This is a genomic window from Yersinia sp. 1652 StPb PI, from assembly GCF_041538345.1.
Classification (GTDB): Bacteria; Pseudomonadota; Gammaproteobacteria; order Enterobacterales; family Enterobacteriaceae; genus Yersinia; species Yersinia enterocolitica_E.
In genome coordinates this window covers 746662-862004 of sequence record NZ_JAULSM010000001.1, presented here as the reverse complement: position 1 = coordinate 862004, position 115343 = coordinate 746662, and the positions used below count along the sequence as shown (strand labels likewise).

The following is a 115343-nucleotide window of genomic DNA, read 5'->3' as shown; positions in this document are numbered from 1 at the left end:
TCGCGAAGTTGAGTTTCGGCAAGCTGGCATTACCTTTCCAATCCAACGCCCGCCCATCGGGGAAGAAATTAAACCAGCCACGATAAGGTGAGTCCTGATGATGACAAGCCCCATTATCCCCTTGCTGGTGCCTATCAAACCAATGATGGGAATCACCGGTATGATTAAACACCCCATCAAGTACCAATTTTATGCCGGCCTCACGGGTAGCCATACGTAATTGCAGAAAAGCCGCCTCACCGCCCAGATAGGGATCTATCTGATAATAATCTTGCGTATCATATTTATGTACGCTGGGTGCGGTAAAAATTGGATTTAGATACAACGCAGTAACGCCAAGTTGTTGTAAATAAGGGATTTTTTGACTGATACCCGCCAGGTCACCGCCATAGAATGTTGAAGCGGCATTAGTGTCATCCAATGGTTGTTGCCATGCACGACGAGCCACCGAATGACCCGCAGCGTGATGATAATAGATCGCATTTTGCACGCCGTGCTCACCCTGACTACTGGCAAACCGATCGGGGAATATCTGATAAAAGACTTGGTCGGCCACCCAGTCAGGGCCACTGTCGGGCATATCAATGGCAAACTGAGCCAGTTGCGCCGGAGGAACCCGCGAGAATCCCAGCGGGCCGAACCATTGTTGGTCGTCATCCCATAACAGTTTAAAACAGTAGCGCCGTGTAGGTTGTCCTTCATGTAAAGGCAGCGTCGCGCGATAACACCAAAAGCCATCACGCTGTTGGCCTTTCATCGTCAGTAGCCATTCTTCATTATCCGGTTCGCAGCGTAAGAAAACCTGTGCTGGTAATGTGTCGCCATGCAACCATTCACCATGCAACCATAAAGTAATCTGTAATGCGTCGCCTCGCTGACGAACAAAAGGCGGGACCGGAAGATGCCAACCACTAAGCATAGAATTCTCCTGCGTTAACCAAAACCATTCCTGTTAAGGCTATCTGGTGCAGACATTAACGCCGCGACACATTCACCTGAGATAGGCGATTTATCTGAATATACAGCTCGCCGATATAAATAATGTCATGTAGTGGCTGCTTCCCCCTCATCTGTCACTATAAATATCAGGGATGAGATTGGGGGAGGAGAAGTATGGGGGTAAATAGCAGAATGCCCCAGATTGTATAGAGCAAAAAAAGCCGAGAAATCTCCCGGCTTGATAGTAGGTATTGACTCAGTATTACTCAGTTTCTTTGGCAAGCTCTCGCTGTTTCTTTTGATGGCGCACTTTCAAGTAATACCCCACCAACAACAATGCAATCCACACTAACCCTACATACAGTGAAATGCGGGTTGTCGGGAACCAGCCAATCAGAGCGATGATAAACACCAGGAAAATGATTGCCAGCACCGAAGTAAAGGTACCGCCACGCAGTGGGAAATCCAGCGCCTTAATCTGTTCTTTGCTTAATGAACGCCGGAAACCAATCTGGGAAAACAAAATCATGATCCATACCCATACAGTGGCAAAAGTCGCCAGCGATGCGATAACCAGGAACACATTTTCCGGCATGATGTAGTTCAGATAAACCGCAATCAGCATGGCAAACATCATCACCAACACCGTCACCCAAGGCACACCACGCTTGGATATTGCCGCAAAGGCTTTTGGTGCATGGCCCTGTTCCGCCATTCCGTTCAACATACGCCCGACACCAAAGACATCACTGTTAATGGCAGATAATGAAGCGGTGATCACCACAAAGTTGAGAATACCTGCCGCAACGGTAATCCCCATATGCTGGAAGGTCAGTACAAATGGGCTACCGTTCGTGCCCACCTGATTCCAAGGGTAGATAGACATGATGACAAACAGGGTACCGACGTAGAATACCAGGATACGCCACGGCACTGAGTTAATTGCTTTCGGAATGGAGCTTTTTGGATTTTCAGCTTCCCCGGCAGTAATACCGATAATCTCAATACCACCATAAGCAAACATCACCAGTTGCAATGATAGGATCATGCCGACATAACCGTTACTGAAGAAGCCGCCGTTAGTCCATAAATTATGAATACCGGTCGGCTGCCCACCGTTACCAATACCCCAAATAATGATACCAAACCCGGCCAGAATCATGATGATGATGGTGGCAACTTTAAAGAACGAGAACCAGAACTCCAGTTCACCGAAGACTTTGACGCTCATCATATTAACTGCGCCAATAATCAGCACCACACTCAGCACCCATACCCAATGAGGCACGTCCGGGAACCAGACCCCCATATAGATACCGAAGGCGGTCACATCAGCAATAGCAACAATCAAAATCTCAAAGCAATACGTCCAGCCGGTGATATAGCCCGCCATTGGCCCAAGGTAATCTTGTGCATAGCGCGAGAAAGAGCTGGCCTGTGGGTTATTCACTGACATCTCACCCAACGCGCGCATGATGATAAATGCCACCACGCCACCGATCAGGTATGCCAATAACACACTAGGCCCTGCCATTCTTATCGCATCAGCCGAACCATAGAATAAGCCGGTACCTATTGCTGACCCTAATGCCATAAAGCGGATATGACGGGTCGTCAGGCCCCGTTTCAGCTTATTTTTGACTGGTAATTCCATGTACATTGCCCCGTCTTTTTTCAGCAAAAAGCCACGGGGATGAGCCGTGGCTAAAAAAATCCTATGACTGTGCCGTTATTGCTTAGCAGCAACTTCCTGGCGACAGCAGAGGCGATCGTACAACCCTACGACGACGAATACCAGCAGGGAAGGCGATAACCACGCCAGACCTTGTTCAGCCAATGGCAGATGCTGAGTCCATTCAGGCAGGAAGTGCGCGAAGGTAGAAGCCTTCACCGCATCAAGAATACCGAACAGCAAACTAACCAGCATAACTGGAGCCACGATACGTGAGGCATGATGCCACCAGCGCAAAGTAAAGCTCATCAAAACCAGCACAATGCATGGCGGATATATCGCTGTCAGCACCGGAATGGAAATCTGAATTAGGTGACTCAAGCCCAAATTCGATACCATCATTGAGAAGATACCGAGAATGAATACCAGCGCCCGATAAGACAGCGGCAAGTACTGAGCAAAGAATTCAGCACAGGCACACGTTAGGCCCACAGCGGTCACCATACAGGCAATGAAAATCAATGCGGCCAGGAACACACTGCCCAAACCACCAAAGGTGTGCTGAACATAAGCATGCAACACGACTGCGCCATTCTGTGCGTCAGGCGTCAGGCTGCCACTGCCGCTGCCAAGTTTAAACAAGCTCAAGTAAACGAGCGTCAAACCGATACCGGCAATCAATCCTGCCCAAATGGTATAGCGCGTCAGCAGCCCTGCGGAAACCACTCCACGCGAACGGGCCGCATTGACGATAACGATACCAAAGACCAAGGCACCCAAGGTATCCATGGTCAGATAACCATTAACGAAACCGGAGGAGAAAGGCACGTTCTGATAGGCATCAGTGGCTGAAATCAACGGACCGGCAGGCCAAATCAAAGCCGCGATACCCAAGATAGCCAGCGCCAGAATTTTCAGTGGTGCCAGAATATGACCGACGGTGTCCAGCAAACGCCCCGGATAGAGCGAAATTCCAATCACCAGCGCGAAATAAACCACACTATAAATAAACAGCGGCAACGGGCCATCACCAGTCAAAGGGGCGATGCCCACTTCGAAGGAAACTGTTGCGGTTCGTGGCGTGGCAAACAGTGGGCCGACAGCCAAATAACAGACGGTAGCCAGTACCAAACCAGCACTACGGCCAATTGGGCTACTCAGGGCATCAATCCCCCCGCCCACCCGGGCCAGCGCGATAATGGTAATAACCGGTAAGCCAACTGCGGTTATCAGGAAACCAAGAGCTGCCCACCATACATGTTCACCCGATTGTAAACCAACCATCGGCGGGAAGATGATGTTGCCAGCTCCAACGAATAAGGCAAAGGTCATAAAACCTAATGCCATAATATCTTTAGACGATAAACGATGACTCATAGTGGTGTGTGTTGCCTAAGTTAAATGGCCAAAAGGAAAAGTTCTAAGTTGTGGCCTTCCCGACGTGATCGAAACGATACAAAGCTCTGATAAACGCAAACTCCGGCGGTTAATAAGCAATCTATTTCGTCAGTATGCAGTGTTTTTGAAGTTATTTGCAGGTGGAATAGGCCAACAACGGCGCTAAGTAGACCGTTTATAGCGGAGAAAGGCAAGTCGGGATCATAAAAGCAGAATCATCATCCAGATAATTTTATCAAACCAGTTAATCGTGCCATGTTTTGAGAGATACACGCCATATGATTTGTATTATTTGTAGCCAGTCGTTAACAATTTACCGCCAATCTGGTGACCAATACTCAGGAGAGACTGATCGTTTTATACGCAGAGATAATGCCAGATTGGATAAACAAAAAACGACTACTGAAACACCTTAATCAGTAAAAACCTAACGCTTTTCGGGTCTGAATCAGTACCTCGGGAGGTAGGGGTAAATAGCCATCATGGGTGACCCTTTTTTGCCCCTCGGGCGATAGAACCCGCTCAAGGAACGCCGCAGTCAATGGCTCCAGTGGCTGGCCCGGAGCTTTATTGATATAAATATACAGATAACGTGATAAAGGGTAGCGGCCATCTTTAACATTCTCAGGTGTTGGCATCACAAAATCCTGCCCCACCGCCGCCAGTGACAACGGTTTAACACCACTATTACGAAAACCAATACTGGCATAGCCAATGCCATTCAATGAGCCAGCCACCGCCTGTACCACAGAAGCGGACCCAGGCAACTCATTGACATTATTTATAAAATCACCATCGCACAACACCTTATGTTTGAAGTATCCATAGGTCCCCGAAGCTGAGTTCCGGCTATAACGTTGTAAGGAACGCGCCGCCCACGCCCCTTCCAATCCCAACTGACCAAAGCGCTGAATTTGGTGTGGCTCTCCACATCGGCGATTTTGCGAAAAAATAGCATCAAGCTGCGATAAAGTCAGTTTGTTCAGTGGGTTATCCTGCTGAACAAACACCACCAATGCATCAACTGCCACAGGAACTGCCAGTGGCGGATAGCCATAACGTTGAATAAATGCGTTGATCTCACCCGCTTTCATTGGGCGGCTCATCGGCCCAAGCTGGGCGGCACCGACAGCCAACGCCGCAGGGGCAGTAGAGGAACCTGCCGCCTGAATTTGCAAATTAACGCCAGGATAGTGATGATTAAAATCATCAGCCCACAAGGACATCAGATTGGCTAAGGTGTCAGAACCCACACTGGAGAGGTTGCCTGATAAGGTATTGGTGGCAGGCACGGAAGCCATCGGTAAAACCGCAACCGGAGGGGACAGTACCGCTTCAGATTGCGCTAAAACGGCATGGCTAAACCATAACATGACATGCAACAACGTCAGTTTTGCCCATTTCATCAGCTTGGTATCCATGCAGTTTTTAGGATTTGACTGCATTCTCGGCTAAAACTGCGGGAACAATCAATCGATTCGGCAAGGTAAAGATAAATCGAGTCCCCAGACCGATTTCGCTCATGACCTCTAAACGTGCATCGTGATGACTCAATGCATGTTTCACAATTGCCAGCCCTAACCCACTGCCCCCCGTTTGCCGTGATCGGGCTTTATCCACCCGATAGAACCGCTCCGTTAGCCGTGGAACATGTTCAGGACCGATTCCCGGCCCATTATCGCTGACCTGAAATTGTGCACCTTGTGGAGTTTGCTGCCAACACACCTCAATTTGGGTACCAACAGGCGTGTGATTGACGGCGTTATAAACCAGATTTGATACCGCACTGCGCAGTTGGTCTTCGTTGCCAAACACTTTTAATTGGTCGTTAACCCGGAAGGTAATCTCATGTCGTCCGTTACTGAGAGCCTGAACTTCATGCTGTAACACTTTCAGCATCAACGGAATATCCACCCGCTCATTCATATCCACATTAGGTGCCGCTTCAATTCGTGATAGCGTCAAGAGCTGTTTTACCAACCCATCCATTCGCTTAGTCTGCTCTTGCATGGTCCCCAGTGCTTTATCCCGTAATGGCCCAACCAGTTCTTGGTCATTCATCATTTCCAGATAACCTTGCAACACCGTCAGTGGCGTACGCAATTCATGACTGACGTTGGCAAAGAAATTACGCCTTGCGCCTTCCAACTGCCGCATCTGGGTAACATCACGGGCAACCATCAATAATTGCCCTTCTGAATAAGGCATCACACGAAATTCGACGTAATAACCATTGTTCAGTTGCAGAGTCAACGGGCGGGAGAACTCTTGTTGTTGCAGATATTGGCTGAATTCCGGGTAGCGCAATAAATTAAGGATGTGTTGGCCATTATCCTCCGGCCAACGAAACCCTAACAACTGCTGAGCTAAACCGTTACACCAGAAGATATTGCCATCAATTGTGGTAATAACGACCGCGTCAGGCAATGATTCGGCACCACTGCGGAAACGTTTGATAAGCAAAGCCAGTTCGCGCCGACGCCGACGATTTCGCAACTGCATTTGGTACAAGCCGTAAAATAAAGGCTCCCAGCTCCAGCGACCAGCAGGTGGTGTCATGCTACGGTCTAACCACAGCCAGTGAGATAACTTAAGTTGATTATAGAAATTCCAAACCAGCGCCGCGACAGCTGAAATCAGCAATAGCCAAGGAAGATAGCCGATGAAGGCACCCAGGAGTAATGCAGGCAGACAAAAAAGAGCCAGCTCGAGAGCCAGCGTTTTCCATGATAAGCGTTCTAACACAACGAATTCTCCGGCACTGAAAACTCAGTAGCGCGTTGAGAAACGGTATCCAGTTCCCCGGACAGTTTGTACCATTCTGTCATGACCATCAATTTCAAGCGCCTTGCGTAGCCGACGAATATGCACGTCAACCGTACGATCTTCTACATAAACGTTAGTGCCCCAAACATAATTAAGCAACTGTTCACGGCTGTAAACGCGCTCCGGGTGGGTCATAAAGAAGTGCAATAACTTAAACTCGGTCGGCCCCATATCCAGCGCTTGCTCATTGGCCATAACCCGATGTGAGGAAGGATCAAGACTTAGCCCTTGCATTTCAATAACTTCCTCAACCGCCATCGGCGATATTCGGCGCATCACTGCTTTAATACGCGCAACCAGCTCCTTCGGCGAAAACGGCTTGGTAATATAGTCATCTGCGCCCACTTCCAAACCGCGCACCCGATCCTCTTCTTCGCCACGGGCCGTCAGCATCATCACCGGAATATCTCTGGTCAACGCTTCACGTTTCATATGTTTAATGAACTGAATACCCGAGCCGCCAGGTAACATCCAGTCCAACAGCACTAAATCAGGGAAAGGCTCCGACAGACGAGTTACTGCGCTGTCATAATCTTCGGCTTCTAATGGTTGGTAACCATTCTGTTCCAACACAAAGCACACCATCTCACGGATTGGCGCTTCATCTTCCACCACAAGTATGCGTCTTGCCATCATCAACCCTGCCAGTATGTTAGTGGTCACTATTTGATTTCGGGAGCCATTATGCGTCAGTTTTGTGACATTTTTATGAAAAACATCACGCTTCTACTAGCAATAAGCATAGTGATAAATTTCATGATAATTGCAAAACACAGCAGTCAAGTTTGCGAGACGTCTCGGAGATTTTCCTCATAGCCTTTTTTTAGCCGCGACATCCGGCGGGCAGCGTTTATAATCAGCGCCATTATCTTTGACTGATAACCTGCCGTGCGGGAGATTTATGCGCATTATTCATACCTCTGATTGGCATTTAGGCCAGCATTTCTTCACTAAAAGCCGCGCTGCTGAGCATCAGGCATTTCTGCACTGGCTCATTAATCAGATCGAAGAAAATCAGGTAGATGCGCTAATTGTAGCAGGTGATATCTTTGATACTGGCTCCCCGCCCAGTTACGCCCGTGAGCTATATAACCGTTTCGTGGTTGAGCTCCAACCCACTGGCTGTCAGTTAGTGGTATTGGGGGGGAATCACGATTCTGTGTCAACACTGAATGAATCACGGGGTTTGCTCTCTTATCTCAATACCACCGTTATTTCGTGCGCCAACAGCAATCTCGATCAACAAATCATTATTCTAAAAGACCGCCAACATCAACCTGCGGCTCTGCTGTGTGCGATCCCGTTCTTACGGCCAAGGGACTTAGTCACCAGTCAGGCGGGTGAATCTGGAGGGCAAAAACAACTGGCTTTACAAGAAGCGATCGCGGGCCACTACCAGGCACTGTATCAGCGGGCGGTTGAACTGCGTACCGAACTGGGTTTGCCACTGCCCATTATTGCCACCGGGCACCTGACTACCGTTGGCGTCACCACGACAGACTCGGTTCGCGATATCTATATTGGTACATTGGATGCTTTCCCCGCGCAGGCATTTCCACCAGCAGATTACATTGCTTTAGGCCATATTCATCGCGCCCAACAAGTGGCTAAAACTGAACATATCCGTTATAGCGGCTCCCCCATTGCTCTCAGTTTTGATGAATTGAGCAAGGAGAAAAGTGTCTATCTGGTGGAATTCCACCAACAGGCACTGGCATCAGTTACCCCTCTCTTCATCCCACAATTTCAGCCAATGCAATTAATTAAAGGGGATTTAGCGCAAATAGAGCAGCAACTGGTTCAATTCTCTGAGCATCAAGGCTTACCCGTATGGCTAGATATAGAAGTTGCCACCCAAGACTATCTTACTGATATCCAACGCCGTATTCAGGCTCTGACCACAGAGCTACCGGTTGAAATTGTATTGTTACGTCGCAGTAAAGAACAACGTAACAACAGTATCGAGCGGCAGGAAAAAGAGACACTCAATGAGCTGAGTGTTACCGATGTGTTTGAACGCAGGCTGGCGCTGGAGCCAGACTTAGCCGAGCCGCGCCAACAGCGGATGCGTCAAATGTTCAATCAGGTGGTTGATGACATCACGCAAGATAAAGATGCCGCACAGGAGCAGCCTGCATGAGGATTTTAAGCTTACGTCTAAAAAACATTAATTCTCTGCAAGGGGAGTGGAAGATAGATTTCACCGCCGAACCTTTTGCCAGCAACGGTTTATTCGCTATCACTGGCCCGACAGGCGCAGGTAAAACCACACTGCTGGATGCCATATGCCTTGCGCTATACCACCAAACACCACGTTTGACTGTCACGCCCAGCCAAAATGAGCTAATGACACGCCACACAGCGGAGTCACTAGCCGAAGTTGAGTTTGAAGTAAAAGGCATCTGCTACCGTGCATTCTGGAGCCAACGGCGGGCAAAAAACAGCCCGGAAGGCAATCTGCAAGCCCCTAAAGTTGAGTTGGCGCTATGCGACAGCGGTAAAATCCTGGCCGATAAAGTGCGTGATAAGTTGGAGATGGTTGCAGCGATCACCGGCCTGGATTTTGGCCGTTTCACTAAATCAATGATGTTATCGCAGGGGCAGTTTGCTGCTTTTCTCAATGCCGATGCCAATGACCGTGCTGAATTATTGGAAGAGCTAACGGGGACTGATATCTACGGGCGGCTATCTGAATATGTCTTTGAGCAACATAAACAAGCCAAGACCAATCTGGATGCTTTACATCAACGAGCCAGTGGTATTGAACTGCTCAATGAAGAACAGCGCTTGGCATTAACGCAACAAATCGATGATCTCCACCAACAAGAAAAGCAGCTTGTTTCAGCACAATCAGCGAGTCAAAACCAAATAAACTGGTTAACCGGCTGGCAGAGACAGCAGCAGAATCTACAAGAATATCAGCAGCAGCAAACAATTATTGAACAAGAATATCAGCAGGCACAACCCGAATTACAACGGCTGGCCCGTAGTGAACCGGCTGAGAAGTTGCGCCCTTTACTGCGTGACTGCTCACTCAGCCAACAGGATGTGCAACAGACACAACTGCGTATCACCGCGCTGACCCAACAGCAGCAACAGCTTCAGAGCCAACTAACCCCCCTGGCTCAAGCTCTGGAACAAGCCAATACCGCACGCCAACAACAGGCGGCCAAGCAGCATGAACAAGAAACACTGATTGAGCAAAAAGTGGTACCGCTGGATAACCTTATCGCGCAACAACAGCACTCATTAGCGCAATTTGCCACTCAATTGCAGCAATTGCGCGGCAAAGAACAACAAGGTAGACAGCAACTTGAGTTAAATGAGCAGCAGTTGCTAAAAATGCATCAGCGCCTGCAACAATTAGCTGAATATGCACAGCAATATCCCCACCATCAACACTGGGTAAAGTACCTACCGTTATGGCGCGAACAGTTCCGCCAATTGCACATACAGCACCAGCAGTCAGTGGCTAACGAGCAGCAATTACAGCAGCAAGCCTTATTACTGAGCAACTTGCAACAGCAAGCGGCCACATTAAATGAACAGGATAAACAGCAACAGGCCGTATTAGTACACGCGGCCTCGCAAGCAGGTAGCATCCAGCAGCAATTAGCAGCATTCGAGCAGCAACAGCCCGCAGCACAATTGCGCCAACAACTTGACGAGTTGCAGCAACAGCGACCGGCCCGGCAACAACTCGCCACATTATCGCCTTTAGCACAACAAGTTCAGGCACAGCACGATAAACAGCAGCAGCAATTCGCCAGCCAACAGCAACAATTAAAACAGCTTGAACAGCAGTTAGAAGAAAAACGTCAGCGCTACAAACATCAAAAACAACATCAGGCTGATCTGGAAACCTTGTGGGAACGCGAAAATCAGATAGTCAGACTGGAAGCGGAAAGAGCCAAACTCCAACCGGGAGATGCCTGCCCACTATGTGGCGCATTGGATCACCCCGCTATCACTGAGTATCAGGCGGTAAAACCGTCGGAAACAGCCGAACGCCTCGAGAAACTGCGCCGTCAGGTTGAACAGCTCGCCACTGAAGGCTCAGAATTAAGCGCGCAAAACAACAGTATGCAGCAACAGCAGCAGCATCTAGAGCAAGAGTTACAGCACAGCCGCCAGCAATTGGCCGATTATCAACAGCGCTGGCAGCAGCTGGCGCAACCTCTGGCGTTGACATTTGCATTACATGAACATGCAGCATTAATGGATTGGCTGGAACAGCAGGAACAATCAGAACAACACTGCCAGCGGAAATTGGCTGAATATGAGCAGCTAAACCAGCAATATCAACAAGCTAAAGATGCTCTGGCTCAAGCAGAACAGCAGCAGCAAAAACACTTGCAACAACTGGCATTAATCACTCAGCGCCAGCAAGATACTCAGCAAGCCCAGCAGAAACTGCAGTTACAGCATCAACGCCAGCAAGATGATTTAGCTCAGATGCGCCAAGACTTCAATAATAGTTTGGCTGATTTATCATTATCAGTACCAGCAGCAGACCAGCAGCAGAGTTGGCTGACTCTGCGGGAAGAGGAACACCAGCGTTGGCAGCAGAATCAGCAAGAACAACAACAGTTGGTTCTGGGGCAAAAAACACTGGAAACGCGGATTGAAGAAGAGCGTCGCCATTTACAAGAGTGCGTTGACCAATTATCGGCGCTCACCCAACAACACCAACAGGCTGAAACCCTATTACAACAACAGAGTCAGCAACGTCAGGCACTGTTTGGTGATATCAGTACTACTGAGGCTCGTCAGGTGTTGCGCCAACAACAACAACAAGCCGAGTTGATACAACAGAATGCGGCAGAAATCCTGCAACAGACTCAGTCCCAGCTAAACCGATTAGCGGGGGAACTGGCGGGCTTAGAGCAACAATATCAGCATAATCAGCAGCGCGCTGCCACCGCTCAAGCTCAATTACAGCAAGCACTGGCGATCAGCGAGTTCGAGGATGAAGCCGCCTTAAACGCCGCACTGCTGGATGAAGAGGAAAGGCAACGTTTGCAGCAATTAAAACAGCAATTGAGCGAGCGACAACAACAAGTCAACATCCGCCAGCAACATGCCAATGAAGCGCTGGAGCAACTATTACAGCAGTGTCCGGCGGGTGTCGATAAAGCATCTGAATTGGTGGTATTGCAACAGCAATCAGAGCAATTGTTGATGCAACTAAAGGCCAATACATTACGGCAAGGCGAGTTACGCAATCAATTAGAAAGCGACACAGCGCGCCGTAGTAACCAGCATGCACTGTTTGAGCAAATTGAGCACAGTCAGCAGCAATATGAAGATTGGAGCTATCTCAATCATTTAATTGGTTCTAAAGAGGGTGATAAATTCCGCAAATTTGCTCAGGGTCTGACACTCGATCATCTGGTTTATCTGGCAAACAACCAGCTCAGCCGCTTACATGGCCGCTATTTGTTACAGCGCAAAACCAGCGATGCATTAGAGCTGCAAGTTGTGGATACCTGGCAGGCGGATGCAATACGAGATACCCGCACCTTGTCTGGGGGCGAAAGCTTTTTAGTCAGTTTGGCGCTTGCTCTGGCGCTGTCGGATCTGGTCAGTCATAAAACCAGCATTGACTCTCTGTTTCTTGATGAAGGCTTTGGTACGCTCGATGCTGAAACACTGGATACTGCGCTGGATGCTCTGGATAGCCTGAATGCGTCGGGCAAAACCATTGGAGTCATCAGCCATGTTGAAGCAATGAAAGACCGGATTCCAGTGCAGATTAAAGTGAAGAAAGTCAACGGACTGGGCGTTAGCCGCTTAGACAGTATCTTCCAGATAAAATAGTGTCACGCAGGTAAAGTAAAACCGCATATTAACTAGCGTCATTAGCAGCAAACGAGTAAGTCCCGATGAGCTTACACCAGTAAGTGATTCGGGTGCGCGAGAGCCGCTAACAACGTGTCGTGTCAAGGACAAAGAGTATTACCCAAAAGCATTGGCATTACAGCCAGGCAGCAAACGAGTAAGTCCCGATGAGCTTACACAAGTAAGTGATTCGGATGCACGAGAGCCGCTAACAACGCTGTCGTGTCAAGGACAAAGAGTATTACCCAAAAGCATTGGTATTACAGCCAGGCAGCAAACGAGTAAGTCCCGATGAGCTTACACCAGTAAGTGATTCGGGTGCGCGAGAGCCGCTAACAACGCTGTCGTGTCAAGGACAAAGAGTATTACCCAAAAGCATTGGCATTACAGCTAGGCAGCAAACGAGTAAGTCCCGATGAGCTTACACCAGTAAGTGATTCGGGTGCACGAGAGCCGCTAACAACGCTGTAGTGTCAAGGACAAAGAGTATTACCCAAAAGCATTGGCATTACAGCTAGGCAGCAAACGAGTAAGTCCCGATGAGCTTACACAAGTAAGTGATTCGGGTGCGCGAGAGCCGCTAACAACGCTGTAGTGTCAAGGATGCTGGGTAATAGCAGGCCACAACCAAGCGGCCCCACGCACACCACTAGAATCGCCGTGAAGTGCTTTGCGCACCGGGGTCTGGCACTCACCACCAAATACCCATGGGCTGATTAGCGCGGGCAAGGTTGTATATAGCCGCTCAACATTGCTCATGCCACCTCCTAATACCACCACATCTGGGTCAAACAAGTTGATGACATGAGCTAACGACTTGGCAAAGCGCTGTTCATAATGGCTCATTGCTTGCTCTGCGATGGCATCCCCTTGTGCTACTAAGGCGATAATTTCGTGGCCTTTAAGCTGTTTGCCACTCATACGAAAATAATCTGTCGCAAAGCCGGTACCGGAGACAAAAGTCTCAATACACCCTTTTTTACCACAATAGCAGGCTACTTCCTGTTGATATTGCCGCTCTTCATCATTTTGCCACGGTAAAGGGTTATGGCCCCATTCACCCGCAATACCATTGCCGCCGGCATGTACCCGGCCATCAATAGCAATACCAGAGCCACAGCCGGTACCAATAATGGCCGCAAATACCAGATGTTTCCCCGCCCCCGCACCATCGGTAGCCTCTGATACCGCCAAACAGTTAGCATCATTTGCCAATCGCACTGGGCGGGAGAGTAGTTCTGATAAATCCTTATCTACCATCTGACCATTCAGCCACACTGAATTGGCATTTTTTACTTTGCCTGTAAACGGAGAGAGAGTCCCTGGGATACCCACCCCCACACTCCCCTGCTGGCCCGTCGCCTGCTCCGCATCTGCAACTAACGTTGCAATCGCCTGCAAGGTATTTTGATAATCGTGGCGGGGTGTATCAACCCGTTTACGAAATAACTCCTGCCCGTCGTTGGCCAATGCGATGACCTCTATTTTGGTGCCACCCAGATCTATACCAATGCGCATAGCGCTTTACCTCATTGACAGGAAAATTCATTGTTGGTGATAACCGATTTTATCAAAAAATAAGGCCCTGCTTGCCAAAAACGTGACGACAATAAGAATCTTCTTCTTTCAGTTTGGACAATACACCCCTGTGACACAATCTTTGTCGCCCGCTATTTTGCATTCTGTCGTGTTTGAATCCCTGTGGATTAAAATAGCGCTCAGCAGATGAGCGGTCGGCTCTGTTTTTTTCTTATTCTTTTTACTAGGGGCCGAGGCGTCAATTCGTTATCATGCCGCCCTGCGTTTGATTAACTCGCGCGCTCCAGGCGCGCCCGAGCCAGGGATAACACTATGTTGTGGTTTAAGAATTTAATGGTTTACCGTTTGAGCCGGGAAGTTTCACTATCTGCGGATGAAATGGAGAAACAGTTAAGCGCCCTCAGTTTCACGCCGTGTGGCAGTCAGGATATGGCAAAAACGGGCTGGGTATCACCGATGGGGTCGCATAGCGATGCATTAACCCATACGGTTAATGGCCAGATCGTCATTTGTGCCCGCAAAGAAGAGAAAATCTTGCCATCACCAGTGATTAAGCAAGAGTTGCAAGCCAAAATTGAGCGCCTGGAAGGTGAACAGCATCGTAAACTGAAAAAAACTGAAAAAGACGCATTAAAAGATGAAGTTTTGCACAGTTTATTGCCACGCGCATTCAGTCGCTTTAACCAAACCTTTTTGTGGATTGATACCGACAACGATCTGATTATGGTTGATGCTGCCAGCGCTAAACGGGCTGAAGACACCTTGGCATTGTTGCGTAAAAGTCTGGGTTCCTTGCCGGTGGTACCACTGACCTTAGAAAACCCTATCGAGCTGACGTTAACCGAGTGGGTGCGTAGTAAAGAATTGCCCGCCGGATTTGCGCTGATGGATGAAGCTGAGTTGAAAGCCATTCTGGAAGACGGCGGCGTGATCCGTTGCAAGAAGCAGGATCTATTCAGTGATGAAATCGCAGTACATATTGAAGCGGGCAAGCTGGTCACTAAACTGGCACTGGATTGGCAGGAACGCATTCAATTGGTTCTGTCCGATGATGGCTCACTCAAGCGCCTGAAATTCGCTGACACGCTGCGTGAACAGAATGATGATATTGATCGGGATGATTTTGTGCAGCGCTTCGATGCCGATTTTATTCTGATGACCAGTGAACTGGCCGCCTTAATTAAAAATCTGATTGAAGCCTTGGGTGGCGAGGCTCAGCACTAACTTAGGTGCATAACACAGCTTAAGCTGATATCGCCCTTTCGCGATGAGAGGGCGAGTATCCGAATTCTTTAGCTCAAATATTTACACAGATACGAAGATGCTTCAGCAACTTGCAGGTTAAACTCACTTTCCCCTGGAATGTAGAAGGTTTCACCTGGCTTAAACACTTCCCAGCCAGCCGAACCAGGAATCAGTACTTTTAAGCAGCCGGTGATCACCGTCATTTCTTCCGCTTTAGCCGTACTGAAGGTGTACTCTCCCTTTTCCATCACCCCAACGCTAGCTTGCCCAATGCTGTCACTGTCAAAACCAATAGATTTCACTTTCCCGGTAAAATACTCATTAAATTTCAGCATAGTTTTGTACCCGCGTCTTAATCAAGATTGAGCTTTCATATTAGGGTTTCTATAAACGCTCTGTCACTGATTATTATGGCGAAATGGGATCATCGCCGGATTCACTCCCGAAGTTGTGGATAAAGCGTACAATTTAGCGGCAAATTGCCCTATTGGGGCGGGTAAATAGCTGCCATATGGTTGAAAATTAGCCATAGCAAACACCTTCACAATTCTCGTGAAGGCTCATTTATCGAAATAAGAGTGGCATTAGAGGTTGCGTAAGATGTACAGCGCCAGCGAGGTTTCAAAAATCACAATCAATATTGACCAGAACGCTGGCATAAAATTAGTGTGTTGGTGAATAAAGGATTTGAAGGTTTTCATCGGCCCGCCTTGATCGGCCTTGCCTTAAGGGGCATTTATCAACGCAAATGATTTACGCTGAAATGATTACGTAGATGATAATTGTACGCTTCGTATAATTATCAGGCAATCAGGTGGGCTAATTATTCATCGGATAAATTACGCTTACTTTCCCAGCTACTTTACGGTTTCATCAGTCAAAAGCTGCAAAATTTGTTCAACAACATCTTGCGGCGCTTGAGTCGCATCCAGCACATAGTGGGCAACCTCTTGATACAGAGCTTCCCGGCTAGCCAGCACATCCTGCATTTCCTCTACGATCGGTTTGCCTGTAAGACTTGGTCGCTGGGCATCTTCCGGGTCTTCGGCTAATCGTTCAGCCAACACATTCGCTGATGCGCGTAAATAGATAACCTGCCCATGCTTACGCATAAAAGTACGATTCTCAACAGCGAGCACCGCACCACCACCGGTTGCAACAACAGTTTTAGGCGCAGTGACAGCCTGTAGAGCCATACTTTCTCGCTGGCGGAAACCCTCCCAGCCTTCGCGAGCAACCACTTCAGCAACACTCAACTGTGAGGTTTGCTGCATAAACAGATCAGTATCTATAAAACGATATCCCAACGCCTGTGCCAACGCCTTCCCTACCGTTGTCTTACCCGCACCGCGCGCGCCTACCATGAAGATAGTCTGTGTCATTACTTGAAAGTCCTTTCGCATCAACTTCTGAGGATAAATTCTCGGCATCAAAAAATTGGCCACTATTGTCGACCAGCTAAATAGGATTAACACTCAGCTCTACACTGTAGATGCGAATCATACCGATAATTAAGGGTAGTGCAAACTTTACAGCATCGTAAAATTAACGATACACCATTAGCCATTCAACTTTACTGCCAACCTCCCAAGATTGCCCCTGCTGCGGTGGCAATCAATCTGGTTGGCAATAGACAAATTAGGTTTGAAGGATCCACTGTAACTGTCATAAAGAGAAACTTTCGGTGTCAGCTTATAGACCACATCGGTACGAGGGATCAATTGACCATCAGAGCTATCGGGATTGATGACGAAAGGCCGCCCTTTACCGGCGAAAGCATCAAACTGATCGAAACGTAAACCTGCCAGTACAACCTACTTATCTATCAGTTCAATTGAATTGGGAAGGCATTTGGATGAGAGCGAGAAGTCGCTGAAAGTCACACTCAAGCGTGTATTTGATCAATACGATTGGGCTTTTTGCCTGATAATCCTCTGGCAAACCAGAGGCTATTGCACAGGTAATATGAGGTGACTATCAAGGTTAGACCATTAACGGGGCTGACAAATATACACCAATGCAGGAGGGAAATTACGTACCACGCGTATCTTTTTCCACGTGAAATAACGAGATAACAGTGGCTCGGAAAGGTGGCTGTATTGAAATAAGACTAACACTCCGCTGTTAGCGCGTAAGCGCTGCTGAGTTTGCTGCAATATTCTAATACTGATCTTGGTTGGGATCGAGAGTAATGGCAAACAACAAAATACCACATCGTAATTCTGATCCAACTGTTCGGCTGAACGATCAGCTACCTGCAAACGTAAATCTTTGATCTGGTGTAATGCATGAACAAAGTGTGGCTGAATCTCGTAGGCCTGTAAGTGAGACTTTGCTGACATATGTGACAAAATACGCTTTGTCAGTACACCATCAGCAGCCCCTAATTCAGCAATATTAAGGTTTTGGGTCCAATCTACCTGATTCAACATCGCCTGACATAACCAAGGCGAAGAAGGAGCTAACGTACCAACGGTACGTGGTGAGGCAATAAAGCGCTGTAAATAGGAAAACTGACTTTTAAAATTACGCCGGACAGTGTTTAGCATAGCCTCTCCTCGGAAACCCGAATGGACCACAATAACACCTTATATTTATTAAGAGCGCATTAAGATTGCTCTAAGAGTTAATTATTTTTAGCAGATAAATTGATAGTACCGATGGGTAATAATGAAATGTACAGTCTTAGGTTAACAATGACCCACTATTGTTAACCTATTTTTAGAGTCTGATTAAAAAAATATTGCCATATCAATATAGTATCTAAATATTTCACTCACACTAACTTAGGCTTAGAACATTAACGATAAATCTCGGCACTGGCGTTGTAATGGCTGGAATCACCAGGGTTACTGATACCAATGACCCGATAGTGGCTGGCACCATCAGCGCTCGCTTTGGTATTCAATGCTGATTCCACATCCATCGGTGAACCGCTAACATTAGAAAGAGAAATCACCCCCATACTTTGCAATTTAGTGGCTTGTTCTGAGCTAATTTCTTGCGCGGCCAGAGTGGCGAATGAGGTGGTAGTAATAAGTGTAGCGATGATAACAGGTAATAGTTTCATAATATGCTCCAACTGACGGGTTATATGTAACGTCTTGGTGAGGTTAATTATGGGCGGACCAACGCAAGGTGACGTAATGCAATGTAAAGAAGCTCAATCATTGTGAGAGTAATAAGGAGAAAATAAATTAATTTGTGTCATTAGAAAAATAAATCACAAATATTTATGGGCAATCGTCGATGCATTAACACCGCCGCCTGCTGGTAGACCCTATATATTGCAAGATGCAGGCGGCTTGAAAGGTGATGGGGATCAGTCACGCTTTGCTACAATCATCATAATATCACTGGTAAATGAACCATCAGTTTGGATCTCATAATGCTTAATGACACCATCAGATGCTGATTTTTGTAACTCACGGATCGCGATAGCAAAATGCTGTGGAGTACGCATTCTGGCAATCCAACTACTGAACTCCAAATAGAGTCTATCGGAGGTGACCTCATTTATCACTAACCCGGCATCGGTCACTAGTGCCAGCCATTCGCCGGGAGAGTAATTTCGCACATGTGAGGTATCACGTAACACCTCCACGGTCTGCAAATAAATATCCAGCACCGGATGACCGGGGGAAACTACATCCATAAAGATTATCTTTCCGCCGGGGCGTAATACACGTTTAACTTCTCGTAATGCTTGGCCGACATCATGCCAATGATGGGCAGAATAACGGCTGATAACAATATCAAAACTCTGATCATTAAACGGCAATGACTCTGCTAATCCTTGCTGTACTTCAATATTAGTCAGTTCTTTATCTGTTGCCGCCTGACTGACCACTTGCAACATTTGCGCTGAAAGATCATAAGAAACTACAGATTTCACCACTGCCGCAGCGGTAAAACTGGCATGTCCGGCACCACATCCAAGGTCAAGTAAACGGGCATCGCCATCAGATTGCAATAGTGTAGCCAGACGCTGTAAATCTTTACCTTGAGCGTGAACCGCACTGGTCAGATAAGCATTGGCTTGATCGCCAAATTGCCGCTCAACGGCATCTTTATGGCTATTCTGCATGGTCATTACATCCCCTTTTATGGTTTAACCTTCTGATTTACTTTATGTATCTTATTTCCTACAAAACGTTACTATGTTTATCTCGAACTAAATCTACTATATACACAAAGCTATTGGAGTTGTAGGCAGACCGCAAGTAAACGCATCTCCATAAGCTTATTCAGGGGTGAGATCGCCGCTAACCCCCTTAGCACTTCAAATACCAAGGGAATATTATGGTCACACTCAGAGCAATGCATACCGAAGAGCTAAACGACTATCGGAATCTCTTTATTAGTGAGTATGCGCAAGATTTATCATCCAATAGTGGTTATAGCATCGAGCAAGCATTGGCTCATGCAACGCAAATTTTTGATGGTTACTTACCAGAGGGTGTTAATACTCCCGGTGACCGTCTGTATTGCATCGAAAATAAGGATGGCGAGAGCGATAATAACGCACTGGTGGGTTATTTATGGTACGGCCAGGCTAACAATGACAGTGCAGCTTTTATTAAAGATTTCTATGTTCTGCCGCAACATCAGCGTAAAGGCTATGGTTCTGCGTGTTTACAGGAATTAGAAAATATACTGGTCGATCAGGGCATATTTGAGATAAAGCTGCGGGTCGCTGCGGATAATCCACAAGCGAAAAGATTGTATGAGCAAATGGCATTTGTAGTAACAGGATTTAATATGTCCAAATCACTGGCAAGAAAACCATAGGGATAAACAGGCGACTACGAGGCGAAAGACAATAAGCAGATGGCGCTTGCATCACTGCAAACGAAAAATAAAAGCCGGAACATCGGACTAACCGTTCATCAGATGGTGGCCTGCGTTAAACTGCTTTATCGTCGCCCATCTGTTGCAGTTGGTTTTTGTAAGATTTCACTTTTTGGCGTTTCTTCATCCAAATGGAAAACGATACAACAAAAATCCCGCCCGCCAGTGTTAACACACCTAACTCATGCTGATAAAACAGCATTATAATGAAATAGATAGCAGAAATGATTGCCACCCATTTAGCCGAATGACCAATAGAGCTTTTCTCATCAGTCAGACGGCGGATACTCTCTTCTTCGCTAATTCCCATGCGCTACCTCCTTAGTGACAAGTTTATAATATTGGGGCAGTTGCATGATAATTCAACATATTTTTCAGTTTTTATTTTGTTCAGTCAAGATAGTGCTAATTGACTACCCCGACTGAATCGATATTGGTTATAAAATAATAATCAGTTCGTATTCGCCACCATCCAGAGCAACTCGTACCCCGTCGGATTGATAGGCGAGTGCTAAACCATTCAATGTCGCCGAACTAATCCCCTGACAGCGCTGGGCCGGACTTTCAACACGAATAACATAGCGCGTGTTAGCCAGATTAATCGTCGCCTCAAATCCCGGCCAACTGGCGGGTATGCAAGGATTAATCACCAGTTCCCCGCCTTCACGCCGGATCCCCAGAATACCTTCCATACCCGCGCGCTGCATCCAGCCCGCAGAACCGGTATACCACGTCCAGCCACCGCGCCCAACATGAGGTGCGACTGAATAGACATCGGCTGCGACCACATAGGGTTCGACTTTGTAACGCGCAATCCCCGCAGGGGTATTGCCATGATTTATCGGATTGAGCCATGCAAACAGGTTGCGGGCCTTATCCCCCTCACCTAATTCAGCAAAGGCTAAAATCACCCACATGGCAGCATGGCTATATTGCCCCCCGTTTTCCCGTAAACCAGGAGGATAGCCTTTGATATAACCAGGATCATCTGGCGTTTTGTCAAAAGGCGGAGTGAATAGCAGTGCCATCCCATCATCGGGACGAATAAGATGTTGCTCCAGTGAAGCCATTGCTTGTACGGCTCGTAGTGGGTCTGCGGCCCCCGATAGCACCGCCCACGACTGGGCAATAGAGTCAATACGGCACTCGTTGCACGCTTTAGATCCCAGCCAACTGCCATTATCAAAGGTTGCACGGCGATACCAGTCGCCATCCCATGCTTCCCGCTCTAATGCCTCGATTAAACCGCTGAGATGCTCCTGCCACTGCCTGGCCCGTCGAGGGTCACGCTTGCTCGCTAACGGAATGAACATTTTCAGCGTTGCCACCAGCAACCAACCCAACCAAACACTCTCCCCTTTTCCCCCTTCACCGACTCGGTTCATGCCATCATTCCAGTCACCGGTCCCCATCAGCGGTAAACCAAGCTCTCCGGTCAATTCAATGCATTGATCCAACCCTTTGGCACAATGTTCAAACAGTGAGGCGTTTTCCTGTGCCACCAGTGGCTGGAAGAAAGCATCGTGTTCGCCTGGGTGCAATATCGGCCCTTCGAGGTACGGTACTGTTTCATCCAGCACACCGCTATCACCGCTTGCAAGAATATACGTGGCGGTGGCAAAAGAGAGCCAAACCCGGTCATCAGAGATGCGAGTTCGCACCCCCTGCCCGGAGTGAGGCAACCACCAGTGCTGTACATCACCTTCGATAAATTGTCGCCCGGCGGCGCGCAATAGGTGATGTCGCGTCGTATCCGGTTGAACAAAGGTTAGCGCCATGCCGTCTTGTAATTGATCGCGGAAACCATAAGCGCCACTGGCCTGATAAAATGCCGACCTTGCCCAAACACGGCATGCCAGCGTTTGATAAAGCAGCCAGCCGTTGAGCATGATATCCATCTGTCGATCCGGCGTTTTCACCTGGATGGCCTTCAGCAAGGTACGCCAGTAATCGGTGACGTCACTCAACACCGCATCCAGATTTGCCGTACGGTAACGGGTAATTAAAGCTTGTGCCTCACTCACTGAAGCACACTGGCCGATAAACCACACCACCTCTACTTGCTCGCCCACCGCCAGTTCAATCGTTTGTTGCAGCGCACTACAGGGATCAAACCCGGCACCGGTCGTACCGGAAAGCGGTATTATTGCCGATAGGGCTAACGGTGCAGAGCTGTCGCGATAATGTCCAAGGAACTCGCTACGATCGGCGGTCCAGCTAGTTTGCTGTCCATTTAAGTCAGCGAAGGAAACTCTGCCGGGGAAGGCGGTGCTCCAGGGATTTCGCGCCAACATGGCACCGGTTGGTTCATCCATTTCGGTAATAATAAATGGCCCGGTCGCCCCGCGAGAGGTCGCCAGTACCCATTCGGCATAGGCGGTCACCGAGATACGCCGTGGTTTATCCGACATATTGCGCAATGTCAGACGGGATATCTTGATAGGATCCGCCAGCGGCACAAATTGCAGCAGCGTCATGCCAATACCATTAGCCTGATGCTCAAACCGACTATAGCCATGACCGTGGCGAGCGATATAGGTGCCACCATCGCGGATCGGCTGTGCCGTAGGGCTCCAGAGTAGCCCAGAGTCTTCATCGCGCAGATACAGGCATTCGCCAGAGGAATCGATAACGGGATCATTGAGCCACGGCGTTATCTGGTTTTCTCGGCTATTTTCAGCCCAGGTATAGCCACTACCGGTAGCCGAAACCTGAAAACCGAAGGTCTGATTGGAAATTACATTAACCCAGGGCGCGGGGGTATTTTCCCCATCATTCAGGCAAGTTATATATTCCTGCCCTTGCAGGCCAAACCCTCCCAGACCATTAAAGAACTCCAGATTTTCAGGTAAGGGTAATAAGGTTGCCGTCGGCAAGTTAACCGGTTTGACCAGTGAGAAACTGACTTTCTTATCGGCTGTTAATAACTTTTTATCCTGTGCTAACAGGCGCTTATCTGATGTGAATAACTTTTTATCCGTTGCGAACAGCTTTTTATCCGAAGGAACAATTTTCTTGTCCAGAGTGAATAACAGATGGTTGAGTTGATTACCCAATGTGCCATAGCGGGCTGATAACACCACCCGAGCAACCGAACGGAGTAGCGATCGAGTCTCTGCACTCATCAGATCAGCACGCAAGGCATAGGCCGAACCTTGTCGTAGCTGATCACCCAAGTGTGGTCGTGACTGGCTACTGCGCACTGCGGTTTCTATAGCGATTTGCAAATCTTGTACATAAGAAGACGCCCGTTCATTGATGATAACCAGATCAACCGCCAAACGTTTCATGCGCCAGTATTCATGTGCGCGCAGTAATTGCCGCACCTGATCAATGTCTTCGATATCATCAATACGCAGCAGAACTATCGGCAAATCACCCGATATGGATTGAGTCCATAATACTGATTGGATCCCTGCACCACGTATGATAGTTGTCGATGGCGAACGGAAGCGGGCATCGGCATACAAAATAGGCGCGGCCAGTTGCTGAAAATCTGCCGCCTCCTCAGCTTTAATCTCCAAATGGCGTAACTGCACCTGTGCCTGGGTCCAGGCCAATGTTTTAGCACGGTCATACGCACTGCGGTCACGGTGTTTATCCACCATATCCAGCAAAGCTTCTTTCGATGAAGCAATCAGTGTCCAGAAGGAAACCGTAACGGTCTTGCCCGCCGGTACCAGCAAGCTCTGGCGCAGTGAGAATATCGGATCCAGCACTGTACCCACAGTATTTGACAGTGCCACTCCCACTTGCATGGCAGCCGAGCTAATAACCCGGTTACCGCGACCAATAAACTTGGCCCGATCCGATTCATATTGCAGCTCACTCATCGGCAGGCCATCAGCAACCAAGAAATGCGCCGCCCAGACTTGTGGTTCTTGTGCTGTTCTGGGCCGCCGCGTCGCAATTAATGTACCCAATTCCGCCAGATATTCAGTAACCACAAACATTTTGGCGAATGCCGGATGCGCACTGTCTGCTGCGGCCGCAGTGAGTACCACCTCAGCATAAGAGGTCAGTTCAATCTCCCGCGCACGGCGGCCCGTGTTAAGTAACGAGATCCGCCGTACTTCACCATCATCTTCACTGGAGATAAGCACATCCATGGTGCTGGTCAGCGTACCGTCGCGGCAGATAAATTCGGCATGATCCTCACTGAAAATCACCTCACGATGGGCATTATCACTGGCGGCCAGTTGCGCCCCGGCAGACCAACTGCGGCCACTGCGTAAATCACGCAGGAAAATAAAGGAGCCGTAATCATCACAAGTAGCATCTTCCCGCCAGCGAGTGACCGCGACATCCAGCCATCGGCTGTAGCCAGCCCCCGCGCTGGTCAGCATCACAGCATAACGGCCATTGGATAACAGGTGAGTCACGGGTGCTCCAATAACCGGTGAGGACAAGCGGCGAATGGTTGGTAATGCACTGTCTGCCACCGCGGACAGCAACACCTCCTCGGTCCGAGGATAAGCAATCGCCACATTGCGCGGCATCCGCTCCTGCAACAGTAATTCGCAAGCCTGAATCATTGGCTCATGGTGAAAACGGTTACGCATCCGTCCTTGCTGTAAGGTATTGGCAATAGCAACAATGGTCATCCCCTGATGGTGCGCCATATAGTTGCGTACAATTACCACCTGCTGATGTTCCGGCAAGCGCGAGCGGGTGAAATCCAGTGCTTCATAGTAACCATAGCGGCCTAACGCACCCATCTCCGCCAGTTTTTCATAGTTTTGTAGCGCACCGTGTGGATCAATCATAGCTGCCAGCCCGGTAGCATAAGGCGCGATTACGGTATTTTCTGATAAACCACGTTTTAACCCCAACCCAGGGACACCAAAGTTAGAATATTGATAAGTAAACTCGATATCACGTGCACTGTACGCCGACTCAGAAATGCCCCACGGGATATTCAAGCTGCGGCCATAAGCCTGTTGCCGTTCAACCACCAGTTGATTCGTTTGTTCCAGCAAGCTGCCCGCCGGCGCGCGCATCACCAGTGAGGGCATCAGGTATTCGAACATCGAGCCAGACCATGAAATCAGCGCAGCCCCTTTACCAATCGGGGTCGCCGCTCGCCCCAGACGGAACCAATGACGAGTCGGCACATCGCCTTTGGCGATAGCAAATAGACTGGCAAGGCGAGCCTCTGAGGCCAGTAAGTCGTAGCAACTCGGATCAAGGCTGTTATCCACCAACGAATAACCGATGGATAACAATTTACGCTCGGGATCAAGCAGGAAAGCAAAATCCATCGCCAGCGCCATATGGCGGGATTCAGCAGCCAATTTCAACAACCGATCATTAACTTGCTCCTGCATCTCCTGCGTGAGTTGCTGGTCACATTCATGTTCAGCGGCCGCCAAAATCAGTACTTCAATCCAATAACTCAAATCAATAAATGCATTATCATCAATAGAACGTGCGACACCATGCACCATCGCTGAGGCTTTGACTAATAACGGTTTTAACGACAGCGGTAACATTTCAGCGTCACCGACCCCCTTTAAATCCATACGGATTTGTTCTAAAACCGCCCACAGCTTACGTTTAAAATCAGCATCACCCGCGGGTAACGCGTTAAAGGATATCTCGGCCAACAACAGGTTATCCATCAACCCCTTAGCGCCGTTAGTCGCCAGCGGTTCTGCCGCCCACTCTTCACAGGTATTGGCCAGCACAATCAAATGCCCGGCCAGGTTGCCACTGTCTACCGAAGAAACATAAGCCGGTTCCAGCGCCCGTAGATCCTGCGTGCCATACCAGTTAAAGAAATGCCCGCGGAAACGCGCCAGTTTATGAAAGGTTTCAAAGGTTGCTTCCAGCCGCACCAAGGTGCGATAGGTACCCGCCCAACCAAAATCGCGAGCAGCCACTGTCGAGAGTAAATACAATCCCATATTGGTCGGTGAAGTGCGGTGTGCCACCACCGGTTTTGGATCTTCCTGAAAGTTATCAGGCGGCAGCATGTTTTCATCAGGGGTAACAAAGGTTTCGAAGAAGCGCCAAGTGCGCCGGGCGGTCAGACGCAACTCGGGGATATCTTCCGCCGTTATCGGTTTATGTTGTGCTACCTGATGGGAACGGCTGACCCACAACGCGATGGCCGGAGCGAAAAACCATATAATGGCAAAGGGTAAAATCAGTGGCCAGGCCAAGGGCGAAACCATCAATGCAATGGCGGCCATCAGCAAACCTAATAGCGTTCCGCCCGCCATATGACGATAAAAACCGGCGACACCGGGGTGGGGTTTACCGGCAGATTGTGCGGCGGTGGTCCACTCCAGTAAATTACGATGGGTAATAAACAGGCGAATTAGCGTGCGGCCAATAGCATCAACCATCTGCCAGGCGTGGTCAGCCAGGAAAATCAATGACAACAACGTCTGACTGCCTGCTCGTTTAGTATCATCGAGTAAAGAACGTAAATGGTTACTCAGCCGAGTATTCTGAGCCGGCCATAATGAGAACAAAATGGGTAGAAAAGAGGGGAACGCGATCAGCAAGATGACTACCAACACCCCAACCCACGCAGCAGGCATGGGTAGCATCCAACTGCAACCCAGCAACATTAGCGCAAAGGGAGCAACCAGTGAGCGGCGCAAGTTATCCACCATTTTCCAACGGCCCAGCAATGGAACATTTTTGCTGTCTTTGTCGTTCCTGACCACCCAACGCAGTAATTGCCAGTCACCCCGCGTCCAGCGATGCTGACGCTTGGTAATTACGTCATAGCGGGCGGGTGACTCTTCCACCACTTCAATATCCGAAGCCAATCCGGCACGGGCAAAAATCCCCTCAAACAGATCATGGCTGAGTAAGGCATTTTCTGGCACCCTGCCGGCCAGCGAGGCTTCAAACGCATCGACATCATAAATACCTTTGCCGGTATAAGAGCCTTCGCCAAACATGTCCTGATAAACATCTGAAACTGCGGCAGCGTAAGGGTCCATCCCCCCAGGACCAGAAAATACCCGTTGGTATAACGATCCACCTTTGCCCATCGGCAATGCCAGCGTCACACGTGGCTGAAGAATGCCATAACCATCGGTGACCCGCTGCTGGTCCGCACTAAAGCGTGGTTGGTTCAGCGGATGCGCCATTTTGCCAATCAAGCGCAGGGCAGCATCGCGTGGCAGTCGGGTATCCGCATCCAGCGTAATGACATAACGCACATCGGTTGGCACCTGTGGTTCACCGGCGGCGGTGGCAATAAATGAGGTGTCCGTCGCCCCCCGTAACAGGCGGTTAAGTTCATGCAACTTGCCCCGTTTACGCTCCCAGCCCATCCAGCGGTTTTCACTTTCATTAAACCTTCGCTGACGGTACAACAGCAGGAAACGCGGCCCGGCAGGACCGGGGCCATATTGTTGATTAAGCCGTGCAATAGCCTCATCGGCTAATAGCAGTAGTGGACCATCACTCGGTATGACTTGCTGGTCTGCATCAACCCCATCCAACAGCAGAGCAAAGGTAAGAGAACCGGTAGCCCCCGATAAATGGTGGACTTCTAGCTGCTCGATTTGCGCCAATAAATCACTTTTACTGGTGAGCAACGTGGGCACCACCACCAAGGTACGCAATCCATCCGGTACGCCACTGGTTAGCTCCAATCCCGGTAAAATCGTGGCACCAAAGCTCCAGGTGATAACGCGGTTTACCAGGGCAGTTGCCACATCTGTCGCAGGGATAAATGCGATTAAGGTAAATAATACCAGCCAGCCCGTCGCCAGTCCGGGGAAAGAGAGCGCCCACAGCGCCAATGCCAGTAATCCGGCAGTGACCAGAAAAATGGCCCCCATAAAACCGCCAACACCAAAGCTGACGCTCAAGCGGCTAAACCACAAACGTATTGAAGGACTGAATCTGAGTTGATTCTCCAATTCACGCCTTCCCGCCCCAATCAAGTGATAGCCTGGGTCACGGCAGCGTTCAACATTCTCTGGTTCTGCGGCCTCAGCTGTAGTTTGTGCGACTTGCAGGGCAAGAGCGGCAATTTCCAGTTCTGTGAAGGTGGAACCTCGGCATAATTGTTCGATGGCACTGCGGTACAGATTGCGGGTTTGAAAATCCATACTGGCGAAAGTGCTACCCTGGCGTAAGCATTCATCGACCAGGCTTACACTCTCAAACAGATCAGCCCAGTCAATATCCGAGATCAACCGCATACTGGTAATAACATTTCGGACCGAAACGTTAGATGCCCCCTGCCGTAGTTGAGCTCGTTGTACAACTTCACTAATCGATAGCCCTTGTAATTGAAGGCGATCTTCCAGCCAGCCCAATGCTGGCGTGGTGCGTGGGTCTTGATCACGTAACCGCTTTGCCAATTGAGATGCAAATTGCTCAGATAAAGGTTCACTGGATCGCACCGCAATATCAGACTCCAGAGCCAATCGGCTATCGCCGGCGTCCAATAAGCGATTCGCCAGCGCCTCAGCATCGGCCCGATCTTTACGACCTTGAGTTATCTGATCAGCCAGACGGCGTAAATTCTCTATCAGCACAATACGCAGCGTAATCGCCACCGCCCAGAGTTCACCAATCGTCAGCGGTTGAACACGCTGATACGCCATAATAAAACGGCATAATACATCCGGGTCCAGATGGCTGTCAGTGTGCGCCACAAAAGCCCAGGTAATGCCAAATACCCGTGGATAGCCAGCGAAGGGGCCGTCGGCCAGTTTCGGCAATTGACGGTAATAACCCGGCGGCAAATCATCACGGATCTCGCGGATCTGCTCTTCAACCAGATGATAATTATCCAACAGCCACTCAGCCGCAGGGACTACTGCGCGGCCCTTTTCCAGTTCTGCGGCACTGGCCCGATATGCTGCCAGCAGCGTATTGGCGTTATCATTCAGGCGGGCATGCAAAGTAGATACCCGTGGTGGGTGGGTAGTTATCGACTGCGCTTTGGCAAGGCTCTCAGCATGCTGTTCCAATCGCTCCACACTGAATAGTTCATCCCTTACAGGTGCAGTATCATGCCAAGGGGTAGTCGCTGCGGTGGGTGATCCAAGAATAGCCTTTAGAAATAATTTCATAGGTACCTTTCTGGTCGGGTGCTCATACAGTCTGATGGCAATCTGCATAATGAAAAGTCGGGAATAGCCGTTAAAAGGCGTATCCAAACGGATTGCTCAGGTGAGCTTCCTGAGCCGTGCGAGCCGCGTGATATTGAGCAGAAAACGCCTTACAGGCAGAATGCTGTCAAAAATGCCGAGTGAAGGTGGAAAGCAAAAGACGGATACACCAAAGTATCCAGTCATAAAAAAGGGGCGAGTAAAGGCTGACGATACGCAATAAACGTACGACAGCAAAAAAGCTGAATAGTATTAACTATAGCCCAAAGGAGAAATTAAGGATCAGGGCATAAAATGAGAGAAATAAATCAAAAGGTTGCATTAACAGCAGGTACTGTAATTTAAATACCTGCCGCCTTCCCACTATTACACAGACTGTTGGTAATCACCCCATACTTTCAGAAACTAGATGCTGTCTTGAAATTTTCGTGCCTTGGCAGTTTGCTGTTTCTCTAACTCAAAAATGGCGCGTTGCAGCCCTTTTTCTTGGATTGGACTCAGACGAGGAAATTTAAAACTCAAGCGTTGTACTGTGAGGGTTTCACCTTTGTTATTCACTACTTGTTTATCAATGGCCCGGATAAACTGCAGGTCCAGCTTAAAAACACCAAAACCACATAAATCCACTGAGGCATCTCGTAAAATACCGCATTCCTGAAGGGGGAACTCACTGCCTTTCACTGCATACAGCCCCATGCCCCCCAGGGAAATATCCCCTAATGTGTACGAGAAATTACTGCCATCAGTGAATTTCCCAGAACAATAATAAGGCGGCCATTGAGGGATGTTTACACGAAAATATTCCCGCCGTTGGATAAAATAAAGCTGCTCAGGAATAGCCGTGCTAAAGGCAGGTAGTGATAAATATTTTATTTCTTTCAGTGAATTACAAGTAAATTCAATTTTTGCGCCCGTAGGTTCTGCAATAATAGTCAATTGATTAGCAGCAAGGGCCAGACGGTTCTCGTGTTCTACACTACCAAAATCAAAAATAAACTGATTCGTCTCAGGTACCACATCCAGAATACGGCTGATAAATTGTCCGCGCGCATGCATAACCATCACTGCGGTATCGTTCTTCTTTAAATCTCGAAGAATTGCACAGATCGCTAATTTATTCGTTTTGACAAAGTTTTCTTTAGACGTTTCGCTCACCTGCCATTCCCCATCTTTAATTTATTGCTCTGGCTACCCAGATTATTTTAATGAGCATATAAGTATCAATATGGTTATCGGCAGATGTTTGAATTACTTTAATTTTTTTTATAAAAAAACCGAAAGCTTAATTTCCACCCCAGGATTTCAAGATATAAGAAACCCGCATAGGCTTTGAATACGCTGTTGGGCTGAACCAGACCAATATCCTTTACAACTAATCTTAAACGGAGAGCACTAGAGAGAGAACGTGGCAATTGATAAAAATTTGTGATCCAGGCTACATTAAATCATCAGTCTGACTTGTACATTATTAACGCTCAAATTAGACATTTGAGTCATTTTTTATACCACTTGAATTTTAATAATTAATTATCAATGAATTACAAAAATATTCATGATAAAACCGCCCTCTGAATAGGTATAAAAATGGTATATAAAAATCTGGTAACAAATATTCGAAAATTAATAAATCATCAGGATATTTCGCTGGGTGATTGCTTACCATCAGAAATTCAGTTAGCAGAGCGTTTTGGCGCATCACGAATGACAGTCAGAAAAGCACTGGATGTCTTAATTCAAGATGGTTTACTGGAACGGCAACAAGGGCGAGGGACATTTATTATCGGGAAAGATCTTAAACATGATAATAATCATCTGAACAGTTTCACCGAACAGATGAAAATGCTCGGCAAGACACCACATACTGAAGTTTCTGAGTTCAAAATTATTAGGGCATCGCAAGACATTGCCAGTCAGTTAAACATCAATCAAGACGATAAAATATATTATATCAAACGATTACGTTATGCTGACAAACAGATTATTCAGATAGAAGAGAGCTATCTGCCGGTCTCTCTGATGCCGGATTTAACTTACCATCATCTTGAATCATCTAAATATGATTTTATTGAAAAACACGCTAATTATCAGATTGAAGGTTGCCGGCAGACATTTTTACCTATTGTCGCCAGTCAGGAGTTTGCCCTGCAACTCCATTGCGATCCACGTACCCTGCTGCTGCAATTACTCGCCGTATCCAATGGAACTGACGGAGTCGTGGTAGATTTTTCGGTGATAACCTTTAATCCGGTTGATTATAAAGTCAGTTACTATCTCAAACGCCATCCGCTAGATTAAAGGGTTGATTAGTGCATTAATCCTTTTTATCAGTAGATTAATGCACCAGAAGAAATATCAATAAGCCTAGCCCGGTAATAAACTACCCAAACCAATAAACAGCCCGGCGATTGTGGCACTCATCAGATTAGATAATGTTGCCGCCAGCAGTGCACGGAATCCTAAGCGCGCAATTTCAGATGATCTTTCGGGTGCAACAGCACTGAAAGCGCCCACCACGACAGCAATTGAGCCAAAGTTGGCAAAACCACACAACGCAAAAGAGATAACTGCAATCGTTTTTACATCTAATGTCGCTATGGTTTCTTTCAGATAAGGAGAGAAACTTAAATAGGCTACGAACTCATTAATGGCTAATTTCTGGCCGATAAAACCACCCGCCAGTGAAGCATGTTCCCAGGATACGCCCATAATATAAGCCAGAGGCGAGAACACATAACCAAGAATACTTTCCAGACTGAGCTGTTCGAAACCAAAGATGCCACCAATACCACCAATAATGCCGTTAATTAACGCAATCAATGCAACAAACGCCATCACGACGGTGGCAACCCCGACCGCAATTTTCAATCCCAGCATCGCGCCACTGGCTGCCGCTTCAATAATACTGGCAGGGCGTTTGTCACTGAATGTCATCTCGTTGAATTCAACTTTTGACTCTTCTGTCGCCGGGCTGATAATACGCGCAAATAATATCCCGCCAGGGATAGCCATTAACGAAGCAGCCAATAAATATTCAATCGGGACCCCAAGCCCGGCATAGCCCACCAACATAGAACCTGCAATGGACGCCATACCGCTACAGATGACGGTAAACAGTTCATTGCTGTTCATCTTATTAATAAAGGGTTTAACCACCGCTGGGATCTCATTCTGACCAAGGAAGATAGTGGTGACAGCGGCAAATGACTCTACTTTACTGATACCGAGTAACTTTTGAAATATAGAACCGAGAATATTAATTAGCCATCCCATAATGCCGAGATAATAAAGAATAGAAATTAATGAAGTGATGAAAATAATGGCCGGCAAGACATGAAAAGCAAAAACAAAACCGGCGCCATCAAATAACTCATTCATTTTTGGGCTAACTAAACCACCAAAAATAAATGCGCTACCTGCGTCACTATATGAAATAACTCTATTCACTGTATTAGCAATCGAAGAGATAAACCACTTTCCAGCAGGAACATAGAGCATGACTGCACCCAATGTTATTTGCAATAATAATGCAGCCCCAACGGTCCGTAATCTTATCTTTCTTTTATTTACTGAAAAAACATAGGCGATAAACAATAAAATGCACATCCCCGCCAAACTACGCAATAAATCCATAAATCCCCCGAAGTACCTCGAAGTTCCTATATAGATAGCTCATGCTCGAAAAGGTGCCCCTCGGACAACAAATGTGTCAGGGCACCTCAAAGATATGAGCAAGTATTTTGTAATAAGGACAATATTTAAAGCGTGTTACCGTTCTTTATTAAATAATGCTCTGATAGGAGCAGGCAATTTTGGCAGCTAACTGCGCATTATTAAATACCAACTGTATGTTAGCGTTTAAACTGTCACCACCGGTTAATTCAGCTACTCTGGCCAACAGGAATGGCGTACTTTCTTTACCAATAACCCCCTGCTCTTCTGATTCTTTTACTGCCTGATTAATGGCAGCGTTGATCATCTCTTCGGGTAAAGCATATTGTGGTGGGATGGGGTTGGCAACAACCATTCCTCCACGCAGGCCGATACTCCATTTGGCATTCATTGCTGCCGCAATTTGCTCAGCACTGTCTAAGGTAATACTGACCTCAAACGGGCTGGTCCGACAGAAAAAAGCGGGCAGTGACCGAGTCTGATAACCAATAACTGGCACCCCATTAGTTTCCAGATATTCCATGGTTAGACCTAAGTCCAAAATAGATTTAGCGCCGGCGCAAACCACCGTGACATTAGTTTTCGCCAACTCCTGTAAATCGGCGGAAATATCAAATGTGGTGGCAGCACCACGGTGTACACCACCAATACCGCCGGTCGCAAAAACCTTAATCTTCGCCATTTGTGCAATAATCATGGTGGAAGCCACGGTTGTGGCACCATGTTGTCCATTTGCTATCACAAAAGGCAAATCACGGCGGCTGACTTTCATAATGCTATGGCCTTCCTTGCCCAGCAATTCTATTTCGTCACGGGATAGGCCCGCTTTCATTCGGCCGTTTATAACGGCAATAGTGGCAGGCACAGCGCCATTCTCACGAATTTTCTGCTCTACCAGTAACGCTGTTTCTACATTTTGTGGGTAAGGCATCCCATGAGAAATAATGGTAGATTCTAATGCGACGACGGCTTTATTTTGCGCCAAAGCCTGTGCAACCTCTGGTGATATATCTAAATAAGATTGTGCCATTGCGTTATTTGTCATGGTTGTAATTCCAATAGTTTTTTAACACTGCCATTTGACAGATTGGGGTTATTAGTCAGTTCCGAAGAGAGCGTTAATGCTGAGCACCCTTGAGCAAAACGGATACTCTCAGCAAATTCCATGTCATCCAGCCAGCAACTTGCTAAACCAGACATCATCGCGTCTCCGGCCCCGGTAACATTCACAATGTTGATATTCAGTGGCAATGACCAGCCAACCTGACCATCAATTTCACTGAAATAAACCCCCTCTTTTCCCATACTTAATGCCAGGCGCTGGACGCCTTGTTGGTGAAACCAGTGCGCCACCACCGGAATATCATCGTGGCTGTTAATTTTCATGCCACTGAGTATCTCTGCTTCCAGACGATTAGGTTTCAGCGTGTGAATATGGGATAACCAGTTTTTAATTCTGGGTGCTTTGAATGCTGAAACCGTATCGACGAATACAGGAACATTACCGGCATTGGTAAATATCCATGAGAGGGCTTCTTCGGTTAAATTACAGTCGACGACTAATATTCCCGCGTGTTGAATTATCTCTTTGGTGGTTGCTAATAATGACGGCGTTAGTTTTTCTAATATGCGCATATCATTAATCGCCACCAACATTTCGCCACCATCATCGAGTAACGAAACATAAGTAGAGGTATTTTCACCGTGCAAACTGTGGCAATTACTGACATTGACACCGGCGCGTTTAGCCTCATCAATCAGGGTCGCACCATAAAAATCATCACCCACCACCGAGATGAGATGGCACTCTTTGCCTAATAGCGCAATATTTTCAGCAATATTTCGCCCAACACCGCCTGGGGTGCATTTTATTTTCCCTGGGTTGGAATCTTCATAAATGAGCTTACTGGCTGCATAACCACAAACATCCATATTTACCGAGCCAACCACCACCACATAACTGTGCTCAGATAATATATATCCCTTTCCTTTGATATAACCTTTTTGCATTAAATTCATAATGTGACCCGCCACCCCCGAGCGACTAATGCCTAGAATATCGGCAATTTCTTGCTGGGGGATCAATGGATCTCGTCTCAGAAGCTGCAATATTTGTTTTTCTCGGCTGGTCATAATGGACACTTGTTTGTTTTTAAACATGTGCTTGTTTTATTATTTTGACTAAATAGAGTAAAGCGTATTTTATTACTCTATTTCAAAGTTGAGAGAACGATCGTAAGCATGTTTTCAAGCAGTTACAGCACATTTTCTGTGAGGTAACTCAAGTTCTTCCGATAGGAAAATAAGTTTTAAATAGTAATATTCTTACAGGAAGGATATTCCACTAAAAATAAAGATAGATAATCAAGAGGATAACAATACACACAGAAGCAACCCAACAAGTGTTTGGTTGCCTATTTTTGGGGAAGTAAATTGATGAATAGCCATAAACGCGTTACATCAAATAATGATCTATTTCACACTTAAAGGCAGATGCTTCACAGGGAGGTTAACCAGAGAAAAAAATAAAACGACAGCAGCAGCAGCCTGATGTCGTTTTACTGTATATGTTCTGTCTGGTGTAAATTAGCTACGCACTAAATCGTCGCCATAGCCAACCCACTTATAAGTTGTCAATGCATCCAACCCCATCGGGCCACGGGCATGAAGTTTTTGCGTACTTACTGCCACTTCAGCGCCTAAACCAAACTGGCCGCCATCGGTGAAACGGGTGCTGGCATTGACATAAACTGCCGATGAATCCACCGCACGGACAAAATGTTCCGCGCTACTGAGTGAGCGGGTCAGAATAGCATCAGAATGGCTGGTGCCATGCTCGCGAATATGGTCAATAGCAGCATTGATATTAGCCACAATCTCCACATTCAAATCCAGAGATAACCATTCATCGTCATAATCAGCAGCTTCAACAGCCACTACCTTGGCCTTACCTTCGGTCAGATACGGCAGCGCCTGCGGGCTGGCATGCAGTGTCACGCCAAAGGCATGCATTCGGGTACTGAGTACAGGCAGGAAGCGCTCTGCAATGGCTTGATGAACCAGCAAGGTTTCCAATGAGTTACACGCACTTGGCCGCTGAACTTTGGCGTTTTCAATCACTAATAACGCTTTCTCAAAATCAGCACTTTCATCCACAAAGGTATGGCAAACCCCAATCCCACCGGTAATCACCGGAATGGTTGATTGCTCACGGCACAGTTTATGTAAACCAGCCCCCCCCCGTGGAATCAACATATCGACATAGCGATCCATACGCAGTAACTGATTTACCAATTCCCGATCAGGGCTTTCAATCGCCTGCACTGCCGCCGCGGGTAAGCCGCACTGTTCCAGTGCCTGCTGGATAACCTTCACGGTTGCCTGATTAGTGTGATGAGTCTCTTTGCCACCCCGCAAAATCACGGCATTGCCGGTTTTCAAGCAGAGGCTGGCGACATCGATCGTAACGTTAGGACGCGCTTCATAAATGACACCAATCACTCCCAGAGGCACACGGCGGCGTTCCAGCTTTAAGCCACTGTCGAGTAGGCTGCCATCAATAACGCGGCCCACAGGGTCATTCAGGCGGCATACCTGACGCACATCATTAGCAATAGCCGCTAAGCGTGCCGGGGTCAATAACAGCCGATCGAGCAGCGCCTCACTCATGCCCGTGTCACGTGCAGCCTGCATATCTTGCTCGTTGGCATGCAAAATAGCCTGACTTTCAGATTCCAACAGGTTAGCTATTACTGCCAGCACCTGATTTTTCTCTGCCGTGCTCAACATTGCCAACTGCCAGGAAGCCTGTTTGGCGGCTTTCCCCATCTGTTCCAGCATGCTCATGCTCGCTCCTTAGCTGACAATCATATCGTCACGATGAACCGCCACCGGGCCATATTCGTACCCGAGGATTTCACTGATTTGTTGCGAGTGATGCCCCGCTAACATGCGCAGCGCATCGCTGTTATAGCGTGATACACCGTGGGCCAAATCCCGCCCGCCAAGATTGCGGATCCGGATCACTTCACCACGGGAGAAATCCCCTTGAACACTGCGAATACCTTTGGGCAGCAGCGAACTGCCGCGCTCCATAATAGCGGCTACAGCCCCATCATCGACCGTAATTTCACCGGCTGGCGGTGCACCAAAAATCCAGCGTTTACGGTTTTCCAACGGGGTTTCCAGTGCATGGAAGCGGGTACCAACCGGCGTGCCATCAATCACATTCGCAATAACACCGGACTGACTGCCCGCGGCAATAATCACGTCAATACCGGCGCGGCAGGCAACATCTGCTGCTTGCAGTTTAGTGGCCATACCACCAGTGCCAAGGCCTGAGACACTATCGCCAGCAACTCCGCGCAAAGCATCATCGATACCATGCACTTCGCGAATAAGCTCAGCTTCAGGATTGTTACGCGGATCAGCCGTGTATAACCCCGCCTGATCGGTCAGTAACAGTAGCTTATCGGCACCGGCAAGAATGGCCGCCAGTGCCGAGAGATTATCGTTATCGCCTACTTTGATTTCAGCGGTGGCGACAGCATCATTCTCATTGATTACCGGCACGATGCGGTTATCCAGCAAGGCATTCATGGTGTCACGGGCATTGAGAAAACGCTCTCTGTCTTCCAAATCAGCACGGGTCAGTAACATCTGACCGATATGGATGCCATAGATGGAAAACAGTTGTTCCCAGAGCTGGATTAGCCGGCTTTGCCCGACTGCGGCTAACAGTTGCTTTGAGGCAATAGTGGCAGGCAATTCTGGATAACCCAAGTGTTCACGCCCGGCCGCAATCGCCCCGGAGGTGACAATAACAATACGATGACCTTTTGCGTGTTGCTGGGCACATTGGCGCACCAGTTCAACAATATGGGCACGGTTAAGACGACGGGAACCGCCGGTCAGAACACTCGTCCCCAATTTCACAACCAATGTCTGGCTGCCACTCATAATTTTTCTGCCATTGGGATGAATAAAAGAAACAATATATACCCAAAGTAATTGGAGTTGCAGTATGGCTGCCAGCGAACTCATCCCGATGAGCTTATTCATGTAAGAACAAATGTGACTCGGGTGAATGAACCTAGCTAACAACCCTGCGGCTCTAAGTACGAAGGGGATGGGTCTTTGTAGCAGGCGGGAGGCATAATGCCAACAGTCAGAATGAGAAATTCCCCCTTTTATTGTGCTAAAGGGGGAATATTCTATTTAATTAGGCATTAACAAACAGACTTCTAAGCGGACAGCTTAATCGGCTGATCGCTAAAATGCTGCGCTGGCTCCAATCTCATTTCAATTGAAGTCAACATCTCAGCAAGGCGTTTATGGAAACCACGCAGCGTGGTCTCCAGTTTCTCTTGTATTTCAGGATCTTTAATCTTTTCCGCTTTCCAACTGCCTTCTTTATTAAACAGGCCGAACTGGTAAACGTAGGTAAAATGGTCTTCTGCCGGTTCCAACTCTATCCACCAGCCCCAAAACTCACGTTTCTCGGGGGCAAGCTTCACATTGACGCAAACAGCTAAACAGTCAAAGAAAAAATGGTCACTCTGGCACTGCCCTTCACGCAGATATGGTCCTAAAGCGGCAAAACGTTTCATAAGCTTACTTTTAGGATGAGCACTGGTCGACGTCATTCTTAAATCTCCTTATATAGACGATCCTTTTTAGCAAACTGTTAAAAATTAGCAACTCATTAACGCATTTTATCTTCTAACCACTCACTGGCTTGCAATAATGCACGGTGGAAATTGTCGTACAGCGGCGTTGATGATATAGGTAATAGCTTGCCATCCGCCGAGGAAGAACAGATTAACTTCGCCTCTTCTTTTGGGCTGAAGGGATCATTTTCCCAGTAGCCCGCCAACATAGGTGTTTGGCAACGCCGCCCCAGCAACCCCTGTGTTTTCAGCGAATAGCGGTTCATTTCTGTTCTAAGCGTTTCATCTGCCGCATCAGCCATTCCCAATCGGCTGGCCATAACATCCATATACATATCAGGCACCTGGCGCTGGCTGTCAGCGTTACACAGAAGATGATGCACAATCGGCCCAAGGCATGCCACAGCACGCACCCGCTGTGGCTCTAAATACCCCAGGCGCACCGCTACGTTGGCACCGAAACGGAAACCGAAAACACTGACTCGCTGATGATCAACCCAAGGGATATCCGGCAATGCCTGCAAGACTTGCTGATGCAGATAACTGGTGTCCTGCGTTAACTTCCAACGCGACGAAGCCCCCACCGATGGCATGTCCACCGTCAACATGGCTATCCCTTTCGGGGCCAGATAGTCACGGAACAGGCGATGATAGTCACTTTGCAATGTATCCAACCCACCGCACATCAATACCGTTGGGAATGGCGCACTGCCAACAGTCGGCATATGCAGGAACCCCGCCAGCGTACCGCCATCTGAAATCGCGAAATTAAGCTCTTTCAGGTTATACGGCAGGTGCTCAGCGGCGGCTTCATAGGCGCGGTTTGATAACACCTCGACTTGCTCGGCCAGCTCATCACCTTTCAGATGTGGGTAACCCGCAATGCTGTATAAATTGGCCGCATTTAACCAGTATTGACCCGCATTCATCGGGTCGGCCTCTTCCATGGCTTTTTGCTGCCACAGCATCCCCTGATGGGCCCACTCATAAATCCAGTTACCATTGCGATAGCCCACCACGGTATCTAGCAATTCGTTATCGCTGTGTTCTGCCTTTGAACAGGCAATGCGTGACAACACTTCTTCTATTTCAAGAGGATCAACACCGCGCCAGGTCCATATCAAACGGTTGATCATCCGATACCAATGGCTGGTGGTATCACCGTCCAAGGCAGAATGTACCGTCATAGGATGGTTGCAGTGAGCATGCCGCACGAGAGTTGAGGTTTCAGGATGTTTGAACTTTGGTTTAAACAGAATTTCAGAGAGGTTGGCTTGTGCCATGGTAACGATAGCCTCCATAAGCCGTGATTCAGGCCCGATAAGGGCTGGTCAGATGGAGTCAAGTGTACTCATACTGCGGAGAAAATGAAACGCCCGGAGCTGACCAGGCGTTTAAAGCCAACTAAATTACTTACCGCTTAAAGGAGCAACAAAGGTTACAGCCATATCCCACGGCTGCTCAATCCAGGTGCCCTGAGGAATATCAACTACATAATCATCAACTAATGGGCGACCAGCAGGTTTGGCGAAAATAGTAACAAAGTGTGCTTTCGGATACATCTCACGGATAGCTTTCGCAGTACCGCCGGTATCAACCAAATCATCAATCACAATAAAGCCTTCGCCGTCACCTTCAGCACGTTTCAGGACTTTAAGCTCGCCTTGGTTATCATGGTTATAGCTGGCGATGCAAACGGTGTCGACATAACGAATACCCAGCTCACGCGCCAGAATACCCGCTGGCACCAAACCACCACGGCTTACCGCAATAATCCCTTTCCATTGATCGGCTGGCAGTAAACGCTGTGCCAGTTTGCGGGCGTGAATTTGCAACATATCCCAGGTAACGACGTATTTTTCGCTCATAAAGTGTAATCCCAGCCAGTAAAGGAGTGGCTTGCCATGTATCAGAAGGGGAAAAAAGGTTGCGCGAGATTATAGTGAGCCAGCCGGATAAAAACCAGCAATTATCAGGTTAATTAATCGGGTCTAATGCGGTAATTGTGCGGCGAAACGCGCGTAATGCCGATGAAAGTGATATTCTCAAACCATCTCGCCATTCCGATGGCGGTTTGTCACTACCCTTAAAATCTTTAGTCATCAACCCGATAGCATCTCTGACATCGTCATCCTGAGGTTGCCGATATGAGCATGCTGTTACAGGAGACTTACAGTGTCTGAACTGTCTCAACTTTCGCCTCAGCCGTTGTGGGATATTTTCGCAAAAATCTGCTCAATCCCCCATCCGTCTTACCATGAAGAAGCACTGGCGCAGCACATTATGACGTGGGCCAAAGAAAAAGGTCTGCACGCTGAGCGTGACAAGGTCGGTAATATCTTGCTGCGTAAGCCTGCTACCAAAGGGATGGAGAACCGTAAGCCAGTTGCGCTGCAAGCCCATCTGGATATGGTGCCGCAGAAGAATAATGATACGGTACATGACTTTACCAAAGATCCTATCCAACCATATATCGACGGTGAATGGGTTAAAGCCCGTGGCACCACATTGGGTGCGGATAACGGCATTGGTATGGCTTCTGCGCTGGCCGTATTGTCTGATGACAGCGTTGAACATGGCCCACTGGAAGTGTTACTGACCATGACCGAAGAAGCCGGTATGGATGGTGCCTTCGGCCTGCAACCTAATTGGTTGAAAGCCGATATTCTGATTAATACCGATTCTGAACAGGAAGGTGAAATCTATATGGGTTGCGCTGGTGGTATTGATTTTATCACCACTCTGGCCCTGAAGCGCGAAGCCGTTCCTGCTGGGTTCCAAACCCTGAAACTGACCTTAAAAGGCCTTAAAGGTGGTCACTCCGGTGCGGATATCCATTTAGGTTTAGGCAATGCCAACAAGCTGCTGGCCCGCTTCCTGTTTGAACATGCAAAAGATCTGGATCTGCGCGTATTGGATCTTAATGGCGGTACATTGCGTAATGCTATCCCGCGTGAGGGTTCGGTTTTCCTGGCGGTTAGTGCAGATAAAGTCGATCAATTGAAAAGCCTTAGTCAGGCGTATCTGGCAACGTTGAAAAACGAGCTGGCGGCGGTGGAAAAAAATCTGGCACTCCTGCTCGAACCGGTATCCACTGAGACAAAAGCGCTGACTAAAGACACCCAGCAGCGTTTAGTGGCACTGCTGAATGCCACACCAAACGGTGTAATTCGCATGAGCGATGCCGTTAAAGGCGTGGTTGAGACCTCACTGAATGTCGGTGTGGTTACCATGAATGAGAACGAAGCAGAAATCATCTGTCTGATTCGCTCCCTGATCGACAGCGGCAAAGATTACGTGGTGAGCATGCTGACGGCAATTGGTCAGTTGGCTGGTGCACAAACGCTACCGAAAGGCGGTTACCCTGGCTGGCAGCCGGACCCAACCTCTCCTGTCATGGCATTGGTGCGGGAAACCTACCAACAACTGTTCAACAAAACGCCGAACATTATGGTTATCCACGCAGGTCTGGAGTGTGGTTTATTCAAAAAACCTTACCCGGATATGGATATGGTGTCGATTGGGCCAACCATGACCGGCCCACATTCACCGGATGAACAAGTTCATATCGAAAGCGTTGGTCAATATTGGCAGTTACTGACCGCCCTGCTAAAAGCCATTCCAGAACGGGCATAAACAAATCTGATTGATCTTTATATGATAACGGCGGTGCTTCGACCCGCCGTTTTTTATTGCATATACTATTCCCAACTAAGCAATAATTGCCGCTCAAGTTGTGGATCCAGTAAAGTGACATGTAGCCCTACCAAGCGAACTCCCCGCCCGGCTCGCCGTTCATTCCATGCAGTGCGCGCCACTTGTAGCAGATCAGTCTTATTCAGTTCCGGCCAGACATGCTCCTGCGTAGTTTGTTGAAAATCATGAAATTTCAATTTAATACCCTGACGCGCAATATGCAGATCCGGCCTCACTTTGCGTAATCGAGTTTCCAGCTCAATATAAAGCTGTTCAATCAATGCCTCACAACTTTCCCAGTCATGAATATCTTCCGCCAGCGTTCTTTCAACACCGACCGATTTACGCAATCTGTCCGGGGATATTTCACGCTCATCAATACCGTGGCTACGCTCCCACAACACATGACCGAATTTGCCAAAACGCTTTAATAGTTCAGCCTGCGGATAATTTTGTACCTCGCCGCAAGTAACCAACCCGAGTTCTTGTAAACGTTTAGCGGTCACTTTCCCCACGCCAGGGATCTTACTCAGCGGCAAATCATGCAGGAAAGGCTGAATCTGATTAGGTGTGATGACATATTGACCATTTGGTTTGTTCAGATCTGACGCAATTTTGGCCAGAAACTTTATCGGGGCAATACCGGCGGAAGCGGTCAGACTTAGTTCATCAGAAATGGCTTGACGGATTTCCTGAGCAATTAAAGTGGCAGAACCACTGCATGCGGAGCAATCAGAAACATCCAGATAGGCCTCATCCAGCGAGAGCGGCTCAATCAGCGGGGTATAGCGGGCGAAAATTTCACGGATATGCAGCGACGCCTCTTTATAAGCCGCCATTCTGCCAGGAATAACTTTAAGCTGTGGGCAGAGTTTAAGTGCCATCGCCGTTGGCATAGCACTACGAACACCATAACGTCTGGCAGGGTAATTGGCCGTACTGATCACTCCACGCCGATCGCGGCTGCCGCCAATCGCGATGGGAATATCACGCAAACTGGGATCGTCGCGCATTTCCACTGCCGCGAAGAAACAATCCATATCGACATGAATAATCTTACGCATGTTATCTTTCCCCAACCAAACCACTGTATAAGGATACAGTTAAATCGGAAAAATTCAAGATTATCCTAATCCTCAACCCGCCTCAGATTGCTTATCGCAGGCTAGCCTGCTATCTGTTTACTCAGCTCTCTCATATATATCAGCAAGTCCCGCCGATAAAGCTGGCTAGACCGCCTAAATCCACATTACCTCTCGAAAGAATCACACCACCCGTTTGCCGCGCAGATCTAACTGATCACCAAACGCAACGGCTGCCTTCAGGCAACCGCTGGGTTCAACCACAATCTTCATTTAGTGGTCGCTAAAAATAGAACTCTTCAATGACTTATCTTGCTGATGCCGTTCTAACGCCAGTTCAATCAGTGTTGTGATCAACTCTGTAGAGCCGACACCCGTGGCGCGCCAGAGTTTGGGGTACATACTGATATTAGTGAAACCAGGTAGTGTATTGATTTCATTTATAATAACGGTGTTTTCTGGTGTTAAAAAGACATCTACCCGTGCCAGACCACGGCATTCAAGCGTACGAAACGCGGCTAATGCTACTGCGCGAATATTGTCGCTGGCTGCACTGTCTATCACTGCAGGGATAACCACCTGAGCACCGGTTTCATTAATATACTTGGTATCGTAGGAGTAAAATTCATCACTGACGATCACTTCACCACACAGGCTAGCTCGAGGGTTATCATTACCCAGTACCGCACATTCAATCTCGCGCCCAACAATAGCTGATTCAACTAATACCTTATGGTCAAAATCAAACGCGAGCGTAACAGCCTGCTGGTATTCAGCCGCATTGCGTACTTTACTCACCCCAACCGAGGAACCTTGATTTGCCGGTTTGATAAATAAAGGTAAGCCAAGTTTTGCCGTTATCTGCTCAAAACTGTAATTATCTTTATTTGTCCGTGTCAGCGTAATAAAGGGGGCAATATTCAACCCGGCATCACGCAGTAACCGCTTGGTGAGATCTTTATCCATGCTGACCGCAGATCCCAGCACGCTGGATCCAACGAAGGGGATATTGGCCATGCGCAGCAAGCCTTGCAAAGAACCATCTTCGCCTAATGTACCGTGTACTATCGGGAAAATAACATCCAGTTGCGCCAATGCTGTGGCATTATCCGCCGCAATCAGTTGCTGGCGCTCTTGACCGGGAATCAACGCTACATTTCTGTTTGAGTGATTCAGGGAAATCAGCGCTGGATTCTCTGCATTTAACAAATAGCTGGATGCATCGTTAACATGCCATTTCCCCTGTTTATCAATACCCAGTAGCGTGACATCAAACTTTTCCTTATCAATCGCCTCTACGATGTTTTTGGCCGACTGCAACGACACTTCATGCTCAGCCGATTTACCACCAAAAATCACACCAACCCGCAATTTCGACACACAGTATTCCTTCTTAAAATCTGGCACTTAAAGGTGCAACAACCCAGTGAAATCTCACCTCACACTAATACAATCTTTGTCTGCTTAACTAATGGTTTTTAAGATTTATACAGAATTTTCTCACTCCGCGACAGGTAATAAACATCATCAATATCAGTATGTAATTCTATCATTGATGAATACTCCCCTATTTATTCATATCAAGATAACCACCGCGAGAAGTCATAATTATCCTAATCAAAACACCAACTAATTACGTATATAACAGAATTGAATACTGTTATTGGTTTTTTTTAGCATTTTGTCATTTATTTTTAATAAAAAACCTTTAAATTCGATAAAGTCGAAAAATGTTAGTTATATGATTAACCTTCAACTCATAAAATTCATTATTAGATAATGAATGGAAACTATATATTATGCGAAATTATATAATGGCTACCCTACTCCTTTCCGCTACCTTTGTTGTTAACGCCCAATCTGTTACCCTTGCAGCGCCACAAATTATTGCCCACCGCGCAGGAACGGCTGATGCGCCAGAAAATACCTTACCGGCTATCGATAAAGCACTGTCTAATGGTGCTGACGCCATATGGATTACATTACAACTATCGAAAGATAATATTCCGGTATTGTATCGCCCTATAGACCTCAAAGAGTTGACAGATAAGTCCGGTGCCATCTCAGGTTATACTGCACAACAACTGGCTAAAGTGGATGCGAGTGTTGCCTATGATAAGAAACATCATATTCAACCTAAGGCTGGCTCACACACAGGTATTCCCACACTTGATGAAGTGCTGAAGAAGTATCCTGACACGACATTCTATCTGGACATTAAATCGCCCGATGCCAACCCAATAACCTTTGCCAAAGCCCTAAAAGAGACGCTTACCGCAACCAGCAAGGGAGAAAAAGATCGCTTCGCACGTACCCGGGTTTACTCTACGGATGATAACTATCTGGAGGCACTGGATACAGTCAATGCAGACAGCGATGCCTCGCATAAAATCAAGCGATTTGAAAGCCGCAACTTTACCCGTACTCAATTAGCTAATATTATGATGGATCATAAATGTGAATTGCCAGCAGATAATAAAGAGCGTTGGTATGGTTTAGAGCTACATCGCAAAGTACAAGTGGTAGAAAAATACACGTTGGGCGAAGGCCGTTCTGACGCAGTATTAAGTTGGGATAAAGAGGCGATGGATTGTTTTAGAAGGAATACCAACGCACATATTATTTTCTTCGGCATCAATACTCCCGAAGATTATAAAAAAGCGAGAGAATTACAGGCAAATGGAGTTATGGTTGATTCTCCTGCACTTTTTAAAAGTATAGTGAGCAAGTAAGAATAAATAAGTAAAAAACAACCACAATGGTATAGACGTAAATCAGAAAATGAAAAAACAGCATTATCGCCGTAGACTAATCAGCCACGAATAGCACTAAAGCGTAAATACCCCCCCTGGTCAACACTGAGTTGGCTGGGGGGTTATATCTAAATTTGCTTGTCGTGCATATAACCACGTTTTATACAGAATGCTCGGCATTAAAGCATCGTAATCTATAACACATCTTATAGGATACGGTATTGATCCAATTTTTTCTGGCGAGCGGCTTCCTTAGCCAAGCGCTTCTTACGAGAATCACAAGGCTCAGGGCAATCACATACTTTCTCCATCCCCAAACCCGCTATTCCTCCGCAACTGCCCTGTAAGGTTTTACGTTTTACGATATAACCTAACGACATCCCGCCGATGGCCAATAGAAAAAAAACAAAGGATGCGATAAAAACAGTCAACATATCCTCTCCTATCAAGGCCGTTTTTGCAGATAAGGTTTGAACGCATCAGAATAGCGTTCCTCAAAACCTTCATCGGTTTTTACTATCATAAACACCGGAATACCCAGTAAATTAGCGAGTGCCATCCCTCTTTCTGGCCCAAGGACATCTAACCCAGTCGACAGTCCATCTGCGGTCATACAGCTTGGGTCCAAAACAGTAATTGAGACTAATCGATGGTTAATTGGTCGGCCGGTATCCGGGTCAATCGTATGTGAGTAACGCACACCATTCTGTTCAAAGTAATTACGATAATCCCCTGAGGTTGCTATTGCCATACGTCCAGGTTCGATAACCTCTTGAGCACTTTGCGCAGAACCTGCGACAGGTTTTTCTATCGCAATGCGCCAAGGTTTATTTTCCCCATTATTGCCACGAGTCCGTACTTCCCCTCCGATATCAACCATATAGTTGGTGATATTTTGCGTTTCCAGATATTCGGCCACAACATCGACCCCATATCCCTTGGCAATAGAGGATAGATCAACATACAACTCAGGGATCCGTTTGACCAAGGCACCATTTTCTACGGCCAGATTATTAATACCGACCCATGCCTGACGTTTGGCAATTTCAGCCTCAGTAGGAACAACATCTGGCCGCCCTTCAGGACCAAAGCCCCATAAGTTAACCAAAGGTCCAACGGTGACATCCAGCGCACCATCGGTCAGGCGATTAATGCGAATAGCCTCACGCACGACTTTAGCCGTCGCCGCTGAAACCGCGAAAGGTGTATTCACTGCGCGACTTTGATTAAAGCGACTCAATTCAGAGTCGGGCCGATATGTCGACATCTGGTCATTAACCTGTTCCAACTCGCGGTCTATTTCCTGCTGTAACTTCTCTGGGCTGGGTGTGGATGAGTCACTCATATACTTAATTGAATATGAAGTTCCCATGGTTTTACCTTCGAGATTAACTTGCTCAGGACCACATCCTGTGAGCAGCAAAATCCCCACCACTGCCATGAACCAATGTGTTATCTGTTTCTGCACAAATATCCCCAATTGCAGTAAAAAGCCGTGTAATGGCAAATCAGCCACCAAAATCATCAAGCATAATATTGTCGTCTTCCACACCGAGATCCTTCAGCATCTTGATAACTGCCGCATTCATCATCGGAGGGCCACACATATAGAATTCACAATCTTCCGGTGCCGGATGATTTTTAAGGTAATTTTCTAACAACACGTTATGAATGAAGCCGGTATATCCCGTCCAATTATCTTCCGGCTGTGGGTCTGATAATGCAACGTGCCAACGGAAATTATCATTCTCAGCCTGTAACTGGTCAAAATCTTCTTCATAGAACATTTCACGCCGTGAACGCGCACCATACCAAAAACTGATTTTACGCTTCGAATGTAGCCGCTTAAGCTGATCAAAAATATGCGAGCGCATCGGTGCCATACCCGCCCCACCGCCAATAAAGACCATCTCGGCATCGGTATCTTTGGCAAAAAACTCACCAAATGGACCAGAGATAATCACCTTATCACCGGGTTTTAGTGACCAGATATAAGAGGACATAATGCCCGGCGGCGCATCAGGAACTGACGGTGGTGGCGTGGCAATACGCACGTTAAGCATGATAATGCCACGCTCTTGTGGGTAGTTTGCCATCGAGTAGGCACGCACCGTTGGTTCAACGACCACTGACTCGAACCGGAACAGATTGAATTTATCCCAATCACCGCGATATTCATCAGGCACATCGAAGTCCGCATATTTAACGGTATGCGGTTCAGCTTCTATTTGGATAAAACCACCAGCACGGAATGGCACCACTTCACCATCTGGAATCTTCAGTTTCAGTTCTTTGATAAATGTGGCTTTATTATCATTAGAGATAACTTCACACTCCCACTTTTTCACCCCAAAGATTTCTTCTGGCAATTCAATTTTCAGATTTTGCTTAACGCTAACCTGGCAAGCTAACCGGCAGCCTTCTTTCGCTTCACGCTTTGAGATATGTGAAAGTTCCGTCGGCAGGATATCCCCGCCACCTTCTTTAATCGTCACGCGGCACTGCCCGCAGGAACCGCCACCACCACAAGCTGAAGAAACGAAAATACCTTGGCTGGAAAGCATGTTGAGCAGCTTATCCCCTGCCGGAGCGGTAAAACTTTTGTCCGCATCATCATTAACATCAACGGTAATATCACCGGTATTCACCAATTTTGATTTGGCAAATAGAATCATCACCGTCAATGCCAGTACGATGAGGGTGAACATCACTACGCCCAGAATTATTTCCATGAATTATTCCTGCCTTTATAAATTCACACCGGAGAAAGACATAAACCCTAAGGCCATCAATCCGGTTGTGATAAAGGTGATCCCTAACCCCTGTAAGCCCGCAGGCACATTGGCATATTTCATTTTTTCGCGAATGCCTGCGAGCGCTACAATCGCCAGCATCCAACCGATACCCGAGCCAAAGCCGTAAACGATGGACTCAGGGAAGTTGTAATCTCGTTGCGCCATAAAAGAGACGCCGCCGAAGATGGCGCAGTTGACGGTGATAAGTGGCAGGAAAATACCCAATGCGTTATAAAGTGCCGGGAAATAGCGATCGAGAATCATCTCCAACACCTGCACTATGGCAGCGATAACACCAATAAAGGTGATGAAGTTGAGGAAACTAAGATCAACCCCTTCAACCAATGCGCCATCACGCAGCACCAGGTTATAAACCAGATTATTCGCAGGTACTGAGATACCCAATACCACCGTTACCGCGATACCAAGGCCAAAGGCGGTCGACACTTTCTTGGAAACAGCGAGGAAAGTACACATCCCCAAAAAGAATGCTAACGCCATATTCTCCACAAACACCGCGCGGACAAACAGACTGATGTAATGTTCCATCATCAATTACTCCTTCTCAATCTGCGCAGGTTTCAGGGTACGCAGACCCCAAATCAGCAAACCAATGATAAAGAATGCGCTTGGTGCCAACAGGAACAATCCGTTCGGCTGATACCACCCGCCGTTCTGGACGGTTTCAAATACTGTTACTCCAAATAATTTGCCGGAGCCAATCAGTTCGCGGACAAAACCCACCAACACCAGCACCACGCCGTAACCCAAACCATTACCAATACCATCCATAAAGCTTTCAATCGGCGGCGATTTCATCGCATAAGCTTCAGCACGCCCCATCACAATACAGTTAGTAATAATCAGGCCGACAAATACTGATAGCTGTTTGGATATCTCATAGGCATAAGCCCGTAAGATCTGATCGACCACAATCACCAGCGAGGCAATAATCACCATCTGAACAATGATGCGCACGCTGTTTGGAATATGATTGCGAATCAGTGAGATAAAGAAACTGGAGAACGCCGTTACCAAGGTAACGGCCAGCGTCATCACTAATGCGGTTTCCAGCTTGGTGGTCACCGCCAGCGCGGAACAAACGCCAAGGATCTGTAAGGCTATCGGGTTGTTATCAAATAACGGCCCAAATAAAACCCGTTTAATCTCTTTGCTATCAGCCATTTTTTAACGCTCCTTCGCGCACTTTTTTCAGGAACGGGCCAAAGCCGTTTTCACCGAGCCAAAAATCAAAGCTGTTTTGCACCCCATTAGAGGTCAAGGTTGCGCCTGACAGACCATCGATGGCGTGAGGATCATTAGCCGGTGCGCGCCCTTTAACAATATGAATAGCCGGTTGCCCTTGCTCGTCAAATAACCGCTTACCAAGCCATTGGTTACGCCAGATTGGGTTCTCAACCTCGCCTCCCAGACCTGGGGTCTCACCCTGATCGTAATAGGTGATACCACGCACCGTTTTGCCGTCAGTGTCGATGGCAACAAAGGCATACATCATTGACCACAGACCGGAGCCATAAACAGGTAGAACTATCTTGTTGATTTGACCACTTTCACCACGTACCAGGTAGATTTCAACGACATTCGCGCGCCGGCGGATGCCAGCAATATCCTGTGCGGGCGTCAGGGCAATGCTCATTTGGTCACTACGCAGTGCCTGAGCACGATCAAAGGTTGCCGGATCTTGTTGAATAAACGCACCGCTTTGCAAATCCAGCAGCCGTGGTTCAATGCGCAGCGCAAATTCCCGCTGAACGTTTTCTGCCGGCATTCTTGGTTGCAACAAACCCGCTACCGCTAGAATATTGCGCTGTTTGTCTAATAGCCGTTGCTCCTGCTGCTTGGCTTTCAAACCAACAGCCGCACCAGAAACCACCACAGAACACACCAGACAGAGCACAATTACCACCAGCAACGTTTTGCTGATGCTGTCATTATTTCTTGGTTTATCACTCGCCACGCGCTTTCCTCCGCTTGATGTTGGCCTGAACAACCACATAGTCAAACAGCGGTGCAAACAGGTTGGCGAACAGGATCGCCAGCATCATTCCTTCGGGATAAGCTGGATTAGCGACGCGGATTAACACACACATCGCACCAATCAAGCCGCCATACCACCATTTCCCTTTATTAGTAAAGGAAGCCGACACCGGGTCGGTCGCCATAAAGATCATCCCGAAAGCGAAACCACCGAGTACCAGATGCCAATACCACGGCATGGCAAATAACGGATTGGTAGTGGAACCAACCCAGTTAAATAGGTAGGCCGTGGCAATCATGCCAATCATGACCCCAGCCACAATCCGCCACGAGGCGATGCGGCCGAAAAGAATAATGGCACCGCCAATCAGGATCATCAGCGTAGAGACCTCGCCAATAGAACCTGGAATATTACCGAGGAAAGCATCCATCCACGTAATAGGCTGATTAGTAATGGTGTTAACCAAACTGTGGCTACCGTTGACACTCCATTGTGACAATGGAGTTGCGCCAGAAAAACCATCAGCGGCAGTCCACACCAAATCACCGGATATCTGTGCCGGATAAGCAAAGAATAGGAAAGCACGCCCAGCCAGTGCCGGGTTGAGGAAGTTACGCCCGGTACCACCAAAAATCTCTTTACCAATAACCACACCGAAAGAGATCCCAAGTGCTGCTTGCCATAATGGCAATGTGGGAGGGACTATCAGGGCAAACAGAATCGAGGTGACAAAGAAACCTTCGTTGATTTCATGCTTGCGGACAATAGAGAATACCACTTCCCAAAAACCGCCGACCACAAACACAACGGCATAGATAGGCAGAAAATAAACCGCCCCCAGCACCATTTTGCTTGCCCAGCCAGCATCTGGAGCCAATGACGCCCCGAGCATTTGTGCCAACCAGTAATGCCAGTCACTGGCTATAACCTGTTGCAGTTCCGCGCCACTGTAGAGTTGGTTTAGCGCCGGGATAGCCTGTAGCCCTACGTTATACATGCCCCAGAACATGGCTGGGAATACCGCCAACCATACCAGAATCATCATCCTTTTCAGGTCGATTGCATCTCGTACATGGGAAGCACCCGGTGTTACTTTGCCCTGCGTATAGAAAATAGTGGCTGCGGCTTCATATAGCGGATAGTACTTCTCTAATTTGCCACCCGCTTCAAAGTGGTGCTCTATTTTCTCAAGAAAATTTTTCAGGCCCATCAGTTATCCTTCCTGCTCAATCTGGGTCAATATGTCGCGCAGTGCCGGACCGTATTCGTACTTACCGGGGCAGACAAATGTACATAAAGCCAAATCTTCTTCATCTAACTCCAGGCACCCTAGCGCTTGCGCGCTGTCGGTATCACCGGATAACAGATCACGCAACAAATGGGTTGCCAGGATATCCAGTGGCATCACCCGCTCATAGTTGCCAATAGGCACCATAGCGCGCTCCCCGCCGTGCATATCGGTAGAGAAAGCAAACAGTTTGCGTTTGAAGAAATGGCCCAGCGTGGTGCGGGTGATCGAATATTTATCGCGACCTGGCATTACCCAACCAAATAGCTCTTTTTCTCGCCCTTCGCGGATAACCGATACTTGCTGGTGGAAACGCCCCAAATAACCATGAGTTGCGGAGAAAGCCGTGCCGCTGAGGACTGAACCAGAGATAATACGGTTCTCCCCCTCTTTTAACTTAGCCGCAGTTAATTCAGCCAGGCTGGCACCCAAACGGGTGCGCACTAATACCGGTTGATTTACCTGTGGACCCGCCAGCGCAACGATGCGGTCAGTACAGAGTTCACCACGGGTAAATAATTTACCGATAGCAATCACATCCTGATAACCCACATGCCACACCATTTTACGCAAGCTCACTGGCTCAAGAAAATGGATGTGGGTACCAACCAGACCCGCAGGATGCGGGCCGGAGAATTCATTATAAGTTATCTGGGCATTCGAATGGTTGGCAACCACCTGCCCCGGGGCATGGCCCACATGCACCTTGCCTTCAGTTAGACGTGTAAGAACAGTTAAACCATGCTTAAAGGCGTCTGACTCAGTGGCAATAATGACCTGCGGATCGGCTGCCAGCGGTTGGGTATCCATTGCACTGACAAAAATAGCGCGTGGGTGACTACCAGGAACAGGGGTTTTACTAAACGGGCGGGTTCTGAATGCGGTCCATAAACCAGACGCCAGTAATAGGCTTTGCACCTGTTCATTGCTCAGATGATTAAGGTCCGCTGCATCATAGTGTGGGAAAGGAACTTGCTCATCCCCTTCAATCTCTATCACAACAGATTGTAGCACCCGGCGTTCACCACGATTAATAGCGCTAATTCTACCACTGGCGATCGCAGTAAAGGTCACCCCTGGATTTTTTTTATCTTCAAAGAGCGCCTGGCCTTTCTTAACCCAATCACCTTCTTGCACCAACATTGAGGGGCGCATGCCCACATACTCTTCACCGAGCAGAGCCACATGACGAATAGCAGGACCATCCTCTATCACCTGCACAGGTGCTCCGGCGATGGGTAGGTCGAGTCCTTTCTTTATTTTAATCATAGGTTTGAGCGACTTTATTAGTTATATCAAATGCTGTACTTAGCCCAGAGTGTACAGCCACATAAAGATAAGATACTTTCATGGTTCAGTTAAACGACGGTTTAATACCCAGTCAATTAGATAAACATAAACGCTAATTGAAAGCATCGCGGTAATGAGTACTGATACCCACATTGAATGATTTCAGGGTAAAATGGCTGTTATAACGATTACATGTGCAAGCCATCAGCAGTGGACGATTTTAGCATTTTCATTCCGCACTGTCTGACAAATGCAGTGACCTGGGTCAAGCAAACACGAATATTTTACGGCTAATTTATCTATCCACTCGGTAAAATCGTATCGTTAATTCATGTTTACCGACTTTGTGGTTATTTTATACAAAACATATATTGCTAAAATTTTTCCGACTGATAATCTGCGCCTATAAATCGAAAAATGCAGTGGCATAATTTACATAATATAAGTAGGAATAATAAATGGGCAAAATCGCACGGTTGTTTGCGATGCTTACGTCTGTGGTGATAATTGGTTTGCCTGCGGTATCCTTCACCAGCTCAGCCAGTGAGCCTGTGGCAGTATCCAAAGAGCTAAAACAACAATTACTCGGGTCATCGGTCTATATTCAGATTTTCAAAGAAGAACGTACCCTGGAATTATACGCCAGGCTACAAGGTGAATATCGTTTAGTGCAAAGCTATCGCATCTGTGAATTTTCAGGTGGCCTTGGCCCAAAACGCCGTGAAGGGGATTTTAAAAGCCCGGAAGGTTTTTACAGTATTGATATGCGCCATTTAAAACCTGACAGTAAGTTTTATCGGGCAATCAATATTGGCTTCCCAAATGATTATGATAAGTCGCAGGGTTATTCAGGGAAATATCTGATGATCCACGGCGCTTGCAAATCAATCGGCTGTTATGCAATGACCGATGCCTATATGGACGAGATATTTAACTACGTGCAAACGGCATTTATCTTTGGTCAGGAAAAAGTGGATATCAGTATCTATCCATTCCGTATGACTGAACAAAATATGCAACGCCACCGTAACTCGTCGGATTACAGCTTCTGGCGGCAATTACAGCCGGGATATGCCTATTTTACCAAAAACCGGATGCCCCCCTCCGTTGCAGTGATCAACGGGCAGTATGTACTCAGCCGCCCGCCAGTCTCCAATGCACCGGTATCGCAATATGCGCTCACCAAATCAAATTCGCTCACCAAAACAGAATAATGCAAATTCACCTGGTGCAATTTTGTGCCAGGTTTCATTACCTGTCAGGGGTTGAGTCGCGATCACCGTGACCACATCTTTGGGTGTGGTCTGGCGTTGAAAATCTATCTCAACATCTTGATCCAGTAAGGTCGCTTTACCAAAAGGTGCCCGGCGCGTGATCCAATACAGATTGGTCGAACAGAACGCCATCACAAAACGCCCATCCGAGAGCAACATATTAAAGACCCCTTTTGCCCGCAACTGCTCACATAGGGTAGCGATATAGCGGAATACCGCTGGCCAATTACTGGGAGTGCGAGGGTAGCGCTTTGCCAATTGATTAAGTAGCCAGCAGAAAGCATATTCGCTGTCAGTCTGACCGATAGGCCGGAAAGTACCGGTCTCTAATTGACGATAACCTTTAAGTTGGCCGTTATGGGCATACGTCCAGTTTCGCCCCCACATTTCGCGGGTAAAAGGGTGGGTATTCTCTAACGCCACTTCACCGCGATTTGCCTGACGGATATGAGAAACCACCGCACAGGATTTTATCGGGTAGTCTTGTACCAAACGGGCTATGGGTGAATTAAAACTGGGTTGGGGATCTTTAAACGTGCGGCAACCATTACCTTCATAAAAGGTAATACCCCAGCCATCTTTATGTGGGCCAGTCCCCCCGCCCCTTTGCACCAGGCCGGTAAAGCTAAAGCAAATATCCGTGGGAACATTTGCGCTCATCCCGAGCAATTCGCACATAACCAACCTCCCGCGTATATCTTAGCTCTTGGTGTTGCAGCGTTGTAGCTGCTCTCGCTCACCGTCAAGGTGATCAACGAGATTGATAATACCGTTGATCACCACGACATATCAGGCTTTAACCATCTCTTTTTCAATCAATTGAATCAAGATATGAATCACTTTGATATGAATTTCCTGAATGCGATCGGCATAACCAAAATGGGGAACCCGAATTTCGATATCTGCCGTGTCCGCCATTTTGCCACCGTCTTTACCCGTCAGGGTGATCACCTTCATCCCTTTGGCACGAGCAGCATCAATCGCCTTAATGACATTAGCTGAATTACCAGAAGTGGAAATACCGAGTAATACATCCCCTGCGCGACCGACGGCTTCAACATAACGAGAGAAGATATAGTCATAGCCAAAATCATTACTAACACAAGAGATATGGCTAACATCTGAAATAGCAATCGCCGGATAACCGGGACGATTCTCGCGGTAGCGGCCGGTCAACTCTTCGGCAAAATGCATGGCATCACAATGGGAACCGCCATTACCGCATGACAAGACTTTACCGCCAGCCTTAAAAGAATCAGCCAATAATACGGCTGCGTTCGCAATAGCATTGATATTGCTATCATCTTGCAAAAAGTTTGCCAGTGTGTCTGCTGCTTCATTCAATTCACTGCGGATTAAATCCTGGTACATGGGAGCCTCTTTATAGTTCTATGGCATCGATATTCATCAGCCGTCAGTGTACCGGATAGCATAAACAGCGAGAAGCACTGTAATGAATAAGACATAAGAGTTTTAACTATTAATGCGGGCAGTTTGTGAGATGAGTTGTAAATAACATGTAATGGTATTGATAAAAATAATGAGATGGACTACAACAAATGTATCTCTCAACAGGTCAGACCTCCTACATCTCAGGAGCTTCACTATGATGGTTCTTAGCATTGTTGCCTTACTGGTTCTTATTGGTGTGCTGTTCTATCACCAGGTGAACCTCTATCTCAGTAGTTTGATTCTTGTCGTTTACACCGCCGCGATGGGAGCGTTGCAGTTATGGTCATTCTGGGCATTATTGCCTCTGGTGATTGTTTTGCTACCCCTGACGCTGACCCCACTGCGCCAGTCACTGTTTTCTGCACCCGCATTGCGCATGTTCCGTAAAGTCATGCCTGCAATGTCACGCACCGAAAAAGAAGCGATTGATGCAGGTACCACTTGGTGGGAAGGTGATTTATTCCAGGGCCAGCCTGACTGGAAGAAACTGCATAACTACCCAAAACCGCAGTTAACCGCCGAAGAACAAGCTTTTATTGATGGGCCGGTAGAAGAAGCCTGTCGTATGGCTAATGACTTCCAAATTACCCACGAACTGGCTGACTTGCCGCCAGAACTGTGGGCGTATCTGAAAGAACACCGCTTCTTTGCGATGATCATTAAGCAAGAATACGGCGGCCTTGATTTCTCAGCTTATGCTCAGGCACGTGTACTGCAAAAACTGTCTGGCGTGTCTGGCATTTTAGCCATCACGGTTGGCGTTCCTAACTCTCTCGGCCCCGGCGAATTGCTGCAACACTACGGCACTGAAGAGCAAAAAAATCATTATTTGCCTGGTTTGGCCCGTGGCGACGAGATCCCTTGTTTCGCCCTGACCAGCCCAGAAGCGGGTTCTGATGCCGGCGCAATCCCAGATACCGGCACCGTCTGTATGGGCGAATGGCAAGGTAAGCAGGTACTGGGCATGCGCCTGACCTGGAATAAACGCTATATCACCCTCGCCCCGATCGCCACAGTGCTCGGGCTGGCGTTCAAACTGTCTGACCCTGAACATCTGTTGGGCGATACCGTTGATTTAGGCATCACCTGTGCGCTGATCCCAACCAACACCCCTGGGGTGGAAATTGGTCGTCGTCACTTCCCACTGAATGTGCCATTCCAAAATGGCCCGACCCGTGGCAATGATATCTTTGTGCCGATTGATTACATCATCGGCGGGCCAAAAATGGCTGGGCAGGGCTGGCGCATGCTGGTGGAATGCCTGTCTGTTGGCCGCGGGATTACCTTGCCGTCCAATGCCACTGGTAGCTTGAAAAGTGTGGCGATGGGGATCGGTGCTTACGCCTATATTCGTCGTCAGTTCAAAATCTCAATCGGTAAAATGGAAGGGATTGAAGAGCCGTTGGCGCGAATCGCCGGTAATGCTTATGTGATGGACGCGGCGGCAACCTTAATTACCAGCGGTATTATGCTAGGTGAGAAACCGGCGGTGTTATCCGCTATCGTTAAATATCACTGTACCCACCGTGGTCAACGCGCCGTGATGGATGCCATGGATATTGCGGGCGGTAAAGGGATCTGCCTTGGGCCGGCCAACTTCGTAGCCCGTGGCTACCAAGGTGCCCCTATCGGTATCACCGTTGAAGGCGCTAACATTCTGACCCGTAGCATGATTATCTTCGGCCAAGGGGCAATCCGTTGCCATCCGTTTGTTCTGGATGAAATGGCAGCAGCACAATCGAATGATGTTGCCGCCTTCGATAAAGCGCTGTTCGGTCATTTGGGCCATGTGGGTAGCAGCAAAATCCGTAGTTTCTGGTTGGGGCTGACCAATGGCCGCACCAGTGCCACACCAACCAAAGACAGCACTCGCCGTTATTACCAGCATCTGAACCGCCTGAGCGCCAATTTAGCTTTACTGTCTGATGTCTCAATGGGCGTGTTGGGTGGCAGCCTGAAACGTCGTGAACGTATCTCTGCCCGTCTGGGGGATATTCTCAGCCAAATGTATCTGGCATCAGCAACGTTGAAACGCTATGAAGACGAAGGCCGCCAAAAAGAAGACCTGCCGTTGGTACATTGGGGTGTGCAAGATGCCCTGCATCAGGCAGAGCAGGCTCTGGATGATTTACTGCGTAACTTCCCAAATGGCGTTATTGCCGGGTTAATGCGGTTGGTGGTCTTCCCGTTTGGTCGCGTACATCAGGCACCGTCAGACCAGCTGGACCATCAACTGGCGCAGTTACTGCAAGTACCTTCAGCAACCCGCAGCCGTATTGGTCGTGGTCAGTATCTGACACCGAGCGAGTTTAATCCGGTAGGTTTGCTGGAAGCCGCTTTGCAAGATGTGATTGCAGCAGAGCCAATTCATAAGCGCCTGAGTAAAGAAGCGGGTAAAAGCCTGCCATTTACTCGCCTGGATGTGCTGGCAAAAAATGCGCTGGCTGAAGGGAAAATCAATGTTGAAGAGGCCGCTATTTTGACTAAAGCAGAAGAGAGTCGCCTGCGCTCAATTAATGTCGATGAGTTTGCAGCCGATGCCTTGGCAGCCAAGCCCGCACTAAAGCAGCCAACCAAACAACGGCAAACTGAAGCGGCGTAATAAATAAGTCTTATTGATGTTAGTGTCTACTCAAGCCTCCGATTCAGGAGGCTTTTTTTATCCTCTTTCAGCACCACAATCATCAAGCAGGCCTCTAATAATTAGCCCGAATTGCTCAGGTTTCCCGCTAAACAGCACATTATCAGGCTGAATTGTTAACAACTGGCGACGTAGGCTATTACGCCACTCAATATCGGTGATCAGCCGCACGGTAACCGCAATATACTCAGCCAAATCATGCGCAATCAGCTCCTCAGATAATCCCAGCCGACGGAACAATCCCTCATCGATATGTTCGTGTACTTCAGCCCCACTCAGGCAAACACCGGGTAACCCCTGACGCACAGTATCGACGATGCCATTGGTATTGCCGAAAGGAAAAGGATTAATAAACAGGTCACACTGATTAATAACCAATAAATAGTCCTGATAGGCCAAATGCTCATAGATTTTAGCTTGAGGGATAACAGCATTAACGGCTTTTTCCATCACTCGATGGGTAATTCCCCAGCAAAAACCCACCAAAAAATGAAATATCACCGGCGTTGATGTTTGCCGGGCAATCTCAGCACAGGTATCGATAAAGCGAGGGTTAATTTTCATCGCCGAGGCACAAACCGCGATATGTACCGCTGGGCGCTCATCGAAATGTTGTATCGGTTCCGGCTGGCAAATATTGGCAGGCGGCACATAGGGCAGACAGTCCTTGGGTAACGCAACCACTTTTTCGGAGAAACACTGAGGATCCCCCAGATAATCCTCTTCCACTAATACCGCATCAATATAGCCGGAATGGGTCGTTGCCGGATGGCCTAGTGCCATTATCTGTAAGGGGGCTAAGCGTAAATTAGTCAGTGCAATGGTGAGTGGGAACATCCCGACACTGGGGAAGTAGATAACATCCGGTCGCAATTGTTGCGCCAATGCCACAATAGCCTCAACCGCCCCCGCCCGCTGGACCTCGGTAAAATCATCAAAAACGTCACGGGTGATGGCATCAGTGGCCCCCACAATGGTGACGCCATGGGTGGAAAACTGCTCACGCGCGGCGCGCAACGTACTGGAGTGAGTACGGTAAATAGAATGGCCGCTGTTAAACCACTCCAGGATAACCAGCATCAATGGTTTATCCCGTGCAGGTGGGAGGGAGTGGTTATCAGATAGCCCATTGTGCAGCAGCGTGTTACGTAAGTGAAAATTAATACTGCGTTTTATGGCGTGTTTTGCTGCTCTATCCGCATAACTGCAATGCATATAAACATCGTGCAGGATGCGTTCAGGTAAGCCCTCAAGATTCTCTAGCGTTAGTAGTTTTTCAGGTAACCACTCTAATAGCCGCTCACGTTTCGCATGCCCGGCAGCGCTGGGTAAAATACGTGGCGACAGTAACGCCAGAAACAGTGCCGCGGCAACCGGGGGATTAAATTGCCACAATATATCCGGCTGAAGCGGAATACCCGATTCAGGTAAATACATCAGGCAAAATTTCAGAAAATTATGGTGCTCAAAGCGCAAAGGATGAGCGCATCCCTCCCCCGCTTGATTAAGGTTGGTAATCACATGATCCGCATGACCAAAAGGTGATGCGGCAAATATCAACGCTATCCAGCGATGGAAATTAATCAGTTGTAAAAAACCTTTATCGGATACCACAAAACCAGGATCAGAAAGTAGGTTGCCAATAGCCGCAGCCAGGCGATTACAGTAATGCTCCTGTTGCTGTACCGATTGATGCTTAAGCGAAAAAACATCCCAGCGGCCATATTGGCGGTCCAGTTGCTCCAACATCAAGACCAGTAATCGCCCCGCCTCCTCATAGCGCCGCACACACACTAAAAACTCGAAATAGGGTAATGAGAATGCGGTCGACTGTTCTACCGCTGATGCTAATTCAGCCGTTTTCTCCACCATTGTCAGCTCACCTTTTTACATCGATATCACGATTTCTCTAGCAAATTTAGAGAGTTAAAAATCCATTACTCCTGACCCGATATTTTAGTCAGAGGGTTCCACTTACCGAGAACATGGGTCCCGCATAGCTCGTGCTGATTGGTAACCTGTTCGGAGGTTATACCCTTAGGAATACAAACCGTGAGGCTGATATGGTCTGTACTATCATGCTCATATTCAGTCAGGATAGAGGGCGGTAAAGTTTGTGTTTCAAAGGCACTGAGGATTTGGTTTCGTCTTCTGAGTAACGAGGCTGATTCCCCCCCCTCCTGAGACTGAGCTACCTGCGTACTATCTCCAGTCGATTTCCCTCCGGGATTAGGGGCCGGCCTGACTTTATCGCCAAAATTATTTTTATTAACAGGTTTGCCATTGATAATCACATTGTCACCAATATTCTCCGGCAAGGTGAAAAACACCGATGGCTTATATGAGCCGGTATTCCCGCTAAGCGTGATGTCAGTTATCGCTGCATAATCATTGAGGAAAATACCATGAGTATTGTCGGAACGGCCGTTGACCCTACCACCACTCATTGGGCCACCAATATGCACACCATGACCATCACCTGCGGCATCACCATTAATCGTCGTATTGCCGCTGTTGAATACTAGCCCCGAGGTCTCCACGCCATGACCATCGCTGGCATTACCGCCTAAGGTGGTGTCATTCAGCGTATTGTTGCCGCCTAACTGAACACCAGTGCCTTTCTCACCGCTAGCATTGCCGGTCACCGTCAGCAGATCATCCGGTGCCGGGCCACTGAGCGAGGCGTTTTCACCAATATCAACACCGGTGCCGTTAGTGGTATCGCCTTGCACCACGCTGCCGTTGCCACCTGTCAGATTAGCGGCGAACTCTACCCCCTTACCGTCCGGGCTGTTACCGTTGAGGATGGCGTGGTCCAGATTACTGTCATTTGCCACCTTGATGCCGCTGCCATTAGCTGATGTACCATTAATTGTGCCGCCACTGACTGCCCCGCCAAGCTGGACACCGTTGCCATTCTCCGATTTACCCCCAATCGTGGTATTACCTTCATTTTGTAGTAAGCCATTAATATCCACCCCAGTACCCTCAGTGGCATTCCCCGTCAGGGTGGTGTTATCAAGGAGATTGATACCGTCAAGCTGCACGCCGGTGCCATTCTCGCCGCTGGCGTTGCCGGTAACATTGAGCAGATCACCCTGGCCACCGCCCTCCAGGAGGATTTGTTTACCAATGTCCACCCCGGTACCGTTAGTGGTATCGCCCTGTATCGCACTGCCATTGCGGCCAGTGAGGTTACCGGCGATCTCTACCCCCTTGCCGTCAGGGCTGTTGCCGTTAAGGGTGGCGTTGTCCAGATTACTGTCATTTACCACCTTGATGCCGCTGCCATTAGCTGATGTACCAGTAACTGTGCTACCGCTGACTGCCCCGCCAAGCTGGACACCGTTGCCATTCTCAGATTTACCCCCAATCGTGGTGTTACCTTCATTTTGTAGTAAACCATTAATATCCACCCCGGTGCCGTTAGTGGCATTCCCTGCCAACGAGGTGTTATCAAGGAGATTGAGACCGTCAAGCTGCACGCCGGTGCCATTCTCGCCGGTGGCGTTGCCGGTAACATTGAGCAGATCATCCAGGCCGCCGCCCTCCAGGAGGATTTGTTTAGCAATGTCCACCCCGGTGCCGTTAGTGGTATCGCCCTGTATCGCACTGCCATTGCGGCCAGTGAGGTTACCGGCGATCTCCACCCCTTTGCCATCAGGACTGTTACCGTTAAGGGTGGTGTTATTAAGTTGGGTATCACCATCAACTTTGACACCCGTACCCCTATCCGAGTTGCCATTAACCGTGCCGCCAGCGATCGCCCCGTTCAGCGCCACCCCGTTGCCGCCAGTGGCTTTGCCATCCACACGGGTATTCCAGTTATTCACCAGCGGACCGGCAATATCAACACCGGTACCCTGAGTGGCGTTACCGTTTAGCGTGGTATTATCAAGGGTATTATTACCTTCCAGTTGCACACCAGTGCCTTTATCGCCCATCGCATTACCGTTGACAGCAAACAGATCGTCCGTGCCGCCACCAGTGAGAGTGGCATCTCTATCGATATACACTCCCGTGCCGTTAACCACCTCACCCTGTACTGCGCTGCCGTAGCTACCTGACAGGCGGCCCCCGATCTCCCCCCCGTTACCATCCGAACTATTTCCCACCAGCACGGTATTATTCAGCACCGTATCGCCATTGACGCCAACCCCAGAACCAGTATCGGAGATGCCATTGATGCGGCTGTCATCAAGCACACCATTCATAACTTGAACACCAATGCCACTGGCCGCAGTCCCATTCACCACACTGTCGCTCAGTTGGCCATTAACCCGCACACCAATACCGCTGCCGGAAGCAGTGCCGTTCAATACCGTATTGCCTTGATTGGTCAGTGGGCCGATGATATGCAATGCAATACCATCCACAGCCGAGCCATTTAAGCTGGTATTACTTAAATCATTATTGCCATTGAGTTTTATCCCAGTACCGGTATCTGTTGTTGCCACCCCGTTTAGTGTCAGCAAATCGGTTTCACTGGTGCCGATGACATGTAAATTTTCTGCTATATCAATGCCATAACCAACACCATCGGTGGTGCCATTAATAACACTCTGATGGACACCCTTTATATCATTGGCAATCTCTACGCCGATGCCATTAGTACTACTGCCATTGAGCGTGGCATTATCCAACACGGCATGAGTGACAATATTAGCACCCGGCAGTGGATCAATTTTCACACCACTGCCATTAATTGATTCTCCGGTCAGAGTGGTATCAGCAATAGTGGCATTGCCGCTAATGCGCAGACCTTCGGCATGGGTTGAACTCCCGGTGACATTAATACGATTAATTTGATGCTCGGCACTGAAGAGGTGAACACCGGCGCTATCAATACTGGTTCCTTCAATCGTGACCGGGCCGGTACCGTTATTAACCACACCGGAAATAGCAACCCCAATACCTTCGACACTACTGCCGCTAATGAGAGTGTCACCCTCGCCACTTAATACCACGGTATTATTACTGGTAGGAAAGTTAATGCCGACACCGCTGGTTGAGCGCCCTTCCATTTTGAAAGAACCATTATTGTTTATCGTTAACTGAGCTGCATCTGTATGGGTAATACCCTCTCCGCCAGCAGTCGCTGGTGCCCCTTTATTTTCACCGAGGAGAGATAATTGGCTACCTTTAGCAATATTGAGTGTATTCACGCCATTAAAATCAATCCCTTTGCGGGTAGCACCATTGCCTTCTGTCTCGCCTTGAAACGCAATACTCCCTTCAACCGACAAGGTACTATTGGCTCTAAAACCAACGCCTGAGCCTTGCGTCGTATTAAATGCTTTACCGATCATCGAGCCATTTTGGGCTTTTATACTGATATTCCCCCCCAAACTTAATGCAGTGCTTAATGAAGTCGGTAAAGCGGCCAGTGTTTCAGAATAAACAGTAACATTCCCCGCAGTAGCATTAAGTTCTACATCAGTAAAGTAAACGTGTCTCGACCCCTGAGACAGACCATTGATATCAATATTGTGCTCAGTTGATGTCAGCGTCGTATTTAATAGATAGACAGATGCTCGCGTAGCAGCCCCCATATCAGCCTTACCATTTAAGGTGATATTTCCTTGTGCATTAAGATTATTATGTGACGTATTTGAATCCCCTTGAATAAAAATCCCTTCGCCATCACCGGTGGCAACTCCCGTCAGATTAATATCTTTCTTAGCATTAAAAATGGTATTTGGCTTAATCAAAACACCTTCTTTTTCGGAGGTTACATTGGCATTAATATCACCTGTTGTAGCAGTAATATTAGATTCACGTATTGCCAATCCGGCAGAGCTAGTCGAGTTAGAGACAACGTTAACCTCATTTGCTGTGAGATCTAAATTGGCCCAGGTTATGCCTTTTGAACCATTGTTATTTACTGTGAAGTTTCCGTTTTTAGTTTCAATGTTAGCCCCATCAATACCAACACCCGCCCCTGTAGTATTGCCATGATTATTAGCTACTATTGATATATCTTTCCCCGCAGTGATATTTACTTTGTTAGATGAGGTCCCATTTATTGTCACCGCCTCCACAGCGAGTGCTGAGGTATTGGCAACTAATAATATATCTTTCCCTGCCGTCATCGCACTATTACCGCTGAACCCGAAGGCTTTATGTGTGGCGGAGGTTAAATTGGTTCTAATATCATTTTTAGCAGTAAGAACTGTATTCTTCATCAATACAACTTCATTACCGATGATATTACCATTCATTAAAATATTATCGGCACTGATAGTGACATTATTGAAAGGGCTGCCTTTGACCCCACTGATATTTAAATTAAAATCTCCTCCCTGTGCTTTTATATTGGCAAAATCCGCAACAACTGTAGTCCCGATTTCCGTTCCTTCATTAACCGCCACCAGCGATATATTACCACCGGCAGTCATATTGACCTGAACACTACTGGAGTTACCACTTATCCTGATGGCATCAGCACCCGCAACTGTAGAGTTCGTGGTTACGCCTTTCAGATTAATATCGCCACTGGCGTTTATATTAGTGTTACCTGAGATCCACAGCCCTTTATTGGTAGTAGTAGCATTAACATCAATATTACCGGCAGTTGCCGTAAGATTACTGTCTCTGAGTAATAAACCATCAACTCCAGTGATATTGATGTTTAATTTTACATTATTGCCACTAACTTGAGATTCCTTTATCCGTAACCCAAGGTTAGCCTGGGTAAAGATATCACCATTGATATCAAATAAAACATTGCCAGACTTAGAGTAAATACTGCCATTAATAAAGTCCATCCCACCATATGCACTACCATTGGTATTTACCAGGAATGTGATATCTTTATCACCGGTAATGGTTGCATTCGTAAATGTGCCTACCCACGAACTTTTAGAATTAGACTTAAGAGCAAATAATATATTACCCGAACCAGTCAAGACTGAGTCATCAGATATATCAACACCACGCCACCCTTGCCCATTAGCATGACTACTTTCACCCGCTATACGCGTTTCACCTGCCACAGAAATATTAGCAGCATGACTGATACTCACCCCAATTTGCGATGCCACCCCAGCATTTCCTTCAAGAGTGAGGTTGCCGACATCATATCTCCCACCCATAATAATAATACGAGTCGCACTGTTATCATTGGCATGTTTTGCCAACAAATCCCCTTTATTTAACAACACATCACTATTATTTAATGTAATAACAGAGTCGGCAGTGGAATTACCCGCTAATAAATTAAGATTCAGCTTGCCAACATTAGCGGTAATATTATTGTTAACAACAACATTGCCGTCAGCATGTAATGTCAGCGTAGCATCGCCACCTGCTGTTTTATTGATATCAGCCTCTAGCGTAATATTGCACCAGCGGCAATTCGTTAAAGTGTGATTAGTGGTAGTCACCGTCACATTGGTGCCGCGATCGAGTTGAGTATTGATACTGCTATTCAATATTTGCGCTACCTTGGCCGTCGGAGCGAAAACCTGGGTATTTTTCACATATCCAGCAGGAATGTCCCCAACCTGAACCATTACCCCGCTCTCAGCACCACTACCAACAATACTTACCTCTGCGGGATCAAGTAACCAACTCCCCTGACTACCATGAATAGCCGCAGTATCAACCTGACCAAAAGCCTGTAAATTACGGTTACTGGATGTTTCTACCTGCCCACCATTACCTGACTGTAGCCCACCACGAGCATAAATATTGCCATAGAAGCCAGTGTAATCTTCTGACCATAGCACGGCGGTACCACCCGACCCGTGGTTTGAAGCAGAAACATCAATATCCGCACCTTTATCCATGACGACTGCTCGGGCATTTTTTATCGCATTATTTTTACCCTGCCAATCGCCCCCGACCAGGACTTTGCCACCGCCCTCAGCCCCGCGAGCATCAATTTTGCTCGTGGCGACCAAATGTATCTTTTCACCTTGCAAGATAACATTCCCGCCACGGCCCTGCGCACTACTGACATCAATAACACCTTGCTGGCTCACCACCCCTTCACTGCCGCCATCGAGGTAAATAACGCCATTTTTTTCAGATAAACTATGCGCCTGCAAAATACCGGTATTATCAATCACGGTATTCATTAACATCTCTTTGCCGCGCGCGGTCAGTTGGATAACCCCGCCATCAGCCTGAATCAGCCCGCCGTTTTGCAATAAAGTACTGACCTGCTCACCCTGAACTTGCACACTCAGCAAGCTGCCGTGATCCAGATTAAGGGTGACGCGACTCCCGCTCGCTAATGCTACTTTTCCTTGCGGCGACGCGATAACACCGGAAGCCTGATTATCAACCTGCTGGCCAATCAGCGCGATATAGCCACCAGGGGTGGTGCGCAAATTAGCCTGATTAACCAACTTGCCTTCATGTCTTCGGCTGGTCAACGTATAGCGCCCAGAAACAAAATCCTGATTTGACATGGACTTAGTACTGGCAACCAAACCACCAACATCAACTTGCGCACCTTTTCCAAACAGAATGCCATTCGGATTAAGTAAAAAGACCTGACCATTCGCTTTTAGGCTGCCATATATCTGCGATGCATCGCGACCAAGCACCCGGTTCAGCGCAATACTCTGCTGCCCTGGCTGGTTATAAATAACGCTGTTCCCCTGCGCGATATCAAAGCTGCCCCAATTGATTGCCAACTTATCGCTTTGCTGAGTCACGGTAAGGGTGGTGTTGTGAACATTCAACACACCTTGACCGATAATAATATTACCGTTAACCGGCAGTGAGGGATGGGCGAATACCCGTAGCGGTAATATGCCAAGTGCTAATCCCGTCATGATGGCCAGGCGGCTTAATATTCCAGCGTTTGTATTATTGTCATTAATGACTTTTTTGCCGCCAGACGAAAAGGACCGTCCGTAAGTTCGGGTAAATTCTCCGACAGCAATTAAACATCCCAACCGACGGCAGAAAATAAGTTTGTATAATTTACTGTTCATTATTCACGTCCATTAAATCTGACAAATATGCCAATAAGCGCTAAAACATCTTGTAAGCGCTAAGCCAAAGTTGGTCGTTATCCGGTTGTGCAATTGCAGCTTGGCCGGTTCGATGTGCCCAAGTCAGATTCAAGGTGTAATCTGCCGGACGAAAGAGTGTGATATAGGCACCAAAGCCAGACAGGTTAATATTATTCCCCGTCAGGCCCGCGATAGGCTGGCGATAGTAAGAGCCCCACCCTTGGTCAAAAAATGCCGCAAAGGTGATTTGATTCCCAGTACCTGCCCATGTGGGAAGTAAGAGTTGCCAGTGGGTGCGTAATTCGGTAGTGAAAAGAGTGCCTTTATCCACCGCCCCTTCACCAATGCCATAGGCGCGCACCGCCAGCGGCCCACCTAATAACAGTTTTTGTGAGCTATCAAGATTCTTACTGGCCATTTGACCGGTAAATTGGTTGAAAAAGGTGAAATAAGGGCCAAACCCCTGATCATGACCGGCACGATAATTAAAACGGGCAAAAGTGCCACCAATACCAGTTAAGGAATTCATGCTTTGACTGAATTCGTCATCCAATGACAGATGGCCTGCCGTACCCAGTAAAGTGAAATTACTGAGTCCTCTAGGTACTGCGGTAAACGTACCACCAAGACCAAACTCACCGGCATCCAGATTGCGCTTTTGTTCTGGCAGCATAATCAGTGAATCACGCATTCTGCTCTGATAATAACCGGTATTCACATCAATTCTAGCTGCCGAATTACGGATCCACGGATGGCGTAAATTAATGCCCCAAGTGTTAGAATGGCCATGAGCATCCAATATTTCGAAAGGCCCCTTCAGGGTATAATCCAGATAACTATAATTAAGCGCTGCACGGGTGCCATAAGTATTAATGGGGAAGTTGTAATCCAACATGCCATTGAATACATCTACCGAACTGGATAAAATCAAATCAGTGTGTAGTTGATCACCCCAGCCGGTCATATTATTGAGTGCCCCACCGACTAATAACCGATTATGACCAGAATAATCATTACCCTGATTATCCACACCGAGATATCCCATCGCAGTCTGTCCAGGGGAAATATCAGCATAAACTCTCGTCATTCCCGATTGAGTTCCCGGTTTTAATGCCAAAGCAGCATCAACCCCTGGAATTTCATTAAGAATAAGGGTGGTGCGTTCAAGGCGGGATAACTCAGCCGGAGAAGCGGCACAATCTTTATTGCCAACAAAACCCACTGCTTTGCTACAACTATTACTTTCAATCACCGCAGTAGCAAAATCAGTATTCAACCGGCTCTGATTATTAATCTCCGGTTTATCTAATCTGCCAGCAATAATACGAACTATGACAACACCTTCACGGATAGTTTGTGGTGGCAATATTGCCTGAGCGGCAACAAATCCTTGTTGTCGATAAAAGCGAGTTACCGCTAACGTCATGACTTGTAAATCATTAAAGGTTAATTGTTGCCCCAACCAAGGCGTAATTACGGCGCGTAGTGCTTTATTATTTCTGTTATTGTGCCGCAATAACTGGGTATCACCCTCGAATCTAACCTCACGTAACATGATTCTTCCCGCCGAGGTAGAACCGCCAAACGATGTAGGAGGGAGCAAAGGTGGAAGTTTGATTTCAGCTTCCTGTGGCGCACGCAATGGCACCGGTGTTGTTTGCCGTATTTCGTTACTAATCACACCCGCATTCGGTACATTTATGACCTGAGGAGCGGCGACTACCTGTGAGCAAAAAAAAAGGGCAAACATGATTACTGTGGAACTCAGTTTAGTCTGATACCGTAATTTTTCTGGATAATAAAAATGTCGCATAAAATACGCCTGCTTAGCATGATGATAACGCCAGTTTAAATAATAATAACCTCCGTCATTTAATACTGGCCCACATAGTTGATTTTAGTTAGCAAGTTAATAACATGATTAAATAAATATAAAATAGAATGTAAAATGGCATGGCTAATTAATAAATACCAACATCCCAAAGAGTAACCTCTGTTGGTTCAGACTAATATCCCCCTCATATTTATAACAAATAGTTATTTATGGTAGATATTTCATTATCGACATGAAACAATAATAGATTCACATACAAATAAACAATCAAAGTAATTATAATTTAAATAGGAAGTAAAGTAATAACTTAACCAAATGAAAACACACATTAAAATAATAGCCAACCACCCAAATAACACCAACTACAATTACATCGTAAGAAATAATAAGCCACATGGAACACTAATAATGACAATAAAAAACATTAATCGTATTTTAAAACAGCCTAAATAGCCGTTAATCACTTAAATATGAACAATGCTATTTATAATTATAATTTATATAGTAATTTAAATAATAAAAAACCCCGCATTACTTAACGGGGTCACTATATTCTGGTTCAGACCATCACCTGGTACCATGAATAATTTTTGCTATCCATTCTGCCTGATGCGAGCAATCAAATTATCAATGTTATCAATGTGTGATGCAGCCAATATCAAGCTACGCCCCAAACTCAACGCATGACGCTGACATTCCCGGCGCATCTCTTCATCAGCGATACTATCCAGATCAGCAACATGTGCCAGGCCAATGGTACGCCGAATTAATTCAGTACCACAAAACCCTATCGCGTCTTGCCAAACCTGTTGCAGGAACTGTGGTACATATCCTTCGGTCGCTAAGGCCAAATCCTGCGTTTTCTCCTGACTTAACGCCACGAAACGGCTGGAAAATGTTTGCCAGATAATATGCACATCTTTCAGCCGTTGCTCGCGGCTGGCTGCGGCATCACGTGGGCCGGCCAGGCCGGGTAGTCCACAGTAATTGAGCAGCAAATTCCCTAGTGCGGTACCCACATCAAAGCCGATTGGGCCATAGAAACCAAATTCGGCATCAATAGCTTTCAAACGCCCCTCAGCAACGAAGATAGAACCGCTATGAATATCCCCGTGCAGCAATGCTTCGGCCTTACTCAAGAAGCGATGTTTAAGTGAGGCCACCGCCACCTTGAGAGCATTATCCTGGCGCAGAGCCAGTACATCAGGGAGTAATGCCGGATCAAAATTATTACGTTCATGATCAATATAAGGGTCAGTAAAGAATAGATCCTCAGTAATCTGGCACAACTCTGGATTGGTATAGCAGCTCACTGCCGCTTTTTTAGCTTGTGCTGACTGATAAAAATCTGAGGTATGGAATAAGGTTTGCGCCAAATATTCAGCCAGTTGTCCCGCCGCTTGCGGATAGTGTTTACCTGCCAGCAATTCACTGCGCCAGATATGGTGATCAGATAAGTCCTCTTGCACCATTACCGCCAATTCAGCATCGTGATGCAACACATTGACCGTGTGTTGCGGGCAGAATTGACTGTGTGTTAACAGGGTTTGCGCTTCAATTCTGGCGCGATCCAAGGTCAACGGCCAAGACTCCCCAACACAGCGCACATAAGGCAGTGCCTGTTTGACAATCACCCGACTGACGCCAGCCGCATCACGGATTTTAAACACCAGATTAAGATTGCCATCCCCGATTTCATCGGCCGTCACTAAGGTCAGTGGATCAGCAACCTGACCAAATTGGCGAGCATATTCAACAGCATCCGCAGCAGTAAATGTATGGTAGCGCGACATCTTCGACCTCTTTATTCTTTACCCGATTCTGGTTCACTCACCGCCAACTACTTGCTTAGCTGTGAAATTATTCTCTGTTAGAGCAAAAAAATCCGTATTTAGGCGTAAAACCATATAGACGTCTACACATCCATAAGATATGTTGGCAGAATAAGAAACCAGATGCAATAACGCAACATGGATTTAACTGACAATGCAGACGCTTAACAGGCTCGATTTACAAACCACCAGCTTAAGAATTATCGATAGCCAGCTCTGGATACTCGATCAGCAAGCATTACCACAGCGTCAGGAGTGGCTATTAGCTGATACGGTAGAATTACTGATTGGCCATATCCAGACATTGCGAGTGCGTGGCGCGCCGCTTATTGGACTGTCAGCAAGTTTATTATTGGCTTTGCTGGCAGAACGTGGTTTGCCGCAAGCTCAACTTGAGCAGGCACTCATCGCGCTGCGTGAATCCCGCCCGACGGCAGTCAACTTGATGAATAATCTGGCACGGATGCAGCAGGCTTTGCTACAAGCCAACTGGGTCGATAGCCTGGCTCGCGAGGCGCTACATCTGGTAGATGAAGACCGAGAATTGTGTGAGTGCATTGCCCGGCATGGGGCGGCACTGGTTAAACCGGGTAGTAACTTGCTAACCCACTGTAATACCGGTGGGCTCGCTACCGCGGGCATTGGTACCGCTATCGGCGTATTATTAAAAGCCCATCAACAAGGTAAGATTAACCAGGTGTGGGTTGATGAAACCCGTCCTTTGCTGCAAGGCGGCCGCTTAACCGCCTGGGAGTTAGGTGAGTTAGGTATTCCATATGAATTGATTTGTGATTCGATGGCTGCCAGCCTGATGGCTCAGGGCAAAGTGGATGCTATCTGGGTCGGCGCGGATCGCATTGCCGCCAACGGCGATGTGGCAAATAAAATAGGCACTTACAGTTTGGCGGTGTTGGCCCACTATCACAATATTCCGTTCTATGTTGCCGCTCCGCACACCACTCACGATCCAAACTGCCCGAATGGTGCAGCGATCCCAATCGAGCAGCGTGCCGCCAGTGAAGTGACCGGTGTCTCAGGCAGCTTTGGCAGTTGCCATTGGGCACCAGAAGATGCCGTTGTGTATAACCCGGCATTTGATGTCACACCGGCGGCATTGATCAGTGGTTGGGTATTAGACAGCGGCGTCATTAGCCCAGAACAAGTGGCGGCAGGCTTCTTCCAAGCTAAGAATGAGCAATGTTTGTAATTTTATCCCCAAAGCAATTGAAGCCGCAGCGGTGTTAGCTGCGGCTTAAAGTACGAAGGTGATCAATCCAAACGTGGATAAGCATCGGCTATCTTATCGCCAGTAAAATGTGCCACCCACCCCTCAGGATTATCAAATACCCGAATAGCCGTGAAATTCGGTGCAGACCCCATATCAAACCAGTGGCGAGTATCGGCAGGGACAGAAAGTAAGTCATTCTTTTCACAAAGTATTTGATAAATTTTACCGTTCAGATGCAAACAGAACAGCCCTGCCCCTGCAACGAAAAAGCGCACTTCATCTTCGCCGTGGGTATGTTCTGATAAAAACTTCTCACGCAACACTTCCCGCTGAGCGTTATCAGGCCGCATGCTAATCACATCCCAACTCTGATAACCCTTCTCCGCCACCAGCCGGTCAATCTCATGTTGATAAGCTGCAATCACCGCCTCCGGCTGTGGATTTTCACCCAGTTCACGATCTGCCTGCCAGCGCTCAAAGCGCACACCAATAGCAGTCAGTTGCTGCTGGATCTCTTCAGCATTATGGCTTTGCCACAGCGGTTGTTCCGGCTGCTCATCACTAAAAATCGTTAATCCGCTCATGCTGTAAAATCCTCCAAAACGATTTGATCAAAACGGCTCACCTGTGGGTGGCGGCTTTCGTTATCAGGTAAGTCGCGAATCAGTTGGCAAGTTTGCCAACCCGCCAGTTGCGCGGCATCCAACTCCTGGCGGATATCAGATAAAAACAGCAGTGCTTGTGGGGCGATAGCTAATTGACTAGCAATATTCTGATAAGAACTCACCTCACGTTTTCCCCCAACATGGGTATCAAAATAGCCACTGAATAGCGGGCGTAAATCCCCTGCATCGCTGTAACCAAACAACAGTTTCTGCGCAGCAACCGAGCCAGAAGAGTAGACATATAACCCCAAACCCTGTTGCTGCCAGTCGGCCAATTGCCGGGCCACTTCTGGGTAAAGATGACCACGAAAGTCCCCTTGCAGATAACCGGTGCGCCAGATAATGCCTTGAATCGCTTTCAACGCCGTGGATTTACGGTCTTCATCCATAAAACCATGTAACGCGGTAATCAATGTTTCAATATCAGCACCCGGCTGTGCAAGCTCATGGCGCAGACTGGTTAGCGCTACGGCAATCTCTTCATCCTGCTGATGTGCACGCAAATAGGGCGTCAGTCGCTCGCGGGCATAGGGGAACAGCACCTGATGGACAAAGCGGATGTCACTAGTGGTGCCTTCAATATCGGTAACAATAGCCTGGATCATTTAGCCCCCACGTTAGGATTGAGATCAAACCAGCGGCGCTGCAGTTCACACTGGAACAAGAATTCCAGCCCTTCCAGATGACGACGGGCTTCCACCACGCTATTTCCCCAGCAATACAGGCCATGACCGCGCACCAAGAATCCGTAGTGTAACGGGTTATTATCTGCCAGTGTGGCAACCCGTTGGGCTAGCGCCGGAATATCCTGATCATTATCAAAAATAGGGATGGCAACCGCATCCAAATGGCTACGCTGACCCGACAGTGATTTCTGCATTTCATAACCTTGCAATACTAATTCATGGCTACGCTCAACCCGAGATAGCACGGTGGCATTCACCGAGTGAGTATGTAACACCGCATTGATCTCTGGATACAGACGATAAAGCAAGGTATGTAGCCCGGTCTCTGCCGAGGGTGTGCGCCCACTTGGAACATGGTTGTTGGCGGTTTCTACCAGTAGAAAATCATCAGCGGTGAGGCTGCCTTTATCTTTACCTGATTCGGTAACCAGACAATGAGTCGAGTCCAGCCGCAGGGACATATTACCACCGGTCGCTGGGCACCAGCCCTTCTCCCCGATCCAGTGGCAGGCGGCTAACAGCGCGCCAAGTTGTACATTTTCTGTCATTGCATATCCCTGTTGTGGTGTAGGTGGGTCATCACATTTAGCAACCGCAATTTGCCCAACGATCAGCCTTAGTACATTTTTATCTATGCTTAGCAAATTACGGCATTTAGCCGTTTAAACATCTAAGCGTCTTGATTGCCAAATCTTAACATCGTGTTATATTGACGGCAACATACAGCGCCAGGAGTATTCATCTGCCATGAGCACTTTATCCTTTATTCCAGACAGTAAATTGCCGGCACAAGGCACCACAATCTTTACGCAAATGAGTGCATTGGCGCAAAAACACCAAGCGATTAACTTATCGCAAGGGTTCCCCGATTTTGATGGTCCAGACTATTTGAAACAGCAATTGGCCTATCATGTCAGTCAAGGTGCAAACCAATATGCCCCAATGACCGGCGTGGCACCGCTGCGCAATGCAATTGCGGAGAAAACGGCTAAAATCTACGGCTGGCAGCCCGATGCCGACAGCGAAATCACCATCACTACCGGTGCCAGCGAAGCCCTGTTTGCCGCCATTACCGCCCTGGTGCGCCCAGGCGACGAAGTTATCTGCTTTGATCCCAGTTACGACAGCTATGCACCGGTAGTTAAACTGGCGGGCGGCATACTCAAGCGCATAGCACTAAAACCCCCGACATTCGCCACCGACTGGTCTGAATTTGCTGATCTGGTTTCTGAACGTACTCGTCTGGTTATCGTCAATACGCCGCATAACCCTTCAGCGACTGTTTGGCGGGCGGAAGACTTTGAACAACTGTGGCAAGTGATTGCTGAACGTAATATCTATGTGCTGAGCGATGAGGTGTACGAACACATCTGCTTTAGCGCCGCAGGCCATGCTAGTGTGCTGGCTCATCCGCACCTGCGCCAACGCGCCATTGCAGTGTCCTCTTTCGGCAAAACCTTCCATATGACCGGTTGGAAAGTGGGGTATTGCATCGCCCCCGCCGCTATCAGTGCCGAAGTGCGTAAAATTCATCAATATCTGACCTTTTCGGTTTGCACGCCGGTTCAGCTCGCATTGGCGGATATGCTCAATGCCCAACCAGAGCACTGGCAGCAACTGCCCGATTTTTATCGCGCCCGTCGTGATCGCTTCGTCAATGCGCTGTCCACCAGCCGCCTGAAAATTCTGCCGAGTGAAGGCACCTATTTCCTGTTGGCCGATTACAGCGCGGTTTCTGATCTTGATGATGTTGAATTCTGCCAATGGTTAACCGAACATGTCGGCGTGGCAGCGATACCGTTATCGGTATTTTGTGAAGGCCCGTTCCCCCATAAACTGATCCGGCTGTGCTTCGCCAAACAGGATGCCACGCTGGATGCTGCTGCGGAGCGATTGTGTCAACTTTAAAACTGACCCTGTTGCAACAGCCATTGGTATGGTTGGATGCACAGGCAAATCTGCGCCATTTTGACATGCTGTTGGAGCCACTCCGGCAGCGTGATGTGATTGTGTTGCCAGAGATGTTTACCACCGGTTTTGCCATGAATGCGGCTGAAAATGCATTATCAGAAGGTGAGGTCATCAACTGGTTACGCCATTGGGCCACAGTTACTGATGCCCTGATTGGCGGCAGTGTGGCGCTGAAAACCACCGAGGGTGCGGTGAACCGCTTCCTGCTGGTTGAACCGAATGGGCGCGTTCATCATTATGACAAACGCCACTTATTCCGCATGGCCGGTGAGCACCACCACTATCAAGCGGGCAAAGAGCGCAAGGTGGTGGAATGGCGTGGCTGGCGAATTTTGATGCAAGTTTGCTATGACCTGCGCTTTCCGGTGTGGTCACGCAATTTGCAAGATTATGATTTAGCACTCTATGTCGCGAACTGGCCTGCTCCCCGCGCCAAACACTGGCAAAGTTTACTGACAGCGCGCGCGATAGAAAATCAGGCTTACGTCGCCGGATGTAATCGGGTCGGCGATGATGATAACGGCCATCACTATCAGGGCGACAGTGTGATTCTGGATGCTCAAGGCGAGGTGTTGGCGCAAGCAGAACCGGGACTGGCTGTGCAACTGGATGCTGAGTTGTCTTTAGAAACATTGCAGAGCTATCGCGAAGCCTTTCCGGCATGGCGCGATGTTGATGATTTTTTATTGTTGTAAAGGTAAAACCAGGGGGAGCCGTACCGCAAAAGTGCTCCCCCAGTGTATTAAACCCGTTGCCAGGATAGCACCGTTTCCAGATAAGCCTGAATGGCTAGTGCAATATCACTATGAGTGACGGATTCATCAGGATGATGGCTTACCCCTCCTTTGCAGCGCACAAACAACATCCCTACCGGCCAGCACTCAGCAACAGCAATGGCATCATGCCCCGCACCACTAGGCAGCAATAATGAGCGCCCCTGTACCCGATCAATACTGGCGTTGATTCGCTGGCGCAAAGCCATATCACATTCGGTAGCACTGATACGGTAAAACTCTTCTGATGAAAAAGTCAGGCCGCGCTGTGCTGCTATCACTTGCGCCTGCGCCAACAAACTGGCCAGTAACTGGTCCACGTGACAGTCTTGCGGGCCACGAATATCCAGCGTCAGAACCACCTCTGCGGCAATCACATTCACAGCACCTGGCGAACAACTGAGTGTTCCAACTGTCGCCACTAAATGTTCACCATAGCAAGCAGTCAACTGTTCAACGACACCAATCCATTGCGCCGCACCGGCCAATGCATCTTGCCGCTGCCCCATCGGCACCGTACCAGCATGGCCCGCTAAGCCAATAAATCGGCAATTCAGACGGCGCGCGCCATTGATTGCCGTCACCACGCCCAATGCCAAATCGGCCTTTTCTAAACACGGCCCCTGTTCAATGTGCAGCTCCAGATAAGCACAAAAATCACTCACCTCACGTCGCGCACTGACAATAGCCGCGGGGTCAAAATCAAGGTTCTCCATGGCCTGCGCCACACTGACACCCTCAGCATCGGTTTTACTCAACCAATCGGCCGGCCAGCACCCAGTGATACCTTTACTACCCAGCAGGGTAATACCAAAGCGCGTACCCTCTTCATCGGCAAAACCAATCACCTCAATGGCCACCGGCAGCCGCTGCTGCTGACGATACAAATACCCCACCACTTCTAGCGCACTTAATACACCTAACATGCCATCGTAACGGCCGGCATTGCGCACCGTATCAAGATGAGAGCCTAACAATAGGGCCGGCGCATCAGGTTGCAGCCCTTCATAACGGCCGCAAATATTACCAACTGCATCCTGCCAGACGCGCATCCCGACCGCCTGCATCCATTCACCCACTTGCTGATTTGCCCGCAAATGTTCAGGAGACAGGTACACCCGCGTCAGCGCATCCGCTGATTCACTGATTGCCGCCAGCACATCACAACGGGCCAAGACCCGTAATGCAGCCTGCTCTGCCTCGGCATCCGGCAGGGTAACAGCCATCAGTTCGCTCCGTTTAGTGGATCAATAACCGGTTTATCACTCTCAGCCTGATAGACATTCCACGCGCTTTGCAATCCGTTGCCCTGAACCGTGGCAAAACCTAAACGGTTTAATACCGCCTCCAATGCCACCAGCGTTTGCATCACACAATCTTTACGCGCGTTATATCCCATAGTGCCGATGCGCCAAATTTTGCCATTTAACGGCCCGAATGAGGTACCAATCTCGATACCAAAATCATTTAGCATCAGTTGCCGCACTTGCTCACCAGGAACACCGGTCGGAATAACCACCCCCAACACATTGTTCATGCGGTGCTTCATATCACCGAACACCGCCAGCCCCATTCCCTGAATGCCCGCCAACAACGCTGCACCATGCAAAGCATGACGGGCAATACCGTTATCCAATCCCTCTTCCAGTATTACTCGTGCGCATTCCCGTGCCGCAAACAACATACTGGTGGCTTCGGTATGATGATTCAGGCGCTCCGGCCCCCAATAATCCATGATCATGCCCAAATCAAAGTAATTGGAATAGATCATCTCTTCGTCGCCATCAGCATGATCCTGAGTACGGATCCCCTGCTCAATACATTTGCGCCGCCGAATTTGCTCAGCGAATTGTGGGCTGAGGGTTACCGGAGCACTGCCTGATGGCCCGCCAAGGCACTTTTGCAACCCGGCAGATACCGCGTCCAACCCCCAGGCGTCAGTTTCCAATAGGTTCCCCCCCAGCGATGCAGTCGCATCGGTATAAAACAACACTTGATGGCGGCGACAGATCTCGCCCAACTCAGCCAGCGGCTGCAACATGGTGGTTGAGGTATCGCCCTGCACCGTCAATAGCAGCCGTGGGTGCACTTTCTTGATAGCATCTTCAATCATTTCTGGGCTGAATACCTCGCCCCACGCCACTTCGATAGTGTGGACTTCGGCCCGGCAACGGCGGGCAATTTCACACAATAAGTGACCAAAACGGCCAAAAACCGGCACCAGAACTTTATCGCCAGGGCGGATGGCCGACAGCAAAACCGCTTCAATACCCGCACGAGAGGTGCCATCGATCAACATCGTCCACTGATTCTCAGTGCGGAAAACCCCACGATATAGCGCCATCACCTGATTCATATACTCTGTCATCGCCGGATCGTATTGCCCGATCAACTGACTGGCCATTGCCCGCAATACCCGGGGATCGGCATTGATCGGCCCCGGCCCCATCAGCAACCGTGCCGGTGGGTTAATCTGACAAAACAGCGGGTTAGGGTTTATTGCCGACATAGAAAATCTCCATCCTTAAATAATTCAGTGAAATGTGGCCTACAAACCACGGACCGATGATATAAACTGTTTTAATTCAGTAGTTTGTGGATTAGCAAATAAGGCGCGACTTTCGCCCTGCTCCCACACCCGCCCTTGATGCATAAACACCACCCGGTCACCCACTTCACGGGCAAAATTCATCTCATGGGTCACCAGAATCAGTGTCATACCTTCTGCCGCCAACTGTTCGAGGACTTTCAACACTTCCCCCACTAACTCAGGATCCAAAGCCGAGGTGATCTCATCGCACAGCAATACCTTCGGCTGCATCGCCAGCGCACGGGCAATCGCCACACGCTGCTGCTGCCCACCGGAAAGATTAGCCGGGTAATAATCGAGCCGGTCTGCCAGCCCAACGTTTTCCAGCATCAACGCCGCCAGTTCACGGCACGCGGTCGTGCTCTTTTTCAGTACCCGACGCGGTGCCAGCATCACATTCTCCAATGCTGTCATATGTGGGAACAGATTAAAATTCTGGAACACCATGCCTACCGAGCGGCTAATCTCCCGCGCCTGCGAATCACGATCCGTTACCGTCATACCGCCCAACTTGATACTGCCGTCCTGATATCCCTCCAGCCCGTTGATACAACGCAATAAGGTACTTTTACCTGAACCACTGCGGCCAATTATCGAGATCACTTCGCCCATCTCGATATCCAGATCTACGCCTTTAAGTACATGGTTCTGGCCATAGTATTTTTGAACCTGATTAATGGTGATCAGCGGCATGGAATTTCCTCTCCAGATAATGGCTGTAACGCGACAACGGATAACACATCAGGAAATAGCCCAGCGCCACTAAGCCAAAAACTTTAAACGGCTGATAAGTGACATTATTGAGCATGGTGCCCGCTTTGGTTAATTCGACAAAACCAATGATCGATGCCAGTGCTGTGCCCTTGATAACCTGCACCGAGAAACCCACGGTCGGTGCAATTGCGATACGCATCGCCTGCGGCACAATCACCCGCAATAACGTCTGGCTGAAACTCAGGCCCAGACAGCGGGAAGCCTCCCACTGGCCTTTCGGCAACGCGGCAATACTGCCACACCAGATATCCACCAGAAAGGCACTGGTAAACAGTGTCAAAGCCATCGCCGCAGCCGCCCACGGGCTAACATCAATACCCAACAGCGCTAAGCCGAAGAAGGCCAGAAACAGTTGCATCAGCAACGGCGTGCCCTGAAACAATTCGGTATATAAACGGACAAAACGAGCAGCCCAACACCAACGACTCAAGCGCATCAACATCAATGGTAATGTCACTAATGTGCCGCCGAAAAAGGCCGTTAGTGACAGTAACAGCGTCCAGCGGGCGGCCAATAACAAGTTACGGATGATATCCCAGTCAGTAAACATCATGAGTTATGGCTCCCAAAGAATCGACGGCCAACCGCCAGCAGTAATTGGCGCATTGCGATGGCTAACAACAAATAGAGCAAGGTGGTCACCAGATAGACCTCAAAACTGAGGAAGGTGCGCGACTGAATCAGGTTGGCGGCAAATGTCAGCTCTTCAAATGACACCTGCGATACCACCGCAGAACCGAGCATCACAATAATGCACTGGCTTACCAGCGCCGGATAAATGCGCTGTAACGACGGCGGTAGGATCACGCGGAAAAAAGTCTGACTACGGCGTAACCCTAATACCCGCCCCGCCTCCCACTGGCCTTTAGCGCTGGCTTGAATGCCGGCACGAATAATCTCCGTGCTATAAGCGCCCAGATTGATAGTCATCGCCAGTAAGGCTGCCTGACCGGCGCTAAGTTTCAAGCCAAGTGCCGGTAAACCAAACACAATAAAAAACAGTTGCACCACGAATGGGGTATTACGCACAATTTCTACATAACCGCCCCATATCCGGCGCAATATAACCCTATCACCACAGCGAATTGCGGCTCCCGCTATCCCCAGCGCAATACCGCCGAGGGTGGCCATAGCCGTCAGCTCAATGGTGGTCAACAGGCCCGACAATAGTTCAGGCAGATAAGGCCACAAAGCAGAGAAATTAAGCTGATAGGTCATAGCCAGCTCCTGTTATGCACCCAAATCAGCCGGTAACGGCGCCTTCAACCATTTCTCGGACAAACCATTTAGCGTGTTATCCTGCAATGCTTCCCCAATCAGTGCATCCACTTTGGCTTTCAGAGCCGGTTCTCCCTGACGTAAACCGATATAACACGGTGAATCTTTCAGCATAAACTTCGCCACCGGTGCCTGGGTTGGATTCTGGCGAACCAGTGCACTGACCACCAAATTGCCCGTCGCCAGATAATTCACCTGACCAGACAGGTAGGCTGACAGCGTAGTGTTGTTATCTTCATAGCGTTTAATCTGAGCATCTTTAGGGGCTAACTCACTCAGCACCATATCTTCCACTGCACCACGGGTTACCCCCACCGTTTTACCTGCCAATTGTTCTGGTTGCTTCAGTGCATCGTCTTTAGCACCAAATACACCCAAGAAAAACGGCGCATAGGCACGGCTAAATGCGATGGCTTTTTCCCGTTCAGGATTTTTACCCAAGCTGGAAATCACTAAATCCACTTTATCCGTTTGCAGATAAGGCACTCGGTTGGCACTGGTCACCGGCACCAGTTGCAACTTTAGTTTCATCTTATCGGCCAAATAATGCGCCATATCGATGTCATAACCCTGCGGCTGAAGATCCGTACCAACCGAGCCAAATGGCGGGAAATCCTGTGGAACGGCGACCCGCAACACACCACGCTGCTGAATTTGCTCTAACTGATCGGCTAACACCGAAGGAGCCTGAACCCATATCAGTGCAGCACCCAGCAAGGCCAACATCCGCTTTTTCATGTTCATAGCATATCTCCGCTAACTCAGTAATGAAACGATGGATTCTTTAAAAGCAAACACTGAAACCATCGTTGCAACTACTGTGCCAATGATAACCTATGACGAGAGGCCCATATTTAGGCTCACTACACGAATCACAAGGAATAAATCGAAGGGAAGGACTCACAATCAAGGTGCAAATCAACAATCAAAACGCACCACAAAAGTGCATTAATTGATAAAAAGAAGGCGTTAGCGCGCCGCCGGGAGGTGAAAGTGACATAAGCTGCCGCAACAGCCAGAAGAGGGTTAACCCCTTCGGACACTAAACTAAACAATAGCCTTTTGACCTATCGGGCGAACAAACTACCGTTGCTCTAACTCTCCTAAAGCATCATATAAATCAGCGATTTGATGAATTCGCTGACGACCCTGTGCGAGCATTTCATGCAACAAAGCATTACTCAGTAAATTTGCCAGACTCATGGCCGAAGAGTAGCTATCAAAAGCCGATACGCTGTCGAGCGGCGTAGTCAACCGCCAACGTGCTAACGGCAATATTGATTGAGCCTGCGGCTCACAAATCAGCAGCGTCGGCACGCCTTGTACCTGCATTTGTAGTAGGATCTCGCGGATAACTTTTGGCCGGCGGCGAAATGCCACCACCATAACTAAATCACGCGGCGTGACATCCACCAACTCCTCTGCCAGCGTCTGCCCCGCTTGCGGCACCAACTGCACGTGCTGGCGCACCTGCAACAACTGTTGACGTAAATGCAGAGCAACCGGGTAACTGTTTCGTAGCCCCAACAATAAGATACGCGGCGCACGTATCATCGCATCGATAACCTCGGCTAACTGACGGCTATCCAACTGACTCACCCAATGCGTTAAATTCGCCATTTCTTGCTTATAGTGGCGCGCCAGCAAGGTGTTCCCTTGTACCGCATCACGGCTATCGGTCAATGGCATACCGCTTTGACGCAAGGTGCGTACTTCTTCACGCATTTCCCGGTAACTGGCGTACCCCAGGCGCTTAAACAGCCGGCTAACCGTGGCTTTAGACACCCCACTCAAGCGCGCCAATTCAGCACTGTTATAGCTAATCAGGTCGTCAAAATGATCAAAAATAAAATCAGTAACGCGCTGCTCCTGCGGGGTCAATTGCGCATAATGTGCCCGCAAACGTTCATCAATCTGTTTCATACCCTTCTCCGGCCAATGAAACTATCGTTTCAGCATAAGCATTTTTGCGGAAAATAGCACACAAGCCCACCGCAGTAATAAGATAATTTTCATGCTGAGTGCTAAATCTGTCATTCGGGAGCCCGTCGGCCACGGTTCGATTAGCCTGCTTGGTTGAAGCAAAGTGATCACCGATCGAATATCAACTAAAACCCGATCTGAACTGAACTGAGATAAAATTTATCCCTTGGTTTATCATTCCTAATTATCTAATACTGTCGCTCTTATCAATTCAGAATAATTCCTTATGACACAAAAAGCTGAAAACTCCGGGTTAAGTCCGGCATTGATCGTGTTGATGTCGGTCGCAACCGGACTGGCTGTTGCCAGCAACTACTATGCCCAGCCACTGCTGGAAACCATCGCACAAACCTTTAATCTCTCGGTCAATCAGGCTGGGTTTATCGTTACTGCGGCCCAGTTGGGCTATGCCGTGGGATTAATGTTCCTGGTGCCGCTAGGGGATATGTTTGAACGCCGTGGGCTGATTGTGGGCATGACCTTGCTGGCCGCTGGCGGCATGCTGATTACCGCGATGTCACAAAACCTCACTATGATGATTGTTGGCACCGCGCTCACTGGTTTGTTCTCAGTGGTGGCACAATTACTGGTGCCGCTGGCGGCCACTCTGGCTGCGCCGGAAAAACGCGGCAAGGTGGTCGGTATTATTATGAGTGGCCTGCTGCTGGGGATTTTGCTGGCACGAACCGTGGCGGGAGCACTGGCCTCCATTGGCGGTTGGCGCACCATTTATTGGGTCGCCAGCGCGCTGATGTTCGTCATGGCATTGGTATTGTGGCGCTACCTGCCGCGCTATAAACAACATACTGGTTTAAATTACGGCCAACTGCTTGGATCGATATTCTCGCTGTTTATTCGCACACCAGTGCTGCGTACCCGTGCCTTGCTCGGCGCGCTCTCGTTTGCCAACTTTAGTGTATTGTGGACGTCGATGGCCTTCTTACTGGCTTCTCCCCCCTTCGGCTATTCAGAAGCTACTATCGGGCTATTTGGCCTGGTCGGTGCTGCTGGCGCGTTGATGGCGACCAAAGCTGGCCAATTGGCGGATAAAGGTAAAGCCCGCATCACCACCAGTGTTGGTTTGGGATTACTGCTGTTGTCATGGATACCTATCGCCCTGGGGCAGCATTCCATCATCGCGCTGATTATCGGCATTGTGGTGTTGGATCTGGCAGTTCAGGGGGTGCATGTCACCAATCAGAGCGTGATATATCGCATGATGCCGGAAGCCAGAAATCGCTTAACCGCCGGTTATATGACCACTTACTTTATCGGTGGGGCGTTAGGTTCGCTGATTTCAGCAGCAGCATACCAACATGCGGGCTGGTATGGTGTGGCAATGGCCGGTTTGGTGCTATGCATACTAAATATTACGACGTGGCTGGCCGGTAAACGCTTTGATCCTCCCGCTAATCAACCCGTTGAGTGATCTCAGTTAGTTAGCTAACTAATAATCAATACAGATATAAATTTGGGTTATAGGGTGTTAAGAAAATTACCACTCTGGTAATGTTACCTAACTTGTTATTTTGCCCTGTAACCCAAAGATCTTATGCCAAGCCAAATCACCGACTCTCCGCCAGCTACCCGGTCAACCGCCACCTTTACGGAGGGCATTACCGATAGCCTGCCTATCGTTATCGGCTATTTACCCGTCGCCTTCGCCTTTGGTCTGAGTTCGGTAAAACTGGGTTTTACCCCGCTGGAAGGTATTTTCTTCTCTTGCATCATTTATGCCGGTGCCAGCCAATTCGTTATTACCGCCCTGCTCAGCGCCGGGATGTCATTATGGGTTTCCGCCTTAACCGTGATGGCAATGGATATCCGTCATATCTTGTATGGACCGGCACTCAAACACCGTATTCTGACCAAATTATCCGCTAAAAAAACCGCGCTGTGGGCATTTGGTTTGACCGATGAAGTGTTTGCTGCTGCCACCACCAAGTTAATGAAAGATCAGCGGCGCTGGAGCGAAAACTGGATGCTCGGTATCGCGTTTACCTCTTGGCTATCTTGGGTGGCAGGTACCGCAATCGGTGCCATGTTTGGCAATGGCCCGTTGGAGAATTATCCCGCTATTGAGGCCTCCCTCTCCTTTATGTTACCGGCGTTGTTCTTGAGCTTTCTGCTGGCCTCATTTAAACGCCAATATAGCCTAACCGTTATCGCCTCGCTGAGTGGCGCATTGCTCGGCGCCGTGTTGTTCTCTATTCCGGTGGCGATTTTGGCCGGAATTGGCGCAGGGTGCCTGGCCGCCCTGCTGCAACCCACACCAGAAGTGGTGACCGAACACAGTGAAAATAACGAGCAGGAGCCGACACCATGAATTCAGATGTCCTGATTATTGGGTTAGTGGTGGGGACGGTAAATTACCTGTTTCGTTATTTGCCACTGCGCCTGGGACCAGCACGTAAACCAGCGGGTCTGCAACGAGGCCGCGTTTCACTGCTGTTGGACAGCATTGGGATTGCTTCTATCTGTGCGTTATTGGTGGTTTCCAGTACACCAGAAATTATGCATAACCCGCAGAAACTCATGCCGACACTGATTGGCTTTCTGGTTATCTGCGGCTGCTTTTATAAAACCAACAGTATTATCTTCGCCACGTTATTTGGCGCGATCAGCTATGGACTGACATTCAAATTGCTCATGATTTTGGGGTAAGAGATTGCCTGAATTGTGAGCTAAAACACAATACCCTTACAATTACTGATACTAATTACTTACAAACAGTGACTGAATAACACGAATTGCTAAATTTTTCTCGAATTATACCGTTTACATTATTAGTCACTATCGTTACTGTACCATTTGAAATTAATGAGGCTCATTATAATGGAAAGTTCGTTTAGTCCTATAGAACAGATGCTTAATTTTCGTGCCAAACGCCAGAAAGATTTCCCTTATCAGGAGATTCTACTGACACGCTTGTGTATGCATATGCACAGTAAGTTGCTAGAAAATCGCAACAAAATGCTGAAAGCACAAGGAATTAACGAAACCTTATTTATGGCATTAATTACACTGGATGCGCAGGAAAGTCGCAGTATCCAACCGTCTGAACTGAGTGCGGCACTGGGTTCTTCGCGCACCAATGCGACCCGCATTGCTGACGAACTGGAAAAGAAAGGTTGGATTGAGCGCCGCGAAAGCCACAATGACCGCCGTTGTTTGCATTTGCATCTGACCGAGGCAGGCGTTGAGTTTTTGAATCAGCTGCTGCCCCCACAACATAAATGTCTGCATTTTCTTTGGTCAACCCTGGACGCTGACGAACAGCAACAGCTTGAAACGCTGACGCGCAAGTTACTGTCTCGTTTAGATCAAATGGAAGTACCGGAGCAGTAATTCCAATATATCTACCCAGGCGCATTACTTGATCCAGGTAAATAACTATGCGATCCCCACATAGCTGGAGACTCACGCCTTTGTTCGCCATTTTTTAAGGGCTGAACTGACGACTGATTTACTCGGCTAACACCCGGATATTGCAGCCCAATGCCCGTTATAACACTGGGATTATCGGCAGTGATGAGCTGTTGGTAACCGAATCACAATATCTACAACAGCAACAATCGGAACTTAGCGCCAGCAACCATTTATTGCAGGCCAGGATTAGTTTGATCCGTTCATTGGGTGGTGGTTATCAGGCCCCGGTCAATGAGGGTTCACAAAATAAAACAATATAAAATGTGGGGAAGACCATGAGTACAAGCGCGGAAGCTCAAATCCCGCAACAACCGCAGAACAAGAAGAAGCAACGTAAACGCATACTTCTTCTCCTGACGGTTATTTTTATCATCCTTGGCGTGGCCTATTTTATTTATTGGTTCTTGGTGTTACGTCATCATCAAGAGACTGATAATGCTTATATTTCAGGCAACCAGATACAGATCATGTCGCAGGTTCCCGGCAGCGTGGTCAGTGTCAATTTCGAAAATACCGATTTTGTTAAAAGTGGCGATGTACTGCTGGCTCTTGACCCAACTGATGCCGAACAGGCGTTTGAGCAGGCAAAAACCGCATTGGCTAACAGTGTGCGTCAAACCCACCAGCTCATGATTAACAGTAAGCAGTATCAGGCGAATATTGCTCTGAAAAAAACTGAACTGAGTAAATCACAAAATGACCTACAACGCCGTGTGGTGCTCGGTTCGGCTAATGTTATTGGCCGTGAAGAGCTGCAACACGCCCGTGATGCCGTCGATGCCGCACAGGCTTCGCTGGATGTTGCGATTGCACAATACAATGCCAATCAGGCATTGGTTTTAAATACCCCATTGGAAAAACAACCGGCTGTCGAGCAGGCTGCGGCCAAGTTACGTGATGCCTGGCTCTCCTTGCAACGGACCAAAGTTGTCAGCCCGGTAGACGGTTTTGTTTCACGCCGCAGTGTGCAAGTGGGTGCTGAAATTGCCAATGGCGCGCCATTAATGGCAGTTATCCCGGCAAACCAGATGTGGGTTGACGCTAACTTTAAAGAGACACAGTTAGCAAATATGCGCATTGGCCAAAGCGCCACAGTCATAACTGATTTCTATGGTGATGACGTGGTTTATCAGGGGAAAGTGGTTGGTCTGGACATGGGGACCGGCAGCGCCTTCTCACTGTTACCGGCGCAAAATGCCACCGGTAACTGGATTAAAGTGGTTCAGCGCCTGCCAGTCCGTATCGAACTGGATAACAAACAACTGGCTGAACATCCGCTGCGTATTGGCCTGTCTACCACGGTTAGAGTGGATACCGCCAACACCGATGGCCAAGTGCTGGCACAAAATGTGCGTAAAGAACCTGCATTTGTAACTAACGCGCTGTCACTGGATTTAGCACCGGTTAATCAAATGATTAGCGACATTGTTCATGCGAATGCGGGTTAATGTTGATGCAAATGCAAGTTAAGCGCGCCGGAGGCCTCTGTGGCACAAAAACCGCTTGAGGGTGCCCAACTCGCCTGGATGACGGTCGCGCTATCATTAGCAACCTTCATGCAGGTGTTGGACTCCACCATTGCAAACGTGGCTATTCCTACTATTGCCGGTGATTTAGGCTCATCCAACTCGCAAGGCACTTGGGTTATTACTTCGTTCGGGGTGGCAAATGCTATTTCGATCCCCATCACCGGCTGGCTGGCCAAGCGCATTGGTGAAGTGCGCCTGTTCCTGTGGGCAACCGGGCTATTTGCTCTGGCTTCATGGTTGTGTGGTATTTCCAACAGCCTGGGGATGCTTATCTTCTTCCGGGTGATTCAGGGGTTGGTCGCAGGGCCATTGATTCCGCTATCGCAAAGCCTGTTACTAAATAACTATCCGCCAGCGAAGCGAAGTATGGCCCTGGCATTGTGGTCGATGACAATTGTCGTGGCCCCGATATTTGGGCCGATCCTCGGCGGTTATATCAGCGATAACTATCACTGGGGCTGGATCTTCTTTATCAACATCCCTATCGGGCTGGTGGTTATTCTGGTCGCAGGCAGTACCTTAAAAGGACGTGAGACCAAAACTGAAATCAAACCCATTGATACGGTGGGGCTGGTGCTATTGGTGGTTGGGATCGGCGCGTTACAAATCATGCTTGACCAAGGTAAGGAGCTGGATTGGTTTAACTCGACCGAGATTATCGTCCTGACGGTCATTGCCGTGATTGCCATTACCTTCTTGATAGTCTGGGAACTAACCGACGACCACCCGGTGATTGATCTCTCGTTATTCAAATCGAGAAACTTTACCATTGGTTGCTTGTGCATCAGCCTGGCCTATATGTTGTACTTTGGCGCGATTGTCTTGCTGCCACAACTACTACAGGAGGTATATGGCTACACCGCCACCTGGGCTGGCTTGGCATCTGCGCCGGTAGGCATATTGCCGGTGCTGTTATCACCGATCATTGGTCGCTTCTCTCATCGAATTGATATGCGACAGTTAGTCACCTTCAGCTTCATTATGTATGCGGTATGTTTCTACTGGCGGGCTTACACATTCGAACCGGGAATGGATTTTGGTGCATCGGCGTGGCCGCAATTTGTGCAAGGCTTTGCTATTGCCTGCTTCTTTATGCCACTGACCGCCATTACGTTATCTGGCTTGCCGCCAGAGCGCATGGCCGCAGCATCCAGTTTGTCTAACTTCCTGCGAACCTTGGCGGGATCGATTGGTACCTCCATCACCACAACGCTCTGGACGCAAAGAGAATCGATGCACCATTCGCAACTGACCGAGTTTGTTAACCCGTTCAACCCGAATGCGACATTGATGTATCAGGAGTTAGAAAAACTGGGGATGAATCAGCAACAAGCCTCGGCTTATCTGGCACGGGAAATTACCAATCAGGGGCTGATTATCTCTGCCAATGAGATCTTCTGGCTCTCGGCGGGAGTATTCCTGCTGCTGCTGGCGCTGGTGTGGTTTGCCAAGCCACCCTTTACCTCCGGCGGCGGCGGCGGTGCGCACTAGCGGCTAACGCTGAGCAACAAAAAGGGCACTGACTTATCATCAGCGCCCTTTTTTATTTTTCTAGCTTAGTGATATACCCAAAGTCATTGGAGTTGCAGGTAGGCAGCAAGCAATGCCGCTAACAACCCTGCTGCTGCAAGGACCAGGGTATTATTGGACGCTATTCTGACGCCACCACTCCGACAGCAAAATACCTGTTGCCACTGACACATTCAGGCTTTCTACCCGGCCAGTTCCGCCGATAGACACACTCATATCGCCCTGCTGCCAGGCACTGTCGGTCAGGCCATCACTCTCTTGACCTAATACCAGCACCATTTTGGCAGGCAGTTCAGTTTTTGACAGACTGACACCTTTATGGCTCGATGTGGTCACGATGGTGTAACCGGCTTTACGGAAGGTATCCAACACCGAGAGGAAATCGTCTGCATTGATAGCCTTGATATGCTCCGCACCACCTTCGGCGGTACGCACTGCAGCACCCGATTCCAGCATCGCCGGATCTTGCAACAACACGCCGTTAATACCGAAATGCGCGCAGGTCCGCATAATGCCGCCGAGGTTATGTGGGTTACCCACATCTTCCAGCGCCAGTACACAGTCTTTAGCTTGAGTCTGCTGTTGCAGATAGGTTTCTGCATCCAGACCCTGACGTTTCTTGATAAGGAAGCACACGCCACCATGGTGTTCAGTGCCAGAAGCCTTCGCCAGCTCCTCTTCTTCAACCACATGATAAGCCTTGCGGTTAGCCGCCATCCATTTCAGCGCTTCGCGAAAACGAGGGGTAACTGACTGCACAAACCAGGCGCGGACGATAGCGTCCGGGCGGCTTTCAAACAATGCCTTACAAGCATTCTCACCATAAACACGTGTTTCTTCAGCCCGCTGACGGCGCAATTGCGCCGGATCTACATGACTTTTACCGCTGATGCCACCATGATCAAACTCTGGCTCTTCTGATGGCGCACGGGATACCGTTTTCCACGGTGAATCGTAAGGGCCATTGCCTTCAGAACGTGCCGGGCGGCTAGGACTCACGCGTTCATTACGGCCGGAATCATTACGACGTGAATCATTATTACGCGATGAACTGCCCCGACTTGCATTGTCACCTGGACGACCTTTGCTTGCCGGACGCTGGTTTTTACTACGGTTATTGTTGTTACGGTCGTCACTGCTGCTTTCGTCACTGCGGACGTACATCACTTTAACTTTGCCGTTTTTGCCACTAAATGAATCGTTCATTGTCTTCTCCACCAACGCGCAGGGCGCGAAGATTACCTGATGTCCGCCCGGTTAGCCATAAGCAAGCGCTAAAAGCTAGCAACTATCGTATTCATCGAATAAACCTTTTTGGCACTTATCCCATTTATCTCCATAATAGATAACAACAAGGAAACAAGTCAGCGATGTTTTCTCTTCTATCTATTGAGACACTAAATAAAGGCTAATTTATGAATACGGTATGTACAGCTTGTATGGCGACTAACCGCCTACCGGAAGAACGTATTGATGACGGCGCTAAATGTGGGCGCTGCGGCCACTCTTTATTTGATGGCGAGGTGATTAACGCCACCACTGAAACGCTGGATAAATTGCTGCAAGATGACCTGCCGGTGGTCATCGACTTCTGGGCTCCGTGGTGCGGGCCTTGCCGCAGCTTCGCGCCTATCTATGAAGATGTTGCCGCAGAACGCGCCGGAAAAGTCCGTTTCGTCAAAGTTAACACCGAAGCCGAACCCGAGCTTAGTACCCGTTTCCGTATCCGCAGCATTCCTACTATTATGCTGTACCGCAACGGTAAAATGGTCGACATGCTCACTGGCGCATTGCCAAAAGCGCCTTTTGATCATTGGCTAGATGAGCAATTATCAGTAGAGCCAGCCGCCCGATAAGCTAGTTTAACTCATTTATCGCGTCTCGGCGCAGCGTAGTCGCCCGGTGAGATTGATGCCCTGACAGTTTTTTGTCGGGGCATTGTTTTTTTGTTTTATGGTATGACTAAGCGTAAGGGTTGATTAGAATAGCGCTATTTCATCAGGAGTCCGTCGTGACTGAAATATTGATCACTGACCATGCTTTATTAGATACGGTCCTCACGACGGAAAATGCCGTACTGCGTTTACGCCGGCAGCGTTTAGCCGCATCCACGCGCGCCTATCGTGCCCGTGGCTGTCGCGCAATACGTTGTCAGGGCTGCTTGTTGGCAGAGCGTTTTTGTTTGTGCGATACCATAAAACCACAGCCAGCCGCCAGCCGCTTTTGCCTGATTATGTTTGATACCGAACCCCTAAAACCCAGCAATACCGGCCGCTTGATCGCAGATATTCTGCCCGACACCCAAGCCTTTCTCTGGGCGCGCACTGAGGTTGACCCTGCATTGCTGGCGGCCATTGGCGACCCTGCGCGCCAGCCATATGTCGTATTCCCAGAAAAATACGCTGAACCGCCACGGCAGATACTCAATCACTTGCCCATTAGCGATAAGCCTCCGCTATTTATACTGCTGGACGGCACCTGGAACGAAGCCAAAAAGATGTTCCGCAAAAGTCCCTATCTGGCTGACCTGCCGATGCTGTCACTCAATGTCACTAATAGCTCGGATTATCTGTTACGCGAAGCCCCACGCCCAGAGCAACACTGCACGGTCGAAGTCGCCGCTACCCTGCTACAACAAGCGGGTGATATTCAGGCCGCAGACCAATTAACGGCCCATTTCCTCTATTTCCGCCAGCAATATTTAGCGGGAAAACCTCACCATCCAGTGGGGCGAGTCACAGCAACTGTCGAAGAAAGCACATAAAATCAGATAAGCTGTCTTTAACTTATACCCAATAGATTTCAGGGCGCAGGAAGGCGGCGAATCGTTCTGGAACCAGTTTGAACAGTATTGATGCGAGCCCGCAGGCTGAGTGAGCGCAGCCAACACACCTGCAACTTGAAAGATAACGGGGATAAACGATGAGCCAACGTGGATTAGAAGCACTACTACGCCCGAAGTCTATTGCGGTTATCGGCGCTTCTGAAAAACCGGATCGCGCCGGTTTCCTGATGATGCGTAATTTGCTGGATGGCGGCTTCAATGGCCCTATTCTACCGGTGACCCCAACCCATAAAGCAGTATGTGGTGTGTTGGCTTACGCAGATATCGCTAGCCTGCCGATTACGCCCGATCTGGCGATTTTGTGTACTCATGGCAGCCGCAATTTGGCCCTGTTGGAAGATCTCGGCATCCGTGGCTGTAAAGCAGTCATCATTCTGTCTGCCGCAACTGAACAGTTCCCAGAGCTGAAAGCCTGCGCGCAACGCCATCATATGCGCTTACTTGGCCCCAACAGCCTGGGCTTGCTGGCGCCATGGCAAGGGCTAAATGCCAGTTTCTCACCCGTTCCCATCAAGAAAGGGCGGCTGGCATTTATCTCTCAATCAGCCGCGGTAGCAAACACCATTCTCGACTGGGCGCAGCAGCGGGAAGTTGGCTTCTCGTATTTTATTGCGCTGGGTGACAGCCTGGATATTGATGTCGATGACTTACTCGATTTCCTGGCCAGAGATGGCAAAACCAGTGCCATTATGCTGTATATCGAACATATCAGTGATGCGCGCCGGTTTTTATCCGCCTCGCGCAGCGCTTCGCGCAATAAACCGATTCTGGTGGTCAAAAGTGGCCGCACACAGCGTGCTCAGCAGTTGCTAAATGGTCAGCAAGGGCTGGACGCGGCTTATGATGCGGCGATTCAACGGGCCGGCCTGCTGCGGGTGCAGGATACTCACGAGCTATTCTCCGCCGTCGAAACACTCAGCCACATGCACCCGCTACGGGGTGAACGGTTATTGATTGTCAGCAATGGTTCCGCCCCGGCGGCCATGGCGCTGGATGAGCTAATCAGCCGTAATGGCAAGTTGGCAACACTGTCTGATACCACCCAATCGGCGCTGAGTGCCGTGCTACCCTCTTTTGTTTCCTTACGTAATCCCATAGACTTGCGCGATGATGCCAGCGCTGAGCGCTATCTGGCGGCGCTTAAACCGCTACTGGACAGTACCGACTACGATGCGCTATTGCTGATTCATTCCCCGAGCGCTGCTGCGCCAGGGAGCAAAACAGCAGAATTACTGATTTCCGCTATCCGTCAGCACCCACGCGGCAAACGCCTTACCCTGCTCACTAACTGGTGTGGTGAATATTCATCACAAGATGCGCGCCGACTGTTCACCGAAGCCGGGATCCCCACCTATCGCACACCGGAAGGGGCGATTACTGCCTTTATGCATATGGTGGAATATCGCCGTAACCAGAAGCAATTGAAAGAGACACCTGCGCTGCCTGTCGGCCTCACCGCCAACACCGCCCACGTGCATCAGTTGATTCGCCAGGCGCTGGCAGAAGGTGCCACCCAGCTTGATACCCATGAAGTACAACCGATACTTGAAGCTTATGGCCTCAGCACACTGCCAACCTGGATTGCCAGTGATAGCGTAGAAGCGGTGCATATCGCCGAACGATTGGGCTATCCGGTTGCCATCAAACTGCGCTCGCCGGATATCCCGCACAAGTCAGAAGTCCAGGGCGTAATGCTGTATCTTCGTACCGCAATTGAAGTACAGCGGGCTGCTGACGATATTCTTGACCGGGTAAGGCGCACTTATCCGCAAGCCCGTATCCACGGGTTGCTGGTGCAAAGTATGGCGAACCGCGCAGGCGCTCAGGAATTGCGAATTGCAGTAGAGCAAGATGCGATTTTCGGCCCGTTGATCATGTTAGGTGAAGGTGGCATCGAATGGCATCATGAAACTCAGGCCGCCGTCGCGCTGCCGCCACTCAATATGGCACTGGCCCGCTACCTGATTATACAAGCGGTCAAAGGCGGCAAAATTCGCAGCCGTGGATCATTACAACCCTTGGATATCCCTGGCTTGAGCCGTTTACTGGTACAAGTCTCTAATCTAATTCTCGATTGCCCCGAAATCAGCCGGTTAGATATTCACCCGGTACTTGCGTCAGGTAGCGAATTCACACTGTTAGATGTTTCGATGCAACTGGCACCTGTCAGCGGCGATCCGCAGGCACGGTTGGCGATCCGCCCCTATCCACACGAGTTGGAACAAAAGGTCGAACTTAAAGATGGCTCTCACTGTCTGTTCCGCCCAATTTTGCCAGAAGATGAACCACTACTAAAATTGTTTATTGATCAAGTCACTAAAGAAGATCTCTACTATCGCTACTTCAGTGAAATAAATGAATTCAGCCATGATGATTTGGCGAATATGACGCAGATTGACTATGATCGAGAAATGGCATTTGTCGCTGTGCGTCAAAAAAATGATGGCCCTGAAATTATTGGCGTCACGCGCGCGTTGTCTGACCCTGACAATATTGACGCCGAGTTTGCCGTGTTGGTGCGCTCAGACCTTAAAGGGCTGGGTCTGGGGCGGGAACTATTAGAAAAGATGATTCAGTATACTCGCAGCCATGGGTTAACACGGTTAACCGCAGTCACCATGCCCAACAACCGTGGCATGATCGGTTTAGCTAAAAAACTCGGTTTTAGTATTGATGTACAGATGGAAGATGGGATCGTTAATCTGGAGCTGACACTTTGATTTCAGTTACATGAATCACCGTGATATATACCACAACCCCAAACGATTCGGTCTTTGGCAGGCAAAACTTGCGCACAATCCGCGAAAGTAGTGGTATTATCGCCCAACTCAATGGATTAGTGTTTTTTAGGATATGGCGGTTCTGCCATCAAATAACAAGAGAAGAAGCGCACTGTGATGTTGTCAAAATTCAAACGTAGTAAACATCAACAACACCTTGCACAACTGCCCAAACTCCCTCAGTCAGTTGATGATGTCCAAACACTTTATTGCCCCAAGGTTTTCCGCTCCACTCTGCTGGATTTAATAGGCCTGGCGACCAAACGTATTTATCTGGTAGCGCTCTACCTGGAGCAGGATGATGCAGGCCGGGACGTAATGAATGCCCTCTATCAGGCTAAGCTTCAGCGCCCAGAACTGGAGATTTGCGTGCTGGTAGACTGGCACCGCGCACAACGTGGGCGTATTGGAGCCGCAGCGGTCAATACCAATGCTGATTGGTACTGTGAAATGGCAGCCAATCATCCGAATGTTTGCGTTCCGATTTACGGTGTTCCAGTCAATACTCGCGAAGCACTCGGCGTGTTGCATCTGAAAGGTTTTATCATTGATGATACTGTGATTTACAGTGGTGCCAGTATCAATGATGTCTACCTCTATCAAAACGATAAGTATCGTTATGACCGATACCAATTAATCACGAACCCATCATTGGCCGAAATTATGGTCGATTACGTGAAACAACGGATGCTAAGTGCAGGAGCGGTGCAACGCTTGGATCGTGCTGATCGACCGACCAATCCTGAGATTAAAAATGAGACCCGACAGTTTCGCTCGTCACTGCGCGACATCGGCTATCAATTTCCGGCACAAGCGAGTAATGATGAACTAGCCGTCACCCCATTGGTTGGCTTAGGCAAAAAGAGTCAACTGAATAAAACGATTCATCATTTAATGGCCTCCGCTGACGAACGACTCACTATTTGTACACCTTACTTTAATCTGCCAGCACTGTTAGTCCGCAATATCATTTATCTACTGCGTGAAGGGAAACAGGTCGAGATTATTGTTGGTGATAAAACAGCAAATGACTTTTATATTCCAGAAGATCAACCATTTAAGATTATTGGCGCGTTACCTTACTTATACGAAATCAACCTGCGCCGCTTCCTGAGTCGCTTACAGCGTTTTGTCGATAGCGGGCAATTAATCGTGCGCCTGTGGAAAGATGGCGATAATACTTATCATCTGAAAGGAATGTGGGTTGATAATAATTGGCAGTTGATTACCGGTAATAACCTGAATCCACGCGCATGGCGTTTGGATCTGGAAAATGCCATTTTGATCCACGATCCTAAGCATGAGATGCACGAGCAGCGCGCTAAAGAGCTGGAGTGTATCCGTACTCATACTAAAGTTGTTTCACATTACCTTGAGCTTGAGAATATTCAGCAATATCCAGTCAAGGTTCGCAAATTGATCCGTCGTTTGCGCAGGATCCGTATCGATCGGCTGATTAGCCGCATTCTATAAATATAAAAACCCGGTTACATGCCGGGTTTTTTGTATCTAGCCAGAGGAGAGACGGCATGTGGTGCCCACCTTATCTTCGCCCATTACTTATCGCTCCACTGTTTTTTCTCAGTTCTGCATGCACGCACATGGCTAATGATAATTGGACCGGGAAAGATAAGGCACAACATTTCTTTGCCTCCGCCGTTTTAGCCGCCGCTGGCACTGCCTATGGTGAGCATCAAAACTGGTCCGATGCCAAGAGCCGTAATTTTGGCCTGCTGTTTTCTATCGGGATCGGGGCGGGTAAGGAGTTATATGATAGTCGTCAAGGTGGGACTGGCTGGAGCTGGAAGGATTTTGCCTGGGACGTCGCTGGTGCAATGACAGGTTACAGCCTTTATCAAGCGGCAAACTGACCCCACTACAGCAATAAACACGCTATTCCTACGATAAAACCTTACTTACCCGTTCAAATCCTCACAGCTAAATCCATAAACAAAAAAAGCCACCTATCACGGTAGCCTTCTGTTTTATTCATCGCTGTGACGGCCGGATTTGACTCACCTGCCCCTGCAATATTTGACTCATCTGACTATGAACCCTGCGACGCAACCACTCTAAGGTCACTATTTATACATATTTCACTATTCTGCCCATAGCAAAAAACCCACGCTTTTGGCATGGGGTCTCGGCTTTATTTGATGCCTGGCAGTGTCCTACTCTCGCATGGGGAGACCCCACACTACCATCGGCGCTACGGCGTTTCACTTCTGAGTTCGGCATGGGATCAGGTGGGACCACCGCGCTATGGCCGCCAGGCAAATTCTGTCTAAACTAAACCCGCTATATGTTTCCACACAGCCAGCCAGCCCAATCTCGGAACTTCGCTGAAAATATCAATCTCTCAACCAAAACACCTTTGGTGTTGTAAGGTTAAGCCTCACGGATCATTAGTACTGGTTAGCTCAATGCATCGCTGCACTTACACACCCAGCCTATCAACGTCATAGTCTTTAACGTTCCTTCAGGGGGCTTAAAGCCCCAGGGAAGACTCATCTCGAGGCAAGTTTCCCGCTTAGATGCTTTCAGCGGTTATCTCTTCCGAATTTAGCTACCGGGCAATGCCATTGGCATGACAACCCGAACACCAGTGATTCGTCCACTCCGGTCCTCTCGTACTAGGAGCAGCCCCTCTCAATCTTCCAACGCCCACGGCAGATAGGGACCGAACTGTCTCACGACGTTCTAAACCCAGCTCGCGTACCACTTTAAATGGCGAACAGCCATACCCTTGGGACCTACTTCAGCCCCAGGATGTGATGAGCCGACATCGAGGTGCCAAACACCGCCGTCGATATGAACTCTTGGGCGGTATCAGCCTGTTATCCCCGGAGTACCTTTTATCCGTTGAGCGATGGCCCTTCCATTCAGAACCACCGGATCACTAAGACCTACTTTCGTACCTGCTCGAGCCGTCACTCTCGCAGTCAAGCTAGCTTATGCCTTTGCACTAACCTCACGATGTCCGACCGTGATTAGCTAACCTTCGTGCTCCTCCGTTACTCTTTGGGAGGAGACCGCCCCAGTCAAACTACCCACCAGACACTGTCCTCACCCCAGATTATGGGGCCGAGTTAGAACATCAAACATTAAAGGGTGGTATTTCAAGGTTGGCTCCATGCAGACTGGCGTCCACACTTCGATGCCTCCCACCTATCCTACACATCAAGGCTCAATGTTCAGTGTCAAGCTATAGTAAAGGTTCACGGGGTCTTTCCGTCTTGCCGCGGGTACACTGCATCTTCACAGCGAGTTCAATTTCACTGAGTCTCGGGTGGAGACAGCCTGGCCATCATTACGCCATTCGTGCAGGTCGGAACTTACCCGACAAGGAATTTCGCTACCTTAGGACCGTTATAGTTACGGCCGCCGTTTACTGGGGCTTCGATCAAGAGCTTCGCCTTGCGGCTGACCCCATCAATTAACCTTCCAGCACCGGGCAGGCGTCACACCGTATACGTCCACTTTCGTGTTTGCACAGTGCTGTGTTTTTATTAAACAGTTGCAGCCAGCTGGTATCTGCGACTGGCTTCGGCGCCGGGAGCAAGTCCCATTACCTAATGCCAGCGTGCCTTCTCCCGAAGTTACGGCACCATTTTGCCTAGTTCCTTCACCCGAGTTCTCTCAAGCGCCTGAGTATTCTCTACCTGACCACCTGTGTCGGTTTGGGGTACGATTTAATGTTACCTGATGCTTAGAGGCTTTTCCTGGAAGCTTGGCATCAACTACTTCACCACCGTAGTGGCTCGTCATCACACCTCAGCGTTGATAAGCAACCGGATTTACCAAGTCGCTCCGCCTACATGCTTAAACCGGGACAACCGTCGCCCGGCTAGCCTAGCCTTCTCCGTCCCCCCTTCGCAGTAACACCAAGTACAGGAATATTAACCTGTTTCCCATCGACTACGCTTTTCAGCCTCGCCTTAGGGGTCGACTCACCCTGCCCCGATTAACGTTGGACAGGAACCCTTGGTCTTCCGGCGTGCGGGTTTTTCACCCGCATTATCGTTACTTATGTCAGCATTCGCACTTCTGATACCTCCAGCAACCCTCACAGGTCACCTTCAACGGCTTACAGAACGCTCCCCTACCCAACAACACCTAAGTGTCGCTGCCGCAGCTTCGGTGCATGGTTTAGCCCCGTTACATCTTCCGCGCAGGCCGACTCGACCAGTGAGCTATTACGCTTTCTTTAAATGATGGCTGCTTCTAAGCCAACATCCTGGCTGTCTGTGCCTTCCCACATCGTTTCCCACTTAACCATGACTTTGGGACCTTAGCTGGCGGTCTGGGTTGTTTCCCTCTTCACGACGGACGTTAGCACCCGCCGTGTGTCTCCCGTGATAACATTCTTCGGTATTCGGAGTTTGCATCGGTTTGGTAAGTCGGGATGACCCCCTAGCCGAAACAGTGCTCTACCCCCGAAGATGAGTTCACGAGGCGCTACCTAAATAGCTTTCGGGGAGAACCAGCTATCTCCCGGTTTGATTGGCCTTTCACCCCCAGCCACAAGTCATCCGCTAATTTTTCAACATTAGTCGGTTCGGTCCTCCAGTTAGTGTTACCCAACCTTCAACCTGCCCATGGCTAGATCACCGGGTTTCGGGTCTATACCTTGCAACTAGACGCCCAGTTAAGACTCGGTTTCCCTACGGCTCCCCTATTCGGTTAACCTTGCTACAAAATATAAGTCGCTGACCCATTATACAAAAGGTACGCAGTCACACCACGAAGGTGCTCCCACTGCTTGTACGTACACGGTTTCAGGTTCTATTTCACTCCCCTCGCCGGGGTTCTTTTCGCCTTTCCCTCACGGTACTGGTTCACTATCGGTCAGTCAGGAGTATTTAGCCTTGGAGGATGGTCCCCCCATATTCAGACAGGATGTCACGTGTCCCGCCCTACTCATCGAGTTCACAGCAAGTGTGTTTTGGTGTACGGGACTATCACCCTGTACCGTGCGACTTTCCAGACGCTTCCACTAACACACAAACTGATTCAGACTCTGGGCTCTTCCCCGTTCGCTCGCCGCTACTGGGGGAATCTCGGTTGATTTCTTTTCCTCGGGGTACTTAGATGTTTCAGTTCCCCCGGTTCGCCTTGCATGGCTATGTATTCACCATGCAATAGTGCAACGAATTGCACTGGGTTTCCCCATTCGGGTATCGTCGGTTGTAACGCTTCATATCAGCTTACCGACGCTTTTCGCAGATTAGCACGCCCTTCATCGCCTCTGACTGCCTAGGCATCCACCGTGTACGCTTAGTCGCTTAACCTCACAACCCAAAGGTGTTTCTTATGTTCAAGTCGGTTGCGCGTCGTGAATACAGCGTTGTGCGGTACTCGGAATGCTCATGAACGTTAAGTTCACTCCGCTTCCTCCGTGCCGTACGCCTTGCCTTCACTTAGCTCACGCGACTCTCTTCATCAGAATACACATTGGCATTGCGATTATTTGAGAGACTCTATTACAGGTTACTCTTTATCTCAGTACATCTACGGAGAGATAAATTTCAGCTGTAATGTTTCAATTTTCAGCTTGTTCCAGATTGTTAAAGAGCAATATTTCACAACACACTGTGCCTTACGACCGCAGTACGTTTTGAAATAGTTTTTTTATATGGTGGAGCTAAGCGGGATCGAACCGCTGACCTCCTGCGTGCAAGGCAGGCGCTCTCCCAGCTGAGCTATAGCCCCATATAAAAAGCAAAATACCTTATCGGCATAACTCATTCTCAGACAAGACGCAGTCACGCAACGTTTATGGGTATAAACGAGTGTGTCTGTAACGCACTATGAGGATGAGTTGGTGGGTCTGAGTGGACTTGAACCACCGACCTCACCCTTATCAGGGGTGCGCTCTAACCACCTGAGCTACAGACCCAACAAGGTACTAAAGCCCGACTAATCTCTCAGCCCGGCCTTATTTGCTCGTTACTTTCTATCAGACAATCTGTGTGGACACTGCGCAATGCGTATCGTTAGGTAAGGAGGTGATCCAACCGCAGGTTCCCCTACGGTTACCTTGTTACGACTTCACCCCAGTCATGAATCACAAAGTGGTAAGCGCCCTCCCGAAGGTTAAGCTACCTACTTCTTTTGCAACCCACTCCCATGGTGTGACGGGCGGTGTGTACAAGGCCCGGGAACGTATTCACCGTAGCATTCTGATCTACGATTACTAGCGATTCCGACTTCATGGAGTCGAGTTGCAGACTCCAATCCGGACTACGACAGACTTTATGTGGTCCGCTTGCTCTCGCGAGTTCGCTTCACTTTGTATCTGCCATTGTAGCACGTGTGTAGCCCTACTCGTAAGGGCCATGATGACTTGACGTCATCCCCACCTTCCTCCGGTTTATCACCGGCAGTCTCCCTTGAGTTCCCACCATTACGTGCTGGCAACAAAGGATAAGGGTTGCGCTCGTTGCGGGACTTAACCCAACATTTCACAACACGAGCTGACGACAGCCATGCAGCACCTGTCTCACGGTTCCCGAAGGCACTAAAGCATCTCTGCTAAATTCCGTGGATGTCAAGAGTAGGTAAGGTTCTTCGCGTTGCATCGAATTAAACCACATGCTCCACCGCTTGTGCGGGCCCCCGTCAATTCATTTGAGTTTTAACCTTGCGGCCGTACTCCCCAGGCGGTCGACTTAACGCGTTAGCTCCGGAAGCCACGCCTCAAGGGCACAACCTCCAAGTCGACATCGTTTACAGCGTGGACTACCAGGGTATCTAATCCTGTTTGCTCCCCACGCTTTCGCACCTGAGCGTCAGTCTTTGTCCAGGGGGCCGCCTTCGCCACCGGTATTCCTCCAGATCTCTACGCATTTCACCGCTACACCTGGAATTCTACCCCCCTCTACAAGACTCTAGCTTGCCAGTTTCAAATGCAGTTCCCACGTTAAGCGCGGGGATTTCACATCTGACTTAACAAACCGCCTGCGTGCGCTTTACGCCCAGTAATTCCGATTAACGCTTGCACCCTCCGTATTACCGCGGCTGCTGGCACGGAGTTAGCCGGTGCTTCTTCTGCGAGTAACGTCAATCAACCGTGCTATTAACACGATTGCCTTCCTCCTCGCTGAAAGTGCTTTACAACCCGAAGGCCTTCTTCACACACGCGGCATGGCTGCATCAGGCTTGCGCCCATTGTGCAATATTCCCCACTGCTGCCTCCCGTAGGAGTCTGGACCGTGTCTCAGTTCCAGTGTGGCTGGTCATCCTCTCAGACCAGCTAGGGATCGTCGCCTAGGTGAGCCATTACCCCACCTACTAGCTAATCCCATCTGGGCACATCCGATGGCGTGAGGCCCGAAGGTCCCCCACTTTGCTCTTGCGAGGTCATGCGGTATTAGCTACCGTTTCCAGTAGTTATCCCCCTCCATCAGGCAGTTTCCCAGACATTACTCACCCGTCCGCCGCTCGCCGGCAAAGTAGTAAACTACTTCCCGCTGCCGCTCGACTTGCATGTGTTAGGCCTGCCGCCAGCGTTCAATCTGAGCCATGATCAAACTCTTCAATTTAAGATTTGTTTGATTTGCTACTAATAAAAGCAGCGATGCTCAAAGATTACTTTCTGCAAATAAGCATTCGAACCGAAGTTCAAATGTGTACTGCTTTGGTCACTCTTCAAGACTTTGATATTTCTTCTGCCTGTCGAAACAGGCTTCGATATCGTCTTGCGAGTGCCCACACAGATTGTCTGATAAATTGTTAAAGAGCGTTCGTTACCCGTTTGCCTTTCGGCGAATCTTACGGTAACGCGGGAGGCAGATAATACGCTTTCCCGCTGAAGAGTCAAGAGTTTCTTTGGTTTCTTTCGAAGTCAAAATCATTCTTTTCGCTTCCTGACCCGGCGAAGTATGTTTCGTTGTTCCCGGTCAGTGGAGGCGCATTATAGGGAGTTCCTGACAGCCTGCAACCCCTAATTTGAAAAAACTTTTCAACTGCTCATTAATACGGCAAAAACCGTAGATATGGCGAAAAAGAAAACAAAAAGGGGGCGATTTCTCGCCCCCTTGAGGATTAACGATTACTGTCTGGCAATGATATGCCCGTTTTCCACATCCAAAGTAACAGGTACTCCCGGGATTAATTTGCCGGAAAGTATCTGCTGCGCCAGCGGGTTCTCGATTTCCTGCTGAATCGCGCGTTTCAATGGCCGTGCACCATAAACAGGGTCAAAGCCGGTTTCCCCCAGGAACTCCAACGCAGGTTGAGTAATGGTAACCTGATAGCCACGCTCTTCCAGACGTTTATACAGCCGCTCCAGTTGAATACTGGCAATTGAGGCCAGATGTGCTCGACCAAGCGGATGGAAGACAACCACCTCATCTATACGGTTAATAAATTCAGGACGGAAGTGATGGCTAACAACCTCCATCACCATATTCTTCATTTCGGTATAACTTCTTTCACCGAAACGTTCCTGAATCAAATCTGAACCGAGGTTAGAGGTCATGATGACAACCGTGTTACGGAAATCAACCGTTCTCCCCTGCCCGTCAGTCAAGCGACCATCATCCAATACCTGCAACAGGATGTTAAACACATCAGGATGTGCTTTTTCCACTTCATCTAACAAGATTACAGAATAAGGACGACGGCGCACCGCTTCCGTCAGATAACCACCTTCTTCATAGCCAACGTAGCCCGGAGGTGCACCAACCAGCCGAGATACGGAATGTTTCTCCATAAACTCTGACATATCAATACGCACCATGGCATCGTCGCTGTCGAACAAGAACGTGGCCAATGCTTTACATAATTCAGTTTTACCTACACCCGTCGGGCCTAAGAATAAGAAGGAACCAATTGGCCGGTTCGGATCTGATAACCCAGCACGACTACGGCGGATAGCATTGGATACTGCTTCGACTGCTTCATCCTGACCAATGACACGTTTATGCAGGTCTTGTTCCATGCGCAGCAATTTATCGCGCTCACTTTCCAGCATGCGTGATACCGGAATACCCGTCCAGCGCGCCAGGACATCAGCAATCTCAACCTCAGTGACACGATTGCGCAGCAACTTCATGGTTTTCCCTTCCAGCGCATTGGCTGCCGCTAGCTGTTTTTCCAACTCAGGGATTTTACCGTACTGAAGTTCTGACATCCGAGCCAAGTCACCCACACGTCGAGCCTGTTCTAAGGTAATTTTGGCCTGTTCCAACTCAGTCTTAATATTCTGAGTCCCAGTCAGTGAGGCTTTTTCAGCTTTCCACTCTTCTTCCAGTTCAGAGTACTCACGCTCTTTCTGCTCTAATTCGGTATTGAGCATTTCCAGCCGTTTTTTACTGGCGTCATCGGATTCTTTGTTCAGCGCTTGCTGTTCCAGTTTCAATTGGATAATTCGGCGCTCCAGCCGATCCAATGATTCTGGTTTTGAATCCATTTGCATACGGATACTGGAACCGGCTTCATCGATCAGGTCAATGGCTTTATCCGGTAACTGGCGATCCGAAATATAACGGTGCGACAGTGTTGCCGCGGCAACAATTGCCGGGTCGGTGATCTGCACATGGTGATGCAGTTCATATCGCTCTTTCAGCCCGCGCAAAATGGCAATGGTGTCTTCGACTGTCGGTTCCGCAACATAGACTTTCTGGAAACGCCGCTCCAGCGCCGCATCCTTCTCTATATACTGGCGATACTCGTCCAGGGTGGTCGCACCGACGCAATGCAGCTCACCGCGCGCTAACGCAGGTTTCAGCATGTTACCAGCATCCATCGCCCCATCGCCTTTCCCAGCGCCAACCATGGTATGCAATTCATCAATGAACAAGATCACACTACCTTCTTGTTTTGATAAATCGTTCAACACGCCTTTTAGACGCTCTTCAAATTCACCACGATACTTAGCACCGGCAATCAGTGAGCCCATATCTAATGACAGCACACGTTTATGTTTCAGGCCTTCAGGCACTTCGCCATTGACGATACGTTGTGCCAACCCTTCCACGATGGCGGTTTTACCGACACCGGGTTCACCAATTAATACCGGGTTGTTTTTGGTACGACGTTGTAACACCTGAATAGTACGGCGAATCTCTTCATCACGGCCAATCACCGGATCAAGTTTCCCCTGCTCCGCACGTTCAGTCAGGTCGATAGTGAATTTTTTCAACGCCTGACGCTGATCTTCAGCGCCTGGATCATCGACTTTGTCACCACCACGCATATTTTCAATTGCCTTATCTATTTTATCAGTTGTTGCACCGGCAGCCTTTAACATGTCAGTTAAGGTGCCGCGGTCTTCAAGCACTGCCAACACGAACAGTTCTGAAGAGATAAACTTATCTGCACGCTTTTGCGCTAATTTGTCACAAAGATTCAATACACGTACCAGCTCGTTTGATGGTTGAACATCACCGCCGGTACCTTCAACTTGTGGAAGACGACCTAAAGCCTGCTCAATGTCGCTGCGCAAACTGGCAACATTAATACCCGCCGAGGTCAACAATGGGCGAACCGTCCCCCCATCCTGATTGAGCAGTGCGCTCATCAAATGTAACGGTTCAATAAACTGGTTGTCGCGCCCAAGCGCTAAAGACTGGGCATCGGCGAGGGCAAGCTGGAATTTGCTAGTAAGACGATCCAGACGCATAACACCTCCGATATTGGTCAAAATTGCTACTGGAGATTAGATGAGGTCATCCCTCAAATTTTCAAGGTTATTTCGACACTATATTTAAAGTAATTCGTTATGCGTCAGCGGATCGTCCTAATTCAGTAGGTTATATCAGCCAGACTAAACTTGCCATACGTCCAGTGATTCCATCGCGCCGATAAGAGAAAAATTGCTGTTTTTCACTCACAGTACAGCGATTACCGCCATAAATAGCGTGAATACCTGCAGCCTGTAGCCGCAAATGAGCCAATAGATAGATGTCAGCGAGATATTTGGTGCCTGAAGGAACAAAAGCAGAGGCGGATGCTGGGTCGATATTGATAAAGGCCTGTTTCACATCTTCACCCACTTCGAACTGCTGTGGGCCAATGGCTGGGCCTAACCAGGCAATAATAGAAGCAGGGGCCGCGTTGAACTGCGCCAGCGTCTGTTCAAGGACGCCAGCACATAAACCACGCCAACCAGCATGTGCGGCCGCAACTTCGTCGCCGGCTAATGAACAAAACAGCACCGGTAGGCAATCTGCGGTCATTACGGCACAAACTTGCCCGGCAACCCGGCTATAAGCCGCGTCAGCCTGTACATCAGCTACCGCCTTACTATCCAGATGCAGGACACGAGTACCGTGTACCTGCTCCAACCAAACAGGCATTTGCGGCAAGCCAGCCAGTTCAACTAATCGCTGGCGATTAGCTATCACACTGGCTGCAACATCACCAACATGGGTACCAAGGTTTAATGAATCATAAGGCGATTCGCTGATACCACCGTGACGGGTGGTGCTACATGCCTTAACACCGGCAGGCATCGGCCAGTCTGGGAGTATCAGTTGGGGACTCATTACCAATCCATCTGGTCTTTGAATTCTTCAGTATCAGCCTTCAGCGCATTTATCAGCTCAACCATATCTTCTGGTAATGCTGCATGCCATTCCATTTGGATACCACTGATAGGGTGATACAAACGCAGCATGGTGGCATGCAATGCCTGACGATCAAAACCACGCAGAATGGAAATAAAGGAATCAGAGGCGCCTCTTGGTGGGCGCGGACGGCCACCATAAAACTGATCACCCACCAGCGGATGGTTAATATGAGACATATGCACGCGGATCTGATGGGTACGGCCCGTTTCTAAACGCAAACGTAGGCGGGTATGGGCGCGGAAATGCTCCATAATCCGGTAATGGGTAGTTGCTGGTTTACCCATTGGGTGCACAGCCATGTGAGTACGCTTGGTGGAATGACGCGAAATTGGCTCGTCTACTCGACCGCCCGCAGTCATATTGCCAATGGCTACGGCTTCATATTCACGGGTAATTTCACGCGCTTGCAGTGCTTCAACCAAACGCGTTTGTGCCGGAACCGTTTTTGCTACTACCATCAAACCAGTAGTATCCTTATCCAGGCGATGAACGATACCCGCGCGCGGGACATCCATGATTTCAGGATAATAATAGAGCAGTGCATTCAGAACCGTACCATCTGGGTTGCCGGCTCCGGGATGCACAACTAAACCACGGGGTTTATTAATGACCAAAATATCGTTATCTTCATAGACGATATCCAGTGGGATGTCTTGAGGCGCCCAGCGGGCATCTTCCTCAATTTGCGCGTCAATGGCGACGAGCTCACCACCCAACACTTTTTCTTTAGGCTTATTAATTGTTTTACCGTCGACTGTGACCCTGTCTTCCAAAATCCACTCTTTTATGCGAGATCTTGAATAATCAGGGAACAATTCGGCCAAAGCCTGATCTAACCGTTGACCGAGTTGAGATTCGGCCACCGTTGCGCTGAGTTGTACTTGTTGTGCCATATGCAGCTTCTTGTTCGTTAACGTTGGGTTTTGACGGCGATGCCGTTTAATATAATGTGCTATTGTATCTAGATCTTTGTCGGGAGCTTAACGGACAGTCTCCCGGAATAACACTTCGAGGATAATCAAAACGTCATGACGCGTATGAAATATCTGGTGGCTGCCGCCACGTTGAGCCTGGTGCTGACCGGTTGCTCCAGTAACAAGGACGTGGTTCCCGATAACCCGCCTTCTGAGCTCTATGCTACCGCTCAGCAAAAACTGCAGGACGGTAACTTTAAGGGAGCTATTACGCAACTAGAAGCGTTAGATAACCGCTATCCTTTCGGGCCTTACTCCCAACAGGTTCAGCTTGATTTGATTTATGCGTATTATAAATCTGCTGATCTGCCGTTGGCGCAAGCCTCAATTGATCGCTTTATGCGCCTCAATCCAACACATCCTAACATCGATTACGTATTATATATGCGTGGTTTGACTGACATGGCTCTGGATGACAGCGCATTGCAAGGTTTCTTCGGGATTGATCGTTCAGACCGCGACCCGCAACATGCCAAGGCCGCATTCCGCGATTTTAACCAGTTGATTCAAAACTATCCGAACAGCCAGTACGCAACTGATGCGCAAAAACGCCTGACGTTCTTGAAAAATCGTCTGGCCAAGCATGAACTGGCCGTGGCGCAATATTACACTAAACGAGGCGCTTACGTCGCGGTAGTTAACCGTGTAGAACAAATGTTGAGAGATTATCCTGATACTCAAGCAACCCGTGATGCGTTGCCATTGATGGAAAATGCTTATAAACAACTGCAACTCAATGCCGAGGCAGACAAAGTTGCCAAGATAATTGCAGCGAATCCAGCCTGATATTATCTGGCTCGATAAAATAACAAACGGCAGCCTAGGCTGCCGTTTTCAATTCTTGCCTTACGGCAGATGTTCACTTTACTGGTGTAGGCCGATAAAACTCACTGCATCAGACTATCGCGCTAATATCCTATCTAAAACAGAAAAATAACGCCGTTTTTAACTGAATGCAGGCAATATAACTTATCAATAATGCGGCATTATAATCAATGATTCAAGCCCCCAGCCGCTATTCCTGACGTTGAATCACAGTTCCCATGACCTTTGCAAAAAGTGACAAAAAAAAGTGACCTTGATCATACATTTTGTGAGAAAGAGAGGTATGCTGAAGTTATCCAAGACGGAGCAGACAGAGAGGTAAGTCATATGACAGTCAACATTACCAGTAAGCAAATGGATATTACCCCAGCAATTCGCAAGCATGTTGAAGACCGTCTCACCAAACTGGATAAATGGCAGGCCCAGTTAATAAACCCGCACATCGTACTGTCTAAAGGTCCACAAGGATTTGTTGCCGATGCAACTATCAGTACACCAATGGGGCCATTGGTTGCCAGTGCCAAACATGATGATATGTATGCTGCAATTAATGAGCTTATCACCAAACTAGAACGCCAATTAAATAAAGTGCAGCACAAAGGTGAAGCTCGCCGCGCAGCAAGTAGTGTTAAAGAAGCTAATCTGGAGTCAGTAGATGTAGAGGAAGAAGAATCCGAGCAAGAACAATAGCCGGAGCCATCCATCTCATTTCGGATCTAACGCGCCTTTGGGCGCGTTTTTTATTGACAGCAATTCAGGCTGGCGGTTAATTTAGAGTCTGATCAGTTTTAAGAACTGACTTTCTTTACTATTTATTTTCGTGGCAACACACTTACGAGTAAAACAGGTAACCAGTAACGATGATCAATAAAGTGTTTTTCTTCGCATTCTTTTTTACCTTCCCCTGATTGGGAGGCTTTTCGTCGTGTGATAAAGAATGCGAAGACGAACAACAAAGCCTCCCAAGCGGGAGGCTTTTTTTATGTGTATATCCTCGTCATACTTCAAGCTGCATGTGCATTGGCTACCTTCCTGCTGCTCGAATTATTTAGGGTATAATCATTCAGAAAAATAAGGCAAATCCCTATGACCGATAATCCATTACTGGTGCTACGTGAACGCATCAGCGCACTAGACTTAAAACTGCTCGCCTTGCTGGCAGAGCGGCGTGAATTAGCAGTGGATGTCGCTAAAGCTAAGCAGCTCCATCATCGTCCTATTCGCGATAAAGAGCGTGAACGTGACTTACTGGATGCCCTGATAACTGCCGCTAAGCCCTATGACCTCGACGGATTCTATGTCACTCGTCTGTTCCAACTTATTATCGAAGACTCGGTCTTAACTCAGCAGGCACTGTTACAACATCAGCTTAATCAAACCACCCTGCATTCTGCCCGTATCGCTTTCCTGGGTCCAAAAGGCTCTTATTCACATCTGGCTGCACGTCAATATGCCGCTCGTCATTTTGAGCAACTGATTGAATGTGGTTGTCAGAAATTCCAAGATATTTTCACTCAGGTAGAAACCGGGCAAGCGGATTACGCCGTCTTACCGATAGAGAACACCAGTTCCGGCTCTATTAACGACGTTTATGATTTGCTGCAACACACCAGTTTGTTCATCGTAGGGGAAATAACCAACCCTATTGACCACTGTGTTCTGGTTGCAACTGAAACTGACCTGAGCAAAATCGAAACCGTATACAGTCACCCACAACCTTTCCAGCAGTGCAGCCAGTTCATTAATCGTTTCCCTCATTGGAAAATTGAGTATTGCGAAAGCACTGCTGCGGCGATGGAAAAAGTGGCACAAATGAACTCGCCAACAGCCGCCGCTCTGGGTAGTGAAGCTGGTGGTGCACTGTATAATTTGCAGGTGCTGGAACATAATCTGGCGAATCAGCAACAAAATATCACTCGCTTCATTGTTCTTGCCCGTAAGTCCATTGAAGTTTCAGAGCAGATACCGGCCAAAACCACCTTAATTATGGCGACGGGTCAGCAATCAGGGGCACTGGTTGAAGCACTATTAGTGCTGCGAGACCACGGTATCATCATGACGAAACTGGAATCCCGCCCGATTAATGGCAATCCGTGGGAAGAGATGTTTTATATTGATGTGCAGGCTAATTTACGGTCCGATTCGATGCAAAAAGCGCTGGCAGACTTAGCACCTATTACCCGTTCGTTGAAAATATTGGGTTGCTACCCAAGCGAGAACGTGATTCCGGTCAATCCAAGTTAACGCAGCGTTAGAGATTCACGACGCCTAGGATTTACAAGGCCCAAGGATGGGCCGAGTAACAAGTGCAACCAATGACGGGTATGATTATAGGCGGCTATCGTTCGCCTGACGCAGCAATGAACGGCTCTCCACCAGAAAACGCTCTGCATAATCGCCAAACCAGTGCTCAACTTTCTGAAAACTTTGGACAAAGGCTTGTTTATCACTCTGCTCGAGCAAAGTAATCGCTTCACCAAAGCGTTTGTAATAACGTTTAATTAGCGCCAGATTATCTTCCGAAGACATAATAATATCGGCATAAAGCTGTGGGTCTTGCGCAAACAACCGCCCAACCATCGCCAGTTCCAGACGATAAATCGGTGAAGACAGTGCCAACAATTGCTCTAGCTGCACGTTTTCCTCAGCCAGATGTAGCCCATAGGCAAAGGTCGCAAAATGCCGTAATGCCTGAATAAATGCCATATTCTGATCATGTTCGACAGCACTGATGCGGTGTAATCTTGCCCCCCATACCTGTAACTGCTCCAACAGCCACTGGTATGCTTGCGGGTCGCGACCATCACAATACACTACCACTTGCTTCGCCAGACTGCCCACATCAGGGCCAAACATCGGATGCAGACCCACAACCGGCCCTTCATGAGCAGCCAGCATGGCTTGCAGCGGCTTGTTTTTCACCGAAGCGAGATCCAATAAAATGCAATCTGGCGGTAATTTTGGTAATCGCCCAATCACTTCTTCAGTGATATGGATGGGTACACTAACAATCACCATACCAGCATCCGCCAGAATGGACTCAGCCTGTGGCCAGTCCCCTTGCTCCAGTGTTTTCACCTGATAACCAGACAAGCCCAGCATACGGCTAAATAAACGCCCCATCTGCCCTTGCCCACCGATAATGATTACGGGCCGCAATTGTGGGCACAAGGTTTTAAAACCTTTGTCATTCTCGCTGGTATAAGACTCTCGCATTATCCGACGCAATACGTCTTCAATCAAATCCGGCGGTACACCTAAAGCCTCGGCTTCCTGTCGGCGTGAGGCCAGCATCAAAGCCTCACGATCTGGAACATAAATAGGCAAACCATAACGGCTTTTAACTTCACCTACTTCTGCCACTAAATGCAGGCGTTTAGCCAGCAGGTCCAACAGTGCTTTATCGACTTCATCAATTTGATCGCGTAAAGCGGTCAGTTCAGCCACCATACTTACTCTTCCTCTACAGTCCGTGCCGCCAGCACCGAACGCAATTCTTGATGCATGCCGCGTAACAGGGTTTCGGTGCTTTCCCAGTTAATACAGGCATCGGTCACTGAAACACCGTAGTGCATAGCAGTACGGGGTTGTTCAGATGACTGATTCCCTTCGTGGATGTGGCTTTCCAACATCACACCGGTGATAGAACGATTACCCGCCTTGATCTGTTCAACCACAGATTCAGCGACGGCAGTCTGGCGACGGTAGTCTTTATTCGAATTACCATGACTGCAATCTATCATTAAGGATGGAGTGAGTCCCGCATCCTGCATCTGTTTTTCACACTGAGCGACATCTTGTGCACTGTAGTTAGGGGTTTTGCCACCACGTAAAATCACATGACCGTGTGGATTGCCCTGGGTTTGCAACAAACAAACCTGACCGGATTGGTTAATTCCCATAAAGCGATGTGGCATAGCCGCAGCACGCATTGCATTGATTGCGGTGCCCAAACTGCCATCAGTACCATTCTTGAATCCAACTGGCATGGATAAACCAGATGCCATTTCACGGTGAGTTTGTGATTCGGTGGTACGCGCACCAATTGCTGACCAACTGAACAAATCACCCAGGTATTGCGGGCTATTCGGATCCAGTGCCTCAGTTGCCAACGGCAAGCCCATACCCACTAAATCCAGCAGTAATCGACGGGCAATATGTAAGCCAGCTTCCACATCGAAAGAGCCATCCATTGCCGGGTCGTTGATAAGGCCTTTCCAACCGACAGTAGTTCTTGGTTTTTCAAAATAGACACGCATAACGATATATAAGCTATCACTCAACTCCGCAGAGAGTGTTTTCAAACGACGCGCATAATCCAGAGCAGCATCCACATCGTGGATCGAACATGGGCCACAAACGACTAATAAACGTGGATCTCGTCCTTGAACAATGTCAGCAATGGTTTTGCGAGCAGATTCAATCGCATACTGATCATTGTCGCTCAAAGGAAACTGGTTTTTCAGTTCTTCCGGGGTTATCAGTATTTGTTCAGCACTGATATGGACATTATTGAGCGCATCTTTTTGCATGATCATATTCTTTACCCTATCTCTGTTTAGCGGATGTCGTTTAGCGTATTTATCGTTTGATGAGGTACACAATACCATGACGTGTAAAGTTTTCAATCCATATGTGTAAATAAATAATTACCACACTTTTACCGCCCTATTTCTGTCCGACTTTTGCGGTAAGTCGCAGTTTCCGCAGATGGTCCCAACCTCCCTCGGAGGCCATGATAGAATGCGGAAAATTTGTGGAGGCTGTATGTTAAGAGTCATCATCGTCGACGATGAGCAACCTGCGCGTGAAGATTTACGCGAAAGACTGAGTGAAGAACACGATATTGAGATCGTCGCCGAATGCAGTAATGCACTGGAAGCAATCCCTGCAATCCAGCGTTTACAGCCCGACGTGGTGTTTCTCGACATCCAAATGCCAAGAATTAATGGCCTGGAATTGGCATCAATGTTGAATCCAGAAAACATGCCACACATCGTGTTTGTTACCGCTTACGATGAATATGCTATCCGTGCATTTGAAGAGCACGCCTTTGACTATCTGTTAAAACCACTCGATTATCAACGGCTGGCAAAAACGCTAATACGCTTAAGGCGCGGCCTGACCGTAAATAATAATTTACATAAAATCACTGAACCCATGCTGCGGCATATCCCCTGTTCCGGTCATAACCGTATTTTTTTGCTGAAAATTGAAGAAGTAGAATATCTAAGCTCTGAGCTTAGCGGGGTGCATGTCGTCGGGACAGTGCAATCAGGCTATACCCAGTTGTCACTCAAAACACTCGAAGAAAAAACACCATTTATCCGCTGCCACCGTCAATATATGGTGAATACTGAACAACTGGGAGAAATTCAACTGATGGATAATGGCTCAGCCGAAGTGATTACCCGTAGCGGTAGGCATATCCCGGTGAGTCGCCGCTACTTAAAATCACTGAAGGAGAAATTAGGTATTAGTTGAGGGATGCGGCAGTTAAAAATCACAGAAAATTCCCCGACCGATTATACGTTTTATCAATGCATGCCAATCATTAACAGCATGGCGGTGCCAACGCAAAAGGAAAACCGCCCTCAAATTATGATCCAATTGATAATATTAATGTGTTAAAACGGGAAATAATAAGTGTTATTAGAAAATTAACACATTAATTGAATACAATATTTATACATTATTTTCACAATCAGACCATATATCCCATCATCCCCTCCTCACGCCACTTTAATTAATTAGAAAAGTCTGGGCTGATATAAAAATAGAGGCAGATCTCAGATTTAATTAATTACATAACTAAACAATACTCCCTTGATATTAGCCAAGTTTTAATCAATACAATCTGTGCTCTGATAGAGAAAGTCGAGTAAGAGCCATGCTCGTTGCTTAAAACCAGCAAATACCTAACCGAATTTCATTCATGTTGGAAGCAAGGGAACGTTATGATAACACTACAATTTATAATTATAATTATATGTCTACTACTGGGGACACGCTACGGAGGTATGGGGCTGGGGTTAATAAGTGGTATCGGCTTATTTATTCTAACCTTTATCTTTGGGCTTGAACCAGGGAAGCCACCAGTAGATGTCATGCTCACCATATTAGCTGTTATTGGTTGTGCATCTGTATTACAAACTGCCGGTGGATTAAATGTAATGATGCAATTTGCCGAGCGCTTATTACGCCGGCACCCTCAGCATATTACGCTACTAGCTCCATTTACAACCTGGTCATTAACCTTTT

84 protein-coding genes, 2 tRNA genes, 3 rRNA genes, 2 pseudogenes and 1 other annotated feature (2 of these 92 only partly in view) are annotated in these 115343 nt (G+C 48.4%); of the genes and pseudogenes, 29 read left to right on the top strand and 62 right to left on the bottom strand.

Annotated elements, in window-relative coordinates:
• The 6 genes from malZ to phoB all read right to left on the bottom strand — a co-directional run.
• Positions 1-919, bottom strand: the 5' portion of a protein-coding gene (gene malZ / locus Q2T71_RS03820; RefSeq protein WP_372558177.1) for a maltodextrin glucosidase. It extends 926 nt beyond the left edge of the window; 919 of the gene's 1845 nt are visible here — the first part of the coding sequence; its start codon is at positions 917-919; its stop codon lies beyond the left edge, outside the window.
• A gap of 282 nt (positions 920-1201) precedes the next feature.
• The gene (gene proY, locus Q2T71_RS03815; RefSeq protein WP_372558176.1) at positions 1202-2593 is read right to left on the bottom strand and encodes a proline-specific permease ProY; all 1392 of its coding nucleotides are present in this window, start codon (positions 2591-2593) and stop codon (positions 1202-1204) included.
• Between the two features lie 75 nt (positions 2594-2668).
• On the bottom strand, positions 2669-3988 hold the full coding sequence (brnQ, locus tag Q2T71_RS03810; protein WP_083160081.1) for a branched-chain amino acid transport system II carrier protein: 1320 nt from the start codon (positions 3986-3988) through the stop codon (positions 2669-2671).
• A gap of 437 nt (positions 3989-4425) precedes the next feature.
• A complete protein-coding gene (locus tag Q2T71_RS03805; RefSeq protein ID WP_372558175.1) occupies positions 4426-5415 on the bottom strand; it encodes a PstS family phosphate ABC transporter substrate-binding protein in 990 nt (329 codons plus the stop codon).
• Between the two features lie 22 nt (positions 5416-5437).
• Complete coding sequence (gene phoR, locus Q2T71_RS03800; protein WP_372558174.1) at positions 5438-6754, bottom strand: phosphate regulon sensor histidine kinase PhoR; 1317 nt, start codon at positions 6752-6754, stop codon at positions 5438-5440.
• A gap of 24 nt (positions 6755-6778) precedes the next feature.
• Entirely contained in the window at positions 6779-7468 is a 690-nt protein-coding gene (gene phoB, locus Q2T71_RS03795) for a phosphate response regulator transcription factor PhoB (protein WP_025377384.1), read from the bottom strand.
• Between the two features lie 268 nt (positions 7469-7736).
• Here phoB and sbcD point away from each other — a divergent pair, with 268 nt between their 5' ends.
• Both sbcD and Q2T71_RS03785 read left to right on the top strand, forming a co-directional pair.
• Complete coding sequence (gene sbcD / locus Q2T71_RS03790; protein ID WP_372558173.1) at positions 7737-8975, top strand: exonuclease subunit SbcD; 1239 nt, start codon at positions 7737-7739, stop codon at positions 8973-8975.
• Positions 8972-12655: an AAA family ATPase gene (locus Q2T71_RS03785; protein WP_372558172.1), complete on the top strand. Its 3684-nt coding sequence runs from the start codon at positions 8972-8974 to the stop codon at positions 12653-12655. The genes sbcD and Q2T71_RS03785 overlap by 4 nt, the downstream gene beginning before the upstream one ends.
• A 618-nt stretch (positions 12656-13273) precedes the next feature.
• Here the strand turns inward: Q2T71_RS03785 and mak are convergent.
• Entirely contained in the window at positions 13274-14194 is a 921-nt protein-coding gene (gene mak / locus Q2T71_RS03780) for a fructokinase (protein WP_372558171.1), read from the bottom strand.
• A gap of 333 nt (positions 14195-14527) precedes the next feature.
• Here mak and rdgC point away from each other — a divergent pair, with 333 nt between their 5' ends.
• Entirely contained in the window at positions 14528-15439 is a 912-nt protein-coding gene (gene rdgC, locus Q2T71_RS03775) for a recombination-associated protein RdgC (protein WP_372558170.1), read from the top strand.
• A 68-nt stretch (positions 15440-15507) separates the two neighbouring features.
• Here the strand turns inward: rdgC and ppnP are convergent, their stop codons facing one another.
• The 7 genes and pseudogenes from ppnP to Q2T71_RS03740 form a co-directional block, all read right to left on the bottom strand.
• Complete coding sequence (gene ppnP, locus Q2T71_RS03770) at positions 15508-15795, bottom strand: pyrimidine/purine nucleoside phosphorylase (RefSeq protein ID WP_005189270.1); 288 nt, start codon at positions 15793-15795, stop codon at positions 15508-15510.
• Between the two features lie 63 nt (positions 15796-15858).
• On the bottom strand, positions 15859-15990 hold the full coding sequence (locus Q2T71_RS03765; RefSeq protein ID WP_372558169.1) for a hypothetical protein: 132 nt from the start codon (positions 15988-15990) through the stop codon (positions 15859-15861).
• Positions 15991-16317: 327 nt separating this feature from the next.
• On the bottom strand, positions 16318-16842 hold the full coding sequence (gene aroL / locus Q2T71_RS03760; RefSeq protein ID WP_372558168.1) for a shikimate kinase AroL: 525 nt from the start codon (positions 16840-16842) through the stop codon (positions 16318-16320).
• Between the two features lie 184 nt (positions 16843-17026).
• Positions 17027-17307: pseudogene (locus Q2T71_RS03755) on the bottom strand (TonB-dependent receptor domain-containing protein); the annotation flags it as partial.
• 144 nt (positions 17308-17451) lie between these two features.
• Positions 17452-18009 (bottom strand): class I SAM-dependent methyltransferase, encoded by a 558-nt coding sequence (locus tag Q2T71_RS03750; protein WP_083160097.1) that lies wholly within the window; start codon positions 18007-18009, stop codon positions 17452-17454.
• 251 nt (positions 18010-18260) lie between these two features.
• Positions 18261-18530, bottom strand: coding sequence for a YdgH/BhsA/McbA-like domain containing protein (locus tag Q2T71_RS03745; protein WP_372558167.1), 270 nt, complete (start codon positions 18528-18530; stop codon positions 18261-18263).
• A 252-nt stretch (positions 18531-18782) separates the two neighbouring features.
• On the bottom strand, positions 18783-19553 hold the full coding sequence (locus Q2T71_RS03740) for a class I SAM-dependent methyltransferase (protein ID WP_372558166.1): 771 nt from the start codon (positions 19551-19553) through the stop codon (positions 18783-18785).
• Positions 19554-19762: 209 nt separating this feature from the next.
• Between Q2T71_RS03740 and Q2T71_RS03735 the strand changes: the two genes are divergently transcribed.
• Positions 19763-20251 carry a GNAT family N-acetyltransferase gene (locus Q2T71_RS03735; protein ID WP_372558165.1) on the top strand — a complete coding sequence of 163 codons (489 nt, stop codon included), beginning with the start codon at positions 19763-19765 and terminating at the stop codon, positions 20249-20251.
• Positions 20252-20366: 115 nt separating this feature from the next.
• Here the strand turns inward: Q2T71_RS03735 and Q2T71_RS03730 are convergent, their stop codons facing one another.
• The 3 genes from Q2T71_RS03730 to Q2T71_RS03720 form a co-directional block, all read right to left on the bottom strand.
• Positions 20367-20621 carry a hypothetical protein gene (locus Q2T71_RS03730; protein ID WP_083160103.1) on the bottom strand — a complete coding sequence of 85 codons (255 nt, stop codon included), beginning with the start codon at positions 20619-20621 and terminating at the stop codon, positions 20367-20369.
• A 127-nt stretch (positions 20622-20748) separates the two neighbouring features.
• Positions 20749-29364, bottom strand: a complete 8616-nt coding sequence (locus tag Q2T71_RS03725) for a GH36-type glycosyl hydrolase domain-containing protein (protein ID WP_372558164.1) — start codon at positions 29362-29364, stop codon at positions 20749-20751.
• A 444-nt stretch (positions 29365-29808) separates the two neighbouring features.
• On the bottom strand, positions 29809-30558 hold the full coding sequence (locus Q2T71_RS03720) for a flagellar brake protein (protein WP_372558163.1): 750 nt from the start codon (positions 30556-30558) through the stop codon (positions 29809-29811).
• Positions 30559-30987: 429 nt separating this feature from the next.
• Here Q2T71_RS03720 and Q2T71_RS03715 point away from each other — a divergent pair, with 429 nt between their 5' ends.
• Positions 30988-31698 (top strand): GntR family transcriptional regulator, encoded by a 711-nt coding sequence (locus tag Q2T71_RS03715; protein WP_083160109.1) that lies wholly within the window; start codon positions 30988-30990, stop codon positions 31696-31698.
• A gap of 66 nt (positions 31699-31764) precedes the next feature.
• Here Q2T71_RS03715 and Q2T71_RS03710 read toward each other — a convergent pair whose 3' ends face one another.
• The 8 genes from Q2T71_RS03710 to gpt form a co-directional block, all read right to left on the bottom strand.
• On the bottom strand, positions 31765-33033 hold the full coding sequence (locus Q2T71_RS03710; protein WP_372558162.1) for a NupC/NupG family nucleoside CNT transporter: 1269 nt from the start codon (positions 33031-33033) through the stop codon (positions 31765-31767).
• Positions 33034-33181: 148 nt separating this feature from the next.
• Positions 33182-34117, bottom strand: coding sequence for a pseudouridine-5'-phosphate glycosidase (locus Q2T71_RS03705; protein ID WP_372558161.1), 936 nt, complete (start codon positions 34115-34117; stop codon positions 33182-33184).
• The gene (locus Q2T71_RS03700; protein WP_372558160.1) at positions 34114-35205 is read right to left on the bottom strand and encodes a PfkB family carbohydrate kinase; all 1092 of its coding nucleotides are present in this window, start codon (positions 35203-35205) and stop codon (positions 34114-34116) included. Before Q2T71_RS03700 ends, Q2T71_RS03705 begins: the two co-directional genes overlap by 4 nt.
• A gap of 453 nt (positions 35206-35658) precedes the next feature.
• On the bottom strand, positions 35659-36912 hold the full coding sequence (gene proA, locus Q2T71_RS03695; RefSeq protein WP_372559837.1) for a glutamate-5-semialdehyde dehydrogenase: 1254 nt from the start codon (positions 36910-36912) through the stop codon (positions 35659-35661).
• A gap of 15 nt (positions 36913-36927) precedes the next feature.
• Positions 36928-38031: a glutamate 5-kinase gene (gene proB, locus Q2T71_RS03690; RefSeq protein ID WP_083163836.1), complete on the bottom strand. Its 1104-nt coding sequence runs from the start codon at positions 38029-38031 to the stop codon at positions 36928-36930.
• Between the two features lie 284 nt (positions 38032-38315).
• Positions 38316-38717: a sigma factor-binding protein Crl gene (crl, locus tag Q2T71_RS03685; protein WP_372558159.1), complete on the bottom strand. Its 402-nt coding sequence runs from the start codon at positions 38715-38717 to the stop codon at positions 38316-38318.
• A gap of 59 nt (positions 38718-38776) precedes the next feature.
• A complete protein-coding gene (frsA, locus tag Q2T71_RS03680; protein ID WP_372558158.1) occupies positions 38777-40024 on the bottom strand; it encodes an esterase FrsA in 1248 nt (415 codons plus the stop codon).
• Between the two features lie 126 nt (positions 40025-40150).
• On the bottom strand, positions 40151-40609 hold the full coding sequence (gpt, locus tag Q2T71_RS03675; RefSeq protein ID WP_083160123.1) for a xanthine phosphoribosyltransferase: 459 nt from the start codon (positions 40607-40609) through the stop codon (positions 40151-40153).
• A 307-nt stretch (positions 40610-40916) separates the two neighbouring features.
• Between gpt and pepD the strand changes: the two genes are divergently transcribed.
• On the top strand, positions 40917-42377 hold the full coding sequence (pepD, locus tag Q2T71_RS03670) for a beta-Ala-His dipeptidase (protein ID WP_372558157.1): 1461 nt from the start codon (positions 40917-40919) through the stop codon (positions 42375-42377).
• 65 nt (positions 42378-42442) lie between these two features.
• Here pepD and dinB read toward each other — a convergent pair whose 3' ends face one another.
• Together dinB and ddlA are read right to left on the bottom strand one after the other, a co-directional pair.
• Positions 42443-43501: a DNA polymerase IV gene (gene dinB, locus Q2T71_RS03665; protein ID WP_083160127.1), complete on the bottom strand. Its 1059-nt coding sequence runs from the start codon at positions 43499-43501 to the stop codon at positions 42443-42445.
• Between the two features lie 291 nt (positions 43502-43792).
• Entirely contained in the window at positions 43793-44899 is a 1107-nt protein-coding gene (gene ddlA, locus Q2T71_RS03660) for a D-alanine--D-alanine ligase (protein WP_372558156.1), read from the bottom strand.
• Positions 44900-45318: 419 nt separating this feature from the next.
• Between ddlA and Q2T71_RS03655 the strand changes: the two genes are divergently transcribed.
• Entirely contained in the window at positions 45319-46251 is a 933-nt protein-coding gene (locus Q2T71_RS03655) for a glycerophosphodiester phosphodiesterase family protein (protein ID WP_372558155.1), read from the top strand.
• Between the two features lie 227 nt (positions 46252-46478).
• Here Q2T71_RS03655 and nqrM read toward each other — a convergent pair whose 3' ends face one another.
• Genes nqrM through Q2T71_RS03615 form a run of 8 tightly spaced genes read right to left on the bottom strand, consistent with a single transcriptional unit; the run spans position 46479 to position 53623 of the window.
• Positions 46479-46706 carry a (Na+)-NQR maturation NqrM gene (gene nqrM, locus Q2T71_RS03650; RefSeq protein ID WP_372558154.1) on the bottom strand — a complete coding sequence of 76 codons (228 nt, stop codon included), beginning with the start codon at positions 46704-46706 and terminating at the stop codon, positions 46479-46481.
• A gap of 11 nt (positions 46707-46717) precedes the next feature.
• The gene (locus tag Q2T71_RS03645; protein WP_372559836.1) at positions 46718-47740 is read right to left on the bottom strand and encodes an FAD:protein FMN transferase; all 1023 of its coding nucleotides are present in this window, start codon (positions 47738-47740) and stop codon (positions 46718-46720) included.
• 40 nt (positions 47741-47780) lie between these two features.
• Positions 47781-49004, bottom strand: a complete 1224-nt coding sequence (gene nqrF / locus Q2T71_RS03640) for an NADH:ubiquinone reductase (Na(+)-transporting) subunit F (RefSeq protein WP_372558153.1) — start codon at positions 49002-49004, stop codon at positions 47781-47783.
• A 15-nt stretch (positions 49005-49019) separates the two neighbouring features.
• Positions 49020-49616: an NADH:ubiquinone reductase (Na(+)-transporting) subunit E gene (gene nqrE, locus Q2T71_RS03635; protein WP_004392325.1), complete on the bottom strand. Its 597-nt coding sequence runs from the start codon at positions 49614-49616 to the stop codon at positions 49020-49022.
• A gap of 6 nt (positions 49617-49622) precedes the next feature.
• On the bottom strand, positions 49623-50252 hold the full coding sequence (locus Q2T71_RS03630) for an NADH:ubiquinone reductase (Na(+)-transporting) subunit D (protein ID WP_083160140.1): 630 nt from the start codon (positions 50250-50252) through the stop codon (positions 49623-49625).
• Positions 50245-51045 carry a Na(+)-translocating NADH-quinone reductase subunit C gene (locus Q2T71_RS03625; RefSeq protein ID WP_372558152.1) on the bottom strand — a complete coding sequence of 267 codons (801 nt, stop codon included), beginning with the start codon at positions 51043-51045 and terminating at the stop codon, positions 50245-50247. The genes Q2T71_RS03630 and Q2T71_RS03625 overlap by 8 nt, the downstream gene beginning before the upstream one ends.
• Entirely contained in the window at positions 51035-52276 is a 1242-nt protein-coding gene (locus Q2T71_RS03620; protein ID WP_083160144.1) for an NADH:ubiquinone reductase (Na(+)-transporting) subunit B, read from the bottom strand. Before Q2T71_RS03620 ends, Q2T71_RS03625 begins: the two co-directional genes overlap by 11 nt.
• 3 nt (positions 52277-52279) lie before the next feature.
• Entirely contained in the window at positions 52280-53623 is a 1344-nt protein-coding gene (locus Q2T71_RS03615) for a Na(+)-translocating NADH-quinone reductase subunit A (RefSeq protein ID WP_372558151.1), read from the bottom strand.
• A gap of 479 nt (positions 53624-54102) precedes the next feature.
• Here Q2T71_RS03615 and dpaA point away from each other — a divergent pair, with 479 nt between their 5' ends.
• Complete coding sequence (gene dpaA, locus Q2T71_RS03610) at positions 54103-54858, top strand: peptidoglycan meso-diaminopimelic acid protein amidase (protein WP_372558150.1); 756 nt, start codon at positions 54103-54105, stop codon at positions 54856-54858.
• On the opposite strand, the gene Q2T71_RS03605 is transcribed toward dpaA, so the two are convergent.
• Both Q2T71_RS03605 and lpcA read right to left on the bottom strand, forming a co-directional pair.
• On the bottom strand, positions 54832-55596 hold the full coding sequence (locus Q2T71_RS03605; RefSeq protein WP_102970460.1) for a class II glutamine amidotransferase: 765 nt from the start codon (positions 55594-55596) through the stop codon (positions 54832-54834). The two genes, dpaA and Q2T71_RS03605, sit on opposite strands and share 27 nt — an antisense overlap.
• A gap of 111 nt (positions 55597-55707) precedes the next feature.
• Positions 55708-56289: a D-sedoheptulose 7-phosphate isomerase gene (gene lpcA / locus Q2T71_RS03600; protein WP_372558149.1), complete on the bottom strand. Its 582-nt coding sequence runs from the start codon at positions 56287-56289 to the stop codon at positions 55708-55710.
• A gap of 235 nt (positions 56290-56524) precedes the next feature.
• Here lpcA and fadE point away from each other — a divergent pair, with 235 nt between their 5' ends.
• Entirely contained in the window at positions 56525-58972 is a 2448-nt protein-coding gene (gene fadE / locus Q2T71_RS03595; protein WP_372558148.1) for an acyl-CoA dehydrogenase FadE, read from the top strand.
• 57 nt (positions 58973-59029) lie between these two features.
• On the opposite strand, the gene Q2T71_RS03590 is transcribed toward fadE, so the two are convergent.
• From Q2T71_RS03590 to mtnK, 4 genes are all read right to left on the bottom strand, one after another.
• Positions 59030-60883, bottom strand: coding sequence for a glycosyltransferase (locus tag Q2T71_RS03590; protein ID WP_372558147.1), 1854 nt, complete (start codon positions 60881-60883; stop codon positions 59030-59032).
• Positions 60884-60948: 65 nt separating this feature from the next.
• Positions 60949-67959 (bottom strand): filamentous hemagglutinin N-terminal domain-containing protein, encoded by a 7011-nt coding sequence (locus Q2T71_RS03585; protein WP_372558146.1) that lies wholly within the window; start codon positions 67957-67959, stop codon positions 60949-60951.
• A 40-nt stretch (positions 67960-67999) separates the two neighbouring features.
• Positions 68000-69793, bottom strand: a complete 1794-nt coding sequence (locus Q2T71_RS03580) for a ShlB/FhaC/HecB family hemolysin secretion/activation protein (protein ID WP_372558145.1) — start codon at positions 69791-69793, stop codon at positions 68000-68002.
• A 614-nt stretch (positions 69794-70407) separates the two neighbouring features.
• Entirely contained in the window at positions 70408-71607 is a 1200-nt protein-coding gene (gene mtnK, locus Q2T71_RS03575) for an S-methyl-5-thioribose kinase (protein WP_372558144.1), read from the bottom strand.
• Positions 71608-71800: 193 nt separating this feature from the next.
• On the opposite strand from mtnK, the gene mtnA reads away from it, so the two are divergent.
• The gene (gene mtnA / locus Q2T71_RS03570) at positions 71801-72853 is read left to right on the top strand and encodes an S-methyl-5-thioribose-1-phosphate isomerase (protein WP_372558143.1); all 1053 of its coding nucleotides are present in this window, start codon (positions 71801-71803) and stop codon (positions 72851-72853) included.
• Positions 72854-72915: 62 nt separating this feature from the next.
• Here the strand turns inward: mtnA and Q2T71_RS03565 are convergent, their stop codons facing one another.
• From Q2T71_RS03565 to Q2T71_RS03555, 3 genes are read right to left on the bottom strand one after another with little or no spacing between them, the layout of a single operon-like run.
• Positions 72916-73458: an acireductone dioxygenase gene (locus tag Q2T71_RS03565; protein WP_372558142.1), complete on the bottom strand. Its 543-nt coding sequence runs from the start codon at positions 73456-73458 to the stop codon at positions 72916-72918.
• Positions 73455-74144, bottom strand: coding sequence for an acireductone synthase (mtnC, locus tag Q2T71_RS03560; protein ID WP_372558141.1), 690 nt, complete (start codon positions 74142-74144; stop codon positions 73455-73457). Before mtnC ends, Q2T71_RS03565 begins: the two co-directional genes overlap by 4 nt.
• Entirely contained in the window at positions 74141-74773 is a 633-nt protein-coding gene (locus Q2T71_RS03555) for a methylthioribulose 1-phosphate dehydratase (protein ID WP_372558140.1), read from the bottom strand. The genes mtnC and Q2T71_RS03555 overlap by 4 nt, the downstream gene beginning before the upstream one ends.
• 199 nt (positions 74774-74972) lie before the next feature.
• Here Q2T71_RS03555 and Q2T71_RS03550 point away from each other — a divergent pair, with 199 nt between their 5' ends.
• Both Q2T71_RS03550 and Q2T71_RS03545 read left to right on the top strand, forming a co-directional pair.
• On the top strand, positions 74973-76133 hold the full coding sequence (locus tag Q2T71_RS03550) for a pyridoxal phosphate-dependent aminotransferase (protein WP_372558139.1): 1161 nt from the start codon (positions 74973-74975) through the stop codon (positions 76131-76133).
• The gene (locus Q2T71_RS03545) at positions 76121-76891 is read left to right on the top strand and encodes an amidohydrolase (protein WP_372558138.1); all 771 of its coding nucleotides are present in this window, start codon (positions 76121-76123) and stop codon (positions 76889-76891) included. Before Q2T71_RS03550 ends, Q2T71_RS03545 begins: the two co-directional genes overlap by 13 nt.
• A gap of 47 nt (positions 76892-76938) precedes the next feature.
• Here the strand turns inward: Q2T71_RS03545 and hpxK are convergent, their stop codons facing one another.
• The 7 genes from hpxK to Q2T71_RS03510 all read right to left on the bottom strand — a co-directional run bounded on the left by hpxK (position 76939) and on the right by Q2T71_RS03510 (position 83534).
• Complete coding sequence (hpxK, locus tag Q2T71_RS03540) at positions 76939-78195, bottom strand: allantoate amidohydrolase (protein ID WP_372558137.1); 1257 nt, start codon at positions 78193-78195, stop codon at positions 76939-76941.
• Positions 78195-79478 (bottom strand): alanine--glyoxylate aminotransferase family protein, encoded by a 1284-nt coding sequence (locus tag Q2T71_RS03535; RefSeq protein WP_372558136.1) that lies wholly within the window; start codon positions 79476-79478, stop codon positions 78195-78197. The genes hpxK and Q2T71_RS03535 overlap by 1 nt, the downstream gene beginning before the upstream one ends.
• A 39-nt stretch (positions 79479-79517) precedes the next feature.
• Entirely contained in the window at positions 79518-80252 is a 735-nt protein-coding gene (locus tag Q2T71_RS03530; RefSeq protein WP_372558135.1) for an amino acid ABC transporter ATP-binding protein, read from the bottom strand.
• Entirely contained in the window at positions 80233-80886 is a 654-nt protein-coding gene (locus tag Q2T71_RS03525) for an amino acid ABC transporter permease (protein ID WP_372558134.1), read from the bottom strand. The genes Q2T71_RS03530 and Q2T71_RS03525 overlap by 20 nt, the downstream gene beginning before the upstream one ends.
• Positions 80883-81551 carry an amino acid ABC transporter permease gene (locus tag Q2T71_RS03520; protein ID WP_083160181.1) on the bottom strand — a complete coding sequence of 223 codons (669 nt, stop codon included), beginning with the start codon at positions 81549-81551 and terminating at the stop codon, positions 80883-80885. The genes Q2T71_RS03525 and Q2T71_RS03520 overlap by 4 nt, the downstream gene beginning before the upstream one ends.
• Positions 81552-81563: 12 nt before the next feature.
• Positions 81564-82355 (bottom strand): transporter substrate-binding domain-containing protein, encoded by a 792-nt coding sequence (locus tag Q2T71_RS03515; RefSeq protein WP_372558133.1) that lies wholly within the window; start codon positions 82353-82355, stop codon positions 81564-81566.
• Between the two features lie 339 nt (positions 82356-82694).
• A complete protein-coding gene (locus Q2T71_RS03510) occupies positions 82695-83534 on the bottom strand; it encodes a MurR/RpiR family transcriptional regulator (RefSeq protein ID WP_372558132.1) in 840 nt (279 codons plus the stop codon).
• A gap of 286 nt (positions 83535-83820) precedes the next feature.
• Between Q2T71_RS03510 and Q2T71_RS03505 the strand changes: the two genes are divergently transcribed.
• The 7 genes and pseudogenes from Q2T71_RS03505 (at position 83821) to emrB (ending at position 90043) form a co-directional block, all read left to right on the top strand.
• Positions 83821-85023 (top strand): MFS transporter, encoded by a 1203-nt coding sequence (locus tag Q2T71_RS03505; RefSeq protein WP_372558131.1) that lies wholly within the window; start codon positions 83821-83823, stop codon positions 85021-85023.
• A gap of 123 nt (positions 85024-85146) precedes the next feature.
• Positions 85147-85920, top strand: a complete 774-nt coding sequence (locus tag Q2T71_RS03500) for an AzlC family ABC transporter permease (protein ID WP_372558130.1) — start codon at positions 85147-85149, stop codon at positions 85918-85920.
• Positions 85917-86258, top strand: a complete 342-nt coding sequence (ygaH, locus tag Q2T71_RS03495) for an L-valine transporter subunit YgaH (RefSeq protein ID WP_372558129.1) — start codon at positions 85917-85919, stop codon at positions 86256-86258. The genes Q2T71_RS03500 and ygaH overlap by 4 nt, the downstream gene beginning before the upstream one ends.
• 171 nt (positions 86259-86429) lie before the next feature.
• The gene (mprA, locus tag Q2T71_RS03490) at positions 86430-86942 is read left to right on the top strand and encodes a transcriptional repressor MprA (protein ID WP_083160191.1); all 513 of its coding nucleotides are present in this window, start codon (positions 86430-86432) and stop codon (positions 86940-86942) included.
• Positions 86943-87091: 149 nt separating this feature from the next.
• A pseudogene (locus Q2T71_RS03485) lies at positions 87092-87283 on the top strand (transporter); the annotation flags it as partial.
• A 15-nt stretch (positions 87284-87298) separates the two neighbouring features.
• The gene (gene emrA, locus Q2T71_RS03480) at positions 87299-88471 is read left to right on the top strand and encodes a multidrug efflux MFS transporter periplasmic adaptor subunit EmrA (RefSeq protein WP_083160193.1); all 1173 of its coding nucleotides are present in this window, start codon (positions 87299-87301) and stop codon (positions 88469-88471) included.
• Between the two features lie 39 nt (positions 88472-88510).
• A complete protein-coding gene (emrB, locus tag Q2T71_RS03475) occupies positions 88511-90043 on the top strand; it encodes a multidrug efflux MFS transporter permease subunit EmrB (protein WP_083160195.1) in 1533 nt (510 codons plus the stop codon).
• A gap of 150 nt (positions 90044-90193) precedes the next feature.
• On the opposite strand, the gene Q2T71_RS03470 is transcribed toward emrB, so the two are convergent.
• Positions 90194-91288 (bottom strand): tRNA/rRNA methyltransferase, encoded by a 1095-nt coding sequence (locus tag Q2T71_RS03470; protein ID WP_372558128.1) that lies wholly within the window; start codon positions 91286-91288, stop codon positions 90194-90196.
• Between the two features lie 209 nt (positions 91289-91497).
• Between Q2T71_RS03470 and trxC the strand changes: the two genes are divergently transcribed.
• From trxC to Q2T71_RS03445, 5 genes are all read left to right on the top strand, one after another.
• Positions 91498-91938 carry a thioredoxin TrxC gene (trxC, locus tag Q2T71_RS03465; protein WP_372558127.1) on the top strand — a complete coding sequence of 147 codons (441 nt, stop codon included), beginning with the start codon at positions 91498-91500 and terminating at the stop codon, positions 91936-91938.
• Between the two features lie 155 nt (positions 91939-92093).
• Complete coding sequence (locus tag Q2T71_RS03460; RefSeq protein WP_372558126.1) at positions 92094-92846, top strand: tRNA-uridine aminocarboxypropyltransferase; 753 nt, start codon at positions 92094-92096, stop codon at positions 92844-92846.
• Positions 92847-93004: 158 nt separating this feature from the next.
• Positions 93005-95647 (top strand): bifunctional acetate--CoA ligase family protein/GNAT family N-acetyltransferase, encoded by a 2643-nt coding sequence (locus Q2T71_RS03455; RefSeq protein ID WP_372558125.1) that lies wholly within the window; start codon positions 93005-93007, stop codon positions 95645-95647.
• A 180-nt stretch (positions 95648-95827) separates the two neighbouring features.
• Positions 95828-97180 carry a CDP-diacylglycerol--serine O-phosphatidyltransferase gene (pssA, locus tag Q2T71_RS03450; RefSeq protein ID WP_372559835.1) on the top strand — a complete coding sequence of 451 codons (1353 nt, stop codon included), beginning with the start codon at positions 95828-95830 and terminating at the stop codon, positions 97178-97180.
• A gap of 56 nt (positions 97181-97236) precedes the next feature.
• Positions 97237-97578, top strand: a complete 342-nt coding sequence (locus Q2T71_RS03445; RefSeq protein ID WP_083160207.1) for a YfiM family lipoprotein — start codon at positions 97237-97239, stop codon at positions 97576-97578.
• Positions 97579-97865: 287 nt separating this feature from the next.
• Here the strand turns inward: Q2T71_RS03445 and rrf are convergent.
• From rrf to rluD, 8 genes are all read right to left on the bottom strand, one after another.
• Positions 97866-97981 (bottom strand): 5S ribosomal RNA (gene rrf / locus Q2T71_RS03440).
• Positions 97982-98091: 110 nt separating this feature from the next.
• Positions 98092-100998 (bottom strand): 23S ribosomal RNA (locus Q2T71_RS03435).
• A gap of 345 nt (positions 100999-101343) precedes the next feature.
• A tRNA-Ala gene (locus Q2T71_RS03430) sits at positions 101344-101419 on the bottom strand.
• A gap of 110 nt (positions 101420-101529) precedes the next feature.
• A tRNA-Ile gene (locus tag Q2T71_RS03425) sits at positions 101530-101606 on the bottom strand.
• A 102-nt stretch (positions 101607-101708) separates the two neighbouring features.
• Positions 101709-103251 (bottom strand): 16S ribosomal RNA (locus Q2T71_RS03420).
• Together the 16S, 23S and 5S rRNA genes with 2 tRNA genes alongside form the textbook arrangement of a ribosomal RNA operon.
• 509 nt (positions 103252-103760) lie before the next feature.
• Positions 103761-106334, bottom strand: coding sequence for an ATP-dependent chaperone ClpB (clpB, locus tag Q2T71_RS03415; RefSeq protein WP_372558124.1), 2574 nt, complete (start codon positions 106332-106334; stop codon positions 103761-103763).
• A 130-nt stretch (positions 106335-106464) separates the two neighbouring features.
• Entirely contained in the window at positions 106465-107199 is a 735-nt protein-coding gene (gene yfiH, locus Q2T71_RS03410) for a purine nucleoside phosphorylase YfiH (RefSeq protein WP_372558123.1), read from the bottom strand.
• Positions 107199-108176: a 23S rRNA pseudouridine(1911/1915/1917) synthase RluD gene (rluD, locus tag Q2T71_RS03405; RefSeq protein ID WP_083160215.1), complete on the bottom strand. Its 978-nt coding sequence runs from the start codon at positions 108174-108176 to the stop codon at positions 107199-107201. Before rluD ends, yfiH begins: the two co-directional genes overlap by 1 nt.
• A 135-nt stretch (positions 108177-108311) precedes the next feature.
• Here rluD and bamD point away from each other — a divergent pair, with 135 nt between their 5' ends.
• The 3 genes from bamD to pheA all read left to right on the top strand — a co-directional run bounded on the left by bamD (position 108312) and on the right by pheA (position 111326).
• Positions 108312-109043: an outer membrane protein assembly factor BamD gene (gene bamD / locus Q2T71_RS03400; protein ID WP_032905545.1), complete on the top strand. Its 732-nt coding sequence runs from the start codon at positions 108312-108314 to the stop codon at positions 109041-109043.
• Between the two features lie 366 nt (positions 109044-109409).
• Entirely contained in the window at positions 109410-109772 is a 363-nt protein-coding gene (gene raiA, locus Q2T71_RS03395) for a ribosome-associated translation inhibitor RaiA (protein WP_083160217.1), read from the top strand.
• Positions 109773-109941: 169 nt separating this feature from the next.
• Positions 109942-110066, top strand: a sequence feature (Phe leader region).
• A gap of 102 nt (positions 110067-110168) precedes the next feature.
• Complete coding sequence (pheA, locus tag Q2T71_RS03390) at positions 110169-111326, top strand: bifunctional chorismate mutase/prephenate dehydratase (protein WP_372558122.1); 1158 nt, start codon at positions 110169-110171, stop codon at positions 111324-111326.
• An 84-nt stretch (positions 111327-111410) separates the two neighbouring features.
• On the opposite strand, the gene tyrA is transcribed toward pheA, so the two are convergent.
• The gene (gene tyrA / locus Q2T71_RS03385) at positions 111411-112532 is read right to left on the bottom strand and encodes a bifunctional chorismate mutase/prephenate dehydrogenase (RefSeq protein WP_372558121.1); all 1122 of its coding nucleotides are present in this window, start codon (positions 112530-112532) and stop codon (positions 111411-111413) included.
• Positions 112533-112534: 2 nt separating this feature from the next.
• Positions 112535-113614, bottom strand: a complete 1080-nt coding sequence (locus Q2T71_RS03380; RefSeq protein ID WP_083160223.1) for a 3-deoxy-7-phosphoheptulonate synthase — start codon at positions 113612-113614, stop codon at positions 112535-112537.
• A 235-nt stretch (positions 113615-113849) separates the two neighbouring features.
• Here Q2T71_RS03380 and btsR point away from each other — a divergent pair, with 235 nt between their 5' ends.
• Both btsR and Q2T71_RS03370 read left to right on the top strand, forming a co-directional pair.
• Positions 113850-114566 (top strand): two-component system response regulator BtsR, encoded by a 717-nt coding sequence (gene btsR / locus Q2T71_RS03375; protein ID WP_083160225.1) that lies wholly within the window; start codon positions 113850-113852, stop codon positions 114564-114566.
• Positions 114567-115039: 473 nt separating this feature from the next.
• Positions 115040-115343 carry the 5' end (the start) of an anaerobic C4-dicarboxylate transporter gene (locus tag Q2T71_RS03370; RefSeq protein WP_372558120.1) on the top strand. Its footprint extends 1040 nt past the window's final position, so 304 of the gene's 1344 nt are visible here — the first part of the coding sequence; the start codon lies at positions 115040-115042; the stop codon falls past the right edge of the window.

Coding starts and splice junctions, on each gene's coding strand:
- Q2T71_RS03620 (WP_083160144.1), bottom strand. CDS start 52,276: ATGGGCCTGAAAAATTTTCTTGAGAAAATAGAGCACCACTTTGAAGCG.
- Q2T71_RS03530 (WP_372558135.1), bottom strand. CDS start 80,252: ATGCCGCTGATCACCATTAATCAGGTTCAAAAATACTATGGCCAGAAC.
- Q2T71_RS03715 (WP_083160109.1), top strand. CDS start 30,988: ATGGTATATAAAAATCTGGTAACAAATATTCGAAAATTAATAAATCAT.
- emrA (WP_083160193.1), top strand. CDS start 87,299: ATGAGTACAAGCGCGGAAGCTCAAATCCCGCAACAACCGCAGAACAAG.
- Q2T71_RS03765 (WP_372558169.1), bottom strand. CDS start 15,990: ATGGCTAATTTTCAACCATATGGCAGCTATTTACCCGCCCCAATAGGG.
- Q2T71_RS03725 (WP_372558164.1), bottom strand. CDS start 29,364: ATGAAATTATTTCTAAAGGCTATTCTTGGATCACCCACCGCAGCGACT.
- sbcD (WP_372558173.1), top strand. CDS start 7,737: ATGCGCATTATTCATACCTCTGATTGGCATTTAGGCCAGCATTTCTTC.
- mtnA (WP_372558143.1), top strand. CDS start 71,801: ATGCAGACGCTTAACAGGCTCGATTTACAAACCACCAGCTTAAGAATT.
- nqrE (WP_004392325.1), bottom strand. CDS start 49,616: ATGGAACATTACATCAGTCTGTTTGTCCGCGCGGTGTTTGTGGAGAAT.
- Q2T71_RS03590 (WP_372558147.1), bottom strand. CDS start 60,883: ATGGTGGAGAAAACGGCTGAATTAGCATCAGCGGTAGAACAGTCGACC.
- Q2T71_RS03705 (WP_372558161.1), bottom strand. CDS start 34,117: ATGACAAATAACGCAATGGCACAATCTTATTTAGATATATCACCAGAG.
- mak (WP_372558171.1), bottom strand. CDS start 14,194: ATGCGCATTGGTATAGATCTGGGTGGCACCAAAATAGAGGTCATCGCA.
- dpaA (WP_372558150.1), top strand. CDS start 54,103: ATGGGCAAAATCGCACGGTTGTTTGCGATGCTTACGTCTGTGGTGATA.
- Q2T71_RS03505 (WP_372558131.1), top strand. CDS start 83,821: ATGACACAAAAAGCTGAAAACTCCGGGTTAAGTCCGGCATTGATCGTG.
- yfiH (WP_372558123.1), bottom strand. CDS start 107,199: ATGAGTCCCCAACTGATACTCCCAGACTGGCCGATGCCTGCCGGTGTT.
- Q2T71_RS03730 (WP_083160103.1), bottom strand. CDS start 20,621: ATGGGAATTAGCGAAGAAGAGAGTATCCGCCGTCTGACTGATGAGAAA.
- brnQ (WP_083160081.1), bottom strand. CDS start 3,988: ATGAGTCATCGTTTATCGTCTAAAGATATTATGGCATTAGGTTTTATG.
- rluD (WP_083160215.1), bottom strand. CDS start 108,176: ATGGCACAACAAGTACAACTCAGCGCAACGGTGGCCGAATCTCAACTC.
- Q2T71_RS03550 (WP_372558139.1), top strand. CDS start 74,973: ATGAGCACTTTATCCTTTATTCCAGACAGTAAATTGCCGGCACAAGGC.
- Q2T71_RS03535 (WP_372558136.1), bottom strand. CDS start 79,478: ATGTCGGCAATAAACCCTAACCCGCTGTTTTGTCAGATTAACCCACCG.
- Q2T71_RS03510 (WP_372558132.1), bottom strand. CDS start 83,534: ATGAAACAGATTGATGAACGTTTGCGGGCACATTATGCGCAATTGACC.
- Q2T71_RS03605 (WP_102970460.1), bottom strand. CDS start 55,596: ATGTGCGAATTGCTCGGGATGAGCGCAAATGTTCCCACGGATATTTGC.
- mtnC (WP_372558141.1), bottom strand. CDS start 74,144: ATGATCCAGGCTATTGTTACCGATATTGAAGGCACCACTAGTGACATC.
- phoB (WP_025377384.1), bottom strand. CDS start 7,468: ATGGCAAGACGCATACTTGTGGTGGAAGATGAAGCGCCAATCCGTGAG.
- Q2T71_RS03655 (WP_372558155.1), top strand. CDS start 45,319: ATGCGAAATTATATAATGGCTACCCTACTCCTTTCCGCTACCTTTGTT.
- Q2T71_RS03735 (WP_372558165.1), top strand. CDS start 19,763: ATGGTCACACTCAGAGCAATGCATACCGAAGAGCTAAACGACTATCGG.
- aroL (WP_372558168.1), bottom strand. CDS start 16,842: ATGACACAGACTATCTTCATGGTAGGCGCGCGCGGTGCGGGTAAGACA.
- Q2T71_RS03555 (WP_372558140.1), bottom strand. CDS start 74,773: ATGACAGAAAATGTACAACTTGGCGCGCTGTTAGCCGCCTGCCACTGG.
- Q2T71_RS03740 (WP_372558166.1), bottom strand. CDS start 19,553: ATGACCATGCAGAATAGCCATAAAGATGCCGTTGAGCGGCAATTTGGC.
- frsA (WP_372558158.1), bottom strand. CDS start 40,024: ATGGCACAAGCCAACCTCTCTGAAATTCTGTTTAAACCAAAGTTCAAA.
- nqrF (WP_372558153.1), bottom strand. CDS start 49,004: ATGGAAATAATTCTGGGCGTAGTGATGTTCACCCTCATCGTACTGGCA.
- pheA (WP_372558122.1), top strand. CDS start 110,169: ATGACCGATAATCCATTACTGGTGCTACGTGAACGCATCAGCGCACTA.
- dinB (WP_083160127.1), bottom strand. CDS start 43,501: ATGCGTAAGATTATTCATGTCGATATGGATTGTTTCTTCGCGGCAGTG.
- hpxK (WP_372558137.1), bottom strand. CDS start 78,195: ATGGCTGTTACCCTGCCGGATGCCGAGGCAGAGCAGGCTGCATTACGG.
- Q2T71_RS03750 (WP_083160097.1), bottom strand. CDS start 18,009: ATGCTAAACACTGTCCGGCGTAATTTTAAAAGTCAGTTTTCCTATTTA.
- Q2T71_RS03700 (WP_372558160.1), bottom strand. CDS start 35,205: ATGACCAGCCGAGAAAAACAAATATTGCAGCTTCTGAGACGAGATCCA.
- ppnP (WP_005189270.1), bottom strand. CDS start 15,795: ATGCTGAAATTTAATGAGTATTTTACCGGGAAAGTGAAATCTATTGGT.
- lpcA (WP_372558149.1), bottom strand. CDS start 56,289: ATGTACCAGGATTTAATCCGCAGTGAATTGAATGAAGCAGCAGACACA.
- ygaH (WP_372558129.1), top strand. CDS start 85,917: ATGAATTCAGATGTCCTGATTATTGGGTTAGTGGTGGGGACGGTAAAT.
- Q2T71_RS03520 (WP_083160181.1), bottom strand. CDS start 81,551: ATGACCTATCAGCTTAATTTCTCTGCTTTGTGGCCTTATCTGCCTGAA.
- Q2T71_RS03580 (WP_372558145.1), bottom strand. CDS start 69,793: ATGCGACATTTTTATTATCCAGAAAAATTACGGTATCAGACTAAACTG.
- tyrA (WP_372558121.1), bottom strand. CDS start 112,532: ATGGTGGCTGAACTGACCGCTTTACGCGATCAAATTGATGAAGTCGAT.
- Q2T71_RS03805 (WP_372558175.1), bottom strand. CDS start 5,415: ATGAAATGGGCAAAACTGACGTTGTTGCATGTCATGTTATGGTTTAGC.
- Q2T71_RS03615 (WP_372558151.1), bottom strand. CDS start 53,623: ATGATTAAAATAAAGAAAGGACTCGACCTACCCATCGCCGGAGCACCT.
- raiA (WP_083160217.1), top strand. CDS start 109,410: ATGACAGTCAACATTACCAGTAAGCAAATGGATATTACCCCAGCAATT.
- Q2T71_RS03785 (WP_372558172.1), top strand. CDS start 8,972: ATGAGGATTTTAAGCTTACGTCTAAAAAACATTAATTCTCTGCAAGGG.
- proY (WP_372558176.1), bottom strand. CDS start 2,593: ATGGAATTACCAGTCAAAAATAAGCTGAAACGGGGCCTGACGACCCGT.
- Q2T71_RS03455 (WP_372558125.1), top strand. CDS start 93,005: ATGAGCCAACGTGGATTAGAAGCACTACTACGCCCGAAGTCTATTGCG.
- gpt (WP_083160123.1), bottom strand. CDS start 40,609: ATGAGCGAAAAATACGTCGTTACCTGGGATATGTTGCAAATTCACGCC.
- proB (WP_083163836.1), bottom strand. CDS start 38,031: ATGAGTGGCAGCCAGACATTGGTTGTGAAATTGGGGACGAGTGTTCTG.
- Q2T71_RS03565 (WP_372558142.1), bottom strand. CDS start 73,458: ATGAGCGGATTAACGATTTTTAGTGATGAGCAGCCGGAACAACCGCTG.
- Q2T71_RS03710 (WP_372558162.1), bottom strand. CDS start 33,033: ATGGATTTATTGCGTAGTTTGGCGGGGATGTGCATTTTATTGTTTATC.
- Q2T71_RS03745 (WP_372558167.1), bottom strand. CDS start 18,530: ATGAAACTATTACCTGTTATCATCGCTACACTTATTACTACCACCTCA.
- Q2T71_RS03380 (WP_083160223.1), bottom strand. CDS start 113,614: ATGCAAAAAGATGCGCTCAATAATGTCCATATCAGTGCTGAACAAATA.
- Q2T71_RS03630 (WP_083160140.1), bottom strand. CDS start 50,252: ATGGCTGATAGCAAAGAGATTAAACGGGTTTTATTTGGGCCGTTATTT.
- fadE (WP_372558148.1), top strand. CDS start 56,525: ATGATGGTTCTTAGCATTGTTGCCTTACTGGTTCTTATTGGTGTGCTG.
- Q2T71_RS03585 (WP_372558146.1), bottom strand. CDS start 67,959: ATGAACAGTAAATTATACAAACTTATTTTCTGCCGTCGGTTGGGATGT.
- Q2T71_RS03445 (WP_083160207.1), top strand. CDS start 97,237: ATGTGGTGCCCACCTTATCTTCGCCCATTACTTATCGCTCCACTGTTT.
- Q2T71_RS03470 (WP_372558128.1), bottom strand. CDS start 91,288: ATGAACGATTCATTTAGTGGCAAAAACGGCAAAGTTAAAGTGATGTAC.
- btsR (WP_083160225.1), top strand. CDS start 113,850: ATGTTAAGAGTCATCATCGTCGACGATGAGCAACCTGCGCGTGAAGAT.
- Q2T71_RS03500 (WP_372558130.1), top strand. CDS start 85,147: ATGCCAAGCCAAATCACCGACTCTCCGCCAGCTACCCGGTCAACCGCC.
- mprA (WP_083160191.1), top strand. CDS start 86,430: ATGGAAAGTTCGTTTAGTCCTATAGAACAGATGCTTAATTTTCGTGCC.
- trxC (WP_372558127.1), top strand. CDS start 91,498: ATGAATACGGTATGTACAGCTTGTATGGCGACTAACCGCCTACCGGAA.
- nqrM (WP_372558154.1), bottom strand. CDS start 46,706: ATGTTGACTGTTTTTATCGCATCCTTTGTTTTTTTTCTATTGGCCATC.
- clpB (WP_372558124.1), bottom strand. CDS start 106,334: ATGCGTCTGGATCGTCTTACTAGCAAATTCCAGCTTGCCCTCGCCGAT.
- bamD (WP_032905545.1), top strand. CDS start 108,312: ATGACGCGTATGAAATATCTGGTGGCTGCCGCCACGTTGAGCCTGGTG.
- mtnK (WP_372558144.1), bottom strand. CDS start 71,607: ATGTCGCGCTACCATACATTTACTGCTGCGGATGCTGTTGAATATGCT.
- proA (WP_372559837.1), bottom strand. CDS start 36,912: ATGCTGGAACAGATGGGGAAAGCCGCCAAACAGGCTTCCTGGCAGTTG.
- rdgC (WP_372558170.1), top strand. CDS start 14,528: ATGTTGTGGTTTAAGAATTTAATGGTTTACCGTTTGAGCCGGGAAGTT.
- crl (WP_372558159.1), bottom strand. CDS start 38,717: ATGACGTCGACCAGTGCTCATCCTAAAAGTAAGCTTATGAAACGTTTT.
- Q2T71_RS03525 (WP_372558134.1), bottom strand. CDS start 80,886: ATGATGTTTACTGACTGGGATATCATCCGTAACTTGTTATTGGCCGCC.
- Q2T71_RS03515 (WP_372558133.1), bottom strand. CDS start 82,355: ATGAACATGAAAAAGCGGATGTTGGCCTTGCTGGGTGCTGCACTGATA.